The 112,708-nt window shown below is 61.9% G+C and carries 102 protein-coding genes, 5 tRNA genes and 2 pseudogenes (2 of these 109 only partly in view); 74 read left to right on the top strand and 35 right to left on the bottom strand.

What is annotated here, in order from left to right; genetic code table 11:
• From tmk to ACZYR5_RS19485, 7 genes are all read left to right on the top strand, one after another.
• Positions 1-407 carry the 3' portion of a dTMP kinase gene (gene tmk / locus ACZYR5_RS19455; protein ID WP_489091088.1) on the top strand. The gene continues 226 nt to the left of window position 1, outside the view, so the window shows 407 of its 633 coding nt (coding positions 227-633); the start codon falls outside the window, past its left edge; the stop codon is at positions 405-407.
• Positions 400-1,386 carry a DNA polymerase III subunit delta' gene (locus ACZYR5_RS19460; protein ID WP_489091089.1) on the top strand — a complete coding sequence of 329 codons (987 nt, stop codon included), beginning with the start codon at positions 400-402 and terminating at the stop codon, positions 1,384-1,386. Before tmk ends, ACZYR5_RS19460 begins: the two co-directional genes overlap by 8 nt.
• A 60-nt stretch (positions 1,387-1,446) precedes the next feature.
• On the top strand, positions 1,447-2,235 hold the full coding sequence (locus ACZYR5_RS19465; protein ID WP_489091090.1) for a TatD family hydrolase: 789 nt from the start codon (positions 1,447-1,449) through the stop codon (positions 2,233-2,235).
• Positions 2,236-2,660: 425 nt separating this feature from the next.
• Complete coding sequence (locus ACZYR5_RS19470) at positions 2,661-3,299, top strand: TetR/AcrR family transcriptional regulator (protein WP_489091091.1); 639 nt, start codon at positions 2,661-2,663, stop codon at positions 3,297-3,299.
• Between the two features lie 139 nt (positions 3,300-3,438).
• Positions 3,439-4,407 carry a GTP 3',8-cyclase MoaA gene (locus ACZYR5_RS19475; protein WP_489091092.1) on the top strand — a complete coding sequence of 323 codons (969 nt, stop codon included), beginning with the start codon at positions 3,439-3,441 and terminating at the stop codon, positions 4,405-4,407.
• A gap of 67 nt (positions 4,408-4,474) precedes the next feature.
• Positions 4,475-5,080: a DUF4823 domain-containing protein gene (locus tag ACZYR5_RS19480; RefSeq protein WP_256832374.1), complete on the top strand. Its 606-nt coding sequence runs from the start codon at positions 4,475-4,477 to the stop codon at positions 5,078-5,080.
• Positions 5,081-5,097: 17 nt separating this feature from the next.
• Positions 5,098-5,658, top strand: a complete 561-nt coding sequence (locus tag ACZYR5_RS19485) for a DUF1285 domain-containing protein (RefSeq protein ID WP_489091093.1) — start codon at positions 5,098-5,100, stop codon at positions 5,656-5,658.
• A 3-nt stretch (positions 5,659-5,661) separates the two neighbouring features.
• On the opposite strand, the gene ACZYR5_RS19490 is transcribed toward ACZYR5_RS19485, so the two are convergent.
• Entirely contained in the window at positions 5,662-6,882 is a 1,221-nt protein-coding gene (locus tag ACZYR5_RS19490; RefSeq protein ID WP_489091094.1) for an MFS transporter, read from the bottom strand.
• A 196-nt stretch (positions 6,883-7,078) separates the two neighbouring features.
• Here ACZYR5_RS19490 and ACZYR5_RS19495 point away from each other — a divergent pair, with 196 nt between their 5' ends.
• The gene (locus ACZYR5_RS19495; RefSeq protein WP_489091095.1) at positions 7,079-7,561 is read left to right on the top strand and encodes a GNAT family N-acetyltransferase; all 483 of its coding nucleotides are present in this window, start codon (positions 7,079-7,081) and stop codon (positions 7,559-7,561) included.
• A gap of 65 nt (positions 7,562-7,626) precedes the next feature.
• Here ACZYR5_RS19495 and ACZYR5_RS19500 read toward each other — a convergent pair whose 3' ends face one another.
• Positions 7,627-9,291, bottom strand: a complete 1,665-nt coding sequence (locus tag ACZYR5_RS19500) for an electron transfer flavoprotein-ubiquinone oxidoreductase (protein ID WP_489091096.1) — start codon at positions 9,289-9,291, stop codon at positions 7,627-7,629.
• 543 nt (positions 9,292-9,834) lie between these two features.
• On the opposite strand from ACZYR5_RS19500, the gene ACZYR5_RS19505 reads away from it, so the two are divergent.
• From ACZYR5_RS19505 to ACZYR5_RS19570, 14 genes are all read left to right on the top strand, one after another.
• On the top strand, positions 9,835-10,584 hold the full coding sequence (locus tag ACZYR5_RS19505) for an electron transfer flavoprotein subunit beta/FixA family protein (protein ID WP_489091097.1): 750 nt from the start codon (positions 9,835-9,837) through the stop codon (positions 10,582-10,584).
• 2 nt (positions 10,585-10,586) lie between these two features.
• Complete coding sequence (locus ACZYR5_RS19510) at positions 10,587-11,516, top strand: FAD-binding protein (RefSeq protein ID WP_027618712.1); 930 nt, start codon at positions 10,587-10,589, stop codon at positions 11,514-11,516.
• A gap of 80 nt (positions 11,517-11,596) precedes the next feature.
• Positions 11,597-12,421, top strand: a complete 825-nt coding sequence (locus ACZYR5_RS19515) for a substrate-binding periplasmic protein (RefSeq protein WP_489091098.1) — start codon at positions 11,597-11,599, stop codon at positions 12,419-12,421.
• A 9-nt stretch (positions 12,422-12,430) separates the two neighbouring features.
• Positions 12,431-12,787, top strand: a complete 357-nt coding sequence (locus tag ACZYR5_RS19520) for a DUF4398 domain-containing protein (protein WP_489091099.1) — start codon at positions 12,431-12,433, stop codon at positions 12,785-12,787.
• The gene (locus tag ACZYR5_RS19525) at positions 12,784-13,587 is read left to right on the top strand and encodes an OmpA family protein (RefSeq protein ID WP_489091100.1); all 804 of its coding nucleotides are present in this window, start codon (positions 12,784-12,786) and stop codon (positions 13,585-13,587) included. The genes ACZYR5_RS19520 and ACZYR5_RS19525 overlap by 4 nt, the downstream gene beginning before the upstream one ends.
• Positions 13,588-13,787: 200 nt before the next feature.
• Entirely contained in the window at positions 13,788-15,227 is a 1,440-nt protein-coding gene (locus ACZYR5_RS19530) for an aminotransferase-like domain-containing protein (RefSeq protein WP_027618716.1), read from the top strand.
• A gap of 80 nt (positions 15,228-15,307) precedes the next feature.
• Positions 15,308-15,793, top strand: a complete 486-nt coding sequence (locus tag ACZYR5_RS19535; protein ID WP_489091229.1) for a translation initiation factor 2 — start codon at positions 15,308-15,310, stop codon at positions 15,791-15,793.
• A 163-nt stretch (positions 15,794-15,956) separates the two neighbouring features.
• Positions 15,957-16,211, top strand: coding sequence for a YkgJ family cysteine cluster protein (locus ACZYR5_RS19540; RefSeq protein WP_489091101.1), 255 nt, complete (start codon positions 15,957-15,959; stop codon positions 16,209-16,211).
• A gap of 41 nt (positions 16,212-16,252) precedes the next feature.
• Entirely contained in the window at positions 16,253-16,858 is a 606-nt protein-coding gene (locus tag ACZYR5_RS19545; RefSeq protein ID WP_489091102.1) for an START domain-containing protein, read from the top strand.
• Between the two features lie 119 nt (positions 16,859-16,977).
• Positions 16,978-17,214 (top strand): hypothetical protein, encoded by a 237-nt coding sequence (locus ACZYR5_RS19550; protein ID WP_489091103.1) that lies wholly within the window; start codon positions 16,978-16,980, stop codon positions 17,212-17,214.
• Between the two features lie 194 nt (positions 17,215-17,408).
• Positions 17,409-17,750 carry a ribonuclease E inhibitor RraB gene (locus ACZYR5_RS19555; protein WP_489091104.1) on the top strand — a complete coding sequence of 114 codons (342 nt, stop codon included), beginning with the start codon at positions 17,409-17,411 and terminating at the stop codon, positions 17,748-17,750.
• Positions 17,751-18,127: 377 nt separating this feature from the next.
• Positions 18,128-19,537 carry a circularly permuted type 2 ATP-grasp protein gene (locus ACZYR5_RS19560; RefSeq protein ID WP_027618722.1) on the top strand — a complete coding sequence of 470 codons (1,410 nt, stop codon included), beginning with the start codon at positions 18,128-18,130 and terminating at the stop codon, positions 19,535-19,537.
• Positions 19,538-19,549: 12 nt separating this feature from the next.
• Positions 19,550-20,500 (top strand): alpha-E domain-containing protein, encoded by a 951-nt coding sequence (locus ACZYR5_RS19565; protein WP_489091105.1) that lies wholly within the window; start codon positions 19,550-19,552, stop codon positions 20,498-20,500.
• Complete coding sequence (locus tag ACZYR5_RS19570) at positions 20,497-21,306, top strand: transglutaminase family protein (protein WP_489091106.1); 810 nt, start codon at positions 20,497-20,499, stop codon at positions 21,304-21,306. The genes ACZYR5_RS19565 and ACZYR5_RS19570 overlap by 4 nt, the downstream gene beginning before the upstream one ends.
• A gap of 7 nt (positions 21,307-21,313) precedes the next feature.
• On the opposite strand, the gene ACZYR5_RS19575 is transcribed toward ACZYR5_RS19570, so the two are convergent.
• Positions 21,314-22,120, bottom strand: a complete 807-nt coding sequence (locus tag ACZYR5_RS19575) for a c-type cytochrome (RefSeq protein WP_489091107.1) — start codon at positions 22,118-22,120, stop codon at positions 21,314-21,316.
• 609 nt (positions 22,121-22,729) lie between these two features.
• Here ACZYR5_RS19575 and ACZYR5_RS19580 point away from each other — a divergent pair.
• The 11 genes from ACZYR5_RS19580 (at position 22,730) to ACZYR5_RS19630 (ending at position 39,669) form a co-directional block, all read left to right on the top strand.
• On the top strand, positions 22,730-23,935 hold the full coding sequence (locus ACZYR5_RS19580) for an acetyl-CoA C-acetyltransferase (RefSeq protein ID WP_489091108.1): 1,206 nt from the start codon (positions 22,730-22,732) through the stop codon (positions 23,933-23,935).
• Positions 23,936-23,961: 26 nt separating this feature from the next.
• Positions 23,962-26,106 carry a 3-hydroxyacyl-CoA dehydrogenase NAD-binding domain-containing protein gene (locus tag ACZYR5_RS19585; protein ID WP_489091109.1) on the top strand — a complete coding sequence of 715 codons (2,145 nt, stop codon included), beginning with the start codon at positions 23,962-23,964 and terminating at the stop codon, positions 26,104-26,106.
• Positions 26,107-26,201: 95 nt separating this feature from the next.
• Positions 26,202-26,930, top strand: a complete 729-nt coding sequence (locus tag ACZYR5_RS19590) for an amidotransferase (RefSeq protein WP_489091110.1) — start codon at positions 26,202-26,204, stop codon at positions 26,928-26,930.
• Between the two features lie 395 nt (positions 26,931-27,325).
• Positions 27,326-28,042 carry an MgtC/SapB family protein gene (locus tag ACZYR5_RS19595; RefSeq protein ID WP_489091111.1) on the top strand — a complete coding sequence of 239 codons (717 nt, stop codon included), beginning with the start codon at positions 27,326-27,328 and terminating at the stop codon, positions 28,040-28,042.
• A 105-nt stretch (positions 28,043-28,147) separates the two neighbouring features.
• Complete coding sequence (locus tag ACZYR5_RS19600) at positions 28,148-29,359, top strand: EAL domain-containing response regulator (RefSeq protein WP_489091112.1); 1,212 nt, start codon at positions 28,148-28,150, stop codon at positions 29,357-29,359.
• Between the two features lie 125 nt (positions 29,360-29,484).
• Positions 29,485-30,111: a response regulator gene (locus ACZYR5_RS19605; RefSeq protein ID WP_489091113.1), complete on the top strand. Its 627-nt coding sequence runs from the start codon at positions 29,485-29,487 to the stop codon at positions 30,109-30,111.
• Positions 30,111-33,731, top strand: coding sequence for a transporter substrate-binding domain-containing protein (locus ACZYR5_RS19610; RefSeq protein WP_489091114.1), 3,621 nt, complete (start codon positions 30,111-30,113; stop codon positions 33,729-33,731). The genes ACZYR5_RS19605 and ACZYR5_RS19610 overlap by 1 nt, the downstream gene beginning before the upstream one ends.
• A gap of 131 nt (positions 33,732-33,862) precedes the next feature.
• Entirely contained in the window at positions 33,863-35,065 is a 1,203-nt protein-coding gene (locus tag ACZYR5_RS19615) for an EAL domain-containing response regulator (RefSeq protein ID WP_489091115.1), read from the top strand.
• Positions 35,066-35,192: 127 nt separating this feature from the next.
• Complete coding sequence (locus ACZYR5_RS19620) at positions 35,193-35,627, top strand: response regulator (RefSeq protein ID WP_489091116.1); 435 nt, start codon at positions 35,193-35,195, stop codon at positions 35,625-35,627.
• Positions 35,628-35,763: 136 nt separating this feature from the next.
• Positions 35,764-36,411 (top strand): response regulator, encoded by a 648-nt coding sequence (locus ACZYR5_RS19625; RefSeq protein ID WP_489091117.1) that lies wholly within the window; start codon positions 35,764-35,766, stop codon positions 36,409-36,411.
• Between the two features lie 12 nt (positions 36,412-36,423).
• Positions 36,424-39,669, top strand: a complete 3,246-nt coding sequence (locus ACZYR5_RS19630; RefSeq protein WP_489091118.1) for a transporter substrate-binding domain-containing protein — start codon at positions 36,424-36,426, stop codon at positions 39,667-39,669.
• Between the two features lie 26 nt (positions 39,670-39,695).
• Here ACZYR5_RS19630 and ACZYR5_RS19635 read toward each other — a convergent pair.
• Positions 39,696-39,959 (bottom strand): annotated as a pseudogene (locus ACZYR5_RS19635) (type 2 periplasmic-binding domain-containing protein); the annotation flags it as partial.
• 171 nt (positions 39,960-40,130) lie between these two features.
• On the opposite strand from ACZYR5_RS19635, the gene ACZYR5_RS19640 reads away from it, so the two are divergent.
• From ACZYR5_RS19640 to ACZYR5_RS19655, 4 genes are all read left to right on the top strand, one after another.
• The gene (locus ACZYR5_RS19640) at positions 40,131-40,997 is read left to right on the top strand and encodes a pirin family protein (protein ID WP_489091119.1); all 867 of its coding nucleotides are present in this window, start codon (positions 40,131-40,133) and stop codon (positions 40,995-40,997) included.
• Positions 40,998-41,160: 163 nt separating this feature from the next.
• Entirely contained in the window at positions 41,161-41,787 is a 627-nt protein-coding gene (gene ycaC, locus ACZYR5_RS19645; RefSeq protein ID WP_489091120.1) for an isochorismate family cysteine hydrolase YcaC, read from the top strand.
• Positions 41,788-41,936: 149 nt separating this feature from the next.
• A complete protein-coding gene (locus ACZYR5_RS19650) occupies positions 41,937-43,379 on the top strand; it encodes a mechanosensitive ion channel domain-containing protein (RefSeq protein WP_489091121.1) in 1,443 nt (480 codons plus the stop codon).
• Positions 43,380-43,544: 165 nt separating this feature from the next.
• Complete coding sequence (locus ACZYR5_RS19655; RefSeq protein ID WP_489091122.1) at positions 43,545-43,985, top strand: carboxymuconolactone decarboxylase family protein; 441 nt, start codon at positions 43,545-43,547, stop codon at positions 43,983-43,985.
• On the opposite strand, the gene ACZYR5_RS19660 is transcribed toward ACZYR5_RS19655, so the two are convergent.
• The 6 genes from ACZYR5_RS19660 to ACZYR5_RS19685 all read right to left on the bottom strand — a co-directional run bounded on the left by ACZYR5_RS19660 (position 43,986) and on the right by ACZYR5_RS19685 (position 51,281).
• Positions 43,986-45,578: a DHA2 family efflux MFS transporter permease subunit gene (locus ACZYR5_RS19660; protein WP_489091123.1), complete on the bottom strand. Its 1,593-nt coding sequence runs from the start codon at positions 45,576-45,578 to the stop codon at positions 43,986-43,988.
• Positions 45,575-46,687 (bottom strand): HlyD family secretion protein, encoded by a 1,113-nt coding sequence (locus ACZYR5_RS19665; protein WP_489091124.1) that lies wholly within the window; start codon positions 46,685-46,687, stop codon positions 45,575-45,577. The genes ACZYR5_RS19660 and ACZYR5_RS19665 overlap by 4 nt, the downstream gene beginning before the upstream one ends.
• A gap of 110 nt (positions 46,688-46,797) precedes the next feature.
• The gene (locus ACZYR5_RS19670; RefSeq protein WP_489091125.1) at positions 46,798-47,187 is read right to left on the bottom strand and encodes a VOC family protein; all 390 of its coding nucleotides are present in this window, start codon (positions 47,185-47,187) and stop codon (positions 46,798-46,800) included.
• 76 nt (positions 47,188-47,263) lie between these two features.
• Positions 47,264-49,702, bottom strand: coding sequence for a TonB-dependent siderophore receptor (locus ACZYR5_RS19675; RefSeq protein ID WP_489091126.1), 2,439 nt, complete (start codon positions 49,700-49,702; stop codon positions 47,264-47,266).
• Between the two features lie 80 nt (positions 49,703-49,782).
• Complete coding sequence (locus ACZYR5_RS19680; RefSeq protein ID WP_489091127.1) at positions 49,783-50,766, bottom strand: FecR domain-containing protein; 984 nt, start codon at positions 50,764-50,766, stop codon at positions 49,783-49,785.
• Complete coding sequence (locus ACZYR5_RS19685) at positions 50,766-51,281, bottom strand: sigma-70 family RNA polymerase sigma factor (RefSeq protein WP_489091128.1); 516 nt, start codon at positions 51,279-51,281, stop codon at positions 50,766-50,768. Before ACZYR5_RS19685 ends, ACZYR5_RS19680 begins: the two co-directional genes overlap by 1 nt.
• Before the next feature lie 127 nt (positions 51,282-51,408).
• Between ACZYR5_RS19685 and ACZYR5_RS19690 the strand changes: the two genes are divergently transcribed.
• The 4 genes from ACZYR5_RS19690 to ACZYR5_RS19705 all read left to right on the top strand — a co-directional run bounded on the left by ACZYR5_RS19690 (position 51,409) and on the right by ACZYR5_RS19705 (position 55,949).
• Positions 51,409-51,771 (top strand): type 1 fimbrial protein, encoded by a 363-nt coding sequence (locus tag ACZYR5_RS19690; protein ID WP_489091129.1) that lies wholly within the window; start codon positions 51,409-51,411, stop codon positions 51,769-51,771.
• 111 nt (positions 51,772-51,882) lie between these two features.
• The gene (locus ACZYR5_RS19695; RefSeq protein WP_489091130.1) at positions 51,883-52,377 is read left to right on the top strand and encodes a sigma-70 family RNA polymerase sigma factor; all 495 of its coding nucleotides are present in this window, start codon (positions 51,883-51,885) and stop codon (positions 52,375-52,377) included.
• 40 nt (positions 52,378-52,417) lie between these two features.
• A complete protein-coding gene (locus ACZYR5_RS19700) occupies positions 52,418-53,401 on the top strand; it encodes a FecR family protein (RefSeq protein ID WP_489091131.1) in 984 nt (327 codons plus the stop codon).
• Positions 53,402-53,498: 97 nt separating this feature from the next.
• Positions 53,499-55,949, top strand: a complete 2,451-nt coding sequence (locus ACZYR5_RS19705; protein ID WP_489091132.1) for a TonB-dependent siderophore receptor — start codon at positions 53,499-53,501, stop codon at positions 55,947-55,949.
• 51 nt (positions 55,950-56,000) lie between these two features.
• Here the strand turns inward: ACZYR5_RS19705 and ACZYR5_RS19710 are convergent, their stop codons facing one another.
• Positions 56,001-57,152 carry an MFS transporter gene (locus tag ACZYR5_RS19710; protein ID WP_489091133.1) on the bottom strand — a complete coding sequence of 384 codons (1,152 nt, stop codon included), beginning with the start codon at positions 57,150-57,152 and terminating at the stop codon, positions 56,001-56,003.
• Between the two features lie 150 nt (positions 57,153-57,302).
• Here ACZYR5_RS19710 and ACZYR5_RS19715 point away from each other — a divergent pair, with 150 nt between their 5' ends.
• Positions 57,303-58,295, top strand: coding sequence for a diaminopimelate epimerase (locus ACZYR5_RS19715; RefSeq protein ID WP_489091134.1), 993 nt, complete (start codon positions 57,303-57,305; stop codon positions 58,293-58,295).
• A 93-nt stretch (positions 58,296-58,388) separates the two neighbouring features.
• Here ACZYR5_RS19715 and codA read toward each other — a convergent pair whose 3' ends face one another.
• The 4 genes from codA to ACZYR5_RS19735 form a co-directional block, all read right to left on the bottom strand.
• On the bottom strand, positions 58,389-59,633 hold the full coding sequence (gene codA, locus ACZYR5_RS19720) for a cytosine deaminase (RefSeq protein ID WP_489091135.1): 1,245 nt from the start codon (positions 59,631-59,633) through the stop codon (positions 58,389-58,391).
• A gap of 13 nt (positions 59,634-59,646) precedes the next feature.
• Positions 59,647-60,918, bottom strand: coding sequence for a cytosine permease (gene codB / locus ACZYR5_RS19725; protein WP_489091136.1), 1,272 nt, complete (start codon positions 60,916-60,918; stop codon positions 59,647-59,649).
• Between the two features lie 223 nt (positions 60,919-61,141).
• Positions 61,142-61,498 (bottom strand): 6-carboxytetrahydropterin synthase QueD, encoded by a 357-nt coding sequence (gene queD, locus ACZYR5_RS19730; RefSeq protein ID WP_007915588.1) that lies wholly within the window; start codon positions 61,496-61,498, stop codon positions 61,142-61,144.
• 94 nt (positions 61,499-61,592) lie between these two features.
• Complete coding sequence (locus ACZYR5_RS19735; RefSeq protein ID WP_489091230.1) at positions 61,593-62,672, bottom strand: patatin-like phospholipase family protein; 1,080 nt, start codon at positions 62,670-62,672, stop codon at positions 61,593-61,595.
• 101 nt (positions 62,673-62,773) lie between these two features.
• On the opposite strand from ACZYR5_RS19735, the gene ACZYR5_RS19740 reads away from it, so the two are divergent.
• From ACZYR5_RS19740 to ACZYR5_RS19755, 4 genes are read left to right on the top strand one after another with little or no spacing between them, the layout of a single operon-like run.
• Complete coding sequence (locus ACZYR5_RS19740) at positions 62,774-63,082, top strand: PepSY domain-containing protein (RefSeq protein ID WP_489091137.1); 309 nt, start codon at positions 62,774-62,776, stop codon at positions 63,080-63,082.
• Positions 63,082-63,393 carry a PepSY domain-containing protein gene (locus tag ACZYR5_RS19745; protein WP_489091138.1) on the top strand — a complete coding sequence of 104 codons (312 nt, stop codon included), beginning with the start codon at positions 63,082-63,084 and terminating at the stop codon, positions 63,391-63,393. The genes ACZYR5_RS19740 and ACZYR5_RS19745 overlap by 1 nt, the downstream gene beginning before the upstream one ends.
• Positions 63,394-63,396: 3 nt before the next feature.
• Positions 63,397-64,065, top strand: a complete 669-nt coding sequence (locus tag ACZYR5_RS19750; protein ID WP_489091139.1) for a response regulator transcription factor — start codon at positions 63,397-63,399, stop codon at positions 64,063-64,065.
• Entirely contained in the window at positions 64,062-65,375 is a 1,314-nt protein-coding gene (locus ACZYR5_RS19755; RefSeq protein WP_489091140.1) for an ATP-binding protein, read from the top strand. The genes ACZYR5_RS19750 and ACZYR5_RS19755 overlap by 4 nt, the downstream gene beginning before the upstream one ends.
• 35 nt (positions 65,376-65,410) lie before the next feature.
• Here the strand turns inward: ACZYR5_RS19755 and ACZYR5_RS19760 are convergent.
• Positions 65,411-67,494: pseudogene (locus ACZYR5_RS19760) on the bottom strand (methyl-accepting chemotaxis protein).
• A gap of 259 nt (positions 67,495-67,753) precedes the next feature.
• Here ACZYR5_RS19760 and ACZYR5_RS19765 point away from each other — a divergent pair.
• Complete coding sequence (locus ACZYR5_RS19765) at positions 67,754-69,070, top strand: Na+/H+ antiporter family protein (RefSeq protein ID WP_489091231.1); 1,317 nt, start codon at positions 67,754-67,756, stop codon at positions 69,068-69,070.
• Between the two features lie 571 nt (positions 69,071-69,641).
• On the opposite strand, the gene trhP is transcribed toward ACZYR5_RS19765, so the two are convergent.
• Complete coding sequence (trhP, locus tag ACZYR5_RS19770) at positions 69,642-70,967, bottom strand: prephenate-dependent tRNA uridine(34) hydroxylase TrhP (protein WP_489091141.1); 1,326 nt, start codon at positions 70,965-70,967, stop codon at positions 69,642-69,644.
• A gap of 158 nt (positions 70,968-71,125) precedes the next feature.
• On the opposite strand from trhP, the gene ACZYR5_RS19775 reads away from it, so the two are divergent.
• The gene (locus tag ACZYR5_RS19775; RefSeq protein WP_489091142.1) at positions 71,126-72,187 is read left to right on the top strand and encodes an AI-2E family transporter; all 1,062 of its coding nucleotides are present in this window, start codon (positions 71,126-71,128) and stop codon (positions 72,185-72,187) included.
• Here the strand turns inward: ACZYR5_RS19775 and ACZYR5_RS19780 are convergent.
• From ACZYR5_RS19780 to ACZYR5_RS19790, 3 genes are all read right to left on the bottom strand, one after another.
• Positions 72,184-72,363, bottom strand: coding sequence for a hypothetical protein (locus tag ACZYR5_RS19780; protein ID WP_489091143.1), 180 nt, complete (start codon positions 72,361-72,363; stop codon positions 72,184-72,186). The genes ACZYR5_RS19775 and ACZYR5_RS19780 overlap by 4 nt on opposite strands.
• Before the next feature lie 96 nt (positions 72,364-72,459).
• Complete coding sequence (locus ACZYR5_RS19785; protein WP_489091144.1) at positions 72,460-72,654, bottom strand: hypothetical protein; 195 nt, start codon at positions 72,652-72,654, stop codon at positions 72,460-72,462.
• Between the two features lie 243 nt (positions 72,655-72,897).
• The gene (locus ACZYR5_RS19790; RefSeq protein ID WP_489091145.1) at positions 72,898-73,257 is read right to left on the bottom strand and encodes a hypothetical protein; all 360 of its coding nucleotides are present in this window, start codon (positions 73,255-73,257) and stop codon (positions 72,898-72,900) included.
• Between the two features lie 243 nt (positions 73,258-73,500).
• Between ACZYR5_RS19790 and ACZYR5_RS19795 the strand changes: the two genes are divergently transcribed.
• A complete protein-coding gene (locus ACZYR5_RS19795) occupies positions 73,501-74,319 on the top strand; it encodes a shikimate 5-dehydrogenase (protein ID WP_489091146.1) in 819 nt (272 codons plus the stop codon).
• A gap of 15 nt (positions 74,320-74,334) precedes the next feature.
• On the opposite strand, the gene ACZYR5_RS19800 is transcribed toward ACZYR5_RS19795, so the two are convergent.
• Positions 74,335-74,985, bottom strand: a complete 651-nt coding sequence (locus ACZYR5_RS19800; RefSeq protein ID WP_489091147.1) for a YceH family protein — start codon at positions 74,983-74,985, stop codon at positions 74,335-74,337.
• A 137-nt stretch (positions 74,986-75,122) separates the two neighbouring features.
• Between ACZYR5_RS19800 and ACZYR5_RS19805 the strand changes: the two genes are divergently transcribed.
• Positions 75,123-75,632, top strand: a complete 510-nt coding sequence (locus ACZYR5_RS19805; RefSeq protein WP_489091148.1) for a DUF1993 domain-containing protein — start codon at positions 75,123-75,125, stop codon at positions 75,630-75,632.
• Positions 75,633-75,693: 61 nt separating this feature from the next.
• On the opposite strand, the gene sstT is transcribed toward ACZYR5_RS19805, so the two are convergent.
• Positions 75,694-76,926 carry a serine/threonine transporter SstT gene (gene sstT, locus ACZYR5_RS19810; RefSeq protein ID WP_489091149.1) on the bottom strand — a complete coding sequence of 411 codons (1,233 nt, stop codon included), beginning with the start codon at positions 76,924-76,926 and terminating at the stop codon, positions 75,694-75,696.
• 306 nt (positions 76,927-77,232) lie between these two features.
• On the opposite strand from sstT, the gene ACZYR5_RS19815 reads away from it, so the two are divergent.
• Positions 77,233-78,387: an MFS transporter gene (locus ACZYR5_RS19815; RefSeq protein ID WP_489091150.1), complete on the top strand. Its 1,155-nt coding sequence runs from the start codon at positions 77,233-77,235 to the stop codon at positions 78,385-78,387.
• 4 nt (positions 78,388-78,391) lie between these two features.
• On the opposite strand, the gene nhaR is transcribed toward ACZYR5_RS19815, so the two are convergent.
• Positions 78,392-79,291 (bottom strand): transcriptional activator NhaR, encoded by a 900-nt coding sequence (gene nhaR, locus ACZYR5_RS19820; protein WP_489091151.1) that lies wholly within the window; start codon positions 79,289-79,291, stop codon positions 78,392-78,394.
• Between the two features lie 232 nt (positions 79,292-79,523).
• Here nhaR and ACZYR5_RS19825 point away from each other — a divergent pair, with 232 nt between their 5' ends.
• Complete coding sequence (locus ACZYR5_RS19825; RefSeq protein WP_489091152.1) at positions 79,524-79,775, top strand: hypothetical protein; 252 nt, start codon at positions 79,524-79,526, stop codon at positions 79,773-79,775.
• 28 nt (positions 79,776-79,803) lie between these two features.
• A complete protein-coding gene (locus tag ACZYR5_RS19830; protein ID WP_489091153.1) occupies positions 79,804-80,553 on the top strand; it encodes a TerC family protein in 750 nt (249 codons plus the stop codon).
• Between the two features lie 65 nt (positions 80,554-80,618).
• Here ACZYR5_RS19830 and ACZYR5_RS19835 read toward each other — a convergent pair whose 3' ends face one another.
• Entirely contained in the window at positions 80,619-80,822 is a 204-nt protein-coding gene (locus tag ACZYR5_RS19835; RefSeq protein WP_489091154.1) for a hypothetical protein, read from the bottom strand.
• Between the two features lie 175 nt (positions 80,823-80,997).
• On the opposite strand from ACZYR5_RS19835, the gene ACZYR5_RS19840 reads away from it, so the two are divergent.
• On the top strand, positions 80,998-81,675 hold the full coding sequence (locus ACZYR5_RS19840; protein WP_489091155.1) for a C39 family peptidase: 678 nt from the start codon (positions 80,998-81,000) through the stop codon (positions 81,673-81,675).
• 39 nt (positions 81,676-81,714) lie between these two features.
• On the opposite strand, the gene pbpG is transcribed toward ACZYR5_RS19840, so the two are convergent.
• Both pbpG and folD read right to left on the bottom strand, forming a co-directional pair.
• The gene (gene pbpG / locus ACZYR5_RS19845) at positions 81,715-82,653 is read right to left on the bottom strand and encodes a D-alanyl-D-alanine endopeptidase (protein WP_489091156.1); all 939 of its coding nucleotides are present in this window, start codon (positions 82,651-82,653) and stop codon (positions 81,715-81,717) included.
• Positions 82,654-82,890: 237 nt separating this feature from the next.
• Positions 82,891-83,745: a bifunctional methylenetetrahydrofolate dehydrogenase/methenyltetrahydrofolate cyclohydrolase FolD gene (folD, locus tag ACZYR5_RS19850; RefSeq protein ID WP_027618774.1), complete on the bottom strand. Its 855-nt coding sequence runs from the start codon at positions 83,743-83,745 to the stop codon at positions 82,891-82,893.
• Positions 83,746-84,021: 276 nt separating this feature from the next.
• Here folD and ACZYR5_RS19855 point away from each other — a divergent pair.
• The 13 genes from ACZYR5_RS19855 to ACZYR5_RS19915 all read left to right on the top strand — a co-directional run bounded on the left by ACZYR5_RS19855 (position 84,022) and on the right by ACZYR5_RS19915 (position 94,824).
• Positions 84,022-84,098 (top strand) — tRNA-Arg (locus ACZYR5_RS19855).
• Between the two features lie 32 nt (positions 84,099-84,130).
• Positions 84,131-84,206, top strand: a tRNA-His gene (locus tag ACZYR5_RS19860).
• 58 nt (positions 84,207-84,264) lie between these two features.
• Positions 84,265-84,349, top strand: a tRNA-Leu gene (locus ACZYR5_RS19865).
• 78 nt (positions 84,350-84,427) lie between these two features.
• Positions 84,428-84,503 (top strand) — tRNA-His (locus tag ACZYR5_RS19870).
• A gap of 402 nt (positions 84,504-84,905) precedes the next feature.
• Positions 84,906-86,216: a trigger factor gene (gene tig / locus ACZYR5_RS19875; protein WP_489091157.1), complete on the top strand. Its 1,311-nt coding sequence runs from the start codon at positions 84,906-84,908 to the stop codon at positions 86,214-86,216.
• Between the two features lie 92 nt (positions 86,217-86,308).
• Positions 86,309-86,944: an ATP-dependent Clp endopeptidase proteolytic subunit ClpP gene (gene clpP, locus ACZYR5_RS19880; protein WP_489091158.1), complete on the top strand. Its 636-nt coding sequence runs from the start codon at positions 86,309-86,311 to the stop codon at positions 86,942-86,944.
• Positions 86,945-87,056: 112 nt separating this feature from the next.
• Positions 87,057-88,340, top strand: coding sequence for an ATP-dependent Clp protease ATP-binding subunit ClpX (gene clpX / locus ACZYR5_RS19885; RefSeq protein ID WP_027618777.1), 1,284 nt, complete (start codon positions 87,057-87,059; stop codon positions 88,338-88,340).
• A gap of 198 nt (positions 88,341-88,538) precedes the next feature.
• Positions 88,539-90,935: an endopeptidase La gene (gene lon, locus ACZYR5_RS19890; RefSeq protein WP_489091159.1), complete on the top strand. Its 2,397-nt coding sequence runs from the start codon at positions 88,539-88,541 to the stop codon at positions 90,933-90,935.
• 147 nt (positions 90,936-91,082) lie between these two features.
• On the top strand, positions 91,083-91,355 hold the full coding sequence (locus tag ACZYR5_RS19895) for an HU family DNA-binding protein (protein ID WP_096822334.1): 273 nt from the start codon (positions 91,083-91,085) through the stop codon (positions 91,353-91,355).
• 53 nt (positions 91,356-91,408) lie between these two features.
• Positions 91,409-91,485 (top strand) — tRNA-Asn (locus tag ACZYR5_RS19900).
• Positions 91,486-91,587: 102 nt separating this feature from the next.
• Positions 91,588-93,447, top strand: coding sequence for a SurA N-terminal domain-containing protein (locus tag ACZYR5_RS19905; protein ID WP_489091160.1), 1,860 nt, complete (start codon positions 91,588-91,590; stop codon positions 93,445-93,447).
• A gap of 191 nt (positions 93,448-93,638) precedes the next feature.
• Entirely contained in the window at positions 93,639-94,529 is an 891-nt protein-coding gene (locus ACZYR5_RS19910; RefSeq protein WP_489091161.1) for a DUF2242 domain-containing protein, read from the top strand.
• Positions 94,530-94,677: 148 nt separating this feature from the next.
• Positions 94,678-94,824, top strand: a complete 147-nt coding sequence (locus ACZYR5_RS19915; RefSeq protein ID WP_489091162.1) for a hypothetical protein — start codon at positions 94,678-94,680, stop codon at positions 94,822-94,824.
• A 6-nt stretch (positions 94,825-94,830) separates the two neighbouring features.
• Here ACZYR5_RS19915 and ACZYR5_RS19920 read toward each other — a convergent pair whose 3' ends face one another.
• Both ACZYR5_RS19920 and ACZYR5_RS19925 read right to left on the bottom strand, forming a co-directional pair.
• The gene (locus ACZYR5_RS19920; protein ID WP_489091163.1) at positions 94,831-95,871 is read right to left on the bottom strand and encodes an AraC family transcriptional regulator; all 1,041 of its coding nucleotides are present in this window, start codon (positions 95,869-95,871) and stop codon (positions 94,831-94,833) included.
• Positions 95,872-95,874: 3 nt separating this feature from the next.
• Positions 95,875-97,005, bottom strand: a complete 1,131-nt coding sequence (locus tag ACZYR5_RS19925; protein WP_489091164.1) for a nitrilase-related carbon-nitrogen hydrolase — start codon at positions 97,003-97,005, stop codon at positions 95,875-95,877.
• 209 nt (positions 97,006-97,214) lie between these two features.
• Between ACZYR5_RS19925 and ACZYR5_RS19930 the strand changes: the two genes are divergently transcribed.
• Both ACZYR5_RS19930 and ACZYR5_RS19935 read left to right on the top strand, forming a co-directional pair.
• Complete coding sequence (locus tag ACZYR5_RS19930) at positions 97,215-99,254, top strand: oxidoreductase (protein ID WP_489091165.1); 2,040 nt, start codon at positions 97,215-97,217, stop codon at positions 99,252-99,254.
• Between the two features lie 73 nt (positions 99,255-99,327).
• The gene (locus tag ACZYR5_RS19935; RefSeq protein WP_489091166.1) at positions 99,328-100,245 is read left to right on the top strand and encodes a 1-aminocyclopropane-1-carboxylate deaminase/D-cysteine desulfhydrase; all 918 of its coding nucleotides are present in this window, start codon (positions 99,328-99,330) and stop codon (positions 100,243-100,245) included.
• Here ACZYR5_RS19935 and ACZYR5_RS19940 read toward each other — a convergent pair.
• The 3 genes from ACZYR5_RS19940 to ACZYR5_RS19950 all read right to left on the bottom strand — a co-directional run bounded on the left by ACZYR5_RS19940 (position 100,242) and on the right by ACZYR5_RS19950 (position 102,978).
• A complete protein-coding gene (locus tag ACZYR5_RS19940) occupies positions 100,242-100,790 on the bottom strand; it encodes a cytochrome b (protein ID WP_489091167.1) in 549 nt (182 codons plus the stop codon). The genes ACZYR5_RS19935 and ACZYR5_RS19940 overlap by 4 nt on opposite strands.
• A 198-nt stretch (positions 100,791-100,988) precedes the next feature.
• Positions 100,989-101,816 (bottom strand): phosphonoacetaldehyde hydrolase, encoded by an 828-nt coding sequence (phnX, locus tag ACZYR5_RS19945; protein ID WP_489091168.1) that lies wholly within the window; start codon positions 101,814-101,816, stop codon positions 100,989-100,991.
• A gap of 52 nt (positions 101,817-101,868) precedes the next feature.
• Positions 101,869-102,978: a 2-aminoethylphosphonate--pyruvate transaminase gene (locus ACZYR5_RS19950; protein WP_489091169.1), complete on the bottom strand. Its 1,110-nt coding sequence runs from the start codon at positions 102,976-102,978 to the stop codon at positions 101,869-101,871.
• A gap of 109 nt (positions 102,979-103,087) precedes the next feature.
• On the opposite strand from ACZYR5_RS19950, the gene ACZYR5_RS19955 reads away from it, so the two are divergent.
• The gene (locus tag ACZYR5_RS19955; RefSeq protein ID WP_489091170.1) at positions 103,088-103,951 is read left to right on the top strand and encodes a LysR substrate-binding domain-containing protein; all 864 of its coding nucleotides are present in this window, start codon (positions 103,088-103,090) and stop codon (positions 103,949-103,951) included.
• Here ACZYR5_RS19955 and ACZYR5_RS19960 read toward each other — a convergent pair whose 3' ends face one another.
• The gene (locus tag ACZYR5_RS19960) at positions 103,952-104,824 is read right to left on the bottom strand and encodes a LysR family transcriptional regulator (RefSeq protein ID WP_489091171.1); all 873 of its coding nucleotides are present in this window, start codon (positions 104,822-104,824) and stop codon (positions 103,952-103,954) included. It abuts the gene before it with no gap.
• 290 nt (positions 104,825-105,114) lie between these two features.
• On the opposite strand from ACZYR5_RS19960, the gene ACZYR5_RS19965 reads away from it, so the two are divergent.
• Positions 105,115-106,440 carry an MFS transporter gene (locus tag ACZYR5_RS19965; protein ID WP_489091172.1) on the top strand — a complete coding sequence of 442 codons (1,326 nt, stop codon included), beginning with the start codon at positions 105,115-105,117 and terminating at the stop codon, positions 106,438-106,440.
• Between the two features lie 12 nt (positions 106,441-106,452).
• Here ACZYR5_RS19965 and ACZYR5_RS19970 read toward each other — a convergent pair whose 3' ends face one another.
• Positions 106,453-108,312: a type VI secretion system Vgr family protein gene (locus ACZYR5_RS19970; RefSeq protein ID WP_489091173.1), complete on the bottom strand. Its 1,860-nt coding sequence runs from the start codon at positions 108,310-108,312 to the stop codon at positions 106,453-106,455.
• A 219-nt stretch (positions 108,313-108,531) separates the two neighbouring features.
• Here ACZYR5_RS19970 and ACZYR5_RS19975 point away from each other — a divergent pair, with 219 nt between their 5' ends.
• The gene (locus tag ACZYR5_RS19975; protein ID WP_489091174.1) at positions 108,532-109,236 is read left to right on the top strand and encodes a YebC/PmpR family DNA-binding transcriptional regulator; all 705 of its coding nucleotides are present in this window, start codon (positions 108,532-108,534) and stop codon (positions 109,234-109,236) included.
• 49 nt (positions 109,237-109,285) lie between these two features.
• Here the strand turns inward: ACZYR5_RS19975 and ACZYR5_RS19980 are convergent, their stop codons facing one another.
• Both ACZYR5_RS19980 and zapE read right to left on the bottom strand, forming a co-directional pair.
• Positions 109,286-110,596, bottom strand: coding sequence for a leucine-rich repeat-containing protein kinase family protein (locus ACZYR5_RS19980; protein WP_489091175.1), 1,311 nt, complete (start codon positions 110,594-110,596; stop codon positions 109,286-109,288).
• Positions 110,597-110,666: 70 nt separating this feature from the next.
• Positions 110,667-111,791, bottom strand: a complete 1,125-nt coding sequence (zapE, locus tag ACZYR5_RS19985; protein WP_489091176.1) for a cell division protein ZapE — start codon at positions 111,789-111,791, stop codon at positions 110,667-110,669.
• Between the two features lie 266 nt (positions 111,792-112,057).
• Here zapE and ACZYR5_RS19990 point away from each other — a divergent pair, with 266 nt between their 5' ends.
• The gene (locus ACZYR5_RS19990) at positions 112,058-112,573 is read left to right on the top strand and encodes a Csu type fimbrial protein (RefSeq protein WP_489091232.1); all 516 of its coding nucleotides are present in this window, start codon (positions 112,058-112,060) and stop codon (positions 112,571-112,573) included.
• Positions 112,574-112,678: 105 nt separating this feature from the next.
• Positions 112,679-112,708, top strand: partial view of a Csu type fimbrial protein gene (locus ACZYR5_RS19995; RefSeq protein WP_489091177.1) — the 5' end (the start) only. 510 nt of this gene lie beyond the right edge of the window; 30 of the gene's 540 nt are visible here — the first part of the coding sequence; it begins with the start codon at positions 112,679-112,681; its stop codon lies beyond the right edge, outside the window.

The raw sequence follows: 112,708 nt of genomic DNA on the forward strand, positions 1-112,708 counted from the left end.
AGCACCTGGCCGAAGTCATTCGCCCGGCGTTGGCACGCGGTGCAGTGGTGCTCTGTGATCGGTTCACCGATTCAACCTATGCCTATCAGGGCGGTGGCCGCGGCTTGTCGCTGGAGCGTATCGCAGCGCTGGAAACCTTCGTCCAGGGCGACCTGCGTCCGGACCTGACCCTGATCTTCGATCTGCCGGTGGAAATCGGCATGGCTCGCGCCAGTGCCCGTGGTCGCCTGGATCGCTTCGAACTGGAGGGCAGTGCGTTCTTCGACGCCGTACGCAGTGCGTTCCTCGAGCGTGCCAAAGCCGATCCGGGGCGTTACCGCCTGGTCGACGCCGGGCAACCCCTGGCGGACGTCCAGCGTGCGCTGGATGGCCTGTTGCCACAATTGTTGGAGCGTCACCGTGGCTGAAGCCTATCCCTGGCAGGACGGCCTGTGGCAGCAGTTGGCCGGTCGCACACAGCACGCCCACGCCTACCTGCTTCATGGCCCGAAAGGCATCGGCAAGCGGGCGCTGGCCGAGCGTCTGATGGCGCGGCTGTTGTGCCAGCAGCCGCAAGGCCTCGAGGCCTGCGGCCAATGCAAGTCGTGCCTGCTGCTCAAGGCTGGCAGTCATCCGGACAATTACATCCTGGAGCCGGAAGAAGCGGACAAGGCGATCAAGGTCGACCAGGTTCGCGAGCTGGTGGGTTTCGTGGTGCAGACCGCGCAGTTGGGCGGGCGCAAGGTGGTGTTGATCGAGCCCGTGGAAGCGATGAACATCAACGCCGCCAACGCCTTGCTCAAGAGTCTTGAAGAACCTTCGGGCGACACCGTGCTGCTGCTGGTCAGTCACCAGTCCAGTCGCCTGCTGCCGACCATCAAGAGTCGCTGCGTGCAACAGGCCTGTCCACTGCCCAGTGAGGCCGCGAGCCTGCAATGGCTGGCGACGGCCTTGCCCGAGTGCAGCGAGGAAGAACGTGGTGAATTGCTGACCCTGGCGGCCGGTTCGCCGCTGGCGGCGGTCGCGCTGCAGGCCCAGGGTGTGCGTGAGCAGCGCGCGCAGGTGGTCGACGGGGTGAAGAAACTGCTCAAGCAGCAACAATCGCCGACCCAACTGGCGGAAGGCTGGAATGCGATCCCGCTGCTGTTGCTGTTCGACTGGTTCTGCGATTGGTCGAGCCTGATCCTGCGCTATCAATTGACCGAAGACGAGGCGGGCCTGGGTCTGCCTGACATGCGCAAGGTGGTCCAGTACCTGGCGCAGAAGTCGGCGCAGGACAAGGTGCTGACTATCCAGGACTGGATCCTTGGTCAGCGCCAGAAAGTCCTGGGTAAGGCCAACCTGAATCGCGTGCTGTTGCTCGAAGCCTTGCTGGTGCAATGGGCCGGATTGCCGGGCCAGCGTTAAAATGCGGTATCCGGACAAGGTCCGACCGTCCCACTGATTCGATTGAGTTGCCGCCTGACTATGCTTGTAGATTCCCATTGCCACCTCGACCGACTCGACCTGGCCGCCCACGATGGCTCCCTCGATGCAGCCCTTGAAGCCGCACGCCAGCGGGGCGTCGGGCACTTCCTGTGCATCGGCGTCAGTGTCGACAACGCCGCCGAGGTCAAGGCCCTCGCCGAGCGTTATGCCGACGTCGACTGCTCTGTGGGCGTGCACCCGCTGGACGTGCAGCCAGGCGCCGCGCCGGCACTGGACTGGCTGTTGCAGGAATTGAATCACCCACGGGTGGTGGCCATTGGCGAAACCGGCCTGGACTACCACTACGAGCCGGAAGCGGCCGAGTTGCAGCAGGAGTCCTTCCGCCTGCACCTGCAAGCCGCCCAGCAGACCGGCAAGCCGGTGATCGTGCATACCCGTGGCGCGCGCGCCGACACTCTGAGCCTGCTGCGCGAAGCCGCCTTGTCCCAGGCCGGGGTATTGCACTGCTTTACCGAAGACTGGGAAATGGCCAAGGCCGCGCTGGACCTGGGCTTCTACATCTCCTTATCCGGCATCGTCACATTCCGCAACGCCGATGCCCTGCGTGATGTGGCGAGCAAGGTGCCGGCCGACCGCCTGCTGGTCGAGACCGATTCACCATACCTGGCGCCGATCCCTTACCGGGGCAAGCCGAACCTGCCGCAATACGTGCGAGAAGTGGCAGAGTTTCTTGCGATGTTGCGCGGCGAATCCTACGAGCGCTTTGCCGAGCAGACCACGCAGAACTTCAAGCGATTGTTCCCGCTGGCACACGTCAAGTTGGCCTGATCACCTGCGAGGTCAAATTGCAGGCAAAAAAAACCCGGGTTCTGGGGGGTGAATCCGGGTTAAGACCATTAGGAGTAAAACAAAGGTACTCGGTCCGTTGGCACCTATATCCACGCGTCACTTGGGGGAGATGACGCGCCGACATTTGAAGTATTGATCAGTATTGCCGGCAGTCCAGTTTGATCCCCCGGGTTTCTTAAACAAATTTGGAATACCGGCGCTTCGCTTGAGTTCTCACTGTCGGACAGAACACGTGAAGACGGGCCCTGACTGACCGATTTCGCGGTGCGCGCCGTCAGCATCGCCTGACGCAAGCTGACACAAAATCAACAAGAAAGTGACTCATGCTCGGATGATCCGTGCAATTTGCCGCAAGTTAGGCATAATACCCGGCTTCGAATTTTGACCCCTTCAGACCTTTTCTTATGCACAAAGAACCTCGTAAGGTCCGTGAGTTTCGTCGCCGCGAGCAAGAAATTCTCGACACCGCGCTCAAGCTGTTCCTCGAACAAGGTGAAGACAGTGTCACCGTCGAGATGATCGCGGATGCCGTGGGAATCGGCAAAGGCACTATCTACAAGCATTTCAAGTCCAAGGCCGAGATCTACCTGCGCCTGATGCTCGACTACGAGCGCGACCTGAACGAACTGCTGCATTCGGCCGATGTCGACAAGGACAAGGAAGCCCTGTCGCGGGCCTACTTCGAATTCCGCATGCGTGATCCGCAGCGCTACCGCTTGTTCGATCGCCTGGAAGAGAAGGTGGTAAAGGGCAACCAGGTGCCGGAGATGGTCGAGGAGCTGCACAAGATCCGTGCTTCCAACTTCGAACGCCTGACCTTGCTGATCAAGGGCCGGATCAGCGAAGGCAAGCTTGAAGACGTGCCGCCGTATTTCCACTACTGCGCAACCTGGGCCCTGGTCCACGGCGCGGTGGCCCTGTATCACTCGCCGTTCTGGAGCAATGTGCTGGAAGATCAGGAAGGTTTCTTCCAGTTCCTGATGGATATCGGCGTGCGCATGGGCAACAAGCGCAAGCGCGATACCGACACCTCCGGCAGCTGATTCATTCAGCTGCTTTATTGCGCCATGTTTCCCTGTATGGCGCAGTGCCCCAGGAATATACTCAGGCTTAGGTATTGCTAAAACTTGATTTGTGAGTCAAGTTTTAGCTTTTCCGAATCGACCTCCGCCGGAGTAATCCATGATCGTTGACCGACAAGGCAGACGTTTTCGCAATTTGCGCGTCAGCCTGACCTCCGCCTGCAACTATGCCTGTACCTATTGCGTGCCCAACGGCAAGCGCCTGGTGGCGGCGCAGGATGAGCTGTCGGCCGAAGCCATGGCGCGCGGAGTCGCCTACTTGATCGAAGCGGCGGGTATCGAGCGTTTGCGTATCACCGGTGGCGAGCCGCTGGTCAGTCCCAAGCTGGAAACCTTCATGCGCGCGGTGGGGCAGATGGGCCTGGCGGATATCAGCCTGACTACCAACGGCCAGTTGCTGGCCAAGAAACTGCCGCTGCTGGTGGACGCCGGCATTCGCCGCATCAACGTTTCCCTCGACACCCTGGACGCCGCGGCCTTTCGCAGTATCGCCCGGGGTGGCGACCTGCCAACGGTGCTGGATGGCATGCAGCAGGCCAGCGCTGCAGGCATGAAAATCAAGGTCAACATGGTGCCGTTGCGCGGGCAGAACCTCGATCAGGTGATGCCATTGCTCGACTACTGCCTGGAGCGCAATTACGAGCTGCGGTTCATCGAACTGATGCGCATGGGCCACCTGGCCAGCGATTCCAATGGCTTCCTGCAACAGTTCGTCAGCCTGCAGCAGTTGCTCGAGCTGATTGGCGAGCGTTACGAATACCTGCAAGCCGATGCGCCGCTGGATGCGACGGCGGTGCGTTATGCCATTCCCGGCCATGGCCATTTCGGCGTGATTGCCAACGAAAGCGTGCCGTTCTGCCGGACCTGCTCGCGGCTGCGCCTGTCTTCCACGGGCTGGCTGCACGGTTGCCTGTCGTCGAGCAATCGTCACTTTGTCGGCGACCTGCTGGACAAACCCCGCCACCAGGCCTTGCCAGCCCTCCAGCGCTTGCTGGTCAAAGCCTTGGGCGACAAGCAGGACGTGGCGTTTTCCGGTGGTGCGACGGTGATGAAAATCATCGGCGGCTGAGCTGGCGCGGAAGCTGCATCCTGTCGACATTCGCCGGTTTTCCGTCACCGGCTTCTGGAGGGGAAGGATGCGTAGCCTGGTTTTGCTGCTGAGCGCGTTGGCGCTGGGTGGCTGCATGACTGTCAGTGACATGGGGGAAGGGGTTCGCTATCAGATGAGCGATGCCGGTTTTCTCGATCACAGCGACAGCCGTCGGGTGAACAACCTGCGCATTCAACCCGACTCCTTCATCTATATTGCCCAGGGCCCGTTCACCCCGCCAGGTAGCGCCGACCCTCGGCAGAACGTGGTTGCCGAACAAGCCTTCAACGGCTTCATCGAATACTTCCCGATGGTCCGCCGCGCCCGCGCTCCCGAGGGCCTGGACGCTGCCATGGGTGAGGCGCGGGCCGCTGGCGCGCACTATCTGCTGTACACCCGCTTTGCCAGCGCCGACGACCGCATCGGCAACTCGGATGAGTGGCTTGATCAGGAAGCTGTGGACCGCCTGGGAATCGACAGCGGGGTGATTCAGCTGATGTTGATCGAGACCAGCACCCAGTATTTGATTGATACTGCACGGATCAAGAGTCGTGGCGGTTTACTGACGTTCCACGACAACAAGCCAGAAGATCTGATCGGGCCACCGCTGGCGCAATATGCGCGCAGTCTGCTCGGCCTCGGCGATCAGTAGTTGATTGGGAGAGTGAGATGAGTGATCCGCACAAGGCTAATGATCTGCTGGGGCAAATCCCCAAGTCCAAAGGCTTGCCGCCGGTTCATTTGTGGAACCCCGACTTCTGTGGCGACATCGACATGCGCATCGCGCGCGACGGCACCTGGTATTACCTGGGCACGCCGATCGGGCGCAAGCCGATGGTCAAGCTGTTCTCCACCATTATCCGCCGCGACGGTGATGACTATTTCCTGGTGACCCCGGTGGAGAAGGTCGGGATCAAGGTCGACGACGCGCCTTTTGTCGCGGTGACCCTGGAAGTAGAAGGTGAGGGCGAGGCTCAGGTGCTGCGCTTTACCACCAATGTCGAAGAACTGACCGAGGCCGGTGCGGAGCATCCATTGCGCGTGGTCATCGACCCGCAGACCCAGGAGCCTGCGCCTTACGTGCATGTGCGGTCCAACCTCGAAGCGCTGATCCACCGCAACGTGTTCTACCAACTGGTCGAGCTCGCCGTCAGCCGCGAGCTCGACGGTCAACGCTGGCTGGGGGTGTGGAGCGGCGGCGAGTTCTTCCGGATCGGCCTTGAGCCCTGATCCCTAGACCGCCTGTACCGGCTTGCTGGCAACCCGCCAGCGCCACAGCAGGCGGCCAACGGTGATCGACCAATTCAGTAAGGCCACCGCCAGCACCACCCGCAGCATCGTCGACAGCCCTTGCTCGACGATGATCCTGCCCGCCAGCCACGGAAAGCCAAAGACCCCGACAAAATACCCCAGGCTGAACAGCAGCAAGGCCTGGGGGGTGTTGCCGGGAGGTGCCTCGTTGGCGGCCAGGCCGTTGATCACCGAATAGGTCAGGCCATAGCCGACACCCAGTGTGGCGGCGGCCGTCAGATAGGTGAGGGCGTCGTCGACCCGATAGGCAAACATCAGGATAGACACCACCATCAACCCCGACAGCAGGCATGAGGCCAGGTACGGATCGCGCTTGACCACCCAGCCGGCCAGCAGCAGGCGGCTGGTGATGGCGGCGCTCATGAAGCCGACGAAGAACAGCGAGTAGTCCAGTGCGCGGGATGCTGCGTAGCTGGTCTGGAAACTCGATAAACCGCCGAATACGCAGCCGCCCAGGCCAACCATGATAATCGCGAACAACGCTTTGGAGGACATTACCCGCGCCATTGCGGCCCAGGAAATGCGCGAGACGGCGGCGCTGCCCAACTGATTGGGGCGTTGCTTGAGGATCAGCCCGAGGCGCCAGAAGATCAGGCCGCCGAACAGGCTGGCCAGGGCCGCCAGGTAGAACGCACTGGTCAAGGGTAAGCCCAGGGCGCTGGCGGCGCGGCCGAGCAATGGCCCGGAACCGATCCCGGTCATCATGCTGCCCGATAGCAGGGCGAAATACCGCGCTCGATATGCCGGTTCCACCAGCATCGCCACGATGATCGGTCCGAGGGTGTAGAACACGCCCCAGCCGAGGCCCAGGGTCAGGCCGAAAAACAGCAGGGCCTCGCCAAACCCGGGCGTCAGGGCAAAGCCCAGGCTGGCCAGCACCAGCAAACCGGCGAAGACCGCAACTGAACGGGCGGCGCCCAGCGCGTCCGACAGGTGTCCCGAGAGGATGACCGCGGCGAAGGTGCTGAGCATCGCCGCCGAAATCACGCTGCCGGCATCGTGTTCGTTGCCGCCCCGTGAGCTGATCAACAGTGACAGTAAAAAGGTCGAGCCATAGGACAGCGAAAGCAGGTAGCTGGCCAGGCAGAACAGGCCAAACAGTCGGGGTGGCAGGGCGCTGTTCGCGGTGGTGCAAGTGGGCATGGTTGAATCTCGTGACCTGTTGTTGTGATCGAGCCCTTATCTACCATGGCCGGCGCTGGCGTATGTTGTGCGGTTGGTGGTTTCAGGGTTAGTGGCAGGCGGAGTAATGCCGAGATGACAAAGTTTTATCGCGGGGTGTGACGAACGGTGATTGCCGACTTAGTATGGCGTTTTCATTCGTTCTCAAGGGACGTCCATGTCGATCGAGATCCGCCCGGCGACGCCGAGCGATGCACCCCAAATTCTTGCGTTCATCACCGAGCTTGCGGACTACGAACGTGCCCGCCATGAAGTTATCGCCAGTGTCGCCGACATCGAACGCAGCCTGTTCAGCGAGGGCGCGACCGCCCACGGCCTGATCTGCCTGCGCGACGGCTTGCCGATCGGTTTCGCAGTGTTTTTCTTCAGCTATTCCACCTGGCTGGGTAGCAATTGCCTGTACCTCGAAGACCTGTACATCACCCCGGAACAGCGTGGCGGTGGCGCCGGAAAGCTACTGCTGCGCCACCTGGCGAAAATCGCCTGCGCCAATGACTGCGGGCGCTTCGAATGGAGTGTGCTGGAGTGGAATACCCCGGCCATCGATTTCTACAAATCCCTCGGCGCCCAACCCCAGGAAGAGTGGGTGCGCTATCGCATGGATGGCAGTGTGCTGCGCGATTTCGCTGAGGGTCGTTGAGGGGCTTTGCAACGTGGCCACAAAAAAGGCTCCCATCGGGGAGCCTTTTTTATCCAGCGAGCGACTTACATGTTCGGGTAAGTCGGGCCGCCAGCCCCTTCCGGGGTGACCCAGGTGATGTTCTGTGCCGGGTCCTTGATGTCGCAGGTCTTGCAGTGCACGCAGTTCTGGGAGTTGATCTGGAAGCGCTTCTCGCCTTCTTCCTGAGTCACCACTTCGTACACGCCAGCCGGGCAGTAGCGCTGAGCGGGCTCATCGTACAGCGGCAGGTTCTTGCTGATCGGGATGCTCGCGTCAGCCAGCTTCAGGTGGCAAGGCTGTTCTTCTTCATGGTTGGTGCCGGAGATGAACACCGAGCTGAGCTTGTCGAAGCTGAGCTTGCCGTCCGGTTTCGGGTAGTCGATCTTCTTGCAGTCCGCCGCCAGTTTCAAGCATGCATAGTCCGGCTTGGTGTCGTGCAGGGTGAACGGCAGTTTGCCGCCGAAGATGTTCTGGTCGAGCCAGTTGAAACCACCGCCAACAATCGCGCCGAACTTGTGGATCGCCGGGCCGAAGTTGCGGCTGGCGAACAGTTCTTCGTAGAGCCAGCTGGCCTTGAACGAATCGACGTAGCTGGTCAGTTCGTCCGCGCCTTCGGAGCCGGCGAACAGTGCATCGGCCACCGAGTCGGCAGCGAGCATGCCGGACTTCATGGCGGTGTGGCTGCCCTTGATCTTGGCGAAGTTCAGGGTGCCGAGGTCGCAACCGATCAGCGCGCCGCCCTTGAACACCATCTTCGGCAGCGAGTTCAGGCCGCCTTTGCAGATGGCCCGTGCGCCGTAGCTGATGCGCTTGCCGCCTTCGAGGTACTGGGCTAGCACCGGGTGATGCTTGAGGCGCTGGAACTCGTCGAACGGCGACAGGTACGTGTTGCTGTAGGACAGATCAACGATCAGGCCGACGACGACCTGGTTGTTTTCCAGGTGATAGAGGAACGAGCCGCCAGTGTTCTCGGTGCCCATGATGTCCAGCGGCCAGCCGGCGGTGTGGACCACCAGGCCTGGCTGATGCTTGGCCGGGTCGATTTCCCAGATTTCCTTGAGACCGATGCCGTAGTGCTGGGCATCGGCGTCGCTGTCCAGGTTGTAGCGCTTGATCAGTTGCTTGCCGATATGGCCACGGCAGCCTTCGGCGAACAGGGTGTATTTGCCACGCAACTCCATGCCCGGGGTGTACAGGCCGTCTTTTGGATGGCCTTCGCGGTCGACACCGAGGTCGCCGGTGATGATCCCGCGCACCACACCGTTTTCGTCGATCAGCGCTTCCTGGGCGGCGAAGCCTGGGTAGATTTCCACGCCCAGGTTTTCGGCCTGCTGGGCCAGCCAGCGGCACAGGTTACCCAGGGAAATGATGTAGTTGCCTTCGTTGTGCATGGTCTTTGGCACAAAGAAGTCAGGGATTTTTTGCGCGCTTTCGGCATTTTTCAGCACGAAAATGTCGTCGCGGGTGACAGGTGTGTTCAGCGGGGCGCCGAGGTCTTTCCAGTCGGGGAACAGTTCGTTCAGCGCACGAGGTTCGAACACCGCACCGGACAGAATATGTGCGCCGACTTCGGAGCCTTTTTCGACCACGCAGACGCTAATTTCCTTACCGGCTTCGGTGGCCTTCTGCTTCAATCGGCAGGCGGCGGAAAGACCAGCGGGGCCGGCACCGACGATGACCACGTCGAATTCCATGTATTCGCGTTCCACAGGTTATCTCCTACTCAAGGCTCAACAGTTTTTTTTCTAATTGGAGGTTTGGTGTCGCATCGACGGATTGCTCCGTGACGCCGGCCAGTGGACAATCGATGGCTCACCCTTCTCTCTGGGTGGCGCATTATATCTACACCACTCTCAGCGTCCAATACAAACGTTTGTTTGAATTTGCTGGAAGCCTGATAAATCAAAGACGCGCGGCTGATAACTGACCGTTTTGCCGTATTGACCGGAATGGGTGTTCCGGTCAAGATACGGGCGGTTTTGCGCTCGCCGTAGGCTGGCTGTTGGTTTCAAGAGCACCTCTAAAGACAGGGCGAAGGCAATACAAGGTGACGTGCAGAAAGAGTTCGCTGCGCAGTTTACACGCCATGCAAGGCAATGACTCGTCAGTCACCCCTGACGAACGGTCATTGAGCCCGTGAGCGGAGTCACCCATTCACTGCCGGCGTTTTTAGAGGTGCCCTTGCGCCGTTGAGCTCAACCACCAGGTTCGCCTAGGCGACTTTCTTTTCACCGGAGAGTAACGAGGAATCCATGAAGGTTCTTGTAGCTGTCAAACGAGTGGTCGACTATAACGTCAAGGTTCGCGTCAAAGCGGACAACTCCGGCGTCGATCTCGCTAACGTCAAGATGTCGATGAACCCTTTCTGCGAAATCGCAGTGGAAGAAGCCGTACGCCTGAAAGAGAAGGGTGTTGCGACTGAAATCGTCGTCGTCTCCATCGGCCCGTCCACCGCTCAAGAGCAACTGCGCACTGCGCTGGCTCTGGGTGCCGACCGCGCCATCCTCGTCGAATCCGCCGAAGACCTGACTTCCCTGGCCGTTGCCAAGCTGCTGAAAGCTGTTGTCGACAAGGAACAGCCACAGCTGGTGATCCTGGGCAAGCAAGCCATCGACAGCGACAACAACCAGACTGGCCAGATGCTGGCTGCACTGAGCGGCTACGGTCAGGGCACTTTCGCCTCGAAAGTCGAAGTCAATGGCGACAGCGTTGCCGTGACTCGCGAAATCGACGGCGGCGCGCAGACCGTTTCCCTGAAACTGCCAGCGATCGTCACCACCGACCTGCGTTTGAACGAGCCGCGTTATGCGTCCCTGCCAAACATCATGAAAGCCAAGAAGAAGCCGCTTGAAACGCTGACTCCTGACGCTTTGGGCGTTCCCACCGCCTCCACCAACAAGACCCTGAAAGTCGAAGCGCCTGCTGCACGCAGCGCGGGTATCAAGGTCAAGTCGGTGGCTGAACTGGTCGAGAAACTGAAAAACGAAGCGAAGGTAATCTAATCATGACTATCTTGGTAATCGCTGAACACGACAACAAAGCAGTGGCCCCGGCCACGCTGAACACCGTGGCCGCTGCCGCCAAAATCGGTGGTGACGTGCATGTACTGGTTTCGGGTCAGGGCGTTGGTGCCGTGGCTGAGGCCGCTGCAAAAATCGCGGGTGTGAGCAAAGTACTGGTCGCTGATAACGCTGCCTACGCTCACCAACTGCCAGAAAACGTTGCCCCGCTGGTTGCTGAATTGGGCAAGGGCTACAGCCACATCCTGGCTGCCGCTACTTCCAACGGCAAAAACATCCTGCCACGCGTTGCCGCGCAGCTGGACGTTGACCAGATCTCCGAGATCATTGCCGTCGTCAGCGCTGACACCTTCCAGCGCCCGATCTACGCCGGTAACGCCATCGCGACCGTACAGTCCAACGCTGCAGTGAAAGTGATCACCGTGCGTGCCACCGGTTTCGACCCGGTTGCCGCTGAAGGTGGTTCGGCTGCCGTTGAATCGGTGGCTGCTGCTCACGACGCTGGTACTTCCAGCTTCGTGGGCGAAGAGCTGGCCAAGTCCGATCGTCCGGAACTGACCGCTGCCAAGATCGTCGTTTCCGGCGGCCGCGGCATGCAGAACGGCGACAACTTCAAACACTTGTACGCCCTGGCCGACAAGCTGGGCGCTGCTGTCGGCGCTTCCCGCGCGGCAGTGGACGCAGGTTTCGTACCCAACGACATGCAGGTCGGTCAGACCGGCAAGATCGTTGCTCCACAGCTGTACATCGCCGTCGGTATCTCCGGCGCGATCCAGCACCTGGCCGGCATGAAAGACTCCAAGGTGATCGTTGCGATCAACAAGGACGAAGAAGCGCCGATCTTCCAGGTGGCCGATTACGGCCTGGTGGCGGACCTGTTCGAAGCCATCCCTGAGTTGGAGAAGCTGGTCTAATCCAGCGGCTTCACTTATAAAGAGCCCGGCCAATTGGTCGGGTTTTTTTATTTCGACGATTTACCGGGGAGAGATACGCCATGGAGTTGCGTCGCTGGAGTGGCTGGTCGCTATGCCTGGGCCTGGTGCTGTTGCCTGGGGTGGCGAGCGCCGCCGGCAAGTGCGAGCGGCTGGTGGTCACCGGCAGCCCGGATGCACCGCCGTACCTGTGGCAAGACCCGCAGGACCCCACGCACCTGATCGGCGCCAATGCCGACCTGCTGCAGCAGGTGGGGCAGGAGCTGGGACTCAAGGTCGAGTTGCGTTATGCCGGCAAGCGTTCCGAAGCGCTGGAGGAAGTGCGCAGCGGGCGCATGGACATGCTCGCGGACGCCTCGCTGACTACCCGGCAGTTGGAATCGCTGGACTACATTCACCCGGCGCTGACCAGCAACGATTACCTGGTCTGGACCCGCAATGGTTCGACTCTGGACTACTCCAGCGCGCAGGACCTGGTCGGGCATGTCGGCGCGTTGTCGCAACAGGCACGCCTGACCCAGGAGTTCGAGGCGTTCGTGCAATCCCAACTGACCCTGGTCAGCACACCCAATCTGACCCAGGCCTTCCAGAAGCTGGTGTTGGGAGAAGTCGAGTTTGTCCTGGCTGGTCGTTACGCGGGCATGGCCATGACTCAGACCTTGAGCATCGCCAAGGACGTCCAGGCGTATTCGCCCGCGGTGGATAAACCCGGGCTGTACCTGGCCGTCTCCCACAACTCGGCGTGCAACGATCCATGGTTGCGCGGACAGTTGGCCAAAAAGATGACAGAATTGCCCGCCTCCGGTCTGACGGAAGCCGTGCTGCAGCGCAATCTGGAGCGCTGGAAAGCACATTTGAAACAGCCCGTCAGCGCCTCAAAACAGTAGGGATTTTTAGTGATTATTCGACCTCTTTGCGCTGTCCTGGCCGTTCTGGCCCTGGCGGGTTGTGCCGCCGATCCGGCACCGAATGAGCAAATGCGCCTGACCGCCCAGACCCTGGAGCAGGCCACAGCCGTTGGCGCCACGGCCGATGAAGTGCCCGAGCTGAAACTGGCCGAAGGCAAATATACCCAGGCCCAGGCCGACATGGCCGACCAGTCGTTCAAGGATGCCCGCATGCAGGCCGAACAGGCCGAACTCGACGCGCGGCTGGCGGAAGCCAAGGTCCTGACCCTCAAGAGCGAAGAGCAATTGAACGTGCTCAATACCCGCATTGCCCGTCTGCGCAAGCAACTGGGGGACGCCCAATGAACGCTAAAATGGGTGTGCTCGGCAGTTTGCTGGTGGTCGGTCTCTCCGGCTGCGCGGGGCAGCACAGTGATGCTTCCCTGCAACAGGCCAACACCGACTTCCAGAAGGTCAAGGAAGATTCGAATGTCCTGCGCATTGCGCCCAAGGACGTAATCCGCGCCGGCGAGTCGCTGGCCCGCGCCGATCGTCTATCGAGTTACTGGGGCAGCGGTGCGGACGTGCAGCACTACGCCTACCTGAGTCAGCGCTACAGCGAAATTGCCCGCCAGCACACCGAAAAGGCACTCAACGAGGAGCGTGCGGCCAAGTTGGAGCTGGAGCGTCAGCGCCTGCAACTGGCCTTGCGCGAGGCCAAACTGCTGAGCGTGCAACAGCAGGGTAAATGGCTGGAAGAGCAGATCATCAGCCTGGCCACGACCCAGACCGATCGCGGCCTGGTGATGACCCTCGGCGACGTGCTGTTCGACACCGGTGAAGCGGAGCTGAAAAGCTCGGCCAACCGCACTGTGCTGAAAATCGTCCAGTTCCTCCAGCTCAACCCCAAGCGGGTGGTGCGTATCGAAGGCTACACGGACAGCACGGGGGGCAAGCAGGAAAATCGCAAACTGTCCCGAGATCGCGCTCAGGCGGTGGCGGACATGCTGATGGACCTGGGCATTGACGACAAACGCATTCACGTCGAAGGCCACGGGGACGAGTACCCGGTCGAAGCCAATGCTTCGGAGCGGGGCAGGGCGCAGAACCGTCGCGTCGAAATCGTCTTCTCCGACGAAAAAGGCCAGCTCGGCGCTGCCCGCTAAGGGCAGCGTTACTGGAAAACCCGGCTCTTCAGAAGACGCCGGGTTTTTTTTCGCCTGCCAATCGGCGCACAAAACAGTACAGTTTTTGCTGACACTGGGCGGTACGCTCGATTATTGTGGTAACTGTTCCCGTACACTTTGAAACTGTGCTGAAACTGTACCTACAAAAATAAAACGCCCGTGCAATCGAGTGCCGCGTCATGACCAATCTACTGCTCTATCAACGTATCGCTCAGCAGCTCGCTGAGGATATCCGGCGCGGCGTCTATCAGCCCGGCGAACGTGTGCCTTCGGTGCGCAAGATGAGTTCGCAACTCAACGTCAGCCACGCGACGGTGCTCCAGGCCTACGCCAACCTGGAAGACCAGGGCTTGATTCGCGCGCGTCCGCAGTCGGGCTACTACGTGCACCAGACCCCGGCACTCACCGCACCGACGCCGGACATAGCCCGGGTCGAGCGGCCGGGGCTGGTGACGCGCAGCAGCATCATCCAGCAAGTGCTGGTCGAGTCCCGTCGCGAGGGGGTATTTCCGCTGGGCGCTGCAGTACCCAGTGTCGACTACTTGCCGGTACGGGCGTTGCACCAGCAGTTGGCCAAGGTCACGCGTTTTCACAGCCCACGGGCGTTCAGCTACATGTTCAGCCCGGGCTTCGAGCCCCTGCGTCGGCAGGTGGCGATTCGCATGCGCGATGCCGGGGTGGTGGTCGATCCTTCCGAAGTGGTGATTACTCACGGCTGCGTCGATGCGTTGCAGATGTCGCTACGGGTGCTGACCCGCCCGGGCGACCTGATCGCCGCTGAATCTCCGACCTATTACGGCCTGCTGCAACTGGCGGATCTGCTCGGCCTCAAAGTCATCGAGATTCCCAGCGACCCGTCCACCGGCATGAGCCTGGAAGCCCTGCAACTGGCAGCCAACCAGTGGTCGATCAAGGCGCTGGTGCTGACCACACGCCTGAGCAATCCGCTGGGCGGGACCATGCCGGAGGAGCGGCAGAAACAACTGCTGCGCCTGGCCTCGGACTTCGATATCCAGGTGGTCGAAGATGATATCTACGGCGAATTGATGTTCGAACAGGGGCGTACCAAGTCCCTCAAGGCCTATGACCGCCTGGATCGGGTGATCTACTGCTCGAGCTTTTCCAAGACCCTGTCACCCGGTGTGCGCATCGGCTGGATGATCGCCGGCAAGTACCAGCAGGAAATCCAGCGCCTGCAGACCTTCAGTACACATTCGGCATGCAGCGTCACGCAGATGGCGATCGCCGCCTACCTGGAAAACGGTGGTTACGACCGGCACTTGCGTTACATCCGCCAGGAGTACCGCAAGAACCTGAGTGCGTTCCAGCTGGCGGTGCAGCAGTACTTCCCCGAAGGCACGCAAATGACCCGGCCCACGGGCGGCTTTATCCTGTGGGTCAGTTTGCCGGGGCGGGTCAATACCCAGGAACTGCACGTGCGCGCCCTGCAGCAGGGGATCAGCATCGCGCCAGGGCTTATTTTCAGTAACACCGAACAGTTCAACCACTGTATTCGCCTGAACTGCGGGATCCCGTGGAATCGAGAGGCCGAGCGGACGTTGATGACCTTGGGCATGCTGGCGACCCAGCTGTGCCAGGAAACGGCCAGTGGTTTTTGAGATTGACTAGCATTGCCTGCTTGTCAGCGCTCGTCCAACAAGCGAGCATATGGCCCTCTGCCGTTAGTGCTGTAGGGCTCATGAAAGCGATTTTCCCCATTGGTATGCTGTTGGCCTGTCTGTTGAGTGTCTCAAATGGTGGCTCCGTGATGGCCGCCACCGCTGCAGACAAGCCAGTGGCCGCGAGCCGCGAACAGGCGGGGAAAAAAGCCGTACCGGTGAAAAAGCCTGACACCACGAAAAAAGCCGCCCCACAGAAAAAACGCCCCCCCGTTGCTTCGAAGTCCAAGTCGGCCAGCGAACTGGTGCGAACCACCAATTTGCCGTCCACCAACGTCGACTTGAGCCTGCCCCCCGAGATGGTCAAGCAGCTGCAGCCTCTGGGTTCGGTTCCGCTCGTCAAGCGCACACCGTTGCTGCCGCCATTGTTCGGCGAAAAACCCAAGGAAGACGGCAAGTTCCAGCTCAATGGCCGGCTGATCTCCAATGAGTTGCAATTGCAGATGCGCAACGAAGATCACCGGGAAATCGAGGGCGCGGCCCTGGAATTCCAGTTCAATCAGTAAAACCCGACGGCAGGTGTGACCTGCGGGCCAGACGCTTTGTCGCAAGACTGACCAGTCACGCAAAAATGCGCGAAAAGCCATGGGCAGCCAATTTCAAACGGCTGTTTAAGGGCGTACTCTAGTCCCCGTCATTCAACACACTAGCCATCCCGAGGTTGTCGTCATGCAGTGCCGAGAAGGCTGTGGCGCTTGCTGTATCGCCCCTTCCATCAGTACCCCGATTCCGGGCATGCCCAATGGCAAGCCGGCGGGCGAACGTTGTGTGCAACTTTCTGTCGATAATCTGTGCAGGATTTTCGGCCAGCCCGAGCGGCCAGCGGTCTGTGGCGCATTTCAGGCGGATATCGAAGTTTGTGGCGCCAGCCAGGAAGAAGCCATCACGTTGATCGGATGGTGGGAGCAGATGACCGCGGCGTAGTGTGTTCAACGAACGGAACTTCAACAATAAGGAACAAGACTATGGGTTCGCTGCATCGTATCGCTGTGTTGTGTGGTTTGACCGCCGTGTTGGCCTCGACCGTGGTCCAGGCCGAAGACTGGAAAGTCGCCAAGAACGAAGACGGCATCAAGATTTCCTTGAGTGAAATCCCCGGCTCCGACTACAAGTCCTACCAGGGTGTGACCCTGATGAAGACCACCGTCGCCAAGCTGCGCGCGCTTCAGGAAGACGTTGCGGGAGCCTGTGCCTGGATTCATGAGTGCAAAATGCAGAAGCAGCTCAAGCACGAAGGCGACCAGAGCTGGACCTACACTCAGTTCAACACGCCTTGGCCGGTGACCCCGCGTGATTCGGTGCTGCACGTGACCACCGTCGAGAACGCCGATGGCAGCCTGACCCGCAACCTCGAAGGCGTACCCAAGTACATCCCCGAAGAAAAAGGCTTTGTCCGTGTGACCCAGGTCAAGGGCTTCTGGAAGTTCGTGCCCAAGGGCGATCAGGTCGAAGTCACCTACCAGGTGCACACCGAGCCGGGTGGTAGCGTACCGGCCATGGTTGCCAACAAGTTCGTGGTCGATGCCCCCTTCGAAACCCTCAAGGCCCTCAAGGCCCGCGCCGAAAAATAAGCGATGTGTGCCGGAACGGCTTCGTCCGTTCCGGCGCTGCTGACGCCGGGAACGATTTCCGGTCCTTCGCGGTCGAGATACAGGTAAGCCCATTGGCGGGCTTTGCCGAGGAGGCAGCGATGCAAAAGTGGCAAATCACCTTTGTTGATGATCACGGTGAGCAAAGCGTCGAGCAATTCGACTGCGAGCAAAAACCGGACATGGAAAAGGCGGCACAACTGATTCGCGCCAAACTGCTCCCGGTTCCGGCCGAGCTGGACCTCAATGACCTGGAAGGTCGTACCGCCGAACCGACGGTCAAAAGCCTGAAATCCCAGAACAGCATACAAATCCTCGCGATTACTCCAATTCCTTGATTCCTCTTGATCCAGACCTTGGCAGCCGCTCTGACTTGGGGCTACTCTGCAAGCGAGATCAGCGAATGGATCGCTAAGGTCTGGTCTTGTCAGCTACATGCTTGTTTCCCGGCGGCAACTCGGTTGCCGTATCGCCCGCCAGGCGGGTGCAGGGAGTACGGAAAGTCTATCCATCGGATTGCGGAGGACGTTTCATGAGCACAGCCTATCAAGAAGACATCAGCAGCAGCGTGCTGCGCCGCATGAAAGAAGGCGGTTTTGATTTTTCACGGTTCCATCCCATCGAGTTCTACGCCATTTTCCCGGACGAGGAGCGGGCACGCAGGGCGGCAGGGCATTTTCGCGGTGAATCCTTGAATGCGCAGATCAGTGTGCGCGATGACGGTGCCTGGTATCTGGAGCTGAGCAAGGTGATGTTCGCCACCTACGGCGGCATCGGTGATTTTGAACAGGACTTTGAAGCGGTGGTCGAGCCTTTGGGCGGGATTATCGAAGGCTGGGGTGTCAAGCACGAGGTACGAGGGCAACTCGCATAACATCATGAACAGCAACAACACGCAGCGACGGCTGACCCTTGGGTCGGCCGTTCTGGTTTCTGCAGGATAAAAAAAGCCACCTGAGCAGGTGGCCAAAAGGGAAGAGTGTTAGGCACAGCGCTGTCAGACAGCGGCTTTGTGCGCGGTAGGACAATTGTTGGCAAGCAGCAGCGAGCCGTGAAATGAACTGTGGCTATGCGCCTCATAGCCATTTGCCCTGCCTCGCCATGGAGCGTGGGCGCCAAGGCTGCAGCGTTCGCTGCACAGGGATGGTGCGGCGCCTTTGGCGGCTTCATGCAACTCATTGAAATTGAAAGGCTAATGCCGCTGGCACGGGCCTTGCGAAGGCAAGGTGTCCGTGTGACAAGGAGTACGGCATGATCCGCACCTATTTTGACGAGATGTACGACGCGGGTGGCCAGGTCCGTCCGCACTACCGGGAATTCGCCCGTTGGTTGGCTGAAACGCCTGACGAGCTGTTGGCACAACGCCGACGCGAGGCCGATCTGCTGTTTCATCGCGCCGGTATCACCTTCACCCTCTACGGCGACGAACAGGGCACCGAGCGCCTGATTCCCTTCGACACTATCCCTCGCAGCATTCCCGCCAGCGAGTGGCGCATCGTCGAGCGTGGCTGCATCCAAAGGGTCAAGGCCCTGAATATGTTCCTCGCTGATCTGTACCACGAGCAGCGGATCATCAAGGCCGGCATTATTGCCCCGGAACAGGTGCTGGCCAACGAGCAATACCAACTTGCCATGCAGGGCCTGGACCTGCACCGCGATATCTACTCCCACATCTCCGGCGTCGACCTGGTGCGCGACGGCGACGGCACCTATTACGTACTCGAAGACAACCTGCGCACCCCCAGCGGTGTCAGCTACATGCTCGAAGACCGCAAGATGATGATGCGCCTGTTCCCCGAATTGTTCGCCGCGCAACGCATCGCGCCCATCGATCACTACCCGAACCTGCTGCTCGACACCCTGAAAAGCTCCAGCCCCATCGATGACCCGAGTGTCGTGGTGCTGACCCCCGGACGCTTCAATAGCGCCTTCTTCGAACACGCCTTTCTCGCGCGGGAAATGGGTGTGGAACTGGTGGAGGGCGCCGATCTGTTCGTGCGTGACGACAAGGTCTTCATGCGCACCACCGATGGGCCCAAGGCGGTGGATGTGATCTACCGCCGGCTCGACGATGCGTTCCTCGATCCGCTGGCCTTCAACCCGGATTCGATGCTCGGTGTGCCGGGGCTGCTGTCGTCCTACCGCAGCGGCAACGTGGTGCTGGCCAACGCCATCGGCACCGGGGTGGCGGATGACAAGTCGGTCTATCCCTACGTCACCGAGATGATTCGTTTCTACCTGGACGAGGAACCCATCCTGCAAAACGTGCCGACCTGGCAGTGTCGCAACCCCTCGGAGCTGTCCCACGTGCTCGCTCACCTGCCGGAACTGGTGGTCAAGGAAACCCAGGGGTCCGGCGGCTACGGCATGCTGGTCGGTCCGGCGGCAACGGCGGCCGAGATCGAGCTGTTCCGGGCGCGGATCAAGGCCAAGCCGCACGCCTATATCGCCCAACCGACGTTATCGCTGTCGACCTGTCCGACCTTCGTCGAGAACGGTATCGCCCCGCGTCATATCGATTTGCGGCCGTTTGTCCTGTCCGGACGCGAAACCCGTGTGGTGCCGGGTGGATTGACTCGAGTCGCATTGCGCGAAGGCTCGCTGGTGGTCAACTCCTCCCAGGGTGGTGGAACCAAGGACACCTGGGTCGTCGAGGATTGAAGGAAACTTGCCATGTTGAGTAGAACTGCTTCGGACCTGTATTGGATGTCGCGTTACCTGGAGCGGGCGGAAAACCTCGCACGGATGCTCGACATCAGTTATTCGCTGTCGCTGATGCCGCAGGACGGTCGCGGCGACGGCTTGCATGAACTGGCGATGCCCTTGCTGATCACCGGCACCCTGGACGACTACCTGGAGCGTCATGGGGCGCTGCATGCCGAACGCCTGCTGCATTTCTTCGCCCTCGATGCGGCCAATCCGGCCAGCATCTACAGCTGCCTGGGGGCGGCGCGGGCAAGTGCCCATGCGGTGCGTGGGCGAATCACCGCGGATATGTGGGAAAACATCAACGCGACCTGGCTGGAAATTCGTGGGATTGCCGAACAGGGCCTGGGACGCTACGGCATGAGCCGATTCTGCGAGTGGATCAAGGAGCGCTCGCACCTGTTCCGCGGTGCCTCCTACGGCACCATCATGCGCAACGATGCCTTTCGTTTCATTCGCCTGGGGACCTTCGTCGAGCGCGCTGACAACACCCTCAGGCTGCTGGATGCGCGCTACGAAATGGCCGGCGACCAGGCGGAAGCCGTCAGTGATGGCACCGCCCATGCTTATTACCAGTGGAGTGCCTTGCTGCGGGCCTTGTCGTCATTCGAGGCCTACACCGAGATCTACCGCGATGCGCCGGGCGCCCGCCAGGTTGCCGAGCTGTTGTTGCTGCGGGCCGACGTGCCGCGCTCGCTGCGCGCCTGCACCGAGGAAATCGATCAGATCCTCGCCCAGCTTCCCGGTACCAACGGCCGCCCAGCGCAACGCCTGGCAGCGGAAATGGACGCCCGCCTGCGTTACACCGGCATCAACGAAATCCTCGACGAAGGCCTGCACGCCTGGCTGAACGAGTTCATCCCACTGGTTCGCCAGCTGGGTAACGCCATACACAGTTCCTACCTGGAGGCGGCATGAGACTTTCCATTAGCCACGAAACCACCTACCACTACGATGATCAGGTGCGAGCGAGTATTCAGTATGTGCGGCTGACACCCCACGACAGCGAGCGCCAGCAGGTGCTCGATTGGCAGCTCGAACTGCCGCGACCGGTGCGCGCCCAGCTCGATCCGTTCGGCAATATCCTGCATGTGCTGACCCTGGACGAACCGCACGAGGCGATCCGCATCGGCGCGCGCGGGCTGGTGGACATTGATGAGTTGCGCGAAGCCGAGCACGAGTCGCAGTCGGCGCTGCCATTCCTGCGCTTCACCCGACTGACCGAGGCGGACGAGGCCTTGCGTGCCTTCGCCGAACAGCAATGCCGGCAACGGCGAGACCGCAGTGCCCTGATCGACCTGATGCATGGCCTGCATCAGCACATTGCCTACACGCCCGGTTCGACCGTGGTGGAAAGCTGTGCCGCCGACGCATTTGCCGGGCGCGCCGGGGTTTGCCAGGACCACGCCCATGCGTTCATCGCTTGCGCCCGCAGCCTGGGCATTGCGGCGCGCTATGTCTCGGGATACCTCTACAGCGAAAACACCGAGCACCTGGCCAGCCATGCCTGGGCCGAGGCCTGGCTCGACGATGCCTGGTACAGCTTCGATGTCACCAACCAACTGGCCCGCCCCGAGCGCCACCTGAAACTGGCGGTCGGCCTGGATTACCTCGACGCCTGCCCGGTTCGCGGCATGCGCCGGGGCGGCGGCAGCGAACAGATGCACGCCAAGGTGTTCGTCACGCCGATGCCATTGCCGGTGATTGCGGTACAGCAGCAATAGCCAGGGATCAATGGCTGGCCTTGCGCCCGGCCATGTGCTGCAGGTAGCTGATGAGCATCTGCAGCTCGGCGTCCGGCAACACCGCCGGGGAAAAGCCGGGCATCTTCGCCTGTGGCCATTGGCGCAGGCTCTGCGGGTCGCGGATGTAACGCTTGAGGAATTCGCCACCGAAATATTCGGTGGGGCTGTAGGGAATGTTCAGGTCGGGGCCGAACTGCGCGTCGCCCGCGCCATTGAGGCGGTGACAGGCCAGGCAGTTTTTCTGGAACAGGGCGAAGCCTTGATTGATCGGATCGTTGGCGGCCAGGGCAGGGTCGGGCAGCAGCGCGGGGAAACGTTCGGCCACCGGCGCCAGGCGCTTGATGCTGGCGACCTGGAACGGCCATTGCTCCGGACTTATATGCCCGGCTTCAGGGTGGGTCCACACCAGATAAAACGGCCCGGCACTCGGTTTGCCGGACGCCAGGGCCGGCCAGGGCTGGGCCGGGTCTTCAATCGCCAGCCACGCCTGCGCACCTTGGCTGTTGAGCAGCGGCCCGGCCGGCAATTCGGCGGCAAACCCGTCGAGGGCCACGGCCTGCAAATGGTCGGAGGTCTTGATGCCGGTCAGCAGGACCGCCAGGGGGACGGCACGGTACTGCATGTCGCGCTTGTAGGAGACATCGTCAGGGACGGTAATGGTTCGGGTCTGGGGCAGTTGCAGCAACGCCTGGGTCTGCCAGGTGCGGCTGCCGTTGCCCAGGTCCAATACCAGTTGCGCGGCCTGCAAGGGCAGGCCGAGCAACAAGGCTGAGAGAAAAAGCAGTGCTTTCACGTGAGCGCCGTCCGTTCGTGGTCATGCCGTCAAGGGTGGCACAGGCACGAAGAGCCGAACAGCGAGTGCAACGTAATTTGCGTAAAGCAACACAGTGTCGGCGCTGGATCAGCCGATGACCTTGGTCAGGTTCGGCAAAATCAGCAGCAGGGTGGTAGCGAATAGAATGAGCCCGGCTTGACGCACTTTTTGTTGTTTGAACATGGCTGACCGCCTTTTTTGTTATGTCCTGAGCGTCGAATGCTTGCCTGCATTTCTCCATGACGGCAAAGCGCTTTATTAGTGTGGTCTGGCTTCGAGGGCCTCGGCAAAACCCGACGGCTACCTCGTACACTTCACATTAGGGGCCCAGCGGGCTGTGGTTTAGATCCCTTTCGTATCAGCTTGGTACTCGAAGTTTCTAAAAACGCATAAGGCCTATTGCCACCTGCTTTGCCGACCGTTGGCTAGACAGTTCGCTGTCCTGAAACGGTTAACCCGATAGCTCACTACCGTTCGTCTGAGCGTGGCGGTCAAGGCCATTGAGCGCTTGGGTCATTGAATCCGTTGGGGCGCAGCTTAAGGTGAAGACTCATTGATCTTGCACCTGCGCGGCAGTCCGAGGATGACATGACCCAAGCCCTGATTTTCGATGCGGTACGCACCCCCCGTGGCCGCGGCAAGGCCGATGGCGCCTTGTACAGCGTCAAGCCGGTGAATCTGCTGGCCGGCCTGTTGGGTGCGCTGCAACAGCGCACCCAACTCGACACCAGCCAGGTCGATGACATCGTGCTGGGTTGCGTCACCCCGGTGGGAGACCAGGGCGCCGACATCGCCAAGACCGCCGCGTTGGTGGCCGATTGGGATGTCAGCGTCGCCGGGGTGCAGATCAACCGGTTCTGTGCCTCGGGCCTTGAGGCGGTCAACCTCGGCGCGATGAAAGTGCGTTCCGGATTCGAAGACCTGGTGGTCGTCGGTGGCGTCGAGTCGATGTCGAGGGTGCCCATGGGCAGCGACGGCGGGGCCTGGGCGATGGACCCGCAGACCAACCTGCACACGCACTTCACCCCCCAGGGTGTCGGCGCTGATCTGATCGCCACGCTCGAAGGCTTCAGCCGCGAGGATGTCGATCATTTCGCCCTGCACTCCCAACTCAAGGCGGCCCGTGCCCGGGCGGACGGTTCGTTCCGCAAATCCCTGGTGCCGGTGCAGGACCAGAACGGCATCGTGCTGCTCGATCATGACGAGTTCATCCGTGCCGACTCGACGCTCGAAGGCCTGGGCAAGCTCAAGCCGAGCTTCGAGATGATCGGGCAGATGGGCTTCGACGCCACCGCGCTGCGGGTCTACAGCCACGTCGAACGGATTCACCACGTGCATACGCCGGGCAACAGCTCGGGGATTGTCGACGGCGCGGCGCTGATGCTGATCGGTTCCGAAGCCAGCGGCAAGGCGCTGGGCCTGCAGCCGCGGGCGCGAATCGTCGCCACGGCCGTCACCAGCACCGACCCGACCATCATGCTCACCGGTCCAGCACCGGCTACGCGCAAGGCGCTGGCCAAGGCCGGGTTGCGAGTCGAAGACATCGATCTGTTCGAAGTCAACGAGGCCTTCGCCTCGGTGGTGCTCAAGTTCATCAAGGACATGGCCGTCGACCCGGCCAAGGTCAACGTCAACGGCGGCTCGATTGCCTTGGGCCATCCGCTGGGCGCCACGGGCTGCGCAATTCTCGGCACCTTGCTCGATGAGCTGGAAGTGCGCCAGCAACGCTACGGTCTGGCCACGCTCTGTGTCGGCGGCGGCATGGGTATCGCCACCATCATCGAGCGCCTTTGAGCCCCCTGACTGCGAGGAACACTCACATGAATGATGCCATTCGTTACGAAGCAGGCCAGGACCGCATCGTGGTACTGACCATCGACATGCCGGGCCAGAGCGCCAATACCATGAACGCGGTGTACGGCCAGGCCATGGCCGCGTGCGTGGCGCGCCTGCAGGCGGACAAGGAGTCGATTGCCGGGGTGATCATTACCTCGGCGAAAAAGACGTTTTTTGCCGGCGGCGACCTCAATGAGCTGATCAAGGTCGGCAAGCCGGACGCCAAGGCCTTTTATGATCGAGTGCTGGCGCTCAAACGCCAATTGCGCAGCCTCGAGACCCTGGGCAAGCCGGTGGTGGCAGCCATCAACGGCGCGGCATTGGGTGGCGGCTGGGAGATCTGCCTGGCGTGCCATCATCGCATCGCCGTCGATCATCCCTCGCTGCAACTCGGCCTGCCGGAAGTGACCCTGGGCCTGTTGCCCGGGGGCGGAGGGGTGGTGCGCATGGTGCGTCTGCTGGGGCTGGAAAAGGCCCTGCCGTATCTGCTGGAAGGCAAGCGGGTACGCCCGGCGCAAGCCCTGCAAGCAGGGCTGGTGGATCAGCTGGCGAGCGATCGTGATGACCTGCTGGCCAAGGCCCGGGCCTGGATTCTCGAGCATCCGACGGTCCAGCAACCCTGGGATGTGAAGGGCTACCAGATTCCCGGCGGCACACCGTCCCACCCCAAGGTCGCGCAAATGCTCGCCATCGCGCCTTCGATCCTGCGCAGCAAGACCCAGGGCTGCATGCCGGCACCGGAAAAAATCCTCTGTGCGGCGGTCGAAGGCGCGCAGGTGGATTTCGACACCGCGCAGTTGATCGAGACCCGCTACTTCACCGAACTGACCGCCGGCCAGGTGGCGAAGAACATGATCGGCACCTTCTGGTTCCAGTTGAATCAGATCAACGCCGGCGGTTCGCGGCCCCAGGGTTTTGCCCCTTATGTGACGCGCAAGGTCGGGGTGCTGGGGGCGGGCATGATGGGCGCCGGGATCGCCTATGTCAGCGCCGTTGCCGGTGTCGAGGTGGTGCTCAAGGACATCAGTCTGGCGGCGGCCGAGAAGGGCAAGGCGCATTCGGCGGCGTTGCTCGAGAAGAAAGTCGCCCGTGGTCAGCTCGGTAGCGAACAGGGCGACAGCATCCTGGCTCGCATCACGCCCACCGCCCAGGACGCCGATCTGGCCGGATGCGACCTGATCATCGAAGCCGTGTTCGAAGACCGCGAGCTCAAGGCCAGGGTCACGGCGGCGGCGCAGCAAGTGGTCGGTGACCAGGCGTTGATCGCCTCCAACACCTCGACCCTGCCGATCACCGGCCTGGCCCGGGCAGTCCCGGATCCGGGCAAATTCATCGGTCTGCATTTCTTCAGCCCGGTGGACAAGATGCCCTTGGTGGAAATCATCAAGGGCGCGCACACCAGCGACGAAAGCCTGGCCCGGGCTTTCGATTTTGTCCTGCAGATCAAGAAGACCCCGATTGTGGTCAATGACAGTCGTGGCTTCTTCACCTCCCGTGTATTCGGCACCTTCACCAACGAAGGCATCGCGATGCTCGGCGAGGGCGTCGCCGCGCCGCTGATTGAAACCGAGGCGCGCAAGGCGGGCATGCCGATTGGCCCGCTAGCGATTTCCGACGAAGTCTCGCTGAGCCTGATGAGCCATATCCGCCAGCAAACCGCCAGGGACCTGCAGGCCGAAGACCGGCCGTTGCCCAGTCACCCGGCGTTCACCGTGATCGACCTGTTGCTCAACGACTGCCAGCGCGCGGGCAAGGCCGCCGGCGGCGGTTTCTACGACTATCCGCCTGGCGCGCAGAAACACCTGTGGCCTGAGTTGAAAGCGCGTTTCGAGCGCGCCGACGGGCAAATCCCGGCCAAGGATGTGCGCGATCGCCTGCTGTTCGTGCAAGCGCTGGAAACCGTGCGTTGTGTCGAGGAAGGTGTGTTGCTGTCGACGGCAGACGCCAACATCGGCTCGATCTTCGGCATTGGTTTCGCGCCATGGACGGGCGGGGCGTTGCAATTCATCAATCAGTACGGGCTGGCGGACTTTGTCGCGCGTACCCAGTACCTTGCCGAGCAATATGGCGAACGCTTCGCGCCCCCGGCATTGCTGTTGGCGAAAGCATCGCGGGGCGAGCTGTTTTAAGCGCATGATGGGAATTGCGGGGCTTGCCTTGTCACGGTGTTTCAAGGCAGGCTCTGGGGTGTTCGTTATTCCCATCATCGTGTCAGGTATTTTTTATGTCGCTACGCATCTGCATCCTCGAGACCGACATCCTGCGTCCAGAACTGGTCGATCAGTACCAGGGTTACGGGCAGATGTTCCAGCGCCTGTTTTCCCAGCAGCCGATCGCTGCCGAATTCACCGTGTACAACGTGGTGCAGGGCGAATACCCCAGCGACGACCTGAGCTTCGATGCCTATCTGGTCACCGGCAGCAAGGCCGATTCGTTCGGCACCGACCCGTGGATCGAAACCCTGAGAACGTACCTGCTGGCGCGCTACGAGCGCGGCGACAAGCTGCTGGGCGTGTGCTTTGGCCATCAACTGCTGGCCCTGCTGCTGGGCGGCAAGAGCGAGCGCGCGAGCCAGGGGTGGGGTGTCGGCACCCATAACTACAAACTGGCGGCCAAGGCGCCGTGGATGAGTCCGGTGCGTGAAGAGCTGACGCTGCTGATCAGCCACCAGGACCAGGTGACCGAACTCCCGGAAAACGCCACGGTGATCGCCTCCAGCGATTTCTGCCCCTATGCCGCCTATCACATCAACGACCAGGTGCTGTGTTTCCAGGGGCATCCGGAATTCATTCACGACTATTCGCGGGCGTTGCTCGATATCCGCCAGGAATTTCTCGGCGAGCAGATCTATCAGAAGGGCGTGGCCAGCCTGGCCCAGGACCATCACGGCACCACGGTTGCCGAGTGGATGATGCGCTTCGTCGCACACAAGCCGCAAACCCAGGCGTCCTGAGGCGCCGTTCATGACAGCCAGCGGCTGAACCCGGGCTGAACAATCCGGGGAATCGCCAAAGGCTGTTTGTCTCAAGGTTTACTCGGTAAAACCAGCGGCGTAAGCTGCGCGCGTTTTCATCAATTGCGGAGACCCACAGTGGGTACTTGTTCGAGTGACAGTCGTCGACCGGTTTTGCTGACCGGCACCTTCTCGGCACGATAACGCGCAATTCCTGCTGCCGTTGTCACGCTGAAAAACAGCGAACAGCGGCATCCCGATCCGGCCCCAGGTGGCCGATTCCTTTTGCCCCTTTTCATCGACACGTGCCCTGGCCCCTGGTGCCGGGGCAGCGCCTGGCCGTACCTGCCTGATGGTTCTTCCCGTTGCCACTGTCCTGGGCAAGGAATACAGCCATGCAAGCAATCAACAACATCAACCTCAATTCGCTGATCGACACCCTGGTCAGCCTCAGCGCCGCGTTCATCCTCGGCGGACTTATCGGCTTCGAGCGCCAGTACCGACAACGCACGGCGGGCTTGCGCACCAATGTGCTGGTGGCGGTCGGCGCGGCGATTTTCGTCGACATGGCCAACCGCCTGGGCGGTGCCGAGGGCGCGGTCCGGGTGGTCGCCTACGTGGTCTCCGGGATCGGTTTTCTCGGCGCCGGGGTGATCATGCGCGAAGAGGGTAATGTGCGCGGCCTGAACACCGCAGCCACGCTCTGGGCATCGGCGGCGGTCGGCGCTTGCGCCGGGGCCGACCTGGTCCTCGAGGCACTGCTCGGCACCTTGTTCGTGCTGGCGGCCAACACCCTGCTACGGCCCATCGTCAATAACATCAACCGTCAGCCCATGGATGTGATCTCCGCCGAAGTGACGAACATTGTCTACGTGATTGCCCGGCGCTCGGCGCAAAAGGCAGTGTTTGCCTTGCTCGAAGCCGAACTGGAGCGCAGCAACTACCCGGCCAGCGACGTCGATGTGCATGCCTTTGGCAGCGACGAAGTGGAGATCGAGGCGACCCTGGCCACCACCTCGGTGGACGGCGACGAACTTGACGCGCTGGTGGCGCGCCTGGGCCTGTCGCCGCTGGTGCAGCAGGCGTTCTGGAGCCCGAGTAGCACCGAGTAAGGGATTCTTGGGAAATTTCCTACGTGCACGCAGGATGAATCCTTCATGTGCATGCAACTGACATTGCCAGTATTGCTGCCCGTACGTTTACAGTGCTCAAGGCTTATGGATTCTCCCCGCGTCCTGATTGTTCACCAACAGGGTTTTCAAGTTGATGCGCTCATCGACAGGTTGCACTACCTGGGGGTGACCCAGGTGCTGCACACCTGTGAAACGCAGCAGGCGTGGGCCCTGCTGCAAGGCGCCGCCCCTGTCGATATCGTCCTCTGTGACCTCGGTGAGCGCGCGCTGGAGCGCCTGGAGTTTTTGTGCAGCGCCCGGCAAGCCGGCAGTGTCCGGGCGCTGGTGCTGTGCAGTGAACTGTCGCCGGAGTTGCGCCGGGCCGTGGGGCAGATGACCTCTCTGGCCGGGCTGCCGTTGCTCGGGGTGTTGAACCAGCCCTTGCAGTTGCACGCACTGCGCACGGTGTTGTGGCGCTATCGTCAGGGGCGCGGGAGGTCGTTGCTGAGCACCCGTCCGGTCTCGGTATTGCCCAGTGAGGCGCAGATCCGTCGTGGCCTGGCGTTGGGGCAGTTTCGCGCCTGGTTCCAGCCAAAAGTGCAGATGGCCAGCGGCGAACTGGCCGGGATAGAAGCGCTGGTGCGCTGGCAGCATCCGCGGCGCGGGCTGTTGCGCCCGAGGGACTTTCTCGCGGCCGTGCTGGCCTATGACTTGATCGATGAGTTGTTCTGCCAGGTGTTCGAGCAGGGCCTGGCGCTGCTTGCCAGTCTCCAGGCAAAAACACCGGCGCTGCAGTTGGCGTTCAATCTGCACGCCTCGCAGCTGGCCGGCCCCAGCTTGCTGCGGCAGGTGCGCCAGGCGTTGCTGCGTCACGGTTTGTGCGGCTCAGCCCTGGCCTTCGAGTTGAGCGAAAACGGTGTACTCGATCTGCCGCGCATCAATGAGCACCGCCTCTGGCAGTTGCGCCGTCTGGGTTGCACCCTGGCGGTCGACGACTTCGGTGCCGGCTTCTCCTCGCTAAAACAGTTGTGTCGACTACCGTTCACGCAAATCAAGCTCGATGGCGACTTCATTCAGCAGCCCCTCGAACCGCGCAATCGGGCAATCATCGCCAGCACCCTGGCGCTGAGCCGTTCGCTGGACATGGAGCTGGTGATCGAGGGCGTCAGCAGCCAGCCGATCCGCGATGCGCTGGTCGCCATGGGCTGCCAGACCGGCCAGGGCTTTTACCTGGTGCGACCCATGACCGGCCAGGGTTTGCGACAATGGCTGGGCCGCGTTGCGTACGCGCCGACCGGTGAGCAACGCACGCGCTGACAAGTCCTCGAAACTTCCTACACTGCACTCAGGGGAAACCGCTTTGGTGGGTGCGGTCGATGGAGGGCTCGCGGTCTCGACGTTTTCCCCTTTGGTCTGATCTGGCCAGCCTTGTAGAGGTTTGTATGTATAAAGCGATGGTTGTGGACGATCATCCGTTCATTCGAGCTTCGGTGAAAATGCTTTTGGAGCAGCAGCAATTCACGGTGATCGCCGAGGCCGGCAATGGTGCCGACGCCGTGCAGCTCGCACGCGAGCAAGTGCCCGATCTGATAATTCTCGACATTGCGATGCCCAAGCTCGATGGCCTGGAAGTCATCGCCCGGATCAGCGCGCTGCGCCTGCCGATCCGGATCCTGATACTGACCTCGCAGCCGCCGCAGTTCTACGCCATGCGCTGCATGAAGGCCGGCGCCACCGGCTACGTGTCCAAGACCGAAGACACCGCGGAACTGCTCAAGGCGATCTCGGCGGTGATGGCCGGTTATACGTTTTTTCCCAATCTGGCCTGCAGTTCGGTACGCCGCAGCGATGTCCAGGCCAGCGACCTGGAACTGATCCAGAGCCTGACCGATCGCGAGTTATCGATTCTGCAACAGCTGTCCCACGGCCTGAGCAACAAGCAGATCGGCGAGTCGATGCTGCTCAGCAACAAGACCATCAGCACCTACAAGACCCGTTTGATCGAGAAGCTCAACGTCAAGTCGGTGGTCTACCTGGCGGACTTCGCCAAACGCAACAAGCTGATTTGATGAGGTACTTGTCCTTCACCCTGCTGGCGTTGCTGCTGACGCTGCCTGGATACCAGGCCTTCGCCGAACCCTTGCAGTTACTGGGGCGCTCCAGCGCTCAGGGACAGCACCTGCAGCTCGATGACAGTGATCAACGCTGGTTGCGCAACAAGGGAACCTTGCTGCTCGGCGCTTCCTCGCCGGAGTACCCGCCGTTCGGCATCACCAGCAATGGCAACGACTACGAAGGCCTGACCGCCGACTATGCGCAACTGCTGGCCGAGTTGCTGCAGGTGGAGGTCAGGGTGCGGCGTTACGACTCGCGCCAGGAGGTCATCACCGCCCTCAAGCAGGGGCAGATCGATTTCCTCGGGACGGCCAACGGCTACGAAGCCGCAGACCCGCAACTGGTGCTGTCCAGCCCCTATGCCGACGACCAGCCGACCCTGGTCAGCCGCAGCGATGATACGCGGGCCGTCACCGCCGACCTCGCGGGCAAGCGCCTCGCGATGGTCTATTACTACCTGCCGCCCGAGCAGGTGCAGGCGTTTTATCCCAAGGCGCAGTTGCAGCTGTACCCTTCGACCCTGAGCGCAATCGGCGCAGTGGCGTTCGGTCAGGCCGATGTGTATCTGGGCGATGCCATTGGTGCCCACTATCTGATTCGCAAGAACTACCTGAACAACGTGCAGCTGGCGGATTTTTCGCGCATGGAATCCAGTGATTTCGCCTTTGCCCTGGCCCGCGACAACCCGCGCCTGCTGCGCATTATCAACGCCGCACTGGCGGTCATACCCAGCGACGAGCGACTGAGCATCCTGCACCGCTGGAACTACGGTGGTGCGAGCCTTTCCGGGAAAAACCGGGTGAAGTTCACCGCCGCCGAACAACGCTGGCTGGACAGTCATCCGCGGGTGCGGGTGTCGATCGATGGCAGCTTCGTGCCGATTTCGTTCTTCGGTCGCGATGGCGAGTTTCGCGGTGTGGCGGCCGATATCCTGGCCAAGATCAGCTTGCGCAGCGGCTTGCAGTTCGACGTCGAACAAAGTTTCTCGGTGCCGCAACTGATCGAGCGGATCAAGACCGGCAAGACCGACGTGCTGGTGTCCCTGACCACCAGCCGTGAGCGCGAGGATGTGTTGAGTTTCACCCGGCCCTACCTCACCACCCCTTACGTGATGGTCAGCCGGACCCATTCCGGGGCGCCGCAGACGCTGGACGAGATGGCCGGGCGGCGTCTGGTGTTGACGCGCGGCAGTCCGGTCCAGGACATGCTCGGCGACCGCTACCCGGACATGCAGGTGTTGATTGCCGACAACGCCCAGCAGGCCCTGGAATGGCTCGCCAGAGGCGATGCCGACGCCGCGGTGAGCTCGCTGATCGTCGCGCGCTACATGGTTTCCCGGCAGTTTTCCGGTCAGCTGCAAGTCACCAGCACGGTCGGCACCGCGTCGGCACACATGGCCTTTGCCACTGCGCGTAACGCGAAGGAACTGAACGGGATTCTCGACAAGACCATGCTCAGCATCCCGCCGGAAGAGCTGGACGAGCTGACCAACCGCTGGCGCAGCGAGGCCGTGGTCGATGACAGCTACTGGCTGCGCAATCGCGAGACGATCATCCAGGGCTTTGTCATCGCCGGCCTGCTGTTGATCCTGGCGTTCGCCTGGATCGGCTACCTGCGGATGCTGATCCGCAAGCGCGAGCAGGCCGAGCGCGCGCTCGGCGATCAACTGGAGTTCATGCGGGTGTTGATCGACGGCACGCCACACCCGATCTACGTGCGCGATCGCCAGGGCTGCCTGGTGGCGTGCAACAACGCCTACCTGCAGGTATTTGGCGCGACACGTGAGGCAGTGATCGGCGCCACGGTAATCGATAGCCAACTGAAGACGGTCGGCGAGGCCAGGGCGATCCACCACGAATACCTGCACGTGATGGAGGAGGGCTTGCCCCGGGTTCTCGACCGTCAGTTGACCCTCTCGGCCACCGATGTGCGTACCATCTATCACTGGATGTTGCCTTATCGCGGCAGTGACGGGCAGGTCAAAGGCATGATTGCTGGCTGGTTCGACATCAGCGAGCGCCAGCAATTGCTTGAGCAATTGCGCGAGGCCAAAGACGCGGCCGATGAAGCCAACCGGGCCAAGACCCACTTTCTGGCGACCATGAGCCACGAAATCCGTACGCCGATGAATGCGGTGATCGGCATGCTCGAACTGGCGATGAAAAAGGCCGACCAGGGCGTGATGGACCGCTTTGCCATTGAAGTCGCATCGGGCGCGGCGCGGGGCCTGCTGGAGTTGATTGGCGACATCCTGGATATTTCGCGAATCGAATCCGGGCACCTGTCGCTGGCGCCCGAGCGCGCCAACCTGCGCGCCCTGGTGGAGTCGGCGGCACGGATTTTCGAGGGCCTGGCGCGGCAGAAATACCTGCAGTTGAAGTTGGATATCGACGCCGCCGCCAACCAGGACGTGATGATCGATCCGCTGCGTTTCAAGCAAGTGGTGTCCAATCTGTTGAGCAATGCCATCAAGTTCACCGCCCAGGGCCAGGTACGCCTGCGGGTGTGCGCGCAACCCGGTCGGGAAGCGCAGCACCTGGCCGTGCTGGTGAGTGTCGAGGATTCCGGCAGCGGCATCTGTGAGGCGGATCAGCAACGTCTGTTCAGCCCGTTCAGCCAGGCCAGCAACAACCTGCAGTCGGCGCGCAGCGGCTCTGGCCTGGGGCTGATGATCAGCCGCACCCTGTGCGAAATGATGGGCGGCACCCTCGAACTGTCCAGTGTCCTGGGGCAGGGCACGCAGATCGAGGTGCGCCTGGAGTTGCCGATCCTCGAGCCCCTGCCGGCCAACCCGCCACTCGACCCGCAACTGGCAGCCCAGGGGCAGGTGCTGAATATCCTGGTGATCGACGACTACCCGGCCAATCGTCTGCTGTTGTCGCAACAGTTGACGTACCTCGGCCATCGGGTCAAGGAAGCCCAGGACGGCGCCCATGGCCTGCGCGCCTGGCGCAGCCAGCACTTTGATGTGGTCATCACTGACTGCAACATGCCGATCATGAACGGCTATGAGTTCACCCGGGCGATTCGAGACGAAGAGCGCGCGCGCGGCATCGCGCCCGGGCTGATCCTGGGGTTTACCGCCAATGCGCAACCCGAGGAAAAGATCCGCTGCCGTGACGCGGGCATGGATGGCTGCCTGTTCAAGCCCATCAGCCTGCGTGACTTGAGCGCGCGCCTGGCGTGCGTGGCCCCCGACACCGTGCAGGTGCCAACCCCCGAAGAGCGGCGTGAGCCGGTGGATGCCATCGACCTGGGCAACCTCGAAGAGCTGACGCGCGGCGACCAGAACCTGATCCGCAGCCTGCTGGGAGACCTGGCCAGCAGCAATGAGCAGGACATGTCGCGGCTGTTGAATCTGTACAGCCATCACAACCTGGCGGGCTTGGCCGACCTGGCGCATCGGGTCAAGGGCGGGGCACGGATCATCCGTGCGCAGGGCTTGATTCTCAGCTGTGAACGGTTGGAAGCGGCCTGCGAGGTCATCGATGACGAGCAACTGACGGCGGCCGTGGATGACCTGCTGCAGGCCATGGAGCGCTTGGCTGCGACCCTTGAGCCACTGACCTGCTGAAGCGCCTGGCACGGGAAAAGAGTTGTGATCAACTCTGGGAAATTTCCTACTTGTTTTAGGACTTTTCCTAAATAAGTTCGGGAAGTGGGCGAGGATAATCTCGGCATCTTTTTACGATGCGAGCCGCCAAAATGATACTGCCGATCAGGGTTCTGGTGCTTGAAGATCATCCTTTCGTGCGCGCGGTCGCGGTCAAGACACTCCTGCAGTTGGGCTGCGAAGAAGTGTTCCAGGCCAGCGACGGATTGCAGGCCCTGGCGGTGCTGGATCAGGTAGGCGCGGTGGACATTGCCCTGTGTGACCTGTGCATGGAAGGCATGGACGGCCTGGAGTTCCTGCGCCAGGTCGGGCTGTCGGGTCGGGTCGGCTCGGTCATTATCAGCAGTTCACTGTCGGCCGACCTGCGCCGCGCGGTGCGCCAGATTGTCGAGTTGTCGGGGCTCAGATTGCTCGGCGACATCGGCAAACCGCTGCATGCGCAGGCGTTGATCCAGTTGCTGGAAAAGCACCTGATCGACCCTCGCGACGAAATCATCCCTGCCCCGATTGCCCCACTCGCCTGCGAAAAAGAAGTGCGCACGGCCTTGGGCGAGGGGCAGCTACAGTCCTTCTACCAGCCCAAGCTCAACCTGCTGACGGGGCAGGTCTGCGGCGTCGAAGTGCTGGTGCGCTGGCTGCATCCGTTTCGCGGCATCCTCTCACCGGCGGCGTTCATGCCGGTGCTCGAGCGCTGTGAGTTGCTCGACACGCTGCTGTTCACCCAGATCGACCAGGCCCTGACCCTGCATCGCCAGGCGCATGAGGTGGGCCATGTGTTGAACATCGCGCTCAACCTGCACGCCACGCAGTTGGCGAATGCGCAACTGGTGCCCACCATCAGGAGCATCCTGGCGTTGCACGGCACGCCGGGCCATTGCCTGACCCTGGAGTTGACCGAGAGCGGGCTGCTTGAAGCACCGGCCACCAGCCTGGAAAACCTTGTGCGTCTGCGCATGATGGGGTGCCGCTTGTCGATCGACGACTTTGGTGCCGGTTTTTCCTCAATGCAGCGCTTGTGCCAGTTGCCCTTCAACGAGATCAAGCTCGATGGCGAGTTCATCCGTACCAGTGAGGACGAGCCACGGTGCCGCGCGGTGATCAGCAGCACCCTGGCGCTGGGCGACGCCCTCGGTATGTCGGTGGTGATCGAGGGTGTGGAAACCGATGAGCAGCGCCAGCAACTGTTGGCGCTCGGTTGCACCCAGGCCCAGGGCTACCTGTTCGCCCGGCCCATGAGTGGTGCTGACCTGCTGCGCTGGCTGCAGGCGATGCCGGCGACTCAACAAAAAAACTGATGGTCTATGGAACTGTTTCTTTCGGAATAGTCCTACAGAAACCCCGTGGCGTTGCCCTTAGTCTTGCAGGCTCTTGAAAAGGGCAGGGTGTACGCCAGCCCCATCGTCATTGCAGAGTCAGCCAACTATGCCGAATAAAGCCTTGCGTATCCTGATCGCCGATGAGCAGCACTTTCATCGGATGAAAATCGAACGGGGCCTGAACCAGCTCGGTTACTACCGTATTGCCCCCGTGCACTCGCTCGTCGAGCTGCTCAGTGTCGTCGAGTACGGCTGCGAGCCGTTCGACCTGGTGATCTTTAACGCCGGCCTCACTGCGGGCACCGGCCTTGATCCACTGGCCTTCTGCCTGGATAACCTGCAGATTCGCCATGCCTTGATCTACGATGCCGGCCAGGCCGGGTTGAACCCGTTGCTGGCGGCGCCGCAACACCCGGTGCAGATCACCCGTGCAGCGCTGCCGAACACGGATACGCTCGAAAGCCTGATGCTCAGGGTCGACACTCCCCCGGCGGTGCCCCGCCGCGCAAGCCTGCGCCAGCAAGGCGGAATGCGCGCCTGAATCGGCCGGAAGCAGGCTACCGCTCGTCGGAACTGTCAGATCTGACAGGTAGCCTGTACGCAAATCCCATGCAATAGTCATTGCGCAGCCGTCGCGCCAGCCCACGTGCCCGACGCGCCCATCATCAGGAATAAACATGAGCTCAGTGTTGATCGTCGATGATCATCCGGTTATTCGTGCCGCTCTCAAAATGGTCCTTGGAGCCCTCAAGGACGCCAGCAACCGCAGCGTTTTCCGCGACATCTGGGAGGCACCCAATGCGGCCGATGCCTTGCCGATGCTGCGCCAGCACAACCCTGCGCTGCTGGTGCTGGACCTGAACATGCCAGGCCTCAGTGGCCTGGACTTCCTCAGCCGCCTGCAGCGGGAGAAGGTTGCGACGCGGGTGGTGGTGTTCACCGCCAACGAGCCACGCCTCTATGTCGAGCGTTGTACCCGGGCCGGGGCCCTGGGCTACGTCGAAAAAACCAACGATCTGCAGGAACTGTGCAGCGCCGCCAAGGCGTTGATGAGCGGATACACCTACTTTCCCCGTCTGGATACCAGCTCGGTGCACCTGAGCAGCGTGCAAGTCGACGAGCAGAAAATGGTCGATTCGCTGTCGGACCGGGAGCTGACCATTTTCCAATCCCTGGCCCGTGGCGCCACCAACAAGGAAATTGCCGCGAACATGCACCTGAGCCACAAGACCGTCAGCACCTACAGGAGCCGCATGATCCTCAAGCTCAACGTCAAATCCCTGGTGCACCTGAGGGATTTCGCCAAGCGCAACCATCTGCTCTGAAGGTCCGATGCCATGCGCGCCTGGTGCTGGGGTTTGCTGCTGGTCAACCTGTTTGGAGCATTGAGCAACCTGGCCGTCGCAGCCCCGGAGCCTTTGCAGCTGTTGGGGCGCTCCAGTGTCGAAGGCTACCGGGTGCCGTTGGCCGAAACTGACTGGCGCTGGCTGCGCGAAAAGGACCGCCTGCTGCTGGGTGCGTCCGCCCCCGATTACCCGCCTTTCGAAAACATGATCAACGAGCATAATTTCGAGGGCATCACTGCCGATTTTGCGGCGTTGCTTGGGCAACTCCTGCATATGCCAATCGAGGTCAGGCGCTACGAGTCCCGCGCCGCGGTGATCGCCGCCCTGAAGCGCGGCGAGATCGATCTGCTGGGCGCCGCCAACGGCTTTGAAGCGGCCGACCCGCAGCTGGTGCTGACCAGCGCCTATGCCGAAGACGCGCCGATCCTGGTGACCCGCCTGGGCGATAGCGGGCGCTTGTCCGGCGACCTGGCCAACATGCGGCTGGCGATGCTTGACCATTACTTGCCCCCCGAGACCGTCGCCGCGGCCTATCCCGATGCGCGCCTGGAGGTCTATCGCTCAACCCTCAGCGCCATGGGCGCGGTGGCGTTCGGCGGCGCGGATGCCTATCTGGGCGATTCCATCAGCGCCAGCTACCTGATCAACAACAATTACCTGAGCAACGTCCAGTTGGCACAGTTTGCCCGGATGGAGGTCAATCCGTTCGGCTTCGCCCTGAGTCGCGAAAACCTTCGTTTGCGGCGGATCATCGACACCGCGCTGGCGGCGATTCCCGAGCAGGAACGCACGACGATTCTGCGCCGCTGGAGTCCTGGCAGTGCATTCAGCGACACCCAACGCGTGCAATTGAGTGCCAGCGAGCAGCGCTGGCTGGAGCAGCACCCCGCGGTCAAGGTCGGTTACATCGGCACTTTCGCGCCCCTGGCGTTTGCCGGTGAGAGCGACCGCTTCAGTGGCCTCAGTGCCCAGGTGCTGGACCGCATCAGCCTGCGCACCGGGCTGAAATTCGAAGCGGTGCGCGGTGACTCCTTCAACCAGCAGCTTGATCAACTCAAGGCCGGGCAACTGGACGTGCTGGCAGTCATCACCCCCAGTGTCGAGCGCCAGGCATTTCTGCGCTTCACCCGACCCTATCTCAGTAACCCCTATGTGCTGGTCTGCGCCATCGGCAACAAGGCGCCGGTGACCCTTGATGACCTGGCGGGAAAACGCGTGGCGGTGGTCGGGCGCAATGCATTGCGCGAGCTGATCCTGGCCCACGCCGCCAATGTGCGTTTCATCGAGGTCGACAGCCCGGCCCAGGCGATGGCCCTGGTCGCCAGTGGTGGTGCCGATGCGGCATTGAACTCGTTGATCAGTGCGCGCTACATCATTGCCCGGCAGTACCGCGACAAGCTGCAGGTGGCCAGCACCGTGGGGGCCGAGCCGGCGCACATCGGCTTTGCCACCCAGCGCGGTGCGTTCGAACTGTATTCGATCCTGAACAAGGCCTTGCTCAGTATCGCCCCGGAAGAAATGGACGAGTTGGCCAATCGCTGGCGCAACGGGCTGCCGCTCGACGACAGTTACTGGGCCCGGCATCGCGTGTCGATCATTCAGGGATTTATCGCTGCCGGGCTGCTGCTGTTGCTGGCCGTGGGCTGGATCACTTACCAGCGCAGCCTGATCCGCAAGCGCCAACTGCTGCTCGACCAGGTGCAGCAGGCGCGGGTCGATGCCGATCATGCCAACCGCGCCAAGACCACCTTCCTGGCGACCATGAGCCACGAAATTCGCACCCCGATGAATGCCCTGATCGGCATGCTTGAGCTGGCCCAGAAACGCGCCGAGCAAGGGCTGACCGACCGTGTGGCCATTTCGGTGGCCGCTGATGCCGCGCAGCACTTGCTGGAGTTGATTGGTGACATCCTCGATATCTCGCGGATCGAATCCGGGCATTTGTCCCTGACCACGGAGCGGGCGAATGTGCGTCAGTTGGTGGCTTCGGTGAGCCAGGTTTTCGAAGGCCTGGCTCGGCAAAAAGGCCTGCTCTGGCAGGTCGACTTCAAAATGCACAGTGCCGGGAATGTGCTGATCGACCCGATGCGCTTCAAACAGATTCTGTCCAACCTGTTGAACAACGCCATCAAGTTCACCCACGAGGGCTGGATTCGCCTGACGCTGCAGGTCGAGCCGGCTGCGGTCGATGGGCAACTGGCCGTGAGTGTGCTGATCGAAGACAGCGGCATCGGCATCAGCGAGCAGGATCAACAACGTCTGTTCAGCCCGTTTGTGCAGGCTGCCGAGAACGGTCAGGACGCCCGCGGCGGATCCGGCCTGGGGCTGGTCATCAGCCGATCGCTGTGCGAGATGATGGGCGGGCAATTGCAACTGCGCAGTGAACCAGGCCTGGGCACGCGGATCGAAGTCAGCCTGCAGTTGCCCGCGTTGCCTGAACTGGCGGATGCGCCCGCGAATGCCGCGCTGTCAAGCGAGGCGGGACGCTCGCTGAATGTGTTGATCGTCGACGATTACCCGGCCAATCGCCTGCTGCTGACCGAGCAACTGGCGGTACTTGGTCACCGTGTGCGCGAAGCCAGTGATGGCCAGCAGGGCCTTGAACGCTGGCGTGGGCAGTGGTTCGATGTGGTGATCACCGACTGCAACATGCCCCGACTCAGTGGTTACGCACTGGCGGCGGCGATTCGCGACGAGGAACACAAGCTCGCCCGCGCACGCTGCCTGATCCTCGGTTTCACCGCCAACGCCCAGGCCGAGGAAAAGACCCGCTGCCTGCAAGCTGGCATGGACAACTGCCTGTTCAAACCTATCGGCCTGCAAGCCCTGGACGCGGCCCTGGCGGGCGTCACGCCGCTTCAGCAGGAACCGTCTCCAGAACCTGCGCCAGAGCCTGCGGACGATAGCCCCGGCGAAATTGATCTAAGCAGTCTGCAACAGCTAGGCGGCGCCGATCCCGAGTTGTTGGGCAAGCTGCTGGCGGAACTGGCCAGCAGCACGGCGCAAGACCGCCAGCAACTGCAGGACGCCCATGCCCGCGGTGACTCGCGAACCCTGCTCGAGCTGGCCCACCGGATCAAGGGCGGCGCGAAAATGGTCAGGGCCTGGCGCCTGATCGACGGCTGTGAACAGCTGGAACAGGCCTGCAACGCGCCGGCTGATCAGCCCGCCATGGAGCTGGCGGTGCTGGGGTTGCAGGAAGCCATGCAGCGTTTGGAGCAGCATCTCAAGGCTTGACCGCACTCCAGGCGGGCGGTGGGTGCTCATGCAATGTCGCTGCGACTGAACTCTTCACCCAGGAAGTCGATCAAGGTCCGCACCGACGGCGGCAGGCTGCGGCGCGAGGGAAAGATCGCGTGGACAATCCCGCACTTCGGCGCCCAGCCCGGCACCCGTTCGATCAAGCGTCCGGCCGCCAGGTCGTCGGTGACCAGCCGTGGATGATGACGGATCTGCGCGCTGGCCTCGTGCGGGCCGCACAGTTGCCACTGGTATTCCCGCTGCGCGGCGCCCCAGCGCGCGTCCGGCGGCGGCAAATCCACCGTGCCCCACCACTTCAGTGAAGTAGTACAGGGTGTTCAGGTCTTCCACCATCGTTCTCCAAATAGAACGCTAAGGGCGATTTTTGCAGTCTATCGCCGCAAAGGGTGCGGATTTAAGCTTTGTCCCTGTTCTGACTCACCCTATTCGGAGGCCCCATGAAAAACATCATCGGTATCTACACCAGCCCAAGGGCGCACTGGGTGGGCGACGGTTTCCCGGTTCGCACACTGTTTTCCTACGACAGCCTGGGCAAACACATCAGCCCGTTCCTGCTGCTCGACCACGCCGCTGCAACTGAATTCACCTCGACCACCGAGCGTCGTGGCGTAGGGCAACATCCCCATCGTGGGTTTGAAACCGTGACCATCGTCTACAAGGGCGAACTGGAACACCGCGATTCCACCGGCAGTGGCGGCAAGATCGGCCCCGGCGACGTGCAATGGATGACGGCGGCCAAGGGCATTCTTCACGAAGAGTTTCACTCTGCCGATTTCGCCAAAAGCGGCGGCACCCTGGAGATGGTCCAGTTGTGGGTCAACCTGCCGGCCAAGGACAAAATGGCCGATGCCGGTTATCAGACCCTGCTCGACGCGGATATTCCGAACATCGCCCTGAAGGACCAGGCCGGCCGCCTGCGCTTGATCGCCGGTGAGTTTGATGGGCACAAGGGCCCGGCACGGACCTTCACCCCGATCGATGTCTGGGACATTCGCCTGAATGCCGGCAAGTTGCTCACCCTCGACCTGCACGAAGGGCGCAACACTGCCTTGGTGGTGCTGCGCGGCACGCTGCAGGTCAATGGCCAGGAACTGGTGCGTGAAGGGCAGTTGGCGCTGTTCGAACGCGACGGCGACCAGCTCAGCCTGGAAGCCAACCAGGACGCCGTGGTGCTGGTGCTCAGCGGCGAGCCGATTGACGAGCCGATCGTCGGCCATGGCCCGTTCGTGATGAACACCGAGCAAGAGATTCACCAGGCGTTTGCCGATTTCCAGTCCGGTCGTTTTGGCCGGATGCACGGCTGACGCCTGTTGGCGACGATTGGCACCTGCCCGGGTTTGCGGGTGGTGCCAGTCCAGATGTTGGCTACGCTCTCTGAGCTGCAGGGCTCGGGCAACTGTCGCGACGTTAACCGGGGACCCCACGCCGGAGGTGATTCGGCATCGATAACACGAGAGGACTACTGCAATGGCTACTGACTACAAGCGTCTGGACAAGGATAACGCCGCGGTATTGCTGGTTGATCATCAGGCGGGCCTGCTGTCGCTGGTTCGCGATATCGAGCCGGACCGCTTCAAGAACAATGTGCTGGCACTGGCCGACCTGGCCAAGTACTTCAAGCTGCCGACCATTCTCACCACCAGTTTCGAGACAGGTCCAAACGGGCCGCTGGTGCCCGAGCTGAAGGCGCTGTTTCCCGATGCGCCGTACATTGCGCGCCCGGGGCAGATCAACGCCTGGGACAACGAAGACTTCGTCAAGGCGATCAAGGCCACCGGCAAGAAACAACTGATCATCGCCGGCGTGGTGACCGAAGTCTGCGTGGCCTTCCCGGCACTCTCGGCCCTGGCCGAAGGCTTCGACGTGTTCGTGGTCACCGATGCCTCCGGGACCTTCAACGAACTGACCCGTCAATCGGCCTGGGATCGCATGTCGGCCTCCGGCGCGCAACTGATGACCTGGTTCGGCCTGGCCTGCGAGCTGCACCGCGACTGGCGCAACGACGTCGAAGGTCTGGCAACCCTGTTCTCCAACCACATTCCGGACTACCGTAACTTGATGACCAGTTACAACACCTTGACCAATAGCAAATAATCCAGACCTGCCAAAACCCCTGTAGGAGCGAGCTTGCTCGCGAAGGACGTTCAGACGATACGCTCATCCAGGCAAAACGCGTCATCGTTGACATTCTTCGCTGGCAAGCCAGCTCCTACAGGTTGGGGGCGTCACAGGGATCCTTTCCAATGCTGCCACTGTTCACCGATCACCCACTGATCTGCGCCCTGGTCCTGATTCTGCTCGACCTGCTGCTGTGGCGTTTGCTCAGTGCCAGTGGCAGTCACTGGAAACTGCTGGTGCGGGCACTGATTTTCTCGTTGTTCAGCGCGGTGCTGTTCAACGAAGGCTTGAACCCGATGCAAACCGCGCCCTGGCCGGACAACGTGGCGCTGCACCTGGCGGCCACGGGGTTGCAGATTGGCTGGTGGCTGTTTGCGGCCCGAACCCTGACGGTGTTGATCGGCGCGCTGATGATGCAGCGGGTCGGGCACACCGGGCGGCTGCTCCAGGATTTGCTGGGGGCGGTGATCTTCCTGATTGCGGTAATTGCCGCGCTGGCCTATGTCCTCGATCTGCCGGTCAAGGGTGTGCTGGCCACCTCCGGCGCCGTCGCGATCATTGTCGGCCTGGCGTTGCAAAGTACCTTGAGCGACGTGTTCTCCGGGATCGTCCTCAACACCACCAAACCCTATCAACTCGATGACTGGATCTCCATCGACGGCACCGAAGGCCGGGTGATCGATATCGACTGGCGCGCCACGCGCCTGCAGACCGCCCAGGGCAGCATGGCGGTGATTCCCAACTCGCTGGCGGCCAAGGCCAAGATCATCAACTTCAGTCGTCCCAGCGATATGTTCGGGATTACCGTGAGCCTGCAGGTCAGCCCCCATGCGCGTCCGCTCACCGTGATCGACGCGCTGGAGCGGGCCATGCAAGGCTGTCGGCACCTGCTCACGCATCCCGCGCCGAACGTGGCGCTGAAAAGCGCCAGCAGCAGCGGTGTCGAATACGAGATCAGCGGCTTCGTCAGCGCCATGGCGCACAAGCGCGAAGCTCGCAATGTGCTGTTCGACCTGGCCTTTCGACACTTGCAGGCCAGTGGCGTCAGCCTGCTGTCCAGTGCTGAAGCCGATACCCCGGCGAGCCTGTCACGGCCGCGGGCGCTGCTGGAACGTTCGAACATTTTCTCGACCCTGCGCCAAGACGAAAAAGACACCTTCAGCCAGCACATGCAGTTGGTCACGTTCCGCGCCGGCGAATCGATCCTGCCGGCGGGGGAGGTCAGCGACCACCTGTTCATCATCGAATCCGGCGTGGTCTCGGTGACCCTTGAGCGCGATGGCCAGCCGATCGAGGCCGGGCGCATGGGGCCGGGCGAAGTGATCGGCGAAGCCGGAATCCTCAGCGACAGCGCGTTGCCGGCGGACTTTTCGGCCAGGACGTTCTGCAGCCTGTACCGCATCGACAAGGCCTACCTGAAACCTTGCCTCGATGCCCGTCACGACATCAGCGAGGCAATCAAGTCCTTGCTCGACTACCGCCTGCACACCGCCCAGACCCTGACCCAGACGGCGCCTCAGGTGGTGGCGAAGAAAGGCTTCATGCAGTGGTGGCGCCACCGAGGATAAAGCGCCTCGCCAGAAACGGGTGGGTCGCGTCCCGGCAAGCGCCGTTGGCAACGTCCAACTCAAGCCAGGCAATTGGCATCCTCAACTTCGCCGATATTGGTTATTTGTCCTGGCGGGTGGCGGGGCTAACGTAGGCCCCATCACCACCTGATCTGGAGCCCTACCATGCAATCGCGTATCGATTTCTACACCGCGTCCCCTGAAGCCCTCAAAGCCATGCTCTCCCTGGAAACCGCGGTCTCCCGGCTGCCGCTGGAAAAGAGCCTGATCGAACTGGTCAAGCTGCGGGCCTCGCAAATCAATGGCTGTGCCTTTTGCGTCGATATGCACACCAGCGATGCCCTCAAGGGCGGTGAAACCACGCGCCGGCTGTTCGGTGTCAGCGTCTGGCGCGAAACGCCATTCTTCACTCCCCGCGAACGTGCGGCCCTGGCCTGGACCGAATCCCTGACCCTGATCAGCCAGACTCACGCCCCGGACGAAGACTACGCGCTGGTCAGTGCCGAGTTCGATGCCAAGGAAATGGTCGACCTGACGGTGGCAATCACCACCATCAACGCCTGGAACCGCCTGGCAGTAGGCTTTCGCAAAATGCCCCAGGCCTGATCAATGGGCATCGGCTGACGGCGCGGTCGGTGGTTGCACCTTGCGCATCAAGGGCACCATCAGTGTCGCGACGATGAAGCACACCATGATCATCAGAAACGCGTCGCCGTAGGTCTGTGTCTGTGCTTCGCGGTAGGTCAGCAACCACAACTGCTTGAGGCTGGCGCTGAGCTGGCTGTCGACGCCCTGACCGAGGTCGGCGAAACGCCCGCCGACTTCGGCCAGCCATTGGTTCAGTGCTTCGTTGCTGCTGTTCAGGTGTTCGGCGAGGCGGGTGAAGTGCAGGTTGGTGCGGTCGTTGAGAATGGTCGCGCAAGCGGCAATGCCGATCGCGCCGCCGAGGTTGCGCATCAGGTTGAACAAGCCCGAGGCGTGCTTCAAACGCGCCGGGCTCAACCCACCGAGGGTCAGGGTCACCGCCGGCGGCACCGCCAGCTGTTGGGCGATCCCGCGCAGCGCTTGAGGCAGCATCAATTCCCTGGCGCCCCAGTCATGGGTGATCGGGCTGAAATCCCACATCGACAACGCGAACAGACCCAGGCCGGTCATCATCACCCAACGCAGGTCGACCCGGTTGGCCAGGAAGGCGTACAGCGGGATCGCCAGAATCTGAAACACCCCGGTGGAAAACACCGCCAGACCAATGTCCAGCGCGCCATAGCCGCGCACCCTGCCAAGAAACAGCGGGGTCAGGTAGATGGTGGCGAACAGGCCGATGCCGGTGACGAACGAGAAGAAACAGCCGAGGGCGAAATTGCGGTCTTTCAAGGCGCGCAGGTCGACAATCGGGTTGGCCACGTGCAGGGTGCGGCCGATAAACGCCAGCCCGGCCAGGCCTGACAACCAGGCGGTGACGAGGATGGTCTGGTCGCTGAACCAGTTGTAGCGCGGGCCTTCTTCCAGGGTGTATTCCAGGCAGCCGAGAAACACTGCCAGCAACAGCATGCTCAGGTAGTCCGCGCCCTTGAGCAGGGACAACTCCGGCTGATCGATCTTCACCAGCATCGGCACTGCAATGGCGACAAAGATCCCCGGCACCAGGTTGATGTAGAACAGCCAGTGCCAGGACGAGACGTCGGTGATAAAACCACCCACCACCGGCCCGAGGGTCGGCGCCAGGGACGCTACAGCACCGATGGTGGCGGCGGCGATCACCCGTTGCTTGCCGGTGAAGAAAAAGAACGCGGTGGTGAACACCAGCGGAATCATCGAGCCGCCGAGAAAGCCTTGCAGGGCACGGAAGGCGATCATGCTCTGGATATTCCAGGCCGCGCCGCAGAGCAGGCTGGCGACGGTGAAACCGACTGCCGAAGCACAGAACAGCCAGCGCGTGGAGAACACCCGCGACAGCCAGCCGGACAAGGGGATGACGATGATTTCGGCGATCAGGTAGCTGGTCTGCACCCAGGCGGTTTCATCGGTGCCGGCCGACAGTCCGCCGCCGATATCGCGCAGGGACGCGGAGACGATCTGGATGTCGAGCAGGGCGATGAACATGCCGATGCACATGGTCGCGAAGGCAAACACCTTGGTCGCAGTGCGCAGGCTGGCGGCGTCGAACGCCGGGGCCGGAGCGCTGAGGCTGTTGCTCATGGCGCACTGGCCACGGCAGCGGTTTCAGCGTCGGCGCGGGTGTCGACGGCGGCGGTCACCGAGAGGCCGGGGCGCAGGTGACCGAGTACCGCATCGGCCGGGTCCAGGCGGATGCGCACCGGCACCCGCTGGACAATCTTGGTGAAATTGCCGGTGGCGTTTTCCGCCGGCAGCACGCTGAACAGCGAACCGGTGGCCGGTGCCAGGCTGTCGAGATGACCATGGAAAGTCTGCCCCGACAGCACGTCGGCGCGGATGGTTACCCGTTGCCCGGGCTGCATGTGCGCCAGTTGATCCTCCTTGAAATTGGCATCGACCCACAGCCCGCTGGCGGGCACCACCGAGAGCAACTGCGCGCCGACCTGGGCATACCCGCCGACCCGCGCCCGGCGATTGCCGATCACGCCATCGACCGGTGCGCGCAGTTCGGTGTAGTCGACATTCAGTTGCGCCAAATCACGCTCGGCGCTGGCCTGCTGCAAGGCGGCGCGGGCTTGCTGTTTCTGGGTGGTGATCACATTCAGTTGGCGTTGCGCGGCCAGCAGTTCGGCCTGGGCGCGGGCGCTGAGTGCCTGGGCGGTCTTGAAGGTGGCGTCGGCCCGTTGCGCACTTTCCACCGAGACTGCATTGCTGCCGACCAGGCGCTTATAGCGCACGTTGTCATCGCGCGAACGGGAGGTTTCCGCGCCCGCGGCGTCAATACCGGCCCGTGCCTGGCCGATCACCGCCTGTTGCAATTGTTCAGTGGCATCGAGATTGGCCAGCAGCGCTTGCTGCGCCGCTACAGCGCCTTTGGCCTTGGCCAGGTGGGCGCGGTAGTCCCGTGCGTCGAGGCGGATCAAGACGTCGCCGGCCTTGACTTGCTGGTTGTCACTGACCAGCACCTGTTCGATATGCCCGGCGACTTTCGGTCCGATCACCGTGATATCGCCGCCGATGTAGGCATCGTCGGTGGTTTCGACAAAACGAGCACTGGTCCACCAATGGGCGGCGTAGAGGCCGGCCGCAACCAGTGCAGCCAGGCCAGTGGCCGCCAACAGCAGGCGTTTGGTACGAGGCGGGGCCGTCGCGGTGGCGAGGGTCGGGTCTACGGCTGACAGACTGGTCATGGCGGAACCTGCGATCACGATGATTATTACGATCATAATATGACGCATGTAATATTTTGTAGCAAATGCTTTCGCTAACCAGTCGTCAGGTGCTTGGCCTCAGGTGTGGATCAGGCGATGGGCGAGCACAGCTCCACCAGCGTGCCGTCCGGGCAGCGCACATAGGAAACCACCTGGCCCCAGGGCTTTTCCTGTGGTGCGGCGATCTCACGGGCGCCGGCCTCGACGGCCCGGGCATGAGCGGCGGGCACGTCCTCGGTGACCAGGGCGACTTCCATGCCCAGCGGTTTGACGCTGCCGTGGGCGGATACATGGCCACCGTGGAAATTCATCGCCGCCAGTTCGTCGGCGGCAAAGGCCAGGGCCGTGGCGCCGGTCTCCAGCTCGCCATAGGTGCCGGACTCGTGGAGGAAGCGGGTGGGAAGACCAAAGGCTGTAGAGAAAAATTCGAGGGAAGCGCTGACGTCGGGGACGTAGATGATCAGGTAGCCGAACTTCACGGTGAACACTCCTTGTTACGTGGGGGGCGGGCAATTTAGCACGCTGGCCCGCGACTGGGCAGGCCAGCGGCGCGGGTCAGAAGCTGTACTTGAAGCTGGTCATCAGGTTACGCGGCGCGCCGTAGTTACCGTAGTAACCGGCATAGCTGAAGTACTCACGGTCGAACAGGTTGTTGAGGTTGACCGAGGCGCTGAGGTTTTTGCTGATGTCGTAGCGCGCCAGCAGGTTGGTGATGGCGTAGCTGCCTTGGGTGAAGGTGTGCAGGTCGCTGCCGACTTTGCTTTGCCAGTTCACCCCGCCGCCGACGGTCAGCTTGTCGAGCTCGCCGCCCAGGCGATAGGTGCTGAAGGTTTTCACGCTGTGGCGGGGCAGGGTGGTGTTGATGCGTTGATCGTCGGCATCGGTGGTGACGGTGTAGGCGTAGCCTGTGCCGACTTGCCAGCCTTCGGCCAGTTGGCCGTCCAGTTGCATCTCCACGCCTTTGGAGGTCGTTCCCTGTTCGGCCTTGTAGACGTTGCTGCCCGGGTACTCGGCCTGCCACACGGCGAGGTTGTCCTGCTCCAGCTTGAACAGCGCAAGGCTTGCGTTCAACTGACCGTCCAGATGACTGCCTTTGACTCCCAGTTCGTAGCCCTTGCCCTCCATCGGGTCCAGCGGTTTGTTGTTTTCGTCGCGCACCCAGGAAGCTTGCGGGTTGAAGATCTTGGTGTAGCTGGCGTACAGCGACCAGACGTCGGTCAGGTCGTAGACCACGCCGGTGTAGGGAATGAACACGCCGGTTTCCCGCGACTGGGTTTCGCTGGCATCGGTACCGTAAGGGCGGTCCTCGGTGTCGCGTTTCCAGTCCACCAGGCGGCTGCCGAGAATCAGGCTCAGGTCATCGCTGAGGTGGAAGCGGCCAGTGAGGTAAGCCGCGTATTGAGTCTCGTCGATCGATGATTTACCGGTGACCGGAAAGTCCGGCTTGGCGTTGTTGCCGTGGTAGTCGAACAGATTGTCGATGGCGCCGGCCGGTGAGCCCGAATAGTCATAGCGCCAGCCACCGTAGCTGGGTACGTTCTCGTTGTATTTGGAAAGGGTCAGCCCGGCGATGATTTCGTGCTCGCGCCCCAGCAGGTCCAATGGCCCGGTCAGGTACAGGTCGAGGTTGTTCTGCCGTGGGGTGCCGGCGAACTTCACGGGCAGCAGGCTGGTGCCGCTGCCATCGCTTTGCAGGGTGCCGTTGAGGTAGGTGAAGACTTCGTCGAACTGGTTTTCGGTGTGCGTGAACTCGACCTTGCCGCTCCAGCCATTGTCGAATTTCTGCTCGATGGAGGTGAAGTAACTGCTTTGCTCATGGTCGTTGTAGGACCAGTCCGGCGAGGCGTTGGTCGAGTGACTGAGGTCGGTGCGCTGGCCATCGGGGAAGCGCGTCGGCAGACCGGAACGCAGCGGCGAGTCGACATCGGTGCGCAGGTAGCTGAAGCCCAGGGTGAGCAGCGTGTTTTCCGTCAGGTCGAATTCGCTGATGCCGTACAGCAACTGCGAATCCTGCTTGAAGCGGTCGATCCAGGCGCCACCGGTCTTGTAGTCGGCCACCACGCGACCGCGTACGTTGCCGCTTTCCGTCAGCGGTCCGGAGACGTCGAAGCCGCTGCCGTAGCGGTCCCAATTACCCGCTTCACCGGTCACGCTGGCCTGGGCGTCGGCGGTCGGACGCTTGCGAATCAGGTTGATGGTGGCCGAGGGATTGCCCATGCCGCTGATCAATCCGGTGGCGCCGCGCACCACTTCCACCCGGTCGTACTGGGCCATGCTCTGGGCGTAGTTGTCCATGCGGGTGACAGTGGGCACGCCGTCGATTTCGAAGTTCTGGATCTCGAAACCACGGGACCAGAAACTGTCACTTTCCGCCCCCAGGCCGTCACGCAGGACAATGATCCCGGGTGTCGCGTCCATGGTGTCGCTGAGGGTGGTCAGGCGCTGGTCATCAAGGCGCTGGCGGGTCATTACCGTCAACGATTGCGGGGTTTCTTTTGGCGTCAGGTTCAGCCGTGTCGAACTGCTGGACGACAAGGTGGTGTAGGAACCGGTGCCTTCAGTGGTCGAACCGGGCGCCTTGCCGGAAATGGTCAGGGCATCCAGTTGCAAGGCGTCGCTGTTTTGCCGCCGGGCGATTTGATAGCCGCCCTGGGTGGTGCGCAAGGCTTGCAGATCGGTGCCGGCCAACAGCGTGTCGAGGCCGTTATCGATCGCGTAGCGGCCGCTCAGGCCTTGGCTCATGCGGCCTTCGGTGAGCTCGGCGGGGTAGCTGATCAGCAGGTGGGCGGTTTCGCCGAACTGCGCCAAAGCAGCGCCAAGTGGCCCTCCGGGGATGTTGAAATCCAGTTGTTGTTGCACCGCCTGGACCTGTGCCGAGGCGACTAGCAATGGAGCGGCGACGCCCATGCAGGCGATGCCCTGCAGCACGGCCGCAGCCAGCCGCTGCTTGATCAAGCGTTGACGGATCGGAGCTGATTGTTGCAAGTGCTGCATGTGTGTATCCCCAATGAATGTGATCGCTGGGGATACAAGTCTCGTGAAAAACGAAAACGGCTCACCCGAATTGGAAAAATTCAGCCGAGGCCGGGTTTGGCCTTTAACGTCACCCAGTAACGGGTCAGGTGGTGCACGTCGAGGTCGAAGGTTTCGCCGAGGGCGCTGATGACCTGATCGGTGTCATCCAGCGGAAAGGTGCCTGAGACGCGCAACTCGGCAAGACGCGGATCGCAACCCAGGTGACCACGGCGGTAGCGCGACAATTCATCGACGAAGTCGGCCAGGCGCTGGCCCTGCGCGACGATCATGCCACGGCTCCAGGCCAGTTCGCCGGGAGCGCGGGGCCGACGCGCGAGCAGGGTCAGGCGGTCGAAACTCACGACTTCCCCGGCCGCTGCGACGAGCGCGCTGTCAGTCCAATCCAGGGGGTAGAGGCCGATGCCGCCATCCTCGCTGCTGGCTTGGGTGAAACCCTGGCGCTGACGCACCGCCAATTGCTGGCCAAGCATCTGCACCCGGCCTTCTGCGGTATGCACCCACAAAGGCGCAGCCGCTGGCGCATTCAGCAGAATCTCCCCGCGCAGTAACTGAATGTGTTGAATCTGGCTATCGACCCGCACCTTGATAGCGGTGTCGGTATTAAGCTGAACCCGCACCTGACCGGCCAGTTGCAGGGTGCGCCGCTCACCGATGGCACTGCTGAAATCGCTGCGCCAATCCTGTACCAGGCTGCTGTCCCGGGCGCTCCAGGCTGTGCCGCCAGCGGCCAGCAACAGTGCCAGGTTTTTCAGGACGCTGCGCCGCGACAGGGTCGACGACAGCGCGGCGCTGGCGAGCGGACGCTGGCCGGGCGAGCGCAGGCTGCTCATACGCGAAGCAAAGCCCTGGGCCCGCTGCCAGGCCAACTCATGCACGGCATCGGCCTGCCGCCATGCCAGCCAGTCGGCGCGGGTTTGTGCGCTGACTTGCGGCTCCTGCAACTCCAGCAGCCAATGCATGGCCCTCTCGGCGACGGCCAGCGGAATCGTCGGCTGCGCGGTAGACGAGGCTTGCGCTGACATCAGGCCCTCCCGCCGTCGAGCATGATGCACTGGGCGCCGGCCTTGACGATGTAGCGTTTGACCGTGGCGATCGAAACCTTCAAGCGCCCGGCAATTTCGCCATGGCTCAAGCCCTCCAGTTGAGACCAGAGGAATGCCTTGCGCACGGGCAATTCCAGGCGCTCCAGGACGGCGTCCAGCTCCAGCAGGGTTTCGAGCATGATCGCCTGGCTCTCGAGGTCCGGTGCCAGTGCCTCGGGCAGGTTTGCCAGGGCCTGCAGATAGGCCTTTTCCAGTTTCTGCCGGCGATAGTGATTGGACAGCACGCTCTGCGCCACGGTCGCCAGAAAGCTGCGTGGGGCCTGGACTTCGATCACCTCGGTCTTGGCCAGCAAGCGCACGAACACATCCTGCGCCAGGTCCGCTGCGCTGTGGGAGCAGCCGAGTCGGCAACGCAGCCAGCGCTGCAGCCAGGAATGCTGTTCGCGGTACAGGGTGGCGAGTCCGGGGTGGCAGGCGGGAGGGGGCACGGGCATGGTTCGTAGATGAGATATTAATGATAATGATTATCATATTTGTCGGGCGGGGTGACTGGCAAGTGCCATCACTCCTGAAAATCCCGGGCTTGCCGATGCACTGGGTATCCAACCGGGAGCGATAGTCATGCAAAGTAAAGTTCTGGCGATGGGTTTTGCTGTAGCCGCTGCGTTCAGTAGCGCCTGTCAGGCAGGCGTGATTCATTTTCATGGGGCGATTGTCGAGCCGGCTTGCAGCGTTCAGGCGAGCTTGGACGCAAGGGTCGAACTCAAGGGCTGTTCATCCGCCAGTCGCGGCGCGGCTATCGAAGCGCAGTCGTTGGTGCCGGCCGCCAGCGCCACGGCGCTTGGTGGCTCTGCGGTCAAGGTCAGGTTGCTGGCCGACAGCGGCCCGAACGAACGCTATTTCGACCGCCAGTATCAACTGCTGGATCAGGCGGGCCAGCCGCTGCACTCGGGCAATTATGTGGTGACCTTGAGCATGCCGTGAGCCTGCGTGCGAGGGCGGACCGCTGGCGCAAGACCAGCGGTCAAGAGAATCAATTGCTGCCATTAATAGGAAGCATTACTATTCACGCCCTCGCCACCCCGGCCCATCGCAATGACCGCCAAGCTGCCCCGCAGATCAGGATTTTTCGAGCACTACGAAGAGTTGGTCGGTACCTGGACACGCCGGTTGCGCAACCGTGCGCTGGCCGAGGACCTGGCCCACGACACCTTCGTTCGGGTGCTGGAATCCGACGCGGCCGGGGTGCAGCAGCCACGGGCGTACTTGCACCAGACTGCGCGCAACATCGCGGTGGACGGTTATCGGCGGGAGGAGCGGCGCGGCGCCATGGAGGCGATCGATCCTGGGCTGGCATCGGCCGATGACCCGGAGCACTACATGCACGCGATCCAGCTGGCTGATTGTGTCGAGCAGGCGCTCAGCGAGTTGCCTGCCAACTGCCGCACAGTGTTCATCTGGCAGAAGCTCGAAGGCCTGACCCAGGCGGAAATTGCCGAGCGCCTGGGCCTGTCTAAAAACATGGTGGAAAAGTATATGATCCGCACCCTGCGGCATCTACGTGACCGCCTGGACGGAGCGGGCCAATGATCCGCGCGCATTTTCCAGCCACCGCCAAACAGGACATTCCATGATGGAGACGGGTGATTGTGCCTGCGGCCGGAGCAGGGTTCGCGACGAGGCGGCGCTGTGGTTCTCGCGCCTGACCGACGCCGCGTTGAACCTTGAGGACCAGCAACGCCTGGATGCCTGGCTGGCGGAACACCGTCAGCACCGCGATGAGCTGCAGTTGCTGCGAGGCCTGTGGGGCGCTGCCGACCTGGTGCCGAAGGCGCGTCTGCAAGCACTTTGCGAAACCGCGCCGAGCCGGAGCAAACGTCGCCCGTTGCTGAAATTGGCGGTGGCCGCCAGTGTGCTCGGCGTGGCGGTCGCTGTCGGTCTGTTCAGTGGCCTTCAGCACCCGGCCGGCTACAGTGCGGAGTTTTCCACGGCGCTCGGCGAACGGCGTCAGGTGGCGCTGCCGGACGGTTCGCTGATCGACTTGAACAGCCGCAGTCAGGTCAAGGTGCACTTCGAGAAGGACCGTCGCGGCATCGAGTTGACCCGGGGCGAAGCCCTGTTCAGCGTCGAACATGACAGCAGCCGGCCGTTTGTGGTCGAGGCGGGCTCCGGCAGGGTGACGGTCACCGGTACTCGTTTCGACGTGCGTCGCGATCCCCATGAAACCCGGGTGGCGGTGGAGCAGGGCACGGTCAAGGTGCAGGGCCGGAACGCCGCCGACGCTGAGTTTGTCAGCTTGACGGCCGGGCTCGGTACGCGGGGCGACGCCACTGGCCGGGTCGCCCAGGCCCATGCCGTAGACACCCAGGCCCTGACCGCCTGGCGCAGCGGCAAGCTGGTGTTCAACGACGCCAGTCTGGTCGAAGTGGCCGAAGAGGTTTCGCGCTACCGCGCCAAACCGCTGAAAGTCGGCACGCCAGCGGTGGGGCAATTGCGCCTGACCAGCGTGTTCAAGTCCGACAACACTGACGCCTTGCTCAAGGCCTTGCCGACCATCCTGCCGGTGGCGATTCGCACCCTGGACGACGGCAGTCAGGAAATAATTGCGCGATAGATTCAGGTTTTTTCCGAGTTGTTCGTCTTCCTGTCCAACTGCAACTGGTTTGCATTAACAGACGCACCACTTTGCGATCAACAGGACAAGGTTCGACGTGAAAACCCCTCGCGCTAAAAACAACTATTCCGCTTCAGGTTCCGCTCGCTGGTTGCCGCTGGCCCTGGCCCTGGCGGTCAATGCCGCACTGCCGCTGGCCCATGCCGAACAGGCTGGCGGCAACATCCAGATTCAGGCACAACCGCTGGGCGCGGCCCTGACCCAACTGGGCCAGCAAACCTCCCTGCAGGTGTTTTTCGATCCGCAACTGGTGGCCGGCAAACAGGCGCCGGCGGTGGATGGCAACCTGTCGCCGGAACAAGCCTTGCGCCAATTGCTCCAAGGTAGCGGCCTGGAGTATTCGATCGATGAGGGCTCGGTGACCCTGAGCCCGGCGGCCACTTCGGCAGCGGCGTCCGGCCCGCTGGAACTGGGGGTGACCGACATCACCGTGGTTGGCGACTGGCTCGGCGATGCCAACGAGGCGGTGGTGCAGAACCACCCCGGCGCGCGCACGGTGATCCGCCGCGAGGCGATGGTCGAGCAGGGCGCCATGACCGTCGGCGAGGTGCTCAAGCGCGTTCCCGGGGTGCAGGTGCAGGACGCCAACGGCACTGGCGGCAGCGATATTTCGCTGAACGTCGGCGTGCGTGGCCTGACCTCGCGCCTGTCGCCACGCTCCACCGTGTTGATCGATGGCGTCCCGGCCGCCTTCGCACCGTACGGTCAGCCGCAACTGTCGATGGCACCGATATCCTCGGGCAACCTCGACAGCATCGACGTGGTACGCGGCGCCGGCTCGGTACGCTACGGACCTCAGAACGTCGGCGGGGTGATCAACTTTGTCACCCGCGCCATCCCGGAAAAAACCACCGGTGAAATCGGCAGCACCCTGGAGACTTCCCAGCGCGGCGGCTGGAAACACATCGACACCGCCTTCCTCGGCGGCACCGCGGACAACGGCCTGGGCGTGGCGTTGCTGTACTCCGGGGTCAACGGCAATGGCTACCGCGAAAGCAACAACGGCAACGACATCGACGACGTGATCCTCAAGACCCACTGGGCGCCCACCGATGTCGACGACTTCTCGCTGAACTTCCATTACTACGACGCCAAGGCCGACATGCCCGGCGGCCTGACCCAGCAGCAGTACGACGAAAACCCCTACCAGTCGGTGCGTGACTACGACAACTTCAGTGGCCGGCGCAAAGACGTTTCCTTCAAGTGGGCGCGAGTGATTGACGACCGCACCCAGGCCGAAGTCCTGACCTACTATTCCGACAGCTTCCGTGGCAGCACCATCGCCGCCCGCGACCAGAAGACCCTCGTTTCCTACCCGCGCACCTACTACACCTTCGGCATCGAGCCACGGGTGTCCCATGTGTTCGACGTCGGCCCGAGTTCCCAGGAAGTCAGCGTCGGTTATCGCTACCTCAAGGAAGGCATGCACGAGCAGGCCAGCCGCGTCGCGCTGGTGAATAACCAGCCGGTGCAGACCCCGACCGCCGACGGTCACGTCTACCAGGACCGCACCGGCGGCACCGAGGCCAATGCGTTCTACGTCGACAACAAAATCGACATCGGCAACTGGACCGTGACCCCGGGCATTCGCTTTGAAGACATTCGTACCGAATGGCACGACCGTCCGGTGCTCGACAACTCGGGCAAGCCGGTCCAGGAAAAACGCCGCAGCATCGACAGCCATGAACCGCTGCCGGCCTTGAGCGTGATGTATCACCTGTCCGATGCCTGGAAACTGTTCGCCAATTACGAAACCTCGTTTGGCGCCTTGCAGTACTTCCAGCTGGGCCAGGGCGGCGCGGGTGACGAGACCGCCAGCGGGCTGAATCCGGAGAAGGCCAAGACCTACGAAATCGGCACGCGCTACAACGATGACGCGTGGGGCGGCGAGGTGACGCTGTTCTACATCGACTTCGACGAAGAGCTGCAATACATCAGCAACGATGTCGGCTGGACCAACCTCGGCGCGACCACTCACCAGGGTGTCGAAGCCTCGGTGCACTACGACATGGCCGCACTCGACCCACGGCTCGACGGCCTGACCGCCAATGCCGGGCTGACCTACACCCGTGCGGTGTACGAAGGGGAAATCCCCGGCTTCAAGGGCCGTGACCTGCCGTTCTACTCGCGTCAGGTGGCGACCATGGGCCTGCGCTATGACGTCAACCGCTGGACCTACAACGTCGATGCCTTCGCCCAGTCCAAGCAGCGCTCGCCGGGGACCGGGGTGAATGCCGATGGCAGCTTCAACGGTGACTACATCACCGAGGGCACGGCCGACGGTCAGTACGGCGACATCCCTGGCTACGTGCTGTGGAACGTGCGCGCGGGCTACGACTTCGGCGCACAGCTGTCGAACCTCAAGCTCGGCGCCGGGGTGAAGAACGTCTTCGACAAGCAGTACTTCACCCGCTCCAGCGACAACAACTCGGGCATGTACGTCGGTGCGCCCCGCACCTTCTTCGTCCAGGCCAGCGTCGGCTTCTGACGACGCGGCATCGCGAGCAGGACGACATTGCGTCGACTGCTCGCGATGGCTTCACACCCGCAATACTTTCCCGCCAATCGCCACTGCCACCAGCAGCATCGCCATCAAGCCAAAGGCAAAGCTCAGGCTACTGGCGTGGGCGACGAAACCGATCACCGCCGGCCCGGCGAGAATCCCGGCGTAACCCAGGGTGGTGATGGCCGGTACGGCGATGCTTTCCGGCATCACCGTTTGCTTGCCGACGGCGGTGTACAGCACCGGCACGATGTTCGAACAGCCGACACCGAGCAGCGCATAGCCCACCAATGCGAACTCCCAGTTGGGCGAGAAGGTCGCCAGGAACAAGCCCCCCGCCGCCGTCAGTCCGCCGCCGACGATCACCCGCGTTGCGCCCAGGCGCCGGACAATCCGGTCGCCGGTGAGGCGGCCGACGGTCATGGTCAGGGCGAAGGCGGCATAGCCCAATCCGGCGTACGCGGTGTCGATGCCGCGCTCCTGGGCGAGGAACACCGCACTCCAGTCCAGCGCCGCGCCTTCGGCAAGGAACACGATGAAGCACATGCCGCCGATGAACAGCACAATCCCATGGGGCACGGCAAATGCCGGTCCCGAGCTTTTGCCGGCGTAGGCCAGCAGATGGGGCGCGGCCTTGAACAGCGCGGCCAGCAGCAACAGGATCACCACGCCCATCGCCGCCAGCGGTGTCAGTCCCAGGCCCAGCAAGCCACTGACTCCCGCCGCACCGACGATCCCGCCAAGGCTGAACATGCCGTGAAAGCCCGACATCATGGTCTTGCCGCTGGCCCGCTCGACGATTACCGCCTGCAGGTTGGTGGTGGAGTCGACGGTGCCCAGCCCGGCGCCGAACAGAAACAGCGTGGCAATCAACAGCGGGATGCTCGAGACCGTCGCCAGCAACGGCAGCGCCAGGCAGATCATCAGCGTCCCGACAGTCAGCACTCGCCGGCAGCCATAGCGCGAAGCCAGGGCCCCGGCAATCGGCATCGCCAGGATCGAACCCACGCCCAGACTCAGCAGCAACAGGCCGAGGGTGCCTTCATCGAGACCAGCCCGCGCCTTGGCGTAGGGCACCAGCGGCGCCCAGGCGGCGATGCCGAAGCCGGCGATAAAGAACGCCAGGCGGGTCGACATCTGTTCGGGGCGTCCGGGGCGGACCGGGGGTTGGGAGAGGCTGGCGGTCATGAAAAATCCTTGTTCTTTCGGCGGAAGCGACAACAGGGACACATCCTTGCACATCAACGGCTGGCAGACGACCTTGGGTTTTGTCGAGACCGCCGCGCTGCGAAGCCTTAAAGTGGGGCAATCGCTTGGTCCCCTCGTTCAGGATGCCCTATGACTGCTTTATATGATGCGCGCGGTAATCGTTACGTCGTTGTCAGTCCCACCGAACTGCGCCAACGCGGTATCGCTCTGCCGGATGACCCGCGCCAGGCTGCGCAAACCCTCGCTACCTGGAGCGCGCGGGCCGTCGAGCTCTGTTGCAGTTGGGCGCCTGGCACCCAGCCGACAGGGGCCAAGTCGCATCGCTCGGATGGGCTGCTGGTGGGGCCGTTTCAGGCCGCGTCGCCGTTCGATCTGTTGATCGTCAACACCGACGCCACGCTCGCCGAGCGCAGTGGCAACGGCCTGACGATTTTTTCCCAGGCCTTGAGCGAACAAGGGCTGTTGCCCGAAGGCGGCGACTTTGAACTCAGGGTGCATCACGATAAATCCGACAGCCCGTCGCCGGGCCAGACGCGGGTGAAAGCCGCTCAGGTCGAGGAGGTGAAAGGTTTCTGGCTCGACCTTGGCCAACCCGGTTTCGGGCCAGCGGCGGTCAGTGCCGTGGGCGTTGCAACGGTGCCGTTGAATGGCCGTGAACTGAGCCAGGTCGAACCGCTGTCGGCGCTCAACCCGGTGTGGTCGCGCAGTCAGTTTGTGCGGGTGGGTAACCCGCATTGTGTGACGCTGGTGGACAGCGCCGAGGACCTGCCGAGCAATCAGCAGATGGGCGAACCGGGCTTGGTCGAGGGGCTGACGCGCATCGCCTACTCAATGCCGGCCGGGGCGGGCAATCCTTGTGTGGCGGGGGTCAATCTGCAATGGGCGATGCGTTTGTCTGAGGGTCACATCGCGGCGCGGGTGTTCGAGCGCGGCGAGGGGCCGACGGCCTCATCCGGCACCAGCGCCAGTGCCGTGGCCAGTGCGGCGTGGCGGGTGGGTTGGGTCAGTGCCGGGGAGGTGAAAGTGACCATGCCCGGGGGCACGGCGCCGATTTTGTTGGAGGAAGAGTTGGGGCAACTGAGTCGGGTGAGTTTGTTTGGTACGGCTCAGAGGATTGGTTGACAGTCTCCCTTCGCTGGCAAGCCAGCTCCTACAGGAGGGTGCATAACCTTGTAGGAGCTGGCTTGCCAGCGAAGAAGCCAGTCCAGACACCACCTAACTCTGATCAGCCATCTCCACCACCGCCATGGTCCGCTTCATCAGCACCTTCCCCCCGCGAATCGAATACAGCGGCAACCCCTGGCTGCGGATCACTTCGTAATCACTGTCGGCCGACAAAATCAGCAGGTTCGCTGGGCGTCCCGGCTCCAGTCCGTAGCGTTCACCGAGGGCCATGGCTTTGGCGCTGTTGTCGGTGATCAGGTCGAGGGCGCTTTGCAGGTTGCGGTAGCCGAGCATGTGGCAGATATGCAAGCCGGCCTCGAGCACCCGCAGAATGTTGCCGTTGCCCAGCGGATACCAGGGATCGACGATCGAATCCTGGCCGAAACACACGTTCATTCCGGCTTCGAGCAGCTCGTTGACCCGGGTCACGCCACGGCGTTTCGGGAAGTTGTCGAAACGCCCCTGCAGGTGAATGCTCTCGGTCGGGCAGGAGACAAAACTGATCCCCGAGTGGCCGAGCAGGCGGAACAGCTTGGCGCAGTAGGCGTTGTCGTAGGAGCCCATGGCCGTGGTGTGGCTGGCGGTGACCCGCGAGCCCATGCCCCGGCTGCGGGCTTCTTCGGCCAGCACTTCGAGAAAGCGCGAGTGCGGGTCGTCGGTCTCGTCGCAATGCACGTCCACCAGGCAACCGGTGCGTTCGGCCAGGTCCATGAGGAACTTCACCGAGCTGACACCCTGGTCGCGGGTGTACTCGAAATGCGGAATCCCGCCTACCACATCGGCGCCCAGGGCGATCGCCTCGGTCATCAGTTCGCGGCCGTTGTGGTAGGACTCGATGCCCTCCTGGGGGAAGGCGACGATTTGCAGGTCGATCAGGTGGCGGCTTTCCTCGCGCACTTCGAGCATCGCCTTGAGCGCGGTGAGCTGCGGGTCGGTGACGTCGACGTGGGTGCGCACGTGCTGGATGCCATGGCGGGCGAGGGCGTCGATGGTCTTCTTGGCGCGGGCCTTGGTGTCTTCCGGGGTGATGGTGGCCTTGCGCTCGCCCCAGCACTCGATGCCCTCGAACAGCGTGCCGCTCATGTTCCAGCGCGGTTCGCCAGCGGTCAGGGTGGCATCCAGATGAATGTGCGGCTCGACGAAGGGCGGCACCACCAGATTGCCGGCGGCGTCGAGGTCGTCAGGGCCCAGGGTCGGCGCTTCGGTCTGGCGGGCGATGCTGGAAATCAGGCCGTTTTCCAGGTGCAGTTCATGCAAGCCTTCGCGGTTGCGCAGGCGGGCGTTGATGATGTGCATCAGGCGAATCCCTTTATAGATCTTCTAGTGCTGCGCTGGAGGCGCGGGTCCCCAGGACGCAGGTCAATGCCACATACGTTAGCGCGCCAGCACCGATGCCGACCAGCGGCGCAATCCACGGCGAGCTGAAGGCGGCGACCGTGCCCACCCCGTAGGCGCTCAGGCCGACCCAGTTGAACGCCGGCAGCCGGGCGTCGGCCAGGCGTGGGTATTGACCGCGATAACGGAAGAAAAAGTCCGCCATGATCACCCCGCCCATCGGCGGAATCACCGTGCCCAGCAGAATCAGGTAAGGCACCAGCAGGTCGTACATGCCCAGCAGCGCCAGCAGAGTGCCGATCACCGCGCCAGCCAGGGTCACGGTTTTGCGCCGGCGGGTGCGCAGCAGGTTGCAGCCGGCGACGGCGAAGTTGTAGATGGTGTTGTCCTGGGTGCTCCAGATATTGAGCAGCAGCATCGCCATCGCGGCCATGGCGAAGCCCTGCAGCAGCAACACTTCGACGACGTCCGGTTGCTGGTAGACGATGGCGCCGTAGGCACCGATCAACACCATCAGGCCATTGCCGAGGAAAAAACCGATCAGGCTCGCCAACACCGCGACCCGGGCCGAGCGCGAGAAGCGCGTCCAGTTGGTGGCCTGGGTCGCGCCGCTGACGAAGGTGCCGAACACCAGGGTGATGGCAGTCGACCAGTCGAGGCTGGCAGTCGGCACCACCGCCAGCAGGGCGTCGAAGCCACCGACCTTGACCGTCGAGACCCACATCGACAGCAACAACAGCAGCATCATCGCCGGCACCGCAATCCAGGAGAGAATTTCCAGGCCACGATAGCCAACATAGGCGGTGGCGCAGAACACCAGGCCGAACAGCACCATCAAGCCCAGCACCGTGCCATCGCTCAACGCGAAGTACTTGCCCAGCACCACCGCCGCGGTGGCCGTGCCCCAGGCGTACCAGCCGATCTGGGTGAAACCGAGGATCAGGTCGCTGAGCTTGCTGCCCACCTCGCCGAAACAGAAGCGTCCCATGAGTACCGAATTCAAACCGCTCTTGAAGGCGATGTAGCCCAGGCCCGCGGCGTAGATCCCGAGCAGCAGGTTGCCCACCACAATCACCGCCATCATCTCGCCGAAACTGAACGCCACCCCCAGCTTGCCGCCGGCAAACATGGTGGCGGTAAAGAAGGTGAAACCCAGCAGCACCATGGCCGTCGACATCAAGCCCTTGCGGGCATGCATCGGCACTTCGCTGAGGGGGTAATCGTTGCCCGGATCGTTCTGCGTCATGTGGCGTTCCTTGCGGGAAGAGGAGGACGCGAAGTGATTTGCAGTGCGCGTGCCAACGCCGTGGATGGCCTTGTTACTTATAGTCGAGGCGGGGGAGAGGGGTACGACGGTGGGCGAAAATGGTGCGGGGGCATGGGGCAATGTGAACTGTAGGAGCGGGCTTGCCCGCGAAAAACTCACGGGCGCCACCTTTACTCGGGTTTACACCAGCAGATCAGCCGGTTTACTCACCGCGATAGATACAACCACTGGTGCACGTCTCATGAATCCGGATCGCACTCAGCTCCGGCAGCAGCGGCTTCATCTCGTTCCAGATGAACTTGGCCAGCACTTCGCTGGTCGGGTTTTCCAGGCCGGGAATGTCGTTCAGGTAATTGTGGTCCAGACGCTCGTACAGCGGCTTGAAGATCGCCTTGATTTCCGAGAAGTCACGGATCCAGCCGGTATGCGGGTCGAGGTCGCCACTGAGGTGCAGCGCCACCTTGAACGAGTGACCGTGCAGGCGCCCGCACTTGTGGCCGTCCGGGACGTGGGGCAGGCGGTGGGCGGACTCGAAGGTAAATTCTTTGAAGATTTCCACAGTGTCTTGAGCTCTATCAGATGGCTATCGCCCGCGGCGATGGGGCAGGCGGCGAGTTTAACAGCTTGAAATACGGCGTGCGGGAAAACACTGACTAAAGGGTCAGCAAGTGCTCGCCGAGGCGACCGCTGGCCGTCAGCTCAAGGAATTCATCCCCCAGGCGCCGGCTTTCATCCATGGTGGTTCGCCAGTACTTTTGCCGGCTCGCGGCGTCGCCCATGAAGCGTTTGAAGTCATTGCGGTCGGGCAACTTGCCGTAGGGCAGGCGCGCCAGGTACTCCTTCGACGGCGCCAGCAGCAAGACGTCCTGCAAGCGCGTGGTGCAGGCCCGGCGCCACGGCAGGGTCTTGTCGAACCAGCCGGGAATGACCCGGTCGGTGAAGTGTGGGTAAAGCACGATGTCGTCGCCGCTGAAGGGCAGGTCGAGGTGATAGTCGAGCAGGCCACCGTCGCGAAAAGTGCCTGCGCCAGCACCCGGCAGATCGCGCACCCCTTGCATGACCATCGGGATCGAGCCCGAGGCCAGCAGGGCCTGGCGCAGATTACCGGCGTTGAGTGCGACGAAACGCGAAGGGAAATCCTCCAGCGCATGCACGGGTGGGGCGCGGCGCGGGTCGTGGATGATCAGCCGCTCGAAATGCCGAGACAGTCGGGCGCGCCCCCGCAGGTTATCGGCGATCACCGAGGACAGTCCCAGTCCCAGGCGCCCGCGATGATCATCGGCGAGCAGGCCGTGGCTCTTCACGACCATGATGTTCAAGCGGTAGTCCGGGTTGTCGAGGATCCGCGCGTCCTGGCCATCGAGCAGGTCGTCGAGCATGCGCTGCGAGCTTTGACTGATCTGCGCCATGCTCACGCCCTTGGCGAAGTCTTGCTCGGTGTACAGCTGGCCGAGGCGGCGAATGCCTTGCGCGGCATCCGGCAGGCAGGCACTGGCGAAGCGCCAGGAACCCACCGAGGCACCGATCAGCGAACGTTCGCGTGGCGCGGCCGGCAGCCACTCGCCAAATAGCGCGAGGTCGAGGCCCTGAATACCCAGGGCTTTCGGCCCGCCAGCCGCGCCGGGCAGGGTGCCGACCTGCTGCGCGCTCAAGCCGTCCCGGCGAATCCGCGCGAATGCCCGCGGGCCGGCCTTGAGGGTCAGGGCCGGGAATTTGATGTGGATTGCAGTCATAGCGCTCTCGCCGGTGATCCGTTGGGCATCGATAGTGGCCATTCAGTTTCAATTAAGTTCACGGCGGTAGTCTGGGGCCATACCGATTCTGGAGACATCCCATGAAAACCCTGACCACCCTGTTCACTGCCAGCCTCGTGGCCCTCACCGCCAGCCTGGCCCAGGCCCGCGACCTGGGGCCCGACGAAGCCCTGAGATTGCGTGACGCTGGTACCATTATGTCTTTCGAGAAGCTTAACGCCATTGCACTGGCCAAACACCCCGGCTCCACCGTCACTGAAACCGAACTGGAACAAGAGTACGGCAAGTACGTCTACCAGATCGATCTGCGTGATCCGCAGGGCCTGGAGTGGGACCTGGAATTGGACGCGGTCAGTGGCCAGGTGCTCAAGGATCATCAGGATACGTAATGAAGCTGAATCTGCGCGCCTATGGGCTGACGGCCCTGGCGTTACTGGCGGTGTGTTCCGTCGGGCTGGCCCGTGACCTGGATCAGGACGAAGCCCTGCGCCTGCGCCAGCAGGGGGTGATCCTGCCGCTGGAGCAGCTGCTGCAGCAGGCGCTGGACCGCTATCCCGGCGCCAAACTGCTGGAGGCCGAGCTGGAAGAGAAGCATGACGTCTACATTTATGAAGTCGAGCTGCTGACCACCGAAGGGGTGGTGCGCGAGCTGGACCTGGATGCCAGGACCGGGCGTTTACTCAAAGACGAGGAAGATTGATCGATGCGTTTGCTTCTGGTGGAAGACCACGTGCCGCTGGCCGACGAGATACTGGCCGGCCTCACTCGTCAGGGTTACGCGGTGGATTGGCTGGCAGACGGCCGCGATGCGCTGTACCAGGGCAGCAGCGAGCCTTACGACCTGATCATCCTCGACCTCGGGCTACCCGGGGTGCCGGGGCTCGAGGTACTGAGCCATTGGCGCGCCGCGAGCCTGGCGACCCCGGTGCTGGTGCTGACCGCGCGCGGCTCCTGGTCCGAGCGCATCGAAGGGCTGAAGGCTGGTGCCGATGACTACCTGACCAAACCCTTTCACCCGGAGGAGTTGCACCTGCGCATCCAGGCGCTGCTGCGCCGCTCCCACGGGCAGGCCAACCAGCCGACGCTCAAGGCCGCCGGCCTGCAACTCGACGAAGGCCGCCAGTGCGTGATCAGCGAAGGCGCCGAGGTCCAGCTGACCGCCGCCGAATTCCGCCTGCTGCGCTACTTCATGCTGCACCCGCAGCAGATCCTCTCGAAAAGTCATCTGGCCGAACACCTGTACGACGGCGAAACCGAGCGCGATTCCAACGTCCTTGAAGTGCACGTCAATCACCTGCGGCGCAAGCTCGGGCGCAGCGTGATCGAAACCCGTCGCGGCCAGGGCTACCTGTTCGGCGGGCAGGGCCAGTGAGGTCGATTCAGCGACGCTTGAGCCTGGGCCTGGTCAGCGTGATGCTGATCGTCGGCCTGGTGCTGGCGCAAACCAGTTTGTGGCTGTTCGAGCAGGGCCTGCAGCGCTACCTCGAAGCCGGCCTGCGCAATGCCAGTGAAAATCTGCTGCTGGCACTGGTGCGTGGCCCGCAAGGGCTGCAGCTGGATGAGCGCCGACTGTCGCCGGCGTACCAGCGGCCGTTTTCCGGGCACTATTTCAGTATCGATTTTGCCGACACCCACTGGCGTTCGCGCTCGTTGTGGGATCAGGAGTTGCCGGCGCTGGAACAGCCCGGCTTGCGCAGCAATCTGCAACTGGGTCCGGAAGGCCAGCAACTGCTGGTGTTGCGTTCGGACTACCGGCGTCAGGGCCAGGCAATCTCCATCAGCGTGGCGCAGGATTACACGCCGGTGCGCGAGAGCTTCCAGCGCATGCGCCAGATCGGGCTCGGCCTGGGGCTGGCCGGGCTGCTGCTGATCCTGTTGCTGCAACGACTCACCGTGCGCCGCGCCCTGCGTCCGCTGGAAACCGCCCGTGAGCAGATTGCGCAGTTGCAACAAGGGCAACGCTCGCAACTGGACACCGAAGTCCCGGCGGAACTGGAGCCATTGGTGGCGCAGATCAACCACCTGCTGGCGCACACCGAAGACAGCCTCAAGCGTTCGCGCAATGCTCTGGGCAACCTCGGCCATGCGCTGAAGACACCCCTGGCGGTGCTCCTGAGTCTGGCCGCCAGCGACAAGCTCGACGCCCATCCACAGTTGCGCAAAGTCTTGCTGGAGCAGCTGGAACAGGTGCAACAGCGGCTCAATCGCGAACTCAACCGCGCGCGCCTGGCCGGCGATGCCTTGCCCGGCGCGCAGTTCGATTGCGACGCCGAGCTGCCGGGATTGCTGGCGACCCTGAACATGATCCACGGTGAGCACTTGCACCTCAGCTATGTCGCTGCGAGCGGATTGCAGCTGCCGTGGGATCGCGAAGACGTGCTGGAACTGCTGGGCAATCTACTGGACAACGCCTGCAAATGGGCGGATGCCGAAGTGCGCCTGAGCGTCGAGGCAACGGCTGGCGGTTTCGTGCTGGCGGTGGAAGACGATGGGCCGGGCATCCCGCAGGACCAACGCGATCAGGTGATCAGCCGTGGCACCCGCCTGGACGAGCAGACCGATGGTCACGGCCTGGGCCTGGGCATCGTGCGTGACATCGTCGAAGCCTGGGGCGGCCAGTTGCATCTGGAAGAGAGTCAGTGGGGCGGGCTCAAGGTGCGCATCGAGCTACCCGGTCACTGAGCGGCGGTGCGTCAAGCGCACCGCCGCAAGCGAGGTCACACGCGGAACTGATCCATCAGGCTCTGCTGCTGGTTGGCCAGGCTGTTGAGGGACTGGCTGACCCGCGCCGATTCGTTGGCTTGCTCCGACAGCGACTCGGTGACGTCACGGATGGTCGCCACGTTGTTGTTGATTTCCTCGGCCACTGCGCTTTGCTCCTCGGCGGCGCTGGCGATCTGCAGGTTCATATCGGTGATCACCGTCACCGCGTCGCCAATCTGACGCAGGGCGGTCACTGCCTGGCTGACCTGCTCGACGCTGCCCTGGGCCTGGCGATGGCTGTTGCCCATGGCGCCGACCACATCCTGGGTGCCGCTTTGCAGGTGCTCGATGACCTGGCGGGTTTCCTCCACCGATTCCTGGGTGCGTCGCGCCAGGTTGCGCACTTCATCGGCAACCACGGCAAACCCGCGCCCGGCCTCACCGGCACGGGCGGCTTCGATGGCGGCGTTGAGCGCCAGCAGGTTGGTCTGCTCGGCGATGGCGCGAATCACCTCCAGTACCGAGCCGATTTTCTCGCTGTTGGCGGCCAGGCCTTCGACCTGGGCCATGGCGGTGCTCATGTCGGCGGCGAGGCTGTCGATGCTGTGGGTGGTGCGGTCGATCACGGTCAGGCCCTGGCGTGTCGCCTGGTCGGCATCGCGCGCGGCTTGCGCGGCCTGGGCGGCACTGCGGGCGACGTCCTGGGCGGTGGCGCTCATTTCGTGGGAGGCGGTGGCCACCTGGTCGACCTGACGGTACTGCTGCTCCATGCCAGCGCTGGTCTGGGTGGCGATGGCCGAGGACTGATCGGCGGTGCCGCGCGCGTCCTGCACCGAGCGTTTCACCTCGGCGATGATCGGTTGCAGTTTGTCGAGGAAACGGTTGAACCAGCCGGCCAATTGCCCGAGTTCGTCTTGCTTGTCGTAGGCCAGGCGCCGGGTCAGGTCGCCTTCGCCGCTGGCGATGTCCTGCAGCATGTCGGCGACGCCGAGAATCGGCCGGGTGACGCTGCGGGCCATCAGCCACACCAGCAGCAGGCCGATGATGGCGGCCACCAGGCCGAGGCTCAGTTCGATCAGGGTGCCGCTGGTGTTGCTGGCGTCCAGCTCCTGCTTGAGGGCTTCGGCCGGGCCGACCAACACCTTTTCCGGCACATCGAGCAGTACGCCCCAGGGCTTGCCGCCGGGAATTGGCTCGAACGGCGACAACACTTTCAGTTGCTCGTGATTGCGCAGGCTTTGGGTCTGCAGGCTGCTGCCGAGCATACGCAGTAATTCGGCGCCGCTGTCCTTGTCCACCGCAGTCAGGCGCTGGCTGAGTTTGCTGGCGTCGGGGCTGTAGCCGGCAAGCAGGCCCACGGGGCTCAAGATGCTGACGGCGGTCTGGCCATCGTAGAGTTTGCGGCTGGCTTGCTGGCTGATCGCCTGCAGGCTGTTGAGGTTGATGTCCACCGACAGCGAGGCGATGACTTTGCCGTCGACCTGCAGCGGGAAGACGATGCTGGTCATCAGCACGTTCTGGCCGTCGATCACGTAGAAGTACGGTTCGATCACGCACGGCTTGAGGGTGCTGCGCGGGCAGGTGAACCAGGCGTTGGCCGGCTCGCCGCTGTGGGTTGCGACCAGTACAGGGCGAAGCGGCCCTTGTCGTTGCTGCCCAGCTCATGCTGGCCGGCGAAGAGTTCGTCCTTGCCATCCAGGGCGTTGGCTTCGAACACCAACGATAGGCCGAGCAGTTGCGGGTTGGCTTGCAACGCCGATTTGACCTGGCGGGTCAGGTCTTCACGCAGGTCGTAGGCGTCGAGGAAGCGCTTTTGCGCCTGATCGCGCAAGAACAGCACCTGGCGCGAGAAACCGTGACCGTATTGATAGGCGTCCATGAACTGCTGGCGGATACCCAGCGCCTGCACTTCACCCTGGGCTTCGATGCGCGCTTGCGCCGCCTCGTTGAGCATGCTCATGCTCGAAGCTTTCACCAGCGCCGAACTGTGCTCCATGCGATACAGCGACAGACCCACCAGCAAGGTCACGATGGCGGCCAGGCAGAGGCCGGCCAGCAGGGTGATTTTCCATTGAATCGACAGCTGTCTGAGTGACATGGAGGCGCCCCTAAATCGATAAATATCCAAGACTTTGCCCTGTAACGGCACCGCCAGCGCTTTCTTGAGCGTGAGGGCCGGGGGCGGCCACGGAAAACAAAAGCCGACGCCTGCACTTGCAGCTTGGGGCGGCATGGGGCACAGTGCGCGCCCTCTAATAAAACCTCCATTTCATCCGGTGTCGGCGCGTGCAGCTGGCTGGCCGGTCTCTACCCGTTTGCGCCGGTTTTTATCGGCGATCTGCTTTGAGGTAACCATGATTAATGCTGTCATTGCCGCGGTCGGCATCATGCTGGTGCTCAGCCTGTCACGTGTGCATGTGGTCATCGCGCTGATCATCGGCGCGCTGGTCGGTGGCCTGACCGGTGGCCTGGGGATCGAGGCGACGCTCAAGGCGTTCAACAGTGGTTTGGGCGGCGGCGCGACCGTGGCCTTGTCCTACGCCTTGCTCGGCGCTTTCGCCGTGGCGATTGCCAAGTCGGGCCTGGCCCATGCACTGGCGGACAAGGCCCTGGCCCTGGTCGACCGGCAAGACGCCCATGGCGGTGGTCAGGTCAAGTGGCTGCTGATCGGCCTGCTGTGGATCGTCGCGATTGCCTCGCAGAACATTTTGCCGATCCACATCGCCTTTATCCCGCTGCTGGTGCCGCCGCTGCTCTACGTGCTGACCAAGCTGCAACTGGATCGGCGGTTGATCGCCTGCGTCATGACCTTCGGCTTGATTACCCCTTACATGTTCCTGCCGGTGGGCTTTGGCAACATCTTCCTCAATGAGATTCTGCTGGCCAACGTGGCCAAGAGCGGGGTCGACATCAGCGGCATCAACGTCACTCACGCCATGGGCATTCCGGCGCTGGGCATGGTTTTCGGCCTGTTGCTGGCGTTTGTCAGCTATCGCAAGAAGCGCGTGTACGACCTGGAGAAAATCGAGCGGGTCGAGCAGGTCGCGGTGCAGTACAACCCACTGACGCTGTTGGTGGCCGGCCTGGCGATTGCTGCGGCGTTCATCATTCAGTTGCTGCTGGATTCGATGATTATCGGCGCCCTGGCCGGCTTCCTGATCTTCTCGGTGTCCGGTGTCGTGCGCTGGCGCGAGACCGATGATCTGTTCACCGAAGGCATGAAGATGATGGCGATGATCGGCTTCATCATGATCGCCGCCTCGGGTTTTGCCGAAGTGATGAAGGCCACCGGCGAGGTGCAGACCCTGGTCGAAGCCTCGGCCTCGTGGATCGGCCACAGCAAGGGCATTGGTGCGTTGTTGATGTTGCTGGTGGGGCTGCTGGTGACCATGGGCATCGGCTCGTCGTTTTCCACGGTGCCGATCCTCGCCGCTATCTTCGTGCCGCTGTGCGTGCAACTGGGCTTCAGCCCGCTGGCGATCGTCTGCATCGTCGGCACCGCCGGTGCCCTCGGCGACGCTGGCTCACCGGCCTCGGACTCGACCCTGGGTCCAACCTCCGGCCTGAACATCGACGGCCAGCATCACCACATCTGGGACACCGTGGTGCCGACTTTCCTGCATTACAACCTGCCGTTGCTGGCGTTTGGTTGGGTGGCGGCGATGGTGTTGTGATGGGGGGGATGACTCACCCACATGGGTTACAAATCAGTTCACTCACATAGGTAACAGTTTTTCTGGCTGGCGCGGCCCTCTGTAGGAGCTGGCTTGTCGGGACGCCGCATCGCAGCGAAAAACGAGAGATCACCGCGTGCATTCTGGATGCGCGCGTCATCGTTCACGACCATCGCGACGGTGCGACGATTCGACAGGCTCGCTCCTACAGGAAAAGCTCGATCTGCTTTGGCTTTTGATTTTGATCCACCGGCCCCGTTACAGAAGGCTGAGTGGAGGCATGCATCCGAGGGGAGCGCGTAGCGCGCTGCGGCGAAGCCGCAGTCATCGAGAGGAGGTGCCAGCGAAGCCAACCGGAGGCGATGACCCGCGGATGGATGCCGGAGCGAAGGTACGCCGAGCCTAGGCGAGGGGGCCGGATGTTGGGGCAAGACTTTTTGGGTACTTTTGTGGCGTTTGACAAAAGTGCCTCGCTGTAAGAGCGAAACCATAAGTCGCCGTTACCGCAGGAATGGATATGTACGCCGTTAATCAGCCTTCGCTGGCAAGCCAGCTCCTACAGGGGTGAAATTCAATCCCCCCGCACATCCCGCATCAACAGCCCAAATCGCAGGTCCACCGCATCCGGAATTGGCAGGTAAACGGTGTGGCCGTCACCGGGCGCCACCTGCAGCGCCTCGCCCTGGGCGTTTTGCAGTTCATGCAGATCGAAGTGAAAGTTGCCCTTGGGCGTCATCAGTTCCATGTGATCGCCCAGGGCAAAACGGTTCTTCACCTTGACCTCGGCCAGGCGCTCACGCCGCTCCCCCGTCAACTCGCCAACAAACTGCTGGCGGTCGCAGACTGAACTGCCGTTCTGGTAGTTCTGGTACTCGTCGTGGACGTGGCGGCGCAGGAAGCCTTCGGTGTAGCCGCGCTGGGCGAGGGATTCGAGGTCGGTCATCAGGCTGCGGTCGAACGGCAGGCCGGCCACCGCATCGTCGATGGCCCGGCGGTAGACCTGAGTGGTGCGCGCGCAATAGAAGTGCGATTTGGTCCGGCCTTCAATCTTCAGCGAGTGCACGCCCATCCGCGTCAGGCGCTCGACATGCTGCACCGCGCGCAGGTCCTTGGCGTTCATGATGTAGGTGCCGTGTTCATCCTCGAAAGCCGGCATCAGTTCGTCGGGACGATTGGCTTCCTGCAGCAGGAACACCTGTTCGGTAGGTGCGCCGATACCCAGGGTCGGTTCCGGGACATAGCTCTGGACAATATCCCCAGCGAGGTTTTCCAGGGCCGGTTGCGCCGAGTACTTCCAGCGGCAGGCATTGGTACAACTGCCCTGGTTGGCATCGCGCTTGTTCATGTAGCCCGATAACAGGCAGCGGCCGGAGTAGGCCATGCACAGCGCGCCATGCACGAACACTTCGAGCTCCATGGTCGGCACCTGCTGGCGAATTTCCTCGATTTCTTCCAGCGACAACTCGCGCGAGAGGATGATCCGGCTTAAACCCTGCTGCTGCCAGAACTCGACGCTGGCCCAGTTCACCGTGTTGGCCTGTACGGAAAGGTGGATCGGCATCTGTGGAAAGTGCCGGCGCACCAGCATGATCAATCCCGGGTCGGACATGATCAGTGCGTCCGGGGCCATCTCGATCACCGGTGCCAGGTCCTTGAGGAAGGTCTTCATCTTGGCGTTGTGCGGGGCGATGTTGACCACTACATAGAAGCGCTTGCCCTGAGCCTGGGCTTCGCGGATGCCGAGGGCCAGATTGGCGTGATCGAACTCGTTGTTGCGCACCCGCAAGCTGTAGCGCGGCTGCCCGGCGTACACCGCATCGGCGCCGTAGGCGAAGGCATAACGCATGTTTTTCAGGGTACCGGCGGGGGCGAGCAGTTCGGGCGGAGCGAGTGTCATGGCGAAGTCGACCGTAAAACGCGCGAGGGTAAGACAAAGGCCGGGGACGATTATTGATCTGGATCTATTTTCGCTGCACAAACCACGGCACTCGGCCGTTTCGCCGCGGACTAAGCCTTTAGACAGACGCAGTGGGCGTTTTGCTAAATGGACCGGCCATGAACCACACCTCAATACAAAACAAATCGCTGATGGTACTGCTGGTACTGGTAACCATCGCCTTCATCTGGATTCTGCTGCCGTTCTACGGCGCGGTGTTCTGGGCAGTGATCCTCGGCATTGTGTTTGCACCCATGCAGCATCGCCTGCAACTGAAATTCGGCTGGCAACGCAACCTGACCGCGCTGTTCACCCTGGGCATCTGCCTGGTGATCGCGATCCTGCCGGTCATTGTCACCGGTGTGTTGCTGGTGCAGGAGGGGGCGACGCTCTACAAGAACATCGAAAGCGGCCAACTGGACATCGCCAGTTATGTGGCGCAGTTCAAACACAGCCTGCCGCCGTATTTCCAGCACCTGCTGGACCGCTTCGGCATGGGCGAGTTGAACGGCCTGCGGGAGAAAATCGTCAAGAGCGCGATGCAGGGCAGTCAGTTTCTCGCCAGCCAGGCGTTCAGCTTCGGCCAGGGCACCTTCGAGTTCGTGGTGAGCTTTTTCATCATGCTGTACTTGTTGTTTTTCTTTCTGCGCGACGGTGCCGAACTGGTGCGCAAGGTCCGGGCAGCGGTGCCGCTGGAAGAAAATCAAAAACGCCGGCTGCAGCTCAAGTTCAACCGCGTGGTGCGCGCGACGGTCAAAGGCAACCTGTTGGTGGCGGTTACCCAGGGTGCCTTGGGCGGCTTGATTTTCTGGTTCCTCGACATTCCCAGCGCCTTGCTCTGGGCGGTATTGATGGCGCTGCTGTCGCTGTTGCCGGCGGTGGGGGCGGGGATCGTCTGGGTGCCGGTAGCGGTCTGGTTCCTGCTCAGCGGTGCAATCTGGCAAGGCGTGGTGCTGGCGTTGTTCGGGGTATTCGTGATCGGCCTGGTGGACAACGTCCTGCGCCCGGTACTGGTGGGCAAGGACACGAAGATGCCGGATTACCTGATCCTGATCTCGACCCTTGGCGGGCTGGGCATCTTTGGCCTCAATGGCTTCGTCATCGGGCCGTTGATCGCCGCATTGTTCATCGCCAGCTGGGGCCTATATGTCGAAACCAAGCCCAAGGTGCAATTACCTTAGGCCAGGACGAAGCCGCTGAGGCGTTGCGACAGTTCCTGGGCGGCGGGCAGCGAAGTCAGCGGACCACTGATGGCTTCGCCGTCCTGCACCAGGTACCAACAGGCGAGCAACCCCAGCTCTCTGAGGGGGGCAGGAACGGCGCTACCAATCACGGACATGATCTGAACCTGGGACATAAATACCTCCATCAATCGATGGAGCTACCTTAACGGCGCGCGGGTCCCGGGAAAAATCACTGCGCTCGATAGTCGACATTGACGTCGTTGACGTCGTCAGTCGACCACCTGGTCGAGCATGTTCATGACTTCGTGGTCATTGAGCAGGCCTTTGCGCACCAGGTTCTCTGCCAGCAACGAGAGCAACTTGGCGCTGCGATGCCCCTCGAGGTGCTTGAGTTCGGTCAGGGTGTTGTAGACCTTACTGGCGGTACCGAGGCCAACGATGCGATGGGGGTTTTGCGTGGGCATAAGGGTCGTCCTTGTTTTTATTGAGCGTTGTGGCGGACAGGCCAGAGCTTGCTGGCCTGTCGTGACATAAATATGACAGAGGAGTGATAGGGCCGGGGCATTCGTCCGATTCATCATGGCGCATCCAGGCGCAGTCGCTGTTCCAGCAGCGACCTTGGCAGGATTTATTCAGACATTTGCCAGCCCGCCTGACGAAAACAGGCCCCGTTTTTTGACGGAGCCTGTTGCGTTATAGACCATCATTTACCAACGTGGGCCGTAATAACCGTGGGGCGGGCCGTAGTAGCCATGTGGCGGGCCGTAATACACCGGCGCCGGACGGTAGTAGATCGGCTGCTGCACATACACCGGTTGCGGCTGGTAGTAGACCGGTGGCGGTTGCTGGACGTACACCGGCTGCGGCTGCACATAGACCGGCTGCTGCACGTACACCGGGCGCTGCGAGTTGGCGATCACCGAACCCGCGACCACGGCACCCACTACCGCGCCGACCGCCGCCGGTGCACCCCAGCCGTAGCCATAGCCACCGCCGTGGGCTTGCGCCTGGCCGGCAACAGCCAAGGCGCCGATCAACAAGGCAATTGCAGGAAGTTTAAGGCTCATGATGGTTCCTCACAGATCCTCCCCTGGCGCCCGGTCTGCAATAGACCGGGAATGGTCGCGGGGATAACTCTCAGACAGCGTTTTTTGGTGATTTGACAACGCGCGTGGGTAAATTTTGTGTAAGGTCAGAACCGCTGTTCATGCCCGTCCGCTAAGCGCTGGCGGCGCTACAGCCATGATTGATCAAAGCCGATGGGCTGGCGATTGCCGTCCATCCGAACGTGCGCACCGAAGGAGCTCCACATGCAGATGAACCCGAACAAAGACACCCAACTGTGCATGTCGCTATCCGGGCGTCCTGGGAATTTCGGCCTGCGCTTTCACAATCATTTGTACGAGCAATTGGGCCTGAACTTCTATTACAAGGCCTTCAGCAGCCAGGATTTGCCCGGCGCCGTGACCGGGATCCGCGCCCTGGGCATTCGCGGTTGTGGCGTGTCCATGCCGTTCAAGGAAGCCTGCATTGCCTTGGTCGACGAGCTGGATGCCTCTGCCGCGGCGATTGCCTCGATCAATACCATCGTCAACACCGACGGTCATTTGAAGGCTTACAACACCGACTACATTGCTATCGAGCAACTGCTCAAGACCCACGGCGTGCCCAAGGATTCGACCTTCGCCCTGCGTGGCAGTGGCGGCATGGCCAAGGCCGTGGCCAGCGCCCTGCGCGACGGCGGCTACGCCAATGGGCTGATTATTGCGCGCAACGAAAGTGCCGGACGCGCCCTGGCGGATGCCCTGGGTTATCGCTGGCAGGCAGAGTTGGCTGAGGAGCGTCCGCAGATGTTGATCAATGTCACGCCGATCGGCATGACCGGCGGTAGCGAGGCCGATCAACTGGCGTTTTCCGCCGAGGTGATTGACGCCGCACAGACGGTATTCGATGTGGTAGCGATTCCCTCGGAAACGCCGTTGATCGTGCACGCGCGGGCGGCCGGCAAGCGGGTGATCACCGGTCTGGAAGTGATCGCCATCCAGGCGCTGGAGCAGTTCGTTCTCTATACCGGCGTGCGCCCCAGCGAGGCGCAGTTCCAGCAAGCGGTGGCGTTTGCCCGCAGTTGACCCGCGGCCAGCGATTTATTCGAGGCGGGCCAGGCGTTCTTCGAGTGCGGCGATCCGCGCTTCCAGTTCTTCGATGCGCTCCACTGACACACCGCTGGTGCTGCTGCGTTCCACCGGGTTCTGTCGGGCGGCGAGAATCGCTTCCATGTCCGCTGGATCACCCAGGGCGTGCATGTAGCGGTCTTCGCGCTGGCCCGCCTGGCGCGGAATCAGCATCGCCAGGCCACGGGCAATCAGGCGCTCCAGTTGATGCACGACCTGCTCGGCGTCCTCGAAGTCATGCATGCGGCCGCTGCGGGTCAACAGTTCGTTGACGGTCTGTGGGCCGCGCAGGAACAGCAGGCCAGTGAGGATGACCTGGGCCGGAACCAGCTCCAGCGCCTTGTCCAGGCGATGCTCCCAGCGATCGGCGCGGCTACCCATCACCAGCCGGGCAAAACCCCGGCCTTCGAGCGCGCGCAGGCTTTGCCCGACCTGGCCCTGGCTGAGGTTCATCACCGGTTCGCGGCTGGTTTTCTGGTTGCAGGCAATGACCACGGCATTCAGGGTCAGCGGGTAGGTTTCCGGACTGGTGGCTTGCTTCTCGATCAGCGAGCCGAGGATCCGCAGTTCCGTGCTGCTCAGGCGCAGTGCGTCGTCGGTGGAGGTGTCGTGTTCGGTGCTCATCGCGCTTTCCCTATCCAGTCGAAGGCGTCTAGCCTAATCCTTGCACGGTAAAAGACAAGCCGCACGCGGCCCTCGGCAGGGCTATAATCGCGCCACGCTGTAGACCCTTCTCCCCGCACCCTCCACAAGAGACTGCCATGACCATTTCCCTGTACGCCGCTTCCGTTCCCGTATTCAAGCAAATGCTCAATGCCCTGAGCGATGTGCTGAACAAGGCCGAGGCCCACGCCACCGCCAAGAACATCGAGCCGAATGCCTTGCTCCAGGCACGCCTGTTCCCGGACATGTTCCCGCTGGTCCGCCAGGTACAGATCGCGGTGGATTTCGCCAAGGGCGTTTCGGCGCGCCTGGCTGAAGTCGAGCTGCCGAAATACGACGACAGCGAAGTGACCTTCGCCGATTTGCAGGCGCTGATTGCCAAGGTGCTGGCGTTCATCGACGGCATCCAGCCTGCGCAGATCGATGGCAAGGAAGGCATCGAGATCGTGACCCGTCCGGGCACGCCGAAAGAAAAACGCTTCAGTGGCCAGTCCTACCTGCTGAGCTACGGCCTGCCGCAGTTCTTCTTCCACGTCACCACCACCTACGCGATCCTGCGTCACAACGGTGTGGAAGTTGGCAAGCGCGATTACATGGGCGCGTTCTAAAGCTGCACAAAAAAGCCCGCCCTGGTGTGAGCCAGGGCGGGCTTTTTGTCGCCTGCGGTTTTTACGCCGCTTGCTCGTCGCGCTCTTCCTCGGCCAGGCAGGCCGCGGCGGTGAACAGCACGTCGGTGGAGGAGTTGAGGGCGGTTTCCGCCGAGTCCTGCAACACACCGATGATGAAACCGACGGCGACTACCTGCATGGCGATTTCGCTGGGAATGCCGAACAGGCTGCAGGCCAGCGGGATCAACAGCAGCGAGCCGCCGGCGACACCGGAAGCGCCACAGGCGCAAATCGCCGCGACCACGCTGAGCAGCACGGCGGTCGGCAGGTCCACGGCAATCCCCAGGGTGTGCACGGCGGCCAGGGTCAGCACGGTGATGGTGATCGCCGCGCCGGCCATGTTGATGGTCGCGCCGAGCGGGATCGACACCGAGTAGGTGTCTTCATGCAAGCCCAGGCGCTTGCTCAGTTCCAGGTTGACCGGAATGTTCGCCGCCGAACTGCGGGTGAAGAAGGCGGTGATCCCGCTTTCACGCAGGCAAGTCAGCACCAGCGGGTACGGGTTGCGACGCAGCTTCCAGTAGACGATGGCCGGGTTCATCACCAGCGCGACGAACAGCATGCAGCCCAGCAGCACGCCCAGCAGGTGCAGGTAGCCGAGCAGGGCGCCGAAGCCGGAAGTGGCCAGGGTCGAGGCCACCAGGCCGAAAATGCCCAGCGGCGCGAAGCGAATCACCACGCGCACGATCAGGGTCACGCCGTTGGACAGGTCATCGAGTACGGTGCGCGTGGTTTCGCCGGCGTGGCGAATGGCGATGCCCATGCCGATGGCCCAGGCCAGGATGCCGATGAAGTTGGCGTTCATCAGTGCGCTGACCGGGTTATCGACCACGCTCAGCAGCAGGCTCTGCAGCACTTCTGTGATGCCGCCCGGCGCGGAAACCGCGATGTCGTGGGTCGACAGCACCAGGCTCGACGGGAACAGAGTACTGGCCACCACCGCGACTACCGCCGCAGCAAAGGTGCCCAGCAGGTAGAGGAACAGGATCGGACGGATATGGGTTTCCTGGCCGTGCTTATGATTGGCGATCGAGGCCATGACCAATATGAACACAAGGATCGGCGCGACCGCTTTCAGGGCCGAGACAAACACTTTGCCGATGAAGCTGGTGGACTTCGCCACTTCCGGCGCCAACAGGGCCAGGGCAATGCCGGCGATCAGGCCGATGACGATCTGGGTCACCAGGCTGGTGCGGGTGAATCGTTGCAAAAGAGTGGGCGGGGCAGCAGTCATAACGGTATCTCTGTTTTTTTTAAGGTGTCGCGGATCCCATGAGCCTGCCGGCAGCAACGGGCAGGCTGGCAGGACAGGCGGGCAACGCGAAATCGGTCATGGCTGAACGATGTCAGCCTGGCGCGGGGGCGCGGACTTTAGCACAGCGTAGGCAATTTCCTTCAGGCCTGTGACGATTGGACGCCGGGCCAGTCGACCCGCGTTTCCCCGTGCGGGCCCCATTCTGGTAAGCTGCGCCATCCTTTTTTATCTGTCCCAGTGAGCCTTCAGGCTGTCGCTGGCGTTGTCGTTTTCCCGGAGTTAACCATGTTGTTGCCCATTCTCCTGTTGTCTGCCGCCGGCTTCACCGTGCTGACCACGGAGTTCGTGATCGTCGGACTGTTGCCGTCGATTGCCCGCGACCTCGACGTCAGCGTGTCCCAGGCCGGGCTGTTGGTGACCCTGTTCGCCTTCACCGTGGCCGCCTTCGGCCCGTTCCTGACCGCCTTTTTTGCCCGGTTCGAGCGCCGGCGCCTGTTCATCAGCGTGCTGGTCCTCTTCGGCCTGGCCAACACCTTGGCGGCTCTGGCCCCGAACATTTGGGTCATGGCGGTGGCGCGGCTGATTCCAGCGCTGGGCTTGCCGGTGTTCTGGGCGCTGGCCAGTGAGACGGCAGTGGACATCGTCGGGCCGGACTACGCCGGGCGGGCGATTGCCAAGATCGGTTTTGGAATTGTCTGCGCCACTGTGTTCGGCATCCCGGTGGGTACCCTGATCAGCGATGCGTTCGGCTGGCGCAGCGCGTTTGCCATCCTCGCGGTGATTGCCCTGGCCAAGGCTTTGCTGCTGTTTATCTACCTGCCGAAAACCGACCTGCACAAGCAGCAGGTGAGTTTGCGTTCGCAGTTCAAGATCCTGCGCAGTCCACTGATGCAGGGCCATGTGCTGCTGTCGATCCTGGTCTTCAGCGGCATGTTCACCGCCTACACCTACCTGGCCGATATCCTTGAGCGCCTGGCCGGATTCGACGGTACGGTCGTCGGCTGGTGCCTGATGGGCTTCGGCGCGGTCGGGCTGATCGGTAATTCGCTGGGTGGGCGCATGGTTGATCGCCATCCGCTGATCGCGTCGATGGTGTTCTGCGCCTTCATGATCGGCGGCATGGTGGCGCTGGTGCCGAGCATTCACTCGACGCTAGGGCTGGCGGCGGCCATGGGCGTGTGGGGCGTGACTCAGGCGGCGCTGTTCCTGGTCAGCCATGTGCGCTTGATGAAAGCGGCACCGCAAGCGCCAGCCTTTGCCGCGTCGCTGAACATTGCCGGGGGCAATCTGGGCATTGGCCTTGGCGCGCTGGTAGGTGGACGGGTGATCGACACCCTGGGCCTGGGCAGCCTGGGCTTTGCCGCGGCAGGTTTTATCCTGGTGTCGATCCTGCTGGCGCTGCTGCTGATGAAAACCAAGGCGGCGCCGGTCTGCGCCTGATCGCTTAAATGTGGGTAAAGAGTTCGCGACGGGCGCCTTCGGTAATCGCCACGATGCCGGGGTGCTTGACCTTGCGTTCCACTGAGATCGCGTAGAACGACTCGGTGACGGCATCGGTCTGGCCGATCAGCTCGACACCGTACTGGCGCCGCACCTCATCGGCAATCACGCTGGGGCCGATGAAAATCCCGCTGCCGGATTGGCCGAACGCCTGCATCAGGGCACTGTCATCGAATTCGCCGACGATCCGCGGCTGGATTTTCTGCTCGGCGAACCAGCGTTGCAGGCGATTGCGCACCACGGTTTCCTGGCCGGGAATCAGCAGCGGGGCGCCGTGCAGGCATTGGGGGAAATCGCTGCCGTGGCGTCGCGCCAGCTCGGCGGTGGCAAAAAAACTGATTCCGCATTCGCCGAGTTTCTGGCTGTAGCCTTTGATGTCCAGGTGCGAAGGCATCGGGCTGTCGGAGATCACCAGGTCCAGGCGCTGGATCGCCAGGTCGGCCAGCAGCCGTTCGAGTTTGTCCTCGCGGCAGGTGATGCGCAGCGGCTCGCTCAAGTCCATGGTCGGCGCGATCAGGCGATAGACGATGGATTTGGGCACCACATCGGCGACCCCCACCCGAAACACGATCTGTTGCTCATTGGGCTGGGCCCGCAGCAGGGCTTCCAGTTCCCCGCCGAGGGCAAACATCTGTTCGGCGTAGGGCAGGGCCTGGCGGCCGGCTTCGGTGAGTTCCAGCTGGCGGCCGACCCGGCGAAACAACTCGATACCGTAAGTCTGTTCGAGCAGGCTGATCTGCCCGCTGATGGTTTGCGGGGTCAGGTTCAGTTGCTCGCAGGCGCGCACAATGCTGCCGGTCTTGGCCACGACCCAGAAGTAGTGCAATTGTCGATAGTTGAGCATGGCGATCGCCGATTCGTAAAAACCGAAGTATAACCGCTGAAAATACGAATTTTCCTGAAGTGTTGGTCTCCTTAGAATGTTTCGCTATGTGTGAGGGCAGGAACCTGTGGGAGCGGGCTTGCCCGCGATGAAGGTGATGCCTGTGTCAGGTAGTGCGTGTCATCGTTCTTCGCGGGCAAGCCCGCTCCTACAAAAACCGTCACAGACCGATCCGTTATCGAATGAGGAAAGCATGAAGTCATTCAAATCCCTGGCCGGCGCATCGTTGCTGGCTTTCTCCGCACTGCTGCTGACCGGATGCGACCAGGCGGAAAAAAGCGCCCAGCAGTTGATGGCGCAAGCCGCCGAATCCGCCAAACAGGCGATCGACGATACCCACAAAGCCGCGGTGCAAGCCTTGAGCGATGCCACCGGCACTATCATCGGCAAAAAAGACAGCGACGCCGATGACGAGAAAAAAGACAGTTCTTCGCAAGAAATCTAACCGCCCAATACCGAGTCAGGACTGACCCATGGATTACCTGTTACAGCTTGCCGCAAGCCCCACCGCCTGGGTCGCCCTGGCCACCTTGATCGTCATGGAAATCGTGTTGGGTATCGATAACCTGATCTTTATTTCGATCCTCACCAACAAACTGCCTGAGCAGCACCGGGCCAAGGCGCGGCGGATCGGCATCAGCATGGCGCTGATCCTGCGTTTGGGCCTGCTGAGCACCATTGCCTTCATCGTGCAGTTGACGGCGCCGGTGTTTGAAGTGTTTGGCCACGCGTTCTCCTGGAAGGACATGATCCTGATCGCCGGTGGTCTGTTCTTGTTGTGGAAAGCCACCACGGAAATTCACCACAGCATGGACCCGTCGCCCGAGGACCCAACCTCGAAGACCTCGACCGTGACCCTGGGTTTTGCCGCTGCTATCGGTCAGATCCTGATGCTCGACCTGGTGTTCTCCATCGACAGCATCATTACCGCCGTCGGCATGACCGAGCATTTGCCGATCATGATCATCGCGGTGCTGGTGTCGGTGCTGGTGATGTTGCTGGCGGCCGAACCGCTGGCCAAGTTCATCAATGACAACCCGACCGTGGTGATGCTGGCCCTGGGCTTCCTGATCATGATCGGCATGACCCTGATTGCCGAAGGTTTCGGCGCCCATGTGCCTAAAGGCTACGTCTATGCGGCCATGGCCTTCTCGGCAGCGATCGAGGTGTTGAACATGCTGTCGCGTCGGGCGCGGCAGAAGCGGCTGCCTGAACAGGCTTGACGCTGGGAGTTGATCAGGACGGCTGTCTGCCCCTTCAGGTGCAGGCGGCCGTTTTACGTTGTGGCTCAGTGCGCCGAAGCGTGGGGCGGCGAGGGTTCATCGCTGGCGGCCGGCGGTTCGGGCTCGTGGTACGCCGGATGGTGCCGCCGGGTGATGCGCATCACCCCCCAGAGCATCGCCGCGGCAACGGCCAGCCAACCGGCTATCAGCATCAGGATAATCGTCGTCAGGCTCATCAGTGCCTCCTCTTTGCCCTGTGGCGGGCACACACTTCTCGCAGGTCTCAGTCTAGCTGCTGGACGGTGACAGACTATTGACCAATAGTCGTGAGTCACCAATGAGTTTGCTCTATCGGCGCCAGACAACTGCCGTTTCAGGCTATAGCGCTGCTATCATCCTGCCCAAGCCTGGACGCTGACCGCCTGGCACTTGGACAAATGAGTGATGATCTTGCCGCTACTTCCTCGATTGCGCTTCGCCCTGCTGGCTGTCGCCTGCGCCATGAGCCTGGCCGGCTGTGCCGGCAGCGTTCAACCTGAAATCAAACGCCTGCCTGAGCGTGTCGAGCTCAGTGGCCGGTTCTATCGCGGCGACGCCTATCAGGGTGGACCGCAAACCCTGGCCAGCGTTCTATCGCAACAGGGGGTGGTGATCACTCCGGGATTGCTGGAAAAGCCGTTGCATCTACCGGGCGCCGAGGCACAGTTGCAGCAGAACATGCAGCAACTGGCGCGCGAGTACGGGATGGTGGTCTATCCGCTGGACAGCAATCTGCCGGCATTGCTGACGCAGGTGGCGGCGGGCTATCCGGTGTGGCTGCGTTACAGCGACGGCTCGGCCTTCTGGAAGACGCCACGCTACGCGCTATTGGCCGGTTACAACCGGCAGAAGCAGACGGTACTGCTGCGCTCGGGCCTGGAAAAACGCGTGCTGATGAGCTTTAAATCGTTCGAGTCGGCCTTTATCGACGCGGGTGGCTGGGCGGTGCTGGTGCAGGCTCCGAACCAGATTCCGGCCAAGGTCGATCGTCAGCGCTGGCTGAATGCTGCCAGCGAGTTGAACCGGGCCGGGCAGGAGCAGGCCGCGGCCAGGGCGGTTCAGGCACTGAATACTCAGCCATGAAAAACGGCGCCCTCGGGCGCCGTTCTCGTTACTGCAGGATTATTCCGCGGTCTGCGCCACGCCGGTCTGGCGGGCCTTGAGGTTCTTGTCGGCCTTGTATTGCAGGGCCACCGCCGGCACGGTGCTGCTCTTGCCGGTTTCGACCCACTGGCGGATGCGGCTGGCATCGGCAAAGTGCGTGTATTTGCCGAACGCGTCGAGGATCACCAGCGACACCGGGCGATCAGCCATACGGGTGACCAGCACCAGGCAATGCCCGGCCTGGTTGGTGAAGCCGGTCTTCGTCAGCTGGATGTCCCAGTTGTCCTTGCGCACCAGGTGATCGGTATTGTGGAAACCCAGGGTGTAGTTGGGTTTGCGGAACGCCACGGTCTTTTCCTTGGTGGTGCTCAACTCGCTCAACATCGGGTACTTGCGCGCCGCCTGCAGCAACTTGCTCAGGTCGCGGGCGGTGGAGACGTTGCTGGTCGAAAGGCCGGTCGGTTCCACATAGTGGGTGCTGGTCATGCCCAGTGCCTTGGCCTTGGCATTCATCGCCGCAATAAAGGCCGCGTACCCGCCCGGGTAGTGGTGGGCCAGGCTGGCGGCGGCGCGGTTTTCCGAGGACATCAGGGTAATCAGCAGCATTTCCTTGCGCGGCAGCTCGCTGTTGAGCTTGACCCGCGAGAACACGCCCTTCATTTCCGGGGTGTCGCTGATCGACACGGAAATGTATTCCTCCATGTTCTGCTTGGCTTCCAGCACCACCAGGCCGGTCATCAGCTTGGTGACCGAGGCGATGGGCACCACCACGTCAGGGTTGCTGGCGTAGATGATCTTGTTGGTCTGCAGGTCGATCAGCATCGCGCTGCCCGAGGCAATGTGCAGGTTTGATGTATCACGGGGGGCTTGGGTGGTTTCACGAGCGTCGACGCTCGGCGTGAGGAGGCTGCCTGAAAATGCAAAAAAGAGGCTCAGGATAGAAAGACGGATTTTCACGCGAGTAGACTCGAAAGATGTGGGTATGCCGTTTTGCAACGGGCTTTTTCAGGAAAAGCGTTACATTTTATGAGCGTAGCTGAGGAACTGTCGAATGTTCTTCGGGGAGCGGGGCAAAGCCCTTGTTTTCGGGTAAAAAACAGCGTTTTTCGAGGGGCAGGCGACAGTCGGCATTAAAACGCGAAACCCCGCCGGAAGGGGCGGGGTTTCGGGTGCAGCCGTGGATTGCCCTGAGCGTTAGCCGTGCAGGGTCTCCGCGGCGTACAGGGTGTTTTCCAGCAGGCAGGCACGGGTCATCGGGCCGACGCCGCCGGGCACTGGAGTGATCCAGCCAGCGCGGGGCAGGGCGGTTTCGTAGATCACGTCGCCGACCAGTTTGCCGTCGTCCTGACGGTTGATGCCGACGTCGATCACGATCGCGCCTTCCTTGATCCACTCACCCTTGACCAGGCCCGGCTTGCCGGCAGCTACTACCACCAGGTCGGCACGGCCGACGTGGCCGGCCAGGTCCTTGGTGAAGCGGTGGGTGACGGTCACGGTGCAACCGGCCAGCAGCAGTTCCATGGCCATCGGCCGACCGACGATGTTGGAAGCGCCAACGACCACGGCGTCCATCCCGTACAGATCGACGCCGGTGCTTTCCAGCAGGGTCATGATGCCCTTCGGCGTGCACGGACGCAGCAATGGGATGCGCTGGGCCAGGCGGCCGACGTTATAAGGATGGAAACCGTCGACGTCTTTATCCGGGCGGATGCGCTCCAGCAATTTGGAAGCGTCGAGGTGCTCGGGCAGTGGCAGTTGCAGGAGCACGCCGTCGATGTTCGGGTCTTCGTTGAGGCGATCGATCAGGTCGGTCAGGGCTTGCTGGCTGGTGTCAGCCGGCAGGTCATAGGCTTGGGAGAGGAAGCCGACCTCTTCACAGTCTTTACGCTTGTGCGAGACATAAACCTGAGAGGCGGGATCGCTGCCGACCAGGATCACCGCGAGGCCGGGCGTGCGCAGGCCTTGCTGGCGACGCTCGGCAACTCGTTTGGCGATCTGCTGGCGCAGGCTGGCGGCGATCGATTTGCCGTCGATTAGTTGTGCAGTCATTGCGCGTGATTAACCATCGAGAGGGAGAAGAAAAGAGCATGCATTCTCGCATGCCGTGGCGTGAGGGCAAAGGCGCTTGGTCTGCAAATTCCCCTAAGCCCTTTAATTAAATGAATTTTTCTCAAAAAGCATTTGACGACCTGCGGGGCTCTCTATACTATTCGTCGCACTTGTCGGGCACAGCCTAGCACTGGTTAAGAAGGTTGAGCGGAATTACGGTTCTGCAAAGCTGGAAAGCATTTAGTTTGTAGTCCTCCAAGAGTACAGATTAATAAGGCGCCCGTAGCTCAGCTGGATAGAGCATCCGCCTTCTAAGCGGATGGTCGCAGGTTCGAGTCCTGCCGGGTGCGCCATTAGGCAGCTTTGGCACAAGTAACGCGATATGGTGGGCGTAGCTCAGTTGGTAGAGCACGGGATTGTGACTCCCGTTGTCGTGGGTTCGATCCCCATCGTCCACCCCATATTTCGAAAGGCGCCCGATGTAACAGTCTGGCGCCTTTGCTTTAAAGGCTTCAACTCGCGGATGTGGTGGAATTGGTAGACACACTGGATTTAGGTTCCAGCGCCGCGAGGCGTAAGAGTTCGAGTCTCTTCATCCGCACCAAATAAAGCTTCAGGCATGCCCAAAAGGTGCGTTTGAAGCTCGACAAAGAAGTGTTTGGCTTCTTCGTCACGCAATATGGTGGGCGTAGCTCAGTTGGTAGAGCACGGGATTGTGACTCCCGTTGTCGTGGGTTCGATCCCCATCGTCCACCCCATATTCCGAAAGGCGCCAGATTTAACAGTCTGGCGCCTTTTTTGTTTTTCGCGGCTGTAAATTCCGCGGCCGCCGGTTGCGGGTCGCAGGGGCAGGGCGATTCGTCGCATTTTTGTTTCGCGATGATGCCGTGCTGCCCGTCGATCCTGCTTGCAGGTTCGGCGGTCGGGGTTCGATTCGTGCTGCTCTTCTATATAAGGAAGGGTTGGTGCAGGGCCCTGGCGTGATGAGTTGAATTTGCCACTGGGGCGAGGTGTATCCGTGCATTCGCCCCTATAAATCGCCTGCTGTTTTTTTACCCGTTTTCAGTAGGGTGACTTCTTGAGTTTGACCCACTAGAATGCATGCCCTTGATTCTGGGGTCGGAAACGGCCGGCTAACGTCTGTGCAACGAGGAATATCCATGCAAGTTTCTGTTGAAAATACTTCTGCTCTTGAGCGCCGCATGAGCATCACCGTGCCAGCTGAGCGCATTGAGACTCAAGTCAACAAGCGTCTGCAGCAGACTGCCCAAAAGGCCAAGATTGCAGGCTTCCGTCCTGGCAAAGTGCCAATGAGCGTGATCCGTCAGCGTTACGAAGCTGATGCGCGTCAGGAAGCAGTAGGTGACGTGATCCAGGCTTCCTTCTACGAAGCGGTCGTCGAGCAAAAGCTGAACCCAGCGGGTTCGCCATCGATCGAGCCGAAATCCCTGGAAGCAGGCAAGGACCTGGAATACGTAGCCGTATTCGAAGTGTTCCCTGAGTTCACCGTTGCCGGCTTCGAAGGTATCAACGTCGAGCGCCTGAGCGCTGACGTGACTGATGCCGATCTGGACAAGATGCTGGACATCCTGCGCAAGCAGAACGTTCGTTACGAAGCAGTCGATCGCGCTGCCCTGGACGAAGACCAACTGAACATCGATTTCGTTGGCAAGGTCGACGGCGAAGTATTCGCTGGCGGTTCCGCCAAGGGCACCCAGCTGGTCCTCGGCTCCGGCCGCATGATCCCGGGCTTTGAAGAAGGCCTGGTGGGCGCCAAAGCGGGCGAAGAGCGCGTTCTGAACCTGACCTTCCCGGAAAACTACCAGAACCTGGACCTGGCTAACAAAGCCGCCGAGTTCACCGTGACCGTCAACTCGGTTTCCGAGCCTAAGCTGCCAGAGCTGACCGAAGAGTTCTTCGCCCAGTTCGGTATCAAGGAATCGGGCATCGACGGTTTCCGCGCCGAAGTTCGCAAGAACATGGAGCGTGAACTGCGTCAGGCGATCAAGTCCAAGGTCAAGAACCAGGTAATGGACGGCCTGCTGGCTGCCAACCCGATCGAAGTGCCAAAGGCCCTGCTGGACAACGAAGTGAACCGTCTGCGCGTGCAGGCTGTTCAACAGTTCGGCGGCAACATCAAGCCTGACCAACTGCCGGCCGAGCTGTTCGAAGAACAAGCCAAGCGCCGCGTAGTACTGGGTCTGGTTGTGGCTGAAGTGGTCAAGCAATTCGACCTCAAGCCTGACGAAACCCGCGTTCGCGAGCTGATCCAGGAAATGGCTTCGGCCTACCAGGAACCAGAGCAGGTTGTGTCCTGGTACTACAAAAACGAGCAACAACTGAACGAAGTCCGTTCGGTTGTGCTGGAAGAGCAAGTTGTGGATACTGTTCTGCAGAAAGCTAGCGTGACCGACAAATCGGTCTCTTACGAAGAAGCGGTCAAGCCGGTAGAAGCTCCACAAGCCGACTGATTGTTTTTGCGTTAGAAGCACACACCATAAGCCAGCTTTCGAGCTGGCTTATGCGTATTCAAGACATAACTATTTGGGAGTGACTGCAGAGCATGTTCCGTAATTCGTATATTCAGCAGAACTCTGATATCCAGGCCGCTGGCGGCCTGGTCCCGATGGTTGTCGAGCAGTCTGCTCGTGGCGAACGCGCCTATGACATCTATTCGCGCCTGCTCAAGGAGCGAGTGATCTTTCTGGTTGGTCCGGTAGAGGACTACATGGCCAACCTGATCTGCGCGCAACTGCTGTTCCTTGAAGCGGAAAACCCGGACAAGGACATCCATCTCTATATCAACTCCCCGGGCGGTTCGGTGACAGCGGGCATGTCGATCTACGACACCATGCAGTTCATCAAGCCGAACGTGTCGACCACCTGTATCGGCCAGGCGTGCAGCATGGGTGCATTCCTGCTGACAGCCGGTGCCGAGGGCAAGCGTTTCTGCCTGCCTAACTCGCGCGTGATGATTCACCAGCCACTGGGCGGTTTCCAGGGCCAGGCCTCGGATATCGAAATCCACGCCAAGGAAATCCTCTTCATCCGCGAGCGTCTCAACACGCTGATGGCCAAGCACAGCGGCCGCACCCTGGAAGAAATCGAGCGCGATACCAACCGCGACAACTTCATGAGTGCAGAAGCCGCGCGTGAATACGGCCTGATTGACGAAGTGATCACTCAGCGCCCCGCGTAAATCAAGCAGCGCAAAACAGGCGTGATCGGCGAGTCCGATCACTGGCGGGCTTGAAAAAGCCCGCAATAGCCTTCATCTTGTGTTGCAAGCCTATCGGATTTGGATCGAACGAATGACTGACACCCGCAACGGCGAGGACAACGGCAAGCTGCTCTATTGCTCCTTCTGTGGCAAAAGCCAGCATGAAGTGCGCAAATTGATTGCCGGCCCCTCGGTCTTTATCTGCGACGAGTGCGTCGACCTGTGCAATGACATCATCCGCGAGGAGGTGCAGGAAGCACAGGCAGAGAGCAGCGCGCATAAATTGCCTTCGCCTAAAGAAATCAGCGGCATCCTTGACCAGTATGTGATTGGTCAGGAGCGTGCAAAAAAGATTCTTGCCGTAGCGGTGTACAACCACTACAAGCGCTTGAACCAGCGTGACAAGAAGAATGACGACGTCGAACTCGGCAAGAGCAACATTTTGCTGATCGGCCCGACAGGCTCGGGTAAGACCCTGCTTGCCGAAACCCTGGCCCGCTTGCTGAACGTTCCGTTCACCATCGCCGACGCAACCACCCTCACCGAGGCTGGCTACGTGGGTGAGGATGTCGAGAACATCATTCAGAAGCTGCTGCAGAAATGCGATTACGACGTAGAAAAAGCTCAGATGGGCATTGTCTACATCGATGAAATCGACAAGATCTCGCGCAAATCTGACAACCCGTCGATCACCCGTGACGTTTCCGGTGAAGGCGTGCAGCAGGCCCTGCTCAAGTTGATCGAAGGCACGGTCGCTTCCGTTCCGCCGCAAGGTGGTCGCAAGCACCCGCAGCAGGAATTCCTGCAGGTCGATACCCGCAACATCCTGTTCATCTGCGGTGGTGCGTTCTCTGGTCTGGAAAAGGTCATTCAAAACCGTTCCACCAAAGGCGGCATCGGCTTCAACGCAGAAGTTCGCAGCAAGGAAGAAGGCAAGAAAGTCGGTGAGTCCCTGCGTGAAGTCGAGCCTGACGATCTGGTCAAGTTCGGTCTGATCCCGGAATTCGTCGGTCGTCTGCCGGTGCTGGCGACGCTGGACGAGCTGGACGAGGCTGCGCTGATGCAGATCCTCACCGAGCCGAAAAATGCCCTGACCAAACAGTATGCCAAGCTGTTCGAGATGGAAGGCGTAGACCTGGAGTTCCGCGCCGACGCGCTGAAATCGGTCGCCAAGCGTGCCCTGGAACGCAAAACCGGTGCTCGTGGATTGCGCTCGATCCTCGAAGGTGTGCTGCTCGACACAATGTACGAAATCCCCTCGCAGTCCGAGGTGAGTAAAGTTGTGATCGATGAAAGCGTTATAGAAGGCAAGTCCAAGCCACTGTATATCTATGAAAACAGTGAGCCGACTGCCAAGGCAGCGCCAGACGCCTAAGCGTCGCACTGGCGGTTTAAAGAAGGGGCCTTCGGGCCCCTTTGCTTTTATGGTAAATCGTCAAGGAATCAGGCTTCTTTCGCACGATCTTTGGCGCACTTTCTTTATCCGCTTGTTTTTTTCCAAAGCAGCCCCCATCTTGGTTTCAAGCTCAATTCCATCTGTTTCCGGCCTTGTGGCCGCCGTAGAGGCGAAATCATGAAGACAACCATCGAATTGCCTCTCCTGCCATTGCGTGATGTCGTGGTGTATCCGCACATGGTTATCCCGCTGTTCGTGGGGCGCGAGAAGTCTATCGAAGCCCTCGAGGCCGCGATGACGGGTGACAAGCAGATCCTTCTGCTGGCCCAGAGAAACCCTGCCGACGACGATCCCGGCGAAGACGCACTCTACCGGGTCGGTACCATTGCAACCGTCCTACAACTGCTCAAGCTGCCTGATGGCACCGTCAAGGTGCTGGTCGAGGGCGAGCAGCGCGGTGCTGTCGAGCGTTTCATCGAAGTGGACGGTCATTGCCGTGCCGAAGTTTCGCTGATCGACGAAGTCGACGCGCCGGAGCGCGAGTCGGAAGTGTTCGTTCGTACATTGCTGTCGCAGTTCGAACAGTACGTTCAACTGGGCAAGAAAGTCCCCGCCGAAGTCCTGTCGTCGCTCAACAGCATCGATGAGCCAAGCCGCCTGGTCGACACCATGGCCGCGCACATGGCGCTGAAGATCGAGCAGAAACAGGAAATCCTCGAGATTCTCGACCTCTCGGCCCGTGTCGAACACGTGCTGGCCTTGCTGGATGCCGAAATCGACCTGCTGCAGGTGGAAAAGCGCATCCGCGGGCGGGTCAAGAAGCAAATGGAGCGCAGCCAGCGCGAGTACTACCTGAATGAGCAGATGAAGGCCATTCAGAAAGAACTCGGTGACAGCGAAGAAGGCCACAACGAAGTCGAAGAGCTGAAAAAGCGCATCGATGCTGCGGGCCTGCCCAAGGATGCCCTGGCCAAGGCCACGGCTGAGCTGAACAAACTCAAGCAGATGTCGCCGATGTCTGCCGAGGCGACGGTGGTCCGTTCCTACCTCGACTGGCTGGTGCAGGTGCCGTGGAAAGCGCAGAGCAAGGTGCGCCTGGACCTGGCCCGCGCCGAAGACATTCTCGACGCCGACCACTACGGTCTGGAAGAAGTCAAAGAGCGGATCCTCGAATACCTCGCCGTGCAAAAACGCGTGAAGAAAATTCGTGGTCCGGTGCTGTGCCTGGTGGGTCCTCCTGGGGTCGGTAAAACTTCCCTGGCCGAGTCGATTGCCAACGCCACCAATCGCAAATTCGTCCGCATGGCCCTCGGCGGCGTGCGTGACGAGGCGGAAATCCGCGGTCATCGCCGTACTTACATCGGTTCGATGCCAGGAAGATTGATTCAAAAGATGACGAAAGTGGGCGTGCGCAACCCGCTGTTCCTGCTCGATGAAATCGACAAGATGGGCAGCGACATGCGGGGTGACCCTGCGTCGGCATTGCTGGAAGTGCTCGACCCCGAGCAGAACCACAATTTCAACGATCACTACCTGGAAGTCGACTACGACCTGTCCGACGTGATGTTCCTGTGCACCTCGAACTCGATGAACATTCCGCCAGCGTTGCTGGACCGGATGGAAGTCATTCGCCTGCCGGGCTACACCGAAGACGAGAAGATCAACATCGCCGTCAAATACCTCTCGCCGAAGCAGATCCAGGCCAACGGCTTGAAGAAAGGCGAGCTGGAATTCGACGCCGAAGCGATCCGCGACATCATTCGCTACTACACCCGTGAAGCCGGTGTGCGTGGCCTGGAGCGCCAGATTGCCAAGGTTTGCCGCAAGACGGTGAAGGAGCATGCGCTGGAAAAACGCTTCGCGGTGAAGGTCTCGGCCGACATGCTCGAGCACTTCCTGGGCGTGCGTAAATTCCGCTACGGCCTGGCCGAGCAGCAGGATCAGGTGGGTCAAGTGACCGGTCTGGCCTGGACGCAGGTCGGCGGCGAATTGCTGACGATTGAAGCGGCAGTGGTGCCGGGCAAAGGCCAGTTGATCAAGACCGGTTCGCTGGGCGATGTGATGGTCGAGTCGATCACCGCGGCGCAAACCGTGGTGCGCAGCCGCGCGAAGAGCCTGGGCATTCCCCTGGACTTCCACGAGAAGCGCGACACCCACATCCACATGCCGGAAGGGGCAACCCCGAAAGACGGCCCTAGCGCCGGTGTAGGCATGTGCACGGCCCTGGTGTCGGCCCTGACCGGGATCCCGGTGCGTGCCGATGTGGCCATGACCGGTGAAATTACCCTGCGTGGCCAGGTACTGGCCATTGGTGGCCTCAAGGAAAAACTGCTGGCGGCTCACCGTGGCGGGATCAAGACGGTGATCATTCCTGAAGAGAACGTGCGCGATTTGAAGGAGATTCCCGACAATATCAAGCAGGATCTTCAGATTAAACCGGTTAAATGGATTGACGAGGTCCTGCAAATTGCGCTGCAATACGCGCCGGAGCCCTTGCCCGATGTGGCTCCGGAGATAGTTGCGAAGGATGAAAAGCGCGAGTCTGACTCTAAGGAAAGAATTAGCACGCATTAATACGTATTAGCCTGGGGGGCTTCCTTGACAGCTTTTTAGAGCCCTTGTTATAAAGCGGCTCTTTAGTGCCTGTAGGCCATTCAGCACTGGTTTTTGCTTTTACCAAAAAACTTAGAATCATCTCATATAGATATAAGGGGACTTAGAGTGAACAAGTCGGAACTGATTGATGCTATCGCTGCATCCGCTGATATCCCGAAAGCTGCTGCTGGCCGTGCGCTGGACGCAGTAATCGAATCCGTCACTGGCGCTCTCAAGGCTGGCGACTCTGTAGTTCTGGTAGGTTTCGGTACGTTCTCCGTGACCGATCGTCCAGCTCGCGTAGGTCGTAACCCACAGACCGGCAAGACGCTGGAAATCGCTGCTGCCAAGAAGCCAGGTTTCAAAGCCGGTAAAGCACTGAAAGAAGCGGTCAACTAAGCCTCAGTCGGTTTTTTGCCCATCCGGGTCGGGATCATTTCCGGCTTGGCAGCGGAGCGGTAGTTCGGTCGGTCAGAATGCCCACCGATTACGCGGGGGTCGCGGGTTCGAGCCCTCGTCCGCTCCGCCAGTTACGAGAAGGCGCATCCTCGGATGCGCCTTTCTTCTATCCGGATTCTACCCACGCTCCACGGTTGCCTAATTTTGAAGTTCAACCGTTTCTGGGGGACGCATGCTGCAGAATATCAGGGACAATTCACAAGGCTGGATTGCCAAGACTATTATCGGGGTCATCGTTGCACTGATGGCCCTGACCGGTTTCGACGCCATTTTCCAGGCCACCACGCATAAAAACGACGTGGCCAAGGTCAACGGTGAAGAAATCAGCCAGAACGAGCTGAGCCAGGCGGTCGACATGCAACGTCGCCAGCTCATGCAACAGCTGGGCAAAGACTTCGATGCCTCCTTGCTCGACGAAAAAATGCTGCGTGATTCAGCGCTCAAGGGCCTGATCGATCGCAAACTGCTGCTGCAGGGCGCCCACGACTCCAAGTTCGCTTTCTCCGAAGCAGCGTTGGACCAAGTGATCCTAATGACCCCTGAGTTCCAGGTTGACGGCAAGTTCAGCCCTGAGCGTTTTGACCAGGTGATTCGTCAGTTGGGCTACAGCCGTCTGCAGTTCCGCCAGATGCTGGCTCAGGAAATGTTGATCGGCCAACTGCGCGCCGGCCTGGCAGGCAGCGGTTTTGTCACTGATGCCCAGGTACTGGCATTCGCCCGCCTGGAAAAACAGACCCGCGATTTCGCCACCCTGAACGTCAAGGCCGACCCGGCGGCGGTGAAGCTCACCGACGAAGAGGTCAAGGCTTACTACGACGAACACGCCAAGGAATTCATGACCCCGGATCAAGTGGTCATCGATTACCTCGAGCTGAAAAAGTCGTCGTTCTTTGACCAGGTTGCGGTGAAAGACGAAGAACTGCAGGACGCCTATCAGAAAGAAATCGCCAACCTGGCCGAACAACGCCGGGCTGCGCACATTCTGATCGAGGTCAACGACAAGGTCAGCGAGGCGCAAGCCAAGGCCAAGATCGAAGACGTGCAGGCGCGCCTGGCCAAGGGCGAAAGCTTCGAGGCCCTGGCCAAGGAGTTCTCCCAGGACCCGGGTTCGGCTGCCAATGGCGGTGACCTCGGTTACGCAGGTCCGGGCGTTTACGATCCGGCCTTTGAAACGGCGCTGTACGCGCTGAACAAAGACCAGGTCTCGGCACCGGTTCGCTCCAGCTTCGGTTTCCACCTGATCAAGCTGTTGGGCGTTGAAGCACCTGAAGTGCCGAGCTTTGCCAGCCTGAAAGACAAACTGACCCGTGAGGCGAAAACCCAGCAGGTCGAGCAGCGTTTCGTCGAAGCCACCAAGCAATTGGAAGACTCGTCGTTCGAAGCCTCCGACCTGGCCCAACCGGCTGCCGATCTGAAGTTGACCGTGCACACCAGCGTGCCATTTGGCCGCGAGGGCGGGGAAGGTGTTGCTGCCAACCGTGCCGTGATCACGGCTGCGTTCAGCCCGGAAGTCCTGGATGAAGGCGCCAACAGCGGCGCGATCGAACTGGATCCGGAAACCGTGATCGTGTTGCGTGCCAAGGAGCACCGCAAGCCAGAGCAATTGCCGCTGGCCAGCGTTGACACCGCGATTCGCGCGCAACTGGTCAAGGAACACGCCAGCGCTGCGGCCAAGGCCAAGGCAGATGAACTGGTTGCCAGCCTGCGTGACGGCAAGACCGCCCCGGACAGCCTGAGCTGGAAAGTCACCGAAGCGGCCACCCGTGGCCAGGAAGGCGTCGATCCAACCGTGCTGCAGGCGCTGTTCCGCATGCCCAAGCCTGCCGCCAAGGACAAGCCGACCTTCAGCAGTGTGACCCTGCCGGATGGTAGCCTGGTGATCGTGCGCCTTAACGGTGTCAACGAAGCCGCCGCGCCAACCGATGAAGAGAAGGCTCAGTACCGCCGCTTCCTCGCCTCGCGCGTGGGTCAGCAGGACTTTGCAGCGTACCGCAAGCAGTTGGAAAGCCAGGCCGACGTCAAGCATTACTGATGCCTGATTGACGCGCTGTGCTTTCAACGAAAACCCCGGCCATCTGGTCGGGGTTTTCGTTTTATGGCCTGTATCAGCGACTTTTTTCGGCAATTGATGGTCAGTAGACTGTCGCCCGTGCAAGACACGCGCGCCGTCAGCTGGCGTTCTGTTGCACAATACGCCCCGGATCGTTTTCTTCAGGATGTTCAATGTTCAGATCATTTCCTCTGCGTGCCGCCGGACTGGCGCTGATGTTGGCAGCCATGGCCGGTTGCTCCAAGGACCAGGCCATCTATGAGCATGAGAACTTCGATGATTCCGGGACGTTCTCGCGCAAATACCCGGTGACCGACACGGCATCCTGCGAGGCGGCCCGGCGAGCACTGTTGAGCCAGGGCTACATCATCACCAGTTCCGATCCGAAACTGATCAGCGGACACAAGAGCTTCCAGCAGACCGGCGACACGCACATGGAGATCAGCTTCAGCGTGGTCTGTGCCGAAGACAGCAGCCATCATGCGACGATGTTTGCCAATGCCCTGCAGGACCGTTATGCGCTGAAGAAAACCAACAACTCGGCGAGTCTGGGGGTTGGTGTGCTGGGGTCGGTGTCAATGCCGATCGGTTCGTCCGACGACTCGATGGTCAAGGTCGCCAGCGAAACCGTGACCGCGGCCAAGTTCTACGAGCGCTTCTTCGCCCTGGTCGAAGTTTTTCTGCCAACTGAAGTGAAGAAAGCCGCGCACATCAGCGAAAAACCCCAGGCGGATCTGGGGGTACCGGAGCCCAAGGCTGTGCCTGCCATGCCTGCGGCACCCGCTGCAGCCGCACCCACCGCCGAGCCCGCCCAGGCGCTGCCGGCAGCCCAGGCGCCTGCGCCGATCGAGGCTGCGCCAGCGATCCCGGCCGCCACCGGGCCGACCGCACCGGCGGTGTCGGAGCCGGTTGCGCCGCCCCCTGAAGCGGCTCCGATCACGCCAGACAGCAAGGTCGAAACCACGCCTGAATCGGCGCCCGAGGTGATCACCCCGCCGAGCAATCCCGAGTCCCTGGCGCCGCCATCCGAGCCGATTCCAGCCTTGCCAGCATCTGGCCAATAATTCGCCATTCGCTTCCTGCCCCGGCAACCTTGACGGTGGTCAAAATCTGCCGGGTCAACCCCTGATAAATTCCCGAGTGCCTGCTACGTTTTATAAACAGCAGGCGCCACTGTCTGTCTGCGTCATTTTTCTTTCACGCGGGCACTTTATGCTGCGGATACAGGTCAGTGATTCAACGCTTATCGACAAGAATCAGGAGAAGGGTGCTATGGACGATTATCAGGAAGAACTGCTCGAGTATCAGGCCTTCGAGCTCGACCCACTGGAGCCGGCGGACGACGCCACCGAGTTGTAACTGCGCCTACGCCAACTGCCGGTGACTGCGGCGAAACTCGCCCGGCGTCTGGCTGTTCCAGCGTTTGAAGGCGCGTTGAAACGCTTCTGCCGAAGCAAATCCCAACAGGTAGGCGATTTCGCCGAAGGCCAGTTCCGTGTCGCGGATATAGGTCATTGCCAGGTCGCGGCGGGTGTCGTTGAGAATCGCGCGAAATTGCGTGCCTTCTTCAGCGAGCTTGCGGCGCAAGGTCCAGGTTGGCAACTTCAGGCGCGCCGCCACTTCTTCCAGGTCGGGTTCACGACCGCCATTGAGCAAGGGTCCCAACAACGCGGTGATGCGTTCGCGCAGGCTGCGGGTGCGGGTCAATTGCTCCAGTTCACGCTCACATAAGCTCAACAGCAGGCGCCAGGTGCTGGGGCAATGGTCAGGGTTGCGCTGGGCCAGGCTGGCCTGACTCAAGCGCAACTGGTTGTGCTCGGCGCCAAACTGCAGGGTGCATTCGCCGAGGCGGGCGTAGTCGCCATGGTAGTCAGGCTGTGGGAATTCGATCTCGATGCGCTCGGCACGCAAGGGTTCGCCGCAGACACTGGATAGCTGCTGCAGCCAACTGGCGATGACCGAGTCCACCACAAAACGGTTATAGGCGTTGTACGGACTGATCGAGTAGAAGCGCAGCCAGGCCCCCTGGGAATCTTCGTGGAAACTCGACTGGCCACGATAGTTGGAGCCGTAGAGCGCTTCGAAGCGACTCAGGCAGCGCGCCGCTTCGCGCACGGTCGGCGCCTGCGCCGCGGTGACTCCGGCCAGGCCCAATTGATTCAGGCGGCTGAGCTGGCCCATGCGCAGCCCCAGCGCCGGGTCGCCGGTGAGCTGGATGGCCGCGTGCCCCAGGCGCATGTAGCGTGGAATCGACAGCCGCGCGCCGGCTTCTGCCAGGCGTGCGGCATCCAGGCCGTATTGTTCGAGCAGGGGTTGCGGGTCCAGGCCATGGTTGCGCACCGCATCCGCCAGACTATGGACGAAACCTACGGACAGGTCGCCAAGGCGCATCGGCAGCGGCTTCATGGGTTACAGCCAGACATTCAGCAGGCGCGCACCCCGCGCCTCGCCATCGGCGAAGTGCTGGCCGTGACTGCTGAGGAAGCTCTGGCCGGCGCTGCCGCGGTCCCAGAACTGCCCGCGCAGGAACACGCTCATTCCGGCATTGGCCTGGCTGATGGGCTGCTGGCTGGTCAGTGTCAGGCGATGCCAGGCCTGGCCTTCGCTGAGTTCGCCGGGCTTGAGGCTGATTTCACTTGGGGTCGATGGCCCCTGGTAACCGCGCCAGGGTGTGTCCCAGCTCGTGCGCCCGCTGACAAACGCCGGCACCGCGATCAACGTGGCGTTCTGGTCGTTGAGCTTGCGGTAATTGTCGGGGTACCAGCTGTCGTTGCCGATCAGCACACCCAGGCGTCCGGCCGGGGTGTCGACGACCGTCACCGCCTGATCGGCAGCGGCATGGATGAACCGGCGCTCGTCGACACTCGGGCTCAACTGGCGTTGTGGCTGGCCCAGCGGCAGGCCGTCGCGGCCAAACACCAGGCTGGTGTTGTACAGCGGTCCGCGACCGATTTTCAGCTCGCCGTCTTCGACGCGTGGCTCAGGCAGGACAATGCTGCCCGCCACCAGGGTGATCTGGAACTCGCGCGCCAGACCGCCGAACAGGGCCTGGTATTGCCGGGCCATGGTCTTCGCCTTCATTCGCAGGTGGGCGTCATCCACGCGACTGTCGCCCTTGGCCATCACCCAGGCGCGCAGGAATGGCAGGGGATTGCTCGCCGCCAGCCAGGTCATCGCCTCGTCGAAGGTCGCGGCCTGATACAGCTCATCCTTTTCGCCGCCGAGCATCAACCAGGTGCCGATGTGCTCGGGCAGCACCACCACGGTTTTTTCATTGAGCAGGTCGCGCTCGCGGGCCGCCTGCACATAGGCTGCGAGCTTGCGATGCAGGCGCTCGGGGCTTTGGTAGTCGGTGGGGAACAGTTCGGGCTGGATACCCAGCAGGTTGCCGCGGTCAGCGGGCACTCCCTGGTCGACCGCGAGCTCGATGCGCAGGTCCGACAGGTAATGGCCCGCCGGGCGTTCGGTGGTCCACATGGCGTAGGTGGTGATGACGGCGACCAGCGCCATGGCGAGGGTCAGGTAAAGAAGTTTGCGCATGGGAAAACAGGGATCGGCCGTATACAAGGTTGGCGTCTAGGGTAGGCCTCCCTCGGGCGAATGCCAAGGGCTGCTGCGCATTTGGATCAATAACTTGTCAGTTTCGGTCATTGAGTGCCGGCGGGGCTGATCTTAGTCTGTGCCACATAACCGATGGGTGCCCAAGAGCGCCCGCACTTTTTTCGTGATTGTTCGTTGTGGAGTTTCCAATGACCGCCGCTCATTACCCGCACCTGTTGGCCCCGCTGGACCTGGGTTTTACCACGCTGCGCAACCGCACCCTGATGGGCTCGATGCACACCGGTCTTGAGGAAAAGCCAGGGGGCTTCGAGCGCATGGCCGCGTACTTTGCCGAGCGCGCCCGGGGCGGCGTGGGGCTGATGGTCACCGGCGGCATTGGCCCGAACGACGAGGGCGGGGTGTACTCCGGCGCCGCCAAACTGACTACGCACGAAGAAGCACTGAAACACCAGATCGTCACCCGTGCGGTGCACGAGGCCGGTGGCAAGATCTGCATGCAGATCCTCCACGCCGGGCGCTATGCCTACAGCCCGAAACAGGTTGCGCCGAGTGCCATCCAGGCACCGATCAACCCGTTCAAGCCCAAGGAGCTGGACGAGGAGGGTATCGAGAAGCAGATCAGCGATTTCGTCACCTGCTCGACACTGGCGCAGACGGCCGAATACGACGGCGTCGAGATCATGGGCTCGGAAGGTTATTTCATTAACCAATTCCTCGCCGCCCATACCAACCACCGCACCGATCGCTGGGGTGGCAGCTACGAAAACCGTATGCGCCTGCCGGTGGAAATTGTCCGTCGGGTGCGCGAGGCCACCGGGCCGAACTTCATCATCATTTTCCGCCTGTCGATGCTCGACCTGGTGGAAGGCGGCAGCACCTGGGAAGAAATCGTGCAATTGGCCAAGGCCATTGAGCAGGCCGGTGCGACCATTATCAACACCGGTATCGGCTGGCACGAAGCGCGGATCCCGACCATTGCCACCAAGGTTCCGCGTGCGGCCTTCAGCAAGGTCACGGCCAAGCTGCGCGGTTCGGTGAGCATTCCGCTGATCACCACCAACCGTATCAACACCCCGGAAGTCGCCGAGCAGATTCTTGCCGAGGGCGACGCCGACATGGTCTCGATGGCTCGGCCATTCCTTGCCGACCCGGATTTCGTCAACAAGGCTGCTGCCGGTCGAGCCGACGAAATCAATACCTGCATCGGTTGCAACCAGGCCTGCCTTGACCACACCTTCGGCGGCAAGCTGACCTCGTGCCTGGTCAACCCGCGCGCCTGCCACGAAACCGAACTCAACTACCTGGCCGTGCAGCAGATCAAGAAAATCGCCGTGGTCGGTGCCGGGCCTGCCGGGCTGGCGGCGGCCACCGTGGCCGCCGAGCGTGGTCATCAGGTGACGCTGTTCGATTCGGCCAGCGAAATCGGTGGTCAGTTCAATGTGGCCAAGCGCGTGCCGGGCAAGGAAGAGTTTTTCGAAACCCTGCGCTACTTCAATCGCAAGCTGCAGACCACTCACGTCGAGGTGTGCCTGAACACTCGGGTCGATGTGGCGCAGTTGGTGGCCGGTGGTTACGACGAAGTCATCCTGGCCACCGGTATCGCGCCGCGCACGCCGGCGATTCCCGGGGTCGAGCATGCCAAGGTGCTGAGCTACCTGGATGTGATCCTGCAGCGCAAGCCGGTCGGCCAGACCGTTGCGGTGATCGGTGCTGGCGGTATCGGTTTCGATGTCAGTGAATTCCTCGTGCACCAGGGCGTTGCCACCAGCCAGGACCGTGAGGCGTTCTGGAAGGAGTGGGGCATCGATACCCATCTCGAAGCACGCGGCGGTGTCGCCGGAATCAAGGCCCAACCCCATGCCCCGGCACGTCAGGTGTTCCTGTTGCAGCGCAAGAAATCCAAGGTCGGCGACGGCCTGGGCAAGACCACTGGCTGGATCCACCGTACCGGTTTGAAAAACAAGCAGGTGCAGATGCTCAACAGTGTCGAGTACCTGAAAATCGACGATCAGGGCCTGCACATTCGCATTGGCGAAAGTGGCGAGCCGCAGGTGCTGGCGGTGGATAACATCGTCATCTGCGCCGGCCAGGACCCGCTGCGTGAGCTGCATGATGGCCTGGTGGCCGCCGGGCAGAATGTGCACCTGATCGGCGGCGCCGACGTGGCGGCGGAGCTGGATGCCAAGCGCGCCATCAACCAGGGTTCGCGCCTGGCGGCCGAGTTGTAATTTGCCTGCCGGTCGGCGAGGGGGAGATTGAAGCTGCTAAGATCCCGGCTCTTTCTCCCCGAGCCGGCCACCGATGTTTCTCCCTCCTGACTGGCAACCCCGTGCCCCGCTCGAACGGTTGCACCTCGACTGGCTGGAGCGTACCGGGGTCGAGGTGGCGGTGTTGCGCCTGGACCTTGTCGACCCGCTGATCACCGGCAACAAATGGTTCAAGCTGGTCGAACACCTCAAGCTTGCCAGCGAGTCCGGGGCCCAAGGCGTCATCAGTCTGGGTGGCGCCTGGTCCAACCATCTGCATGCTCTGGCGGCGGCGGGCAAGCGCTTTGGTTTTGCCACCGTCGGCCTGCTGCGCGGGCATCCCCAACAAACCGCCACCGTGGCCGATCTACAGGCCTTGGGCATGCACCTGCATTGGCTGGGTTATGGCGGTTATCGCGCGCGACATGCGGCGGATTTCTGGTTGCCGTGGCTTGCACAGTACCCGGGTTTCCAGGCGGTGCCGGAAGGCGGTGGTGGTCTCCTCGGAGCACGGGGCTGCGGGCAGTTGCTGGCGTTGGTCGAGCCACAACTGAAGGGCTTGGGCTGGCATGGGCACGATGGCTGGTGGCTGGCCTGTGGCACCGGTACCACGGCGGCGGGGCTGGTCCTGGCCGAAGGGGGGCGGCATCCGCTCTACGGGGTCCTGGCAGTGCCGGAGGATCACGGTGTGGCGCAGCAGATCGCGGCGATTCTCAACGAAAGTGGGAAACTCGATTCTGGATATGAACTGATCGATGGCAGTCGCGGCGGCTTCGCCAAAGTCGATCCGGCACTTCTGGCGTTCATCACCGAAACCGAGCGCGCCAGTGGCCTGCCGCTGGAGCCGCTGTACACCGGCAAGGCGCTGCTGGCGCTCAAGCAACAGGTCGAAGGCGGGCGATTCGTCGCAGGAACGCGGTTGATCTTTGTACACACCGGCGGCTTGCAGGGCCGCCGGGGCTTCGTGGGCTAGTTGCGCTTGGGCATCATGCGCAGCAGGGTGTTGTCGCGGTAATAGTAGTGGTGGGCAATACCGGCGACGGCGTGCAGGCCGATCAGCCAATAACCGATGGTTCCGCCCAGCACATGCCAGCCTTGCAGCTGCTTGGCCAGTTCCTTGTTCTCGGCCATCAGCAACGGCAAGTCGATGCCGTAGAACATCACCTGGTTACCGGCAGCGCTGGTCACCATCCATCCGAGAATCGGCATGCCGATCATGAACACGTACAGGGCAACATGCATCAGCGTGGCCATCAGGCTTTGCCACTGCGGCGGTGCCGGGATGATCTTCGGCGCCACGCCCAGGCTGCGGGCGAACAGGCGCAGCCAGACCAGTACGAACACGGTCAGGCCGAGCATGAAGTGAGCTTCCTTGATCAGGGTCCGGCCACCACTGCCCTTGGGAAAGATCCCGCGCAGTTCGATGGTGGCATACACCACGACCAGCAACACCAGCATCAACCAGTGCAACGTGATCGATACGGTGCTGTAGCGTGATTCGGAGTTCTTCCAGGGCATACGGTGGTTCCTCGCTAGTCAGGTCTCAAGCGTTCCGTTCTTGGATGACGGAGTGCTGTAACTGTAATCCTGTTTGCGCAGAAATGCCGGGTTCAGATCAAGCTTTTGTCACGCGCCGGAGGCTCTGAGTCGGGGATTGCGTGGAAATGAAAACGCCAGCCGTTATCAATGGCTGGCGTGATTGACAAATGCTCGCATTCAGCTGCTTTGCGGCATCTCGCCTCGGGCCAGGCGCTGGTTGATGTCGGCGATGACCTGCGGCAGGTCGGTGATGGTGTCGATCATGTAGTGCGGGCGCGAACCTTCGAACAGGCCATGAATGCGCGTGCGCTCGCTGGCCAGGGTGTCGCTGGCCAGTGCGCGATAGCCCTCGTAGGTCAGGCCCAGGGCATTGCCCGAGCAGATCAACGCCACCGTCCACATGCCGGCGCGACGGCCTTCGAGAATGCCGGGCACAGTGTCGTCGATCTTCACGCAGGCGGCGACGTCATCGATGCCCAGGGCAATCACGTTGGCCAGGGCCTGGGCCGGCCATGGACGACCGTTGGGTACTTCATCGGTGGCGACTACGTGATCGGCAATGTAGCCATTGGTGGCGGCCAGTTCGACCACCTTGTCCATGACCTGTTTCGGATAGCCGGAGCACGAACCGATCTTGATCCCCTGTTGACGCAACTGCGCGATGGTCTCCAGGGCGCCGGGGATCAGCGCCGAATGCTCGGCGATTTTTTCGATCTGCAGCGGCATGAAGCGCTGGTAGATGGCAGTCACGTCATCGTCGGTCGGGGTACGGCCAAACACCTTGCGATAACGCTCGGCCACTTCCGGCTGATCGCACAGGGTGCGAATGTGGTCCCACTTGCCCATGCCCATCGGCCCGCGGGCCTCGTCGATGGAGACCTGGACATCGAACTCGGCGAAGGCTTCGACAAAAATCTGGGTTGGGGCGAATGAGCCGAAATCGACCACGGTGCCGGCCCAGTCGAGGATGGCGGCTTGCAGCTGGGTTGGGTTGGTGTAGTTCATGGTGAGTGAATTCCTGAGCAAATGGTTAGGCATTGACACGATTGGGTGCGAATCAGATATCCAGGACTTCCATTTCCCGCAGGACCTCGGCCACCGCCGCCACCGCAGCGCGCATTTCGCCTGCGTTGACGTGGCCGATGCAGCCCACGCGGAAGGTTTCGACCTGGGTCAATTTGCCCGGGTAAAGGATGAACCCCTTGGCCTTGACCCGTTCGTAGAACTCCTTGAACTGGTAGCGCGGATCCTTCGGTGCATGAAAGGTGACAATGATCGGTGCCTGGATCGCCGCGGGCAGGAAGCTGCGCAGGCCGAGCCGGGCCATTTCTTCCAGCAGCACCTGGCAGTTGTCGGCGTAGCGCTGATGGCGCACGGCCAGGCCACCTTCTTCGTTGTATTGCAGCAGCGCTTCGTGCAGCGCCGCGACCACATGGGTCGGTGGGGTGAAGCGCCATTGGCCGGTCTTGGCCATGTAGCTGTGCTGGTCGAACAGGTCCATGGCCAGCGAATGGGAATTGCCGCCGGCATTGGCCAGCGCGGCCTTGTTGGCGAAGACGAAGCCCATGCCGGGCACGCCTTCCAGGCACTTGCCGCTGGCGGCGATCAAGGCATCGAAGGGCACTTGCTGCGCGTCGATCGGCAAGGCGCCGAACGAGCTCATGGCGTCGATGATCAGGCGTTTGCCGTGGCGGGCGATAACCTGGGCAATTTCCGGCAGGGGGTTGAGGATCCCGGTGCTGGTTTCGCAGTGGATCAGCGCCACGTGAGTGATGCTGTCATCGGCCTGCAGCAGGCGATCGACGTCGGCGGCGGTGGTCGGTTCGTCTTCGGCGGTTTCAAAGGTGCTGAACGCGCGCCCCAGTACTTCGCAGATCTTCGCCAGGCGCTTGCCGTAGGCGCCATTGATCAGCACCAGGACCTTGCCATCGCGCGGCACCAGGGTGCCGATCGCCGCTTCGACGGCGAAGGTGCCGCTGCCTTGCAACGGCACGCAGTGGTGGCTGGCGCCGCCGTTGACGATGGCCAGCAGTTGCTCGCACAGGCTGGCGGTCAATTGGTTGAAGCGTTCATCCCATGAACCCCAGTCGACCATCATCGCCTGGCGGGTGCGGGCCGATGTGGTCAGTGGGCCGGGGGTGAGCAGGATGGGTTCGGCAGTACTCATTCTCGTGTCCTCGCGTTCGATGGGATGAAGCTGCGGGAGATAAATTGCAATTTGCCGTTTCATCAATCAAATTGTTTGTTGTTATGCCAGCCATCAGTGGGAGTTATTCATGAACCTGTTCCAGCTGCGCGCCTTCGATGCAGTGGCCCGCGAAGGCAGCTTTACCCGGGCGGCGAGCCGCTTGTTCATCAGCCAGCCGGCGGTGACCGGACACATCAAGGCGCTGGAGGAGCACTACCAGATCAGTCTGTTGCGGCGCACCGCGCGGCGGGTCGAATTGACCGAGGAGGGGATCAAGCTGGCGGCGATCACCCGGGCCATGTTCGGCCTGGCCGATGAGGCCCAGGTGTTGCTTGAGGCCAACCGCCAGCTCTTGACCGGACGCCTGGAAGTCGCCGCCGATGGCCCGCACCTGGTCATGCCACTGCTCGCCAGCCTGCGCGCGCGCTACCCCGGGATCACCGTCAACCTGCGTTTGGGCAACGCCCAGGAAACCCTTGCCGCGCTGCTGTCCGAGCATGCCGACGTGGCCGTGCTGACCGAAGTGGAGCCGCGCAAGGGCCTGCACCTGCAAGCCCTTGGCGAGTCACGGATGTGCGCGCTGGTTCCCCAGGGACATCCTTGGTCGACATTGGACAAAGGCGTGGCCATCCAGCAGCTGGATCAGGTGATCATGGTCTTGCGCGAGCCGAGCTCGATCACCCGCCGCACCTTCGATCAGGCCTGCGTCCAGGCGCGAGTCAGCCCGCGGGTGCTGCTGGAACTGGACAGCCGCGAAGCAGTGACCGAAGCGGTGGCGGCACAGTTGGGCGTCGGGGTGGTGGCGTCAGCGGAAGTCAGCCCCGACCCGCGGGTGTGCGCGGTTCCTATCCAGGGGGAGGGCCTGCTCAATCGGCACCTGCTCGGGTGCCTGGAGCGGCGCCGCGATTTACGCCTGATCCAGGCATTTTTTGCCCTGGCGCCCTCTGCCTAGTCAGGCCAGGCTGTCGCGCACGATCTGCAGAAACGTCGCCACCACCCGCCGTGAACTCTGTTCGCGCAGGCACACCAGGGTTTCGGTCATGCGCCGGGTGCAGTCGACAATCGGCAGCGCACAGACCCGTGAGTCGGCGCCAAATTCGGCGGACGAGACCACGCCCACGCCAATCCCCACCACCACCGCCTCCCGCGCCGCCTCGCGGCCTTCCACTGAAATCGCCGGGCGAATGCGAAAGCCGGCGCGGGCCATTTCTTCTTCGAGGATCTGCCGGGTCACCGAGCCCACTTCGCGCAGGACCAGCGGGGTGTCGTGCAGATCGGCGAGGCAGATCGACTCGCGATTGGCCCAGGGATGATTGCGCGAAACGAAGGCGACCATCGGATCGTTACGCAGCGGCAGTGACAGCAGGCGCTCGTCGCTGACATCGCGGCCGAGCAACGCCAGGTCGGCCTGATAGTTGAACAGGCGAAATAGTGATTCGTCGGTATTGCCGGTTTCAATCTTCACGCTGATCCCGGGGTAGCGCTCGCAGAACCGGGCGATCTGCGGCAACACATGCACCGGGGCATCCACTGCGAGGATCAGCCGACCGGTTTGCAGGGCCTGGGAATCCTGCAGCAGCTCATGGGCTTCGGCCTCGATCACGAACAGGCGCTGGGTGATGCCCAGCAGGCGCTCGCCGAGGTCGGTCAGGCGCACCGAGCGTTTGTTGCGATGAAACAGCAGCACGCCGAAACGTTCCTCGAGTTTGCGCACCTGATCGGAGATAGCCGGCTGGGTCAGGAACAACCGTTCGGCGGCCTTGGTGAAGCTGCCATGCAGGGCGACCGCATGAAAAGCCTTGAGCTGAGCGTGGGAAACCGACATCGGATAACCTCTTACAAGCTGCGCTTATATTGGAAATACGATAAATCGATTTCACTTATTAATCAGTAATTGTTTTTATCGCTTCAACTGTCGCTGACGGGTCGCTCGACTCGCGGTGATGGCCATGATCCTGGCGCGCATGGAAATCTCGAGACAGGGATGAATCAGGACTCATCTGACCGGTAATGCCTCAGTGAAAGAGGCCTTGCCGCAGTGCTCAACAATAAAAAACACAGGCGTTTTGCTTTCTGAATCTGCCGGCACACTCACACCCTGAGGTCAGATCCACAATGAATAAGCACATCGGCACCATCAAGCGTTGGCGCGTGCAAATCTTCGCCATCACCTGGCTCGCTTACGCAGCCTTCTACTTCACTCGAAAAGCCTTCTCGGTGGCCAAACTGGGCATCGCCGAAGACCCCAGCTTCCACCTCGACAAAATGGCCATGGCCAACCTCGACGGGATTTACCTGGCGGCCTATGCCGTCGGGCAATTCGCCTGGGGCATCCTCGCCGACCGCTACGGACCACGGGTGGTGGTGCTCGGCGGGTTATTGATTTCCGCGGCGGCGGCCGTGGTGATGGGCAGCTTCGCGACCTTGCCGATCTTCGCCACCTGCATGCTGATCCAGGGCCTGGCGCAATCCACCGGCTGGTCGGGGTTGTGCAAGAACATCGGCAGTTTCTACCCTGCGCAGCAGCGCGGTCGGGTATTGGGTTTGTGGAGTTCGTGCTACGCCTTCGGTGGGCTGGTGGCGTCGCCCTTTGCCGGCTGGTGGGCCTATACCTACATTGGCAGCTGGCACGCGGCATTTATCTCCAGCGCGGTAGTGGTGGGGTTGGTCGCGCTGCTGTTCTTTATCTTCCAGCGCAACAAGCCCGAGGATGTTGGCCTGCCTGCCGTGGAGCCAGAGCCGCAGCTCAGTGCCGAGGAGGTCCAGGCGCAAGGCAAGGTCAGCGTGCTGGCGCCGCTGCGTGAGATTCTGCGCAATCGCACGGTGCTCACCCTGGGCCTGGCGTATTTCATGCTCAAGCCGGCGCGCTACGCGATTTTGCTGTGGGGACCGGTGATTGTCTTCGAGCAGATGCCTGCGGTGGGCAAGGTCGGGGCGGCAATCATCCCGACGGCATTCGAGTTGGCCGGGTTGCTCGGGCCGATCCTGCTGGGCCTGGCCTCGGACAAGCTGTTCGGCGCACGGCGCATGCCGGCCTGCGTCCTCAGCCTGTTGGCCCTGACCGTATCACTGGCGCTGTTCATGGGGGCCTTGCATACCGGCAGTGTGCTGTTGGTGGTGGCCTTGCTGTTTGTCATGGGCCTGACCCTGTATGGGCCGGACTCGATGATCAGCGGCGCCGCGGCGATTGACTTCGGTACGGCCAGGGCGGGCGCCACGGCCGCCGGATTCGTCAACGGCTGCGGCTCGGTCGGGGCAATTCTCGGCGGCCTGCTGCCGGGCTACTTCGACACCGTCACGGTGTTCGTCGTGTTCGCCGGCTGTGCCATGTTCTCCGCCCTGGTGCTGATCCCGCACTGGAACAGTCGGCCGGCCGGACTCAAGCCGGATCGCGACATCGTCACCCCTGCGTCACTGGCGATCAAGCCACTGCGTAGCTGATCCTCCTGTTGCTCAAGCGTCCCTGCCAAACGGTGGCACCAGCCAGTCGAACAGCAGGTGATTGCGTGTGCAACGTCGATGCTGTTCAGCGGCCCTGGCGCATTCGATAAACGCCAGGCGCTGCTGACTGTCCCAGTGCTGGCGCAGGTACTCGGCCAGCGCTACGCACTGCTGGCGGTACACCAGGAACAGTTGCTCCGGCGTGCGGGCAAACTCGCCGGCCAGGCGGGTTTTCTGTTGCGTACTCAAGGCCAATCCGCCGCTGCTCGAACTGCTGCCCTGCAGGAGCACCTCCTGTTGTTCGGGGCTTGTGAGGGCGGCGATACCGGGGGCGGGCAACCGCACGATGGTCCAGGGCGTGTAGCCCAGGCAATCGGTACTGGCGGGCGGTTGTTCAAACAGGTAAATCTCGCCGTTCCACGGCTGCTCTTCGCTGGCCGTCTGCTGGGTGACCGCAGGCTCGGCAGGGCTCTGTGGCGCCCAGGCCAGCATCGGCCCGGACAGGCTGATGCTGTTGGCGCCGATGTGCAGCCTGTTGCCATTGGCGGCAAGGCTGATGGGCGTATCCGTCTCGCCGAGAAGGGGGGGCGCTCCCGGTGCGAGCAGCAGCGGTCGATCCGGATCGCCATCAAGGAAGCTGATATGGACCTCGCTGCCACCCATGGGCAGGCTCGGCTGCCCCGCGCCGGTGTGGGCAATCGGCAGCCAGACCCCTTGGACCTCCTGCTCCGCAGCGTGTGCCGACCATAGCTGCACCTGCAGACGATGGTGCGCATCGAGACGCGCAGGCTCGATCACGCGGCCGATCTGCAGGCCATCGATGCGTGGCTTGGCGAGGGTGAGCGCCGGGCGAAACTCGGTCGACCAGGCAATCGCCTTGAAGTCGTTATGGTAGGAGGGCGTGGGCAAATTGCCGACGGCTTGAAAATGATGCTCCACCTCACACAGCAGCCATTGATCATTCAGCGATGCCTGCGGATGCCCGCTGACCTGCAGGATCCGTCCTGCACCCATGTCGGCCTGGGTGGAGCAACCGTCGATCTGTCGCTCAAGGCAGCGCAGGCGTTGCAATTCGCGACGGCTCAGCTGGTTCTGGCGCAGTTGCGCGGACCCAGGGCGCGCACCTGGGGTAGCGGGCGTGCAGTGCAGCTGATTGGCCGCTTCGCCCAGGTTGGCGGGTGCAGGATTACCAGGTGGGTGCCAGGCGTTTCGTGGCTCACTCAAGGGCCGGCCGAGGGTTTCGACCATCTGCCGGATCGCCGGCTGCTCACCACCGAGCCGGTCAAAGGCGGCGTCGAGCAGCGGCTGGGCGAAGCTGGCATTGTCTTCGGCGAACACCAGCACATGTTGCTGGCGATGATGTTCAAAATGAAAATGTATACCTTCCTCTTCGCACAGCCGCTGCAACAGTTGCAGGTCGCTTTCATCGTATTGGACACACAATTCCCGTGGCGCGTACTCGCCATGGGGCAGTTCGAAGCGGTAGCTGGCGTCCGGCAGTTGGTGCTCTTGCAGCAGGCGCCGTAGTACCTGGGAAACGCTCAGTTGTTGCCAGATCCGTCGTCGCCTCGGGTGTTCCAGGTTCAGCAGGCGCGGGGCGAGCTGCAGGCGATAGCCCATTGGCTGGCGACCTTCGTAATGCAGGCTGGCGCTGTGGATGATGCCGTGGATTCCGCTGTGTGCGGTCAAGGCCAGGAAGGCTGGCTGCTGCAACCATTGCTCCGGTTCCATGGCGGGCACCGGGCCGAGCAGGTCGATAGCGAAATGGTAGGGCTGGTTGAGCGCTTCGCGGCCGTGCAACTGCCGGACCGGGAGGCTCAGGGTAGTGGCGGTGAGGCTCAGGGTCGGGGGACTTTCCGTGTCGATGTGCATCACGCTCTCTTCTGCCATGAAGTTCGGGGGGTAGAGGTTACGAAACCCCGATCACTAATAGTCGGCCCGGGATGGCATTTCAGAAAAGCCCTACAGCCGCTTGTGAGTATGTCGATCACCGGCTTAACTTTTTGGTCGATTGCCAACTTCTTGCCGTATAAACTGGCGCAAAGCGTCGGCCAATAGATGTCTCGGCGCCACTGATCAAGAGAGTGAGTAATGGGCGCACAGTGGAAGGTTAAACACAAAGAAGCGGCAGCCAACGCCAAGGGGAAAATCTTCGGCAAACTGGTAAAGGAAATCACTATCGCGGCGCGAAACGGTGCCGATATCGCAACCAACGCGCACCTGCGCCTGGTAGTGGAACAGGCCAAGAAAGCCTCGATGCCCCGTGAAACCCTGGAACGTGCGATCAAGAAAGGTTCGGGGCAGTTGGGTGAGACCGTCCAGTACCATCGCGTGACCTACGAAGGCTTCGCCCCGCACCAGGTGCCGCTGATCGTCGAGTGCGTGACCGACAACATCAACCGCACCGTCGCTGAAATCCGCGTGGCCTTCCGCAAGGGCCAACTGGGCGCATCCGGCTCCGTGGCCTGGGATTTCGACCACGTCGGCATGATCGAAGCTGAACCGGCGAACCCGGACGCCGATCCGGAAATGGCCGCCATCGAAGCCGGCGCCCAGGATTTCGAACCGGGCGAAGGCAACGCTACCCTGTTCATTACCGAAGCCACTGATCTGGATGCGGTGCAGAAAGCCCTGCCGGAGCAGGGTTTCACCGTGTTGTCGGCCAAGCTGGGCTACAAGCCTAAGAACCCGGTCAGCGGCTTGAGCGATGCGCAGATGGAAGAAGTCGAAGCTTTCCTCGAAGGCCTGGACAACCACGACGACGTACAGGATATGTTCGTCGGACTCGCAGGCTGAGACCTTGTGACAGGCTGAAGCGGGTCCTGCCCGCTTCAGTGTTTGCCGTTCAGGCCGAGCGCAAGGCTGCCTGGATGTCCTTGAAACACGGTCGTGCCATGACCTCTGGCTGACAGCAACGCTCCTGCAATGCCCACAATGCCTGACGCCGCTCGCCGCTCATGTCAGCGTCGACACGCTCCAGCAGTTCCCCCAGCAGAATCCCGAATGCCCGGACTTCGATGCGTTGCAGTGCGCGGGTTTCCAGGGTGTCGGCGGTGGCATGGAAGGATGCCGCGCCAAAATCGCCCAACAGGCAATCACCGTTCTCGTTGTACAAGGTGTTGTGGCCGTACAGGTCGCCATGGGTAATGCCCTGGTCATGCAGGTGTCCGGCGGCGCAAGCGACACCGCAGGCGATGTTCAAGGCCACGGCCGCGCTGAAACGGCTGTTGTCGTACACGTCGCGGCTGCAGGAATCCAGGCTCGGCAAGTCCGCCAGGTTGCGGTAGTTCGGCGCGATCAACTGCATCACCAGGCCCACTTGCTGCCGGGGATGCTCGACGACGCGCCCGAGTATGGGAATCAGGTTCGGCTGCAGGCCTGCGGTGACGCACGCGTGCATTTCATGCAAGGGTGAGCCGTCGCTGGTCATCTGCCCCTTGTAGAGCTTGACCGCGACCTGTTGCGACGGTGCGGCGGGCGGTTGCCAGGTTGCCTGGTGGATCACCCCCGAAGCCCCTTCGCCCAGGCATTGGCCGAGGGTCAATTCACCCCAGGGAATGGGCGCGGTATTGGCCAGCGCGTCCGGGTTGCCCTGGGATTCCAGCGGATTGCCGGCGTACGCCAGCCAGGCCAGCGCCGGCAAGGCCAGCAACCACTGGGGCAACTCGGTGAAGCGGTTGGCAGCGATGCGCAGCAGTTCCAGGCGATGGCACTGGCTCAGCGAGGCCGGCAGGCTGTGCAGGCGATTGCCGGCGAGCATCAGTTTTTGCAACAGCGGGCGCTCACCCAGCTCGTCCGGTAGTTCGCTGATGAGGTTATCGGTCAGGATCAGCCAGCGCAGTTGCGGCGGCAGGGCGGCGGCGGGCACGCGTTCGAGGCGATTGGCCTTGAAGCCGATCATGCTCAGTTGCGCACACAGGCCCAGGCAGGCGGGCAGTTCGCGGAACTGGTTGTCCGAGCAGAACAGCACGCGCAGGTGGGTCAGGCGGTGCAGATCGTCGGGCAGCTGGCTGAGGGCATTGCCGCTCAGGTTGAGCACCTCGAGTGAGTCTGCCAAGGTGAAGATTTCTTCGGGAAACTCGGTCAGGCCGCACGCCAGGTTCAGCCGTTTGATGCCGGTCAGCTCGCCGGCGCGCAGTTGTGCAAGGGTATGCATGGACAGATCCAGCCAGGGAAGGCATAAAAAGTGCCGGCATGATAACCCCCGGCAACGAGCGCCGGGGGGCTTATTGTCCGGGGGCGATTTCCTGCAATTGGCCAAGGCGGCTGCGGGTACGCGCCAGATCGATGGCGTCACCACCAAGGTGCTCACGCAGTGCGGACTGGCCCAGCAGCACCAAGCGTTTGTCCTGGTCGTAAAGGACGTCGATCAGGTTGATGAAGCGTTGCTGGATGGCAATCGGGCAGTCAGCCAGGTCTGGCAAGCCATCGACGATCCAGGTGTCGAAACGCCGGCACAACTCCAGGTAGTCCATGACGGCTGTAGGCTGCTCGCACAAGTCGTTGAAGGTGAAGGCGACGGTGCGCTGCGCGCAGTAACGGGCCTGCAACTGGCGGCTGCCGACCTGCAGGGCGATGGCCGGTGCCTCGGCGGGTGGCAATTGCAGGGCCTGGCGCTGCTGCGCGGTGGCGGGCCAGACATACTGGCCCAGGGTAAACACCTGCTGGGAATGGTTGCGTACCTGGCTGCGGTAATCATGGGGGCCGCCGACTTCCATCACCTGCATGCGTGCATTGATCAGGTCGATCACCGGCTTGAACCGCGCATGGTACAGCGGGTTGGGCAGCAAGCCCTGGGGCGGGTAATTGGACGTGACCAGCAGCAGGATGCCGCGCTGGAACAGGGCCTTGAACAACCGCGTGATGAGCATGGCGTCGCCGATGTCATGGACGTGGAACTCGTCGAAACACAGCACCCGGCATTGTTTTAGCAAGTCATCCAGGGTCGCGCCCAGCGCATCCGGCGCGCCCCGATGCTGGAACATGCCCTGATGCAATTGGGCGAAAAAATCATGGAAGTGCAGGCGCTGTTTTTCCTCGACCGGCAGTGCCTTGAAGAAGCCGTCAAGCAACCAGCTCTTGCCCCGACCCACCGCGCCATACAGGTACAGGCTGCGGGGCACCTGGCCTGGCGCAGCCGTGGTGGGCAGGGCACTGGCCAATTGCGCCATGCAGTCGATCACCCGTTGCTGGCTGTGGCTGAGGGTATAGCCCTGGGATTGCGCCTTGTGCCGGAAATAGTCGTGAATCACCCGACCACGGGCAGGATTGCCCGGGACGCGTCGCAACGCCTTGCGCAGCAGTCCGCGCAGTGCGGTGAGTCGTGGGCGATCAGGCGGGCGGACGGTCAAGGGTTTGATTCCCTGCAGGTTTTGTGGGCAATGGTAACCGCAGGCACAAATCGGCGGCCAGGTAATCCACAAAAAGTTGAACAGAAAACAGCTTTTGGTACAGGTTTTATCGGCTTGATAAGCCTGGATTTTACCCAGAATGGGGTACGAAACGACAACCAAGTAGCGTAGGAATCAGTTCCGTGGACTGGCGGAATCAATCTGCGTTGCTAACCTGCAACCTAAGCAAGTTCCCCCTCAAAAGGATTGAGGCCGTGAAAGGATCCATGGTGTTGGCGGTCGCGGGCGTGACGCTCGGTGCAGCAGCGATGGCTGCGCAACTCCAGGTGGAGGTGCGGGTCAATGTGCAGCGCGGCTGTCAGTTGGTGGGGCAGCAGCGCGACGTCGGCATCGAGCAACTGGGTGTGCTGGATTTTGGCAGCACGGCGCGCCTGGACGATCCGGCAGGCCCCTTGAGCGCCGCCTCCATCAGTGGCCGTATCCCGCGTCTGGAATGCAATCCCGACACCCCCTATCAGGTCCGGGTCGACGGTGGCCTGCATGGCGGCGTGGGCGAAGTGCGCTACCTCAGCGCCAATGACAGTGCGATCAAACCCATTCCCTACCGCCTTTATCAGGACCCGGCGCGGCGCGTGCCGTTGCCGGTCAATGTTGCATTGAGCGCGCAGGTGCCGAGTTCGGGCAGCGTCGACCTGCCGCTGTATGGTCGTATCGAACCCCTGAGTGAAATCCCTCGGGTCAGCCGTTATTCCGACCTGGTGAAGGTCACGCTGACCTGGTAACCCGCTGTTGAGTTCACGCTGCCTGGCGGATCCGGGCAGGACAAGGAAGGGCCTTTCGGCAGAAGGGTCGCTGGTGTCAATCCTGATGGAATTAGGATCGATCAAATGAGCAGAACCGGTCGTAGCGTCCTGACC

It is taken from the genome of Pseudomonas sp. F007, from assembly GCF_057814275.1.

Excerpts from the sequence above, each read along its gene's own strand:
- ACZYR5_RS19465 (WP_489091090.1), top strand. The coding sequence starts at position 1,447 with ATGCTTGTAGATTCCCATTGCCACCTCGACCGACTCGACCTGGCCGCC.
- ACZYR5_RS19470 (WP_489091091.1), top strand. The coding sequence starts at position 2,661 with ATGCACAAAGAACCTCGTAAGGTCCGTGAGTTTCGTCGCCGCGAGCAA.
- ACZYR5_RS19475 (WP_489091092.1), top strand. The coding sequence starts at position 3,439 with ATGATCGTTGACCGACAAGGCAGACGTTTTCGCAATTTGCGCGTCAGC.
- ACZYR5_RS19480 (WP_256832374.1), top strand. The coding sequence starts at position 4,475 with ATGCGTAGCCTGGTTTTGCTGCTGAGCGCGTTGGCGCTGGGTGGCTGC.
- ACZYR5_RS19485 (WP_489091093.1), top strand. The coding sequence starts at position 5,098 with ATGAGTGATCCGCACAAGGCTAATGATCTGCTGGGGCAAATCCCCAAG.
- ACZYR5_RS19490 (WP_489091094.1), bottom strand. The coding sequence starts at position 6,882 with ATGCCCACTTGCACCACCGCGAACAGCGCCCTGCCACCCCGACTGTTT.
- ACZYR5_RS19495 (WP_489091095.1), top strand. The coding sequence starts at position 7,079 with ATGTCGATCGAGATCCGCCCGGCGACGCCGAGCGATGCACCCCAAATT.
- ACZYR5_RS19505 (WP_489091097.1), top strand. The coding sequence starts at position 9,835 with ATGAAGGTTCTTGTAGCTGTCAAACGAGTGGTCGACTATAACGTCAAG.
- ACZYR5_RS19510 (WP_027618712.1), top strand. The coding sequence starts at position 10,587 with ATGACTATCTTGGTAATCGCTGAACACGACAACAAAGCAGTGGCCCCG.
- ACZYR5_RS19515 (WP_489091098.1), top strand. The coding sequence starts at position 11,597 with ATGGAGTTGCGTCGCTGGAGTGGCTGGTCGCTATGCCTGGGCCTGGTG.
- ACZYR5_RS19525 (WP_489091100.1), top strand. The coding sequence starts at position 12,784 with ATGAACGCTAAAATGGGTGTGCTCGGCAGTTTGCTGGTGGTCGGTCTC.
- ACZYR5_RS19530 (WP_027618716.1), top strand. The coding sequence starts at position 13,788 with ATGACCAATCTACTGCTCTATCAACGTATCGCTCAGCAGCTCGCTGAG.
- ACZYR5_RS19535 (WP_489091229.1), top strand. The coding sequence starts at position 15,308 with ATGAAAGCGATTTTCCCCATTGGTATGCTGTTGGCCTGTCTGTTGAGT.
- ACZYR5_RS19540 (WP_489091101.1), top strand. The coding sequence starts at position 15,957 with ATGCAGTGCCGAGAAGGCTGTGGCGCTTGCTGTATCGCCCCTTCCATC.
- ACZYR5_RS19545 (WP_489091102.1), top strand. The coding sequence starts at position 16,253 with ATGGGTTCGCTGCATCGTATCGCTGTGTTGTGTGGTTTGACCGCCGTG.
- ACZYR5_RS19550 (WP_489091103.1), top strand. The coding sequence starts at position 16,978 with ATGCAAAAGTGGCAAATCACCTTTGTTGATGATCACGGTGAGCAAAGC.
- ACZYR5_RS19555 (WP_489091104.1), top strand. The coding sequence starts at position 17,409 with ATGAGCACAGCCTATCAAGAAGACATCAGCAGCAGCGTGCTGCGCCGC.
- ACZYR5_RS19560 (WP_027618722.1), top strand. The coding sequence starts at position 18,128 with ATGATCCGCACCTATTTTGACGAGATGTACGACGCGGGTGGCCAGGTC.
- ACZYR5_RS19565 (WP_489091105.1), top strand. The coding sequence starts at position 19,550 with ATGTTGAGTAGAACTGCTTCGGACCTGTATTGGATGTCGCGTTACCTG.
- ACZYR5_RS19570 (WP_489091106.1), top strand. The coding sequence starts at position 20,497 with ATGAGACTTTCCATTAGCCACGAAACCACCTACCACTACGATGATCAG.
- ACZYR5_RS19580 (WP_489091108.1), top strand. The coding sequence starts at position 22,730 with ATGACCCAAGCCCTGATTTTCGATGCGGTACGCACCCCCCGTGGCCGC.
- ACZYR5_RS19585 (WP_489091109.1), top strand. The coding sequence starts at position 23,962 with ATGAATGATGCCATTCGTTACGAAGCAGGCCAGGACCGCATCGTGGTA.
- ACZYR5_RS19590 (WP_489091110.1), top strand. The coding sequence starts at position 26,202 with ATGTCGCTACGCATCTGCATCCTCGAGACCGACATCCTGCGTCCAGAA.
- ACZYR5_RS19595 (WP_489091111.1), top strand. The coding sequence starts at position 27,326 with ATGCAAGCAATCAACAACATCAACCTCAATTCGCTGATCGACACCCTG.
- ACZYR5_RS19600 (WP_489091112.1), top strand. The coding sequence starts at position 28,148 with ATGGATTCTCCCCGCGTCCTGATTGTTCACCAACAGGGTTTTCAAGTT.
- ACZYR5_RS19605 (WP_489091113.1), top strand. The coding sequence starts at position 29,485 with ATGTATAAAGCGATGGTTGTGGACGATCATCCGTTCATTCGAGCTTCG.
- ACZYR5_RS19610 (WP_489091114.1), top strand. The coding sequence starts at position 30,111 with ATGAGGTACTTGTCCTTCACCCTGCTGGCGTTGCTGCTGACGCTGCCT.
- ACZYR5_RS19615 (WP_489091115.1), top strand. The coding sequence starts at position 33,863 with ATGATACTGCCGATCAGGGTTCTGGTGCTTGAAGATCATCCTTTCGTG.
- ACZYR5_RS19620 (WP_489091116.1), top strand. The coding sequence starts at position 35,193 with ATGCCGAATAAAGCCTTGCGTATCCTGATCGCCGATGAGCAGCACTTT.
- ACZYR5_RS19625 (WP_489091117.1), top strand. The coding sequence starts at position 35,764 with ATGAGCTCAGTGTTGATCGTCGATGATCATCCGGTTATTCGTGCCGCT.
- ACZYR5_RS19630 (WP_489091118.1), top strand. The coding sequence starts at position 36,424 with ATGCGCGCCTGGTGCTGGGGTTTGCTGCTGGTCAACCTGTTTGGAGCA.
- ACZYR5_RS19640 (WP_489091119.1), top strand. The coding sequence starts at position 40,131 with ATGAAAAACATCATCGGTATCTACACCAGCCCAAGGGCGCACTGGGTG.
- ycaC (WP_489091120.1), top strand. The coding sequence starts at position 41,161 with ATGGCTACTGACTACAAGCGTCTGGACAAGGATAACGCCGCGGTATTG.
- ACZYR5_RS19650 (WP_489091121.1), top strand. The coding sequence starts at position 41,937 with ATGCTGCCACTGTTCACCGATCACCCACTGATCTGCGCCCTGGTCCTG.
- ACZYR5_RS19655 (WP_489091122.1), top strand. The coding sequence starts at position 43,545 with ATGCAATCGCGTATCGATTTCTACACCGCGTCCCCTGAAGCCCTCAAA.
- ACZYR5_RS19660 (WP_489091123.1), bottom strand. The coding sequence starts at position 45,578 with ATGAGCAACAGCCTCAGCGCTCCGGCCCCGGCGTTCGACGCCGCCAGC.
- ACZYR5_RS19665 (WP_489091124.1), bottom strand. The coding sequence starts at position 46,687 with ATGACCAGTCTGTCAGCCGTAGACCCGACCCTCGCCACCGCGACGGCC.
- ACZYR5_RS19675 (WP_489091126.1), bottom strand. The coding sequence starts at position 49,702 with ATGCAGCACTTGCAACAATCAGCTCCGATCCGTCAACGCTTGATCAAG.
- ACZYR5_RS19680 (WP_489091127.1), bottom strand. The coding sequence starts at position 50,766 with ATGTCAGCGCAAGCCTCGTCTACCGCGCAGCCGACGATTCCGCTGGCC.
- ACZYR5_RS19685 (WP_489091128.1), bottom strand. The coding sequence starts at position 51,281 with ATGCCCGTGCCCCCTCCCGCCTGCCACCCCGGACTCGCCACCCTGTAC.
- ACZYR5_RS19690 (WP_489091129.1), top strand. The coding sequence starts at position 51,409 with ATGCAAAGTAAAGTTCTGGCGATGGGTTTTGCTGTAGCCGCTGCGTTC.
- ACZYR5_RS19695 (WP_489091130.1), top strand. The coding sequence starts at position 51,883 with ATGACCGCCAAGCTGCCCCGCAGATCAGGATTTTTCGAGCACTACGAA.
- ACZYR5_RS19700 (WP_489091131.1), top strand. The coding sequence starts at position 52,418 with ATGATGGAGACGGGTGATTGTGCCTGCGGCCGGAGCAGGGTTCGCGAC.
- ACZYR5_RS19710 (WP_489091133.1), bottom strand. The coding sequence starts at position 57,152 with ATGACCGCCAGCCTCTCCCAACCCCCGGTCCGCCCCGGACGCCCCGAA.
- ACZYR5_RS19715 (WP_489091134.1), top strand. The coding sequence starts at position 57,303 with ATGACTGCTTTATATGATGCGCGCGGTAATCGTTACGTCGTTGTCAGT.
- codA (WP_489091135.1), bottom strand. The coding sequence starts at position 59,633 with ATGCACATCATCAACGCCCGCCTGCGCAACCGCGAAGGCTTGCATGAA.
- codB (WP_489091136.1), bottom strand. The coding sequence starts at position 60,918 with ATGACGCAGAACGATCCGGGCAACGATTACCCCCTCAGCGAAGTGCCG.
- ACZYR5_RS19735 (WP_489091230.1), bottom strand. The coding sequence starts at position 62,672 with ATGACTGCAATCCACATCAAATTCCCGGCCCTGACCCTCAAGGCCGGC.
- ACZYR5_RS19740 (WP_489091137.1), top strand. The coding sequence starts at position 62,774 with ATGAAAACCCTGACCACCCTGTTCACTGCCAGCCTCGTGGCCCTCACC.
- ACZYR5_RS19745 (WP_489091138.1), top strand. The coding sequence starts at position 63,082 with ATGAAGCTGAATCTGCGCGCCTATGGGCTGACGGCCCTGGCGTTACTG.
- ACZYR5_RS19750 (WP_489091139.1), top strand. The coding sequence starts at position 63,397 with ATGCGTTTGCTTCTGGTGGAAGACCACGTGCCGCTGGCCGACGAGATA.
- trhP (WP_489091141.1), bottom strand. The coding sequence starts at position 70,967 with ATGACACTCGCTCCGCCCGAACTGCTCGCCCCCGCCGGTACCCTGAAA.
- ACZYR5_RS19775 (WP_489091142.1), top strand. The coding sequence starts at position 71,126 with ATGAACCACACCTCAATACAAAACAAATCGCTGATGGTACTGCTGGTA.
- ACZYR5_RS19780 (WP_489091143.1), bottom strand. The coding sequence starts at position 72,363 with ATGTCCCAGGTTCAGATCATGTCCGTGATTGGTAGCGCCGTTCCTGCC.
- ACZYR5_RS19785 (WP_489091144.1), bottom strand. The coding sequence starts at position 72,654 with ATGCCCACGCAAAACCCCCATCGCATCGTTGGCCTCGGTACCGCCAGT.
- ACZYR5_RS19790 (WP_489091145.1), bottom strand. The coding sequence starts at position 73,257 with ATGAGCCTTAAACTTCCTGCAATTGCCTTGTTGATCGGCGCCTTGGCT.
- ACZYR5_RS19795 (WP_489091146.1), top strand. The coding sequence starts at position 73,501 with ATGCAGATGAACCCGAACAAAGACACCCAACTGTGCATGTCGCTATCC.
- ACZYR5_RS19800 (WP_489091147.1), bottom strand. The coding sequence starts at position 74,985 with ATGAGCACCGAACACGACACCTCCACCGACGACGCACTGCGCCTGAGC.
- ACZYR5_RS19805 (WP_489091148.1), top strand. The coding sequence starts at position 75,123 with ATGACCATTTCCCTGTACGCCGCTTCCGTTCCCGTATTCAAGCAAATG.
- sstT (WP_489091149.1), bottom strand. The coding sequence starts at position 76,926 with ATGACTGCTGCCCCGCCCACTCTTTTGCAACGATTCACCCGCACCAGC.
- ACZYR5_RS19815 (WP_489091150.1), top strand. The coding sequence starts at position 77,233 with ATGTTGTTGCCCATTCTCCTGTTGTCTGCCGCCGGCTTCACCGTGCTG.
- nhaR (WP_489091151.1), bottom strand. The coding sequence starts at position 79,291 with ATGCTCAACTATCGACAATTGCACTACTTCTGGGTCGTGGCCAAGACC.
- ACZYR5_RS19825 (WP_489091152.1), top strand. The coding sequence starts at position 79,524 with ATGAAGTCATTCAAATCCCTGGCCGGCGCATCGTTGCTGGCTTTCTCC.
- ACZYR5_RS19830 (WP_489091153.1), top strand. The coding sequence starts at position 79,804 with ATGGATTACCTGTTACAGCTTGCCGCAAGCCCCACCGCCTGGGTCGCC.
- ACZYR5_RS19840 (WP_489091155.1), top strand. The coding sequence starts at position 80,998 with ATGATCTTGCCGCTACTTCCTCGATTGCGCTTCGCCCTGCTGGCTGTC.
- folD (WP_027618774.1), bottom strand. The coding sequence starts at position 83,745 with ATGACTGCACAACTAATCGACGGCAAATCGATCGCCGCCAGCCTGCGC.
- tig (WP_489091157.1), top strand. The coding sequence starts at position 84,906 with ATGCAAGTTTCTGTTGAAAATACTTCTGCTCTTGAGCGCCGCATGAGC.
- clpP (WP_489091158.1), top strand. The coding sequence starts at position 86,309 with ATGTTCCGTAATTCGTATATTCAGCAGAACTCTGATATCCAGGCCGCT.
- clpX (WP_027618777.1), top strand. The coding sequence starts at position 87,057 with ATGACTGACACCCGCAACGGCGAGGACAACGGCAAGCTGCTCTATTGC.
- lon (WP_489091159.1), top strand. The coding sequence starts at position 88,539 with ATGAAGACAACCATCGAATTGCCTCTCCTGCCATTGCGTGATGTCGTG.
- ACZYR5_RS19905 (WP_489091160.1), top strand. The coding sequence starts at position 91,588 with ATGCTGCAGAATATCAGGGACAATTCACAAGGCTGGATTGCCAAGACT.
- ACZYR5_RS19910 (WP_489091161.1), top strand. The coding sequence starts at position 93,639 with ATGTTCAGATCATTTCCTCTGCGTGCCGCCGGACTGGCGCTGATGTTG.
- ACZYR5_RS19915 (WP_489091162.1), top strand. The coding sequence starts at position 94,678 with ATGCTGCGGATACAGGTCAGTGATTCAACGCTTATCGACAAGAATCAG.
- ACZYR5_RS19920 (WP_489091163.1), bottom strand. The coding sequence starts at position 95,871 with ATGAAGCCGCTGCCGATGCGCCTTGGCGACCTGTCCGTAGGTTTCGTC.
- ACZYR5_RS19925 (WP_489091164.1), bottom strand. The coding sequence starts at position 97,005 with ATGCGCAAACTTCTTTACCTGACCCTCGCCATGGCGCTGGTCGCCGTC.
- ACZYR5_RS19930 (WP_489091165.1), top strand. The coding sequence starts at position 97,215 with ATGACCGCCGCTCATTACCCGCACCTGTTGGCCCCGCTGGACCTGGGT.
- ACZYR5_RS19935 (WP_489091166.1), top strand. The coding sequence starts at position 99,328 with ATGTTTCTCCCTCCTGACTGGCAACCCCGTGCCCCGCTCGAACGGTTG.
- ACZYR5_RS19940 (WP_489091167.1), bottom strand. The coding sequence starts at position 100,790 with ATGCCCTGGAAGAACTCCGAATCACGCTACAGCACCGTATCGATCACG.
- phnX (WP_489091168.1), bottom strand. The coding sequence starts at position 101,816 with ATGAACTACACCAACCCAACCCAGCTGCAAGCCGCCATCCTCGACTGG.
- ACZYR5_RS19950 (WP_489091169.1), bottom strand. The coding sequence starts at position 102,978 with ATGAGTACTGCCGAACCCATCCTGCTCACCCCCGGCCCACTGACCACA.
- ACZYR5_RS19955 (WP_489091170.1), top strand. The coding sequence starts at position 103,088 with ATGAACCTGTTCCAGCTGCGCGCCTTCGATGCAGTGGCCCGCGAAGGC.
- ACZYR5_RS19960 (WP_489091171.1), bottom strand. The coding sequence starts at position 104,824 with ATGTCGGTTTCCCACGCTCAGCTCAAGGCTTTTCATGCGGTCGCCCTG.
- ACZYR5_RS19965 (WP_489091172.1), top strand. The coding sequence starts at position 105,115 with ATGAATAAGCACATCGGCACCATCAAGCGTTGGCGCGTGCAAATCTTC.
- ACZYR5_RS19970 (WP_489091173.1), bottom strand. The coding sequence starts at position 108,312 with ATGCACATCGACACGGAAAGTCCCCCGACCCTGAGCCTCACCGCCACT.
- ACZYR5_RS19975 (WP_489091174.1), top strand. The coding sequence starts at position 108,532 with ATGGGCGCACAGTGGAAGGTTAAACACAAAGAAGCGGCAGCCAACGCC.
- ACZYR5_RS19980 (WP_489091175.1), bottom strand. The coding sequence starts at position 110,596 with ATGCATACCCTTGCACAACTGCGCGCCGGCGAGCTGACCGGCATCAAA.
- ACZYR5_RS19990 (WP_489091232.1), top strand. The coding sequence starts at position 112,058 with ATGGTGTTGGCGGTCGCGGGCGTGACGCTCGGTGCAGCAGCGATGGCT.